Genomic DNA, 115,343 nt, shown 5'->3' with positions numbered 1-115,343 from the left:
CAAATCGCAAAAGATAAAGGCGAGAAAATTAGTGAGTACGGTGTAGAGAACTTGGAAACAGGTGAAGTGAAAACATTTGAGACTGAAGAAGACTTCTTTGCTCATTTCGGTTTGCCATTTATTCCGCCAGAAGTGCGTGAAGATGGAAAAGAAATTGAATTAATTAAAGAGTATCCGAACTTAATTCAGTTTTCCGATATACAAGGTGATTTACATATGCATACAACTTGGAGTGACGGTGCTTTTTCTATTGAAGAAATGGTACAAGCGTGCCGTGCTCGTGGATATAAGTTTATGGCGATTACTGATCACTCGCAATACTTAAAAGTGGCGAACGGTTTAACGAAAGAGCGTCTTCGTGAGCAAGCGAAAGAAATTGAACGTATGAATGAAAAGTATCCAGACATTACAATTTTACGCGGAATTGAAATGGACATTTTACCAGATGCCTCGCTTGATTTTGATGATGAAGTATTAGCAGAATTAGATTATGTCATTGGAGCGATTCACTCTAGCTTCTCACAAGACCGTGAAACGATTATGAAGCGTCTACGTACTGCACTTGAGAATAAACATGTCACAATGATTGCCCATCCTACAGGACGTCTTCTCGGGCGTCGTGAGGGTTATGATGTAGATACAGATTTATTAATTGAACTAGCAAAAGAGACAAATACAGTTTTAGAATTAAATGCGAATCCGAACCGTCTAGATTTAAGCGCGAAATTATTAAAACAAGCACAAGATGCTGGTGTGAAAGTAGCGATTAATACGGATGCTCATACGCTTGAAATGTTAGAAGATATGGAAACAGGTGTAGCAGCAGCACGTAAAGGTTGGATTCAAAAAGATAACGTGATTAACACGTGGGATATTGAACGTTTATTAGACTATATTAAACGTAATAAGTAATACAAGGGGGACCTGCAACATGTTAGAAAGAACGTTGCGTGTATTAGAATACAATAAAGTAAAAGAACAATTACTTGAACATACAGCATCTTCACTTGGTCGTGACAAAGTGAAGCATTTAGTGCCGAGCACTGATTTTGAAGAAATTGTAGAAATGCAAGATACAACGGATGAAGCAGCGAAAGTTATTCGTTTAAAAGGTAGTGCACCATTAGGTGGTATTACGGATATTCGCTCAAATGTGAAGCGTGCAAAAATTGGGAGTATGTTAAGTCCAAATGAATTACTTGATATTGCAAATACGATGTATGGTAGTCGTAATATGAAACGCTTCATTGAAGATATGGCTGATAACGGTGTCGAGCTTCCGATTTTAGAAACTCACGTCGCTCAAATTGTATCTTTATATGATTTAGAAAAGAAAATTACAAATTGCATCGGTGACGGCGGTGAAGTAGTCGATAGCGCAAGTGATAAACTGCGTGGTATTCGTACTCAAATTCGTACTGCGGAAAGTCGTATTCGTGAAAAGTTAGAAAATATGACGCGCTCTTCAAACGCGCAAAAGATGCTGTCTGATTCGATTGTAACGATTCGTAACGAACGTTACGTAATCCCAGTAAAACAAGAATATCGCGGCGTATATGGTGGTATTGTTCACGATCAATCGGCTTCTGGACAAACGTTATTTATTGAGCCACAAGTCATTGTAGAATTAAATAATGCACTGCAAGAAGCACGTGTGAAAGAAAAACAAGAAATCGAACGCATCTTATTAATGTTAACAGAAGAAGTGGCAGTAGAAGCGGATATCGTTTTATCAAACGTAGAAGTAGTTGCAAATCTTGATTTCATCTTTGCGAAAGCTTTTTATGCGAAGCGAATTAAAGCGACAAAGCCGATTGTAAATAACGAGCGTTACATGGACTTAAGACAAGCACGCCATCCGCTTATCGATCCAGAAATAATCGTGCCAAATAACATTATGTTAGGGAAAGATTTCACGACAATTGTTATTACAGGACCGAATACAGGTGGTAAAACAGTTACGCTGAAAACAGTTGGTATTTGTGTGTTAATGGCGCAATCTGGCCTTCACATTCCAGTAATGGATGAGTCAGAGATTTGTGTATTCAAAAATATCTTTGCTGATATCGGTGATGAGCAATCGATTGAACAGAGTTTAAGTACGTTCTCCTCACATATGGTGAACATCGTTGATATTTTAGAAAAAGCTGATTTTGAAAGCTTAGTTTTATTCGATGAATTAGGTGCTGGAACAGACCCACAGGAAGGGGCTGCACTTGCCATTTCAATTTTAGATGAAGTATGTAATCGCGGTGCTCGCGTTGTTGCAACGACGCATTATCCAGAATTAAAAGCATACGGATATAACCGTGAGCAAGTTATTAATGCGAGTGTTGAGTTTGATGTAAATACATTAAGTCCAACTTATAAATTATTAATCGGTGTACCAGGCCGTAGTAATGCCTTTGAAATTTCGAAACGTCTTGGATTATCTGATCGCGTTATTGAGCAAGCACGCAATCACATTAGTACAGATACGAATAAAATTGAAAATATGATTGCGAAGTTAGAAGAAAGCCAGAAGAACGCAGAGCGTGACTGGAACGAAGCAGAAGCGCTTCGCAAACAATCTGAAAAACTGCATCGTGAATTACAACGTCAAATCATTGAATTTAACGAAGATCGTGATGAACGATTATTAAAAGCGCAAAAAGAAGGAGAAGAAAAAGTCGAAGCTGCAAAGAAAGAAGCAGAAGGCATTATTCAAGAACTTCGTCAATTGCGTAAAGCACAGCTTGCAAATGTGAAAGACCACGAGCTAATTGAAGCGAAGAGTCGTCTAGAAGGCGCAGCGCCAAAGCTTGTTAAGAAACAAAAAGTAAATGTGAAAAATACTGCACCGAAACAACAGTTACGTGCAGGTGATGAAGTGAAAGTATTAACGTTCGGTCAAAAAGGTCAACTACTTGAAAAAGTAAGCGATACAGAGTGGAGCGTACAAATCGGTATTCTGAAGATGAAAGTGAAAGAATCTAATATGGAATACATTAACACACCGAAGCAAACAGAGAAAAAAGCAGTTGCAACGGTAAAAGGTAGAGACTATCACGTTTCATTAGAACTTGATCTTCGTGGTGAACGATTTGAAAATGCAATGGCGCGCGTTGAGAAATACTTAGACGATGCCCAGCTTGCAAGCTATCCTCGCGTATCAATCATTCACGGTAAAGGGACAGGAGCACTTCGCCAAGGTGTACAAGATTACTTGAAGAAGCATCGCGGTGTAAAAACCTTCCGTTACGGTGACATGGGCGAGGGAGGCCTAGGCGTAACAGTTGTCGAATTAAAATAGAAAACAACGAAACAAAGGGGAAACCATTATATGTTTATGGACAAACTTGCAAAAGTATTGTTAGCTTGTTGTGGAATATTTTTGGTGATTGGGGTTATTTATTTAGTTGTTTTTGCGAAGTGAAAAAGCGTCAATCGTGGCAGAATGATATTGCCATAGATTGACGCTTTTAATATATGTGAAAAGGAATAGAACATGAAAATCAACCAATACATAAGCGAAGCAAAATTATGCTCCAGACGTGAAACAGATCGTCTCATTAAAGCTGGACGCGTGGCTATTAACGGCGAAATATGTACGCACGGTGCACTCGTAAGCGATGGTGATAGGGTAACGATTGATGGGCAAGTTATTGTAAAAGAAGAGAAAGAAAAAGTGTATATCGCATTTCATAAACCAGTCGGAATTACTTGTACAGCAGCCGATCATATTGAAGATAATATTATTGATTATATCAATTACCCAGAGCGAATCTTTCCAGTTGGGCGATTAGATAAAGCATCAGAAGGACTTATTTTATTAACGAATGACGGCGGCATTGCGAATCAAATTTTACATGGTGATCATGAGCACGAGAAAGAATATGTTGTCACAGTCGATAAACCTTTTACGGACTGGTTTATTGATGAGATGTCCCGCGGTGTAAATATTAAAGATGGAATGACGAAGCCGTGCAAAGTGACAAGAGTCGATCAATCAACATTTCGTATCGTTTTAACGCAAGGAATGAACAGGCAAATTCGTAGAATGAGTCGTGCTTTCGGATTTACTGTAATAAAGCTAAAGCGAGTACGCATTATGAATATAGAGCTAAATGAGCTTGAAGTTGGAAAGTGGCGGAGCGTTACAGCTGAAGAGTTAGAAATTTTAATAGGGCAGTTATAGGGAGGAAAAATTTTCTCCCTATATTTTTTTGTCAGAAAAAATAAAACTATTGATTTTTTAAAAAATAGCCCATATAATAAAAAACAACAAGTTTCGACAAGATATTTTATAAAAGTAATGATGAGGACATGAGTTGTATTTTACGATTCTCAGAGAGGGAAGCCTTAGGCTGTGAGCTTCCTAATACGAAAAGACAAGCTTACCACCTCTAAACTTCAAGAGTGAACTGCATACATGATGCATTGTAATTCTTGGCGGATAAAACCGTTATCAATTTACACGAGCTATAAAATGAGCTTATTTCGTTATAAATTCATTTTATTAGAATAAGGGTGGAACCACGATTTCAACACTCGTCCCTTTATTAGGGACGGGTGTTTTTTGCGTTCTTTTACGGGGAAGTATGCTTGAAAGAGGATATGTGACGGATTTTAATTCAGAATATTTTGTTAATTTATTATTTTAGGAGGTTAGTAGAAATGAAATCATCTTTAAAGTTTTCAGAGATGTTTGCAATAAGTTTAATGTTATTTGCACTGTTTTTTGGTGCGGGTAATATGATTTTTCCACCAGCATTAGGACAAGGCGCTGGAACAGACGTATGGATTGCGTTGTTTGGTTTTATCGTAACAGGCGTTGGACTACCTTTATTAGGAGTAATTGTTATAGCTTTAAAGGGAGATATTAATGAGCTAGCAGGACGTGTACATCCTATATTCGCACTTGTTTTTATCACTGCAATTTATTTATGTTTAGGCGTATTCGTAAGTGTGCCGCGTACAGGAACAGTAGCTTATGAGATGAGTATTGCACCGTTTTTACCAAGTGAGATAGCTGGTCAGTCATATCCACTTGTTATCTTTACACTTATTTTCTTTGCAGTCACTTTCTATTTAGCTTTAAATCCTTCGAAATTAGTGGGTCGTATTGGTAAAGTGCTAACTCCAATATTATTAGCTGTTATTGCAATTATCGTAGGTAAAGCACTTATTACACCAATTGGAGAATTTGGTGCACCGACAGAAGCGTATAGTGCTCCTCTCTTTAAAGGATTTATTGATGGATATTTAACTTTAGATGGACTTGCGGCACTGGTATTCGGAAATGTTGTAATTCATGCGTTAAAAGAAAAAGGCATTACAAATAAAAACAGTATTGCAAAAGTAACAATCTTTGCAGGATTTATTGCAGCGCTTGGTCTACTACTTGTGTATTTAGCACTTGCTTATCTTGGAGCTTCTAGTGTGTCACTTGGAATGGGCGCAAACGGAGGAATTATTTTAACAAATGTCGTGAATCATTTATTTGGTAGCTACGGAACTTTATTACTAGGGATCGCAATTACAGCAGCATGTTTAACAACTTCTGTAGGTATTGTTGCAGCTTGTGGTGATTACTTCTCTTCCTTATTACCAAAGCTTTCTTATCAAAAAGTCGTTTTCATTTTCTGTGTATTAGCATTTATGGTAGCAAACCTTGGGTTAACTCAGTTAAATGCATTAGCATTACCAATCTTAATCGCAATTTATCCAATTGGAATCGTACTTATCGTATTATCACTTGTTGAAAACTACGTTCGTCTTCCATTAGCGATGTATGTGGGCGGGATTGTAGGAGCATTTGCAATAAGTTTCTTTGATGGGTTACACAATGCAAACCTTCAAATTGCAGCGCTAGCACCTATTTTAGATAAGATTCCATTATATAGTGTAGGAATTGGTTGGTTAGTTCCAGGTATAATCGGTATAGGATTTGGTTATATAGTTTCTAAGTTTCAAAAGCAGGAAATTGCTGTAGAAAAATAGAGAAAAGAGGCTTTCTATAATAGAAAGTCTCTTTTTTTGTAAAAAAAGCCGCATATAGAGAAATTTAGATATTAAAAATTTTATACGTAATATAGTTGACAAAAAATTTATGAGTAGGCTAAGATTGACTTAGTTGTGGAAATATTGGAAGGGAAGTGAGGGAAACGGGGTTTCTATAACTATAGTGTTGTTATGGGAAGAGGTGAAAGAAGAGGAGAAGAGAAAATTTATTTTTTTGACTTACATTGAGAATGATAATCAATAAATACGTTTTATAATTTTTTCTCAGTTTCTATGCCTTCGTATAAGGAATAGGGTGAGATATTATTTTTAATATTAAATGAGAATGATAATCAATAATGCTTATGTTACATAAAAGAATGCTAATTAAATAATAGGTAGAAGAGATTATTTTTTTCTTATGAATTGAGAATAATTATCATTTTCGGGAAAAGTGAAATGAAAGATAACCAAGGAGGAAACAAAAAAAATGAAAAAGGTTTCTGTATTACCCGCTTTTATTATAACGTTCGTATGTATGCTAGCTTTTCTTGTAATGCCATACGGGAATGCTTCAGCAAAACTAGCTGATGGTACTTACGATATTAATTACGTAATTCAAAAAGCGGAAAATGATTCAGCTTCAATGGCAAATGACTATTTTGAAAAGCCGGCAAAATTAATAGTGAAAAACGGTGAGATGAGAGTACAAGTTCCGATGAATCATAGTGCTTGGATTACAGAATTTAAAGCACCAGAGAACGGAAATTTTGTTGATGCGAAAGTTGTTAATAAAGATGAATCGGCAGATAAAAGAACAGTAGAGTTTAAAGTAGATGATTTATCCAAACCGGCAGCTGTAAAAATTCATGTTGTTGTACCAAGTGCAAACTATGACCACCACTACACAATTCGTTTTGCTTTTGATGCAAATGTAAAAGCTGTAGGTGGCGATAATGGCGTAGCTGCTACAACAAAAAATAATGATCAAGCGAAAACAGATACACAAGTAAAAGAAGAGAAAACAAAAGTAGAGAGTAAGGAAACAGCTAAAGAAGTGAATAAAGAAACAAAAAATGAAAATGGAAAAGCTGAAAAAACAGATAACCCAAAAACAGGCGATGAAGCACGTATTGGATTGTTTGCAGTGTTAATTCTTATTTCAGGTGCTTTCTTAATTCGTAAAGTGAAATTGAGTAAATAAATCTTTTGAAGGGTGATGAATATATGTTTAAACAATTTAAAATGATTATTGCCGTATTTGCTGTTTTATTTACATTTATCGCAACACTAGGTTTACAAGATGCAAAGGCTGCTACAAAACTAGCTGATGGAAAATATAATATTGCTTTTACTGTATGGAAAGGCGATAAAGATGAATCGTCTAGAATGAATAGTTATTTTGAAAGCCCAGCAACATTAACAGTTAAAAATGGAAAACAATATGTTTCATTTAAAGTGAAAGATAGTGCTTCTATTAAAAGTTTCCAAGTAGAAAAAGATGGTCAATTTGTAGAAACAACCGTGTTAAGTGAAAATAAAAAAGATAATACTAGAGTTGTAGAATTTGAAGTTGCTGACTTGTCAAAAAAACTAAATGGCAAGGTGAAAATTAATATTCCAATTATTAATTATAATGCTTCGTATGATATTCGCTTTGTATTTGATGGGAACAGTATTAAATAATTTTCAAAAGGGAGAGTCGTTCCATTGAACAGGTATACAAAAATTATTGTTGCTATGTTTTTAATGATATTTACATTCGTATCAACATTACAACCACTTGCAGTTCAAGCAGCTACCAAGTTGGCTGACGGTGAATATTCAATTGGCTTCAAAGTTTTAAAAGATACATCAGATGAAGAATCGATGATGAATCAATATTCAGTAAGTCCGGGAACTTTAAAAGTGAAGGATGGGAAAAAGAAAGTATCCTTTACATTAACAAATAGTTCATGGATTACGAAATTTGAAACAGAAAAAGCAGGTAAGCTAGTTGCGACAAATGTAATTAGTGAAGATAAAGAAAAAGATACAAGAGTAGTAGAATTTGATGTAGAAGATGTAGAGAAGGTATTAAATGCAAAAGTAAAAGTAGATATTGATTTTTTAAATTATCATCATGAGTACGACGTTCGTATTGCATTTGATCAAAATAGCATTACACCAATTCATGTAGAAAAACCAAATGAAAAAGAGGACCCAGCTAATAAGCCAGATCCAAATGAAACTACCGATCCAGGTCAGAAGCCCGACCAAAAGCCTGACCCAGATCAACAACCAAATTCTAACACAATTACAGATGGTGCGTACAGCATTCCATTTAAAGTGTTAAAAGATCAAACAGATGAAGAATCTAAGATGAATAGTTACATGGTAAATCCAGGAGTATTAAAAGTAGAAAACGGTAAGAAAAAAGCAATTGTAACACTAAAAAGTAGCTCATTAATTAAAAATTTCCAAACGGAAAAAGATGGCGCATTTGTTGATGCAAAAGTAGTGAGTGAGGATAAGGAAAAAGATACAAGAGTAGTAGAGTTTGAAGTAAACGATTTATCTAAAAAACTAAATACAAAAGTATTTATCGAAATGGCATCAAGAAATTATAAGCAAATGCATGATGTACAACTTTTATTTGAACAAGATAAACTTGAACAAATTAAAAATGAAGAGAAAAAACCAGAAGTAGAAAAACCGGAAGCAGAAAAACCGGAAGCAGAAAAACCGGAAGCAGAAAAACCAGATGAAAATAAAAAACCAGATGCTGAAACAATTAAAGATGGTGAATACAGCATCAATTTCAAAGCATTAAAAGATCAAACAGACGAAATTTCAATGATGAACACATATACAAAAAGTCCAGGTGTGCTAAAAGTAAAAGATGGTAAGAAGTATGTATCATTTACGTTAACGAACAGTTCTTGGATTACAAAATATGAATTTGAGAAAAATGGTTCGTTTGTTGATGCACATGTAATAAGTGAAGATAAAAAAGCTGATACACGCGTAGTGGAAGTAGAAGTATCAGATTTATCAAAAAAGTTAAATGCAAAAGTAAAAGTAGATATCGATTCAATGAATTATCACCATTTTTACGATATTCAATTTGCATTTGATAAAGGTAGCATTAAGCCGTTAGATAGCCAAGGCGGAAACAACAACCAAGGCGGAAACGACAACCAAGGTGGAAACAACAACCAAGGTGGAAACAACAACCAAGGTGAAAACAACAACCAAGGTGGAAATGATAACCAAGATAATAACACAACAATTGATCCAAAAGCTCTTAAAGATGGTGAATACAGAATTGGCTTTAAAGTGTTAAAAGATCAAACAGATGAAATCTCAATGATGAACACATACACAAAAAGCCCAGGTGTATTAAAAGTAAAAGATGGTAAGAAATACGTATCGTTTACATTAACAAATAGTACATGGATTACGAAATTTGAATTTGAGAAAAATGGTTCTTTCGTTAATGCAAAAGTGTTAAGTGAAAATAAAGAACAAAATACAAGAGTAGTAGAAGTAGAAGTAAACGATTTGTCTAAAAAATTAAATGCAAAAGTAAAAGTAGATATTGATTCAATGAATTATCACCATTTTTATGATGTTCAATTTGTATTTGATCAAGACAGTATTAAAGCCTTAGGGAACCAAGGCGGAAACGACAACCAAGGCGGAAACAACAACCAAGGCGGAAACAACAACCAAGGTGGAAATAATAACCCGAAAGTAATAGTTGATCCGAAAAATTTAGTAGATGGCCAATATGATATTACATTTAAAGTATTAAAAGATAAAACAGATGAGATTTCAAAGATGAATGACTATGTTGTAAATCCAGCGAAATTAATCGTAAAAGATGGTAAAAAATATATTGAGATGACGCTGAAAAATAGTGCGTGGATTACGAAATTCCAAACGGAAAACAATGAACTATTCGCTGATGCGAAAGTAGTAAGCGAAGATAAAAATGTAAATACGCGAGTAGTACAGTTTGAAGTAGAAGATCTATTTAAAAAATTAAACGCAAAAGTAAAGGTAGACATCGATGAGATGAACTACCATCATTTCTACGATGTGCAAATTCAATTTGATACAAATAATATCGGCGCGTTAGGAACTCTTAAAGAGGAACCGAAAAATGAACCGAAAAATCCAGTGACTACACCGAAAGTAGATAATGTAAAAACAGTAGGTACTCCTGATTTTAACCGAAATGCAGATGGTCAGAAGAAAAAAGAAGATACAAAAAATGATTCGAAAAAAGAGAAAAACTCAAAAACTGCAGATACAGCACAACTTGGTTTATATATGGTGTTACTGCTAGGTTCACTTGCTTTACTAGTTCGTAAATATAGAGCAGGTAGATTGTAATTTTTGGAGTCTTGATGCATATTCGCGTGCATCAAGACTTGTTTCATATTGTATGGAAAGGAGTGGTGATTGAGAGTGAAGAAAATTGCAAGTGTACTAATGGCTATCATTTTGTTAATGAGTATAGCTGGGTGCTCATCACCAAAAAAAGAAACAGCAAAGCAGGTAAAGAGTGAGAGTAAAGAGCGCGTTGTTGCAACAACAGTGGCTGTTACTGAAATTATGGATGCGTTAGAAGTAGATTTAGTTGGCGTTCCAACAAGCTCTAAAACTTTACCGAAGCGATATAAAGGTTTACCTGAAGTTGGGAATCCAATGAGTCCAGATATGGAAAAGGTAAAGTCATTAAAGCCTTCAGAAGTGTTATCTGTGACAACACTTGAATATGAATTAAAGCCAGTTTTTGATGGTGTGGGTATGAAAGCAAACTTTTTAGATTTAACGAGTTTGAAAAATATGCAAAGTTCTATTAGCCATTTAGGTAAGAAATATGGGCGTGAAAAACAGGCCGAAGCAGTAGTAACTAAATTAGATAAAAAGGTTGCTAGCATTCAAAAAGAAGTAAAAGGAAAGAAAGAACCGACAGTACTTATTTTATTAGGTGTGCCGGGAAGTTATTTAGTAGCAACAGAGCATTCTTATATTGGAGATTTAGTGAAACAACTAGGTGGTAAAAATATTGTGCAAGGTGAACAAGTAGAATATTTAGCTTCTAATACAGAGTATTTAAAGAAAGCTGATCCAGATATTATTTTACGAGCAGCTCATGGTATGCCTGATGAAGTTGTAAAAATGTTTGATAAAGAATTTAAAACAAATGATATTTGGAAACACTTTGCTGCGGTTAAAAATAACCGTGTTTACGATTTAGAAGAGCGTTTATTTGGAACGACAGGCAATTTAGCAGCAATTGAAGCGTTAGATGAATTGAAAAAAATGATGTATCCGTGATGCATTTTAATATAAAGGAAGAGTAGAATGAATAAAAAAACTTGGAGTTTCCTCATTGTTACTGCATTGCTTATTGTTATGACATCATTGTCAGCGATGAAAGGGAGTTTAGAAGTAGGTATTGTTGAACTCGTACAAGGGATATTTACAGGTGGAAATGAAGATGTTGAAGTCATTAAAGATTTACGTTTCCCGCGTATTATTATTGCGTTGTTCACTGGAGCGGCTCTCGCTGTTTCAGGTGTGCTTTTTCAAGCTGTTATGAAAAATCCACTCGCCGATGCTGGGGTAATCGGTATATCTTCAGGAGCAAGTTTTATGACACTCGTTATTATTACGTTGTTTCCGCAATTCTTTTTCTGGACACCCGTATTCGCCTTTTTAGGTGGTGCGCTTGCATGTTATCTCGTTTATTCGTTTTCATGGAAATCAGGATTAAGCCCGCTTCGCATTATTTTAATTGGTATTGCCATTAATGCAATGTTTACTGGATTAAATGAATCATTCGTTACGATTTGTGGGTATTTTATTAAGAGTATTAAGCAAACGACGACTTCTAATATAACAATGAAGACGTGGGGCGATGTAGAAATAATGGTGACTTATGGAACGATTGGTCTTATTCTTGCTCTGTTCGTAGGAGCTTGGTGTAACTTATTATCGCTACAAGATAAGACTGCGAAAAACTTAGGCTTGCACGTGACGAGAGTTCGTCTTATTATTTCTGCCATTGCAGTACTCTTAGCGGCAGTATCAACAGCGATTGCAGGTGTTATTGCTTTTGTAGGATTACTAGTTCCGCATATTTCAAGACAATTAGTCGGTTCAGACCATAAAGTATTAATTCCATTTTCTGCGCTTGCAGGGGCGTTATTAATTTTGACGGCAGATACAATTGGAAGGTTAATTGTGCCACCTAACGAAATTCCAGCAGCAACAATTATGGCGGTTATTGGTGGTCCATTCTTAATATTTTTGCTTAGAAAGAGTGATAAAGTTCATGGAAATTAAAAATGTAACCTTTTCATACGATAACGTAACAAATCGTTTAAAGTCTGTTAGTAGTGAAATAGAAATTGGGAAAATTACAACAATCATTGGACCGAATGGATGTGGGAAATCAACATTACTTAGTGTCATGTCTAGAAACCACGCTCCTAGCAGTGGAGAAGTAATACTTGATGGGAAAGCGATTGGTGAATATAAACCGAAAGAGTTTGCTAGAAAGCTAGCAGTTGTCCATCAACAAAATGAGGCTCCAGCAGATATTACAGTGGAAAAGCTAATAAGCTTCGGGCGTATGCCATATAAAAATATATTCTCTCCGCAAACAGATGAAGATAGAGAAGCGATTGAGCGTGCACTAGTATGTACGAATTTACAAAGTAAGCGTGATAAGCCAATTTATGCTTTATCTGGTGGAGAGAGGCAGCGAGTTTGGATCGCGATGACATTAGCTCAAAATACACCAATGCTCTTCTTAGATGAGCCGACCACATATTTAGATATTTACTATCAGTTAGAAATATTAGAGTTAGTGAAAGAGTTAAATGAAGTGCATGGACTAACGATTGTAATGGTATTACATGATATTAATCAAGCCATTCGTTATAGCGACCATATTATCGTTATGAAAGATGGAGAAATCATTACGAAAGGTATTCCTAATGATGTAATAACAGAAGAAATGGTTAAAGCAATATATGGTGTAGATGTCATTGTAAAGCAGGATGAAGATACCGGATTGTACATGGTACCTATGGGAATCTAAAGGCTGAGCATAATCCGTTTTGAGGTGATAATTTGAATAGTAAGAAAGGACGGAAAAAGAATTCTTTTTTTCAACGCATACTTACAATTGTGTTTTTAGGAATCTTTTTCTATTCAATGTATGAGTTGGGCGGGATTTTCATGGATTATTATGAAAATCGTAAAGTAATGGCTGAGGCACAACATATTTATAAAAGAAGTCCAATGGAAGAAAAATCAGAAAATGGAGAGGTACGTAAACAGTTTCAGGATCTCCAGAAAATTAATCCAGAGATAGTCGGATGGATTACGATGGATGATACACAAATTAATTATCCAATCGTTCAAGCAAAAGATAATGATTACTATTTATTTCGTAATTATAAAGGTGAAGATATGAGAGCGGGAAGCATTTTTATGGACCATCGTAATGATGTGAAATCTCAAAATCGAAATACGATTTTATATGGCCATCGTATGAAAGATGGTTCTATGTTTGGTAGTTTAAAAAAAATGTTGGATGAAGACTTTTTTATGTCTCATCGTAAATTATATTACGATACATTATTTGAAGGATACGACGTTGAAGTTTTTTCAGTATACACGACAACAACGGACTTTTATTACATTGAAACGGATTTTGGAAATGATGCGGCATATGCATCGTTCTTAAAGGAAATTCAAGAAAAATCACTGTACAAAACGGATACGGAATTGACGGCTAATGATGAAATCGTAACACTTTCTACTTGTGATTATGCTCTTGATCCAGAGGCTGGAAGGCTAGTTGTACACGCAAAATTAGTAAAAAGAAATTAAAGAAAAAAGTATAGAATATGAGAAGTGATAGATAACGCTTCTCATATTCTATACTTTAAAAAAGGACTGTTCTTACTGTGCTGCAGCCATTGGCATACGTACAACTTTTACATCATAGTAAGCAATTTTATTATCAAGAATATATTCTGGCATTCCGCCTTGATGTGAGTGAGCATCTTTAAATGCAGCGCTCTTTGTCCAACCTTGGAAATCTTCTTTTGCATTCCAACGAGTGCTAATTGTTACTTCATCATAATCAACTGTATTTTGTGTTAAAAGAACTTCTAGACCTAAAAAGCCTGGCATCGTTTCAACTTTACCTACTTTATTAAAACGCTCAATTAATTTATGCCCATTTCCCTTTGTAATTTTAGCTGTATTTGTAACAATAATCATGTTTATTCCTCCTATAAATGTAGCTATATTTTCAAGAACTCATATACATCAAATGATAATGAAAATCATTATCATTGTCAATGGTAAATGTGAAATATATAAGTTTTTTTCTATTATTTTGGACAGTGAGATTTTCATTTCAAAACATAGTAAATATGTGGCGGTTAAGTGCGAGAATGAGCTAGTTGTACTAGCAAAGCAATAATATGGTATAGTGAAACGAGGCTGTTTTTTCAGTCTCGTTTTTCAAATGCTTCCTGTAGAGAAAGCATGCAAATGGAAAGGAAGTTATTATATGCGATTAGAAGTAACTGTAAAAATAAAACCGAAATTTATAAAAGAAATTAAAAGTGGATATCCGCTTATTTTAAAAGATGCGATTCAAAATTTAAATGATGTTCGTGAAGAAGGAACAATCATCAAAGTAGTAGATGAGAAGAACAACTTTGTCGGAAAAGGTTATTATGGAAAGCAAAATAAAGGATACGGCTGGATTTTAACGAGAAAAGAGAGTGAACAAATTAATCAATCTTTCTTTGAAAGTAAAATCAAATCTGCCCTACATAAACGAAAGCAATTTTATAAATCAAGTGATACGACAGCATTCCGTGTGGTGAATGGTGAAGGTGATGGTCTTGGAGGACTAATTATCGATTATTATGATGGCTACTACGTAGTAAGTTGGTATAGTGAAGGGATTTACACTTTCAGAGATGAGATTATAGCCGCTCTTCAAAAAGTAGCAAACTTTAAAGGTATTTATGAGAAAAAGCGTTTTGATACGAAAGGGAAATATATTGAGGGTGATGATTTCGTAGCAGGAGAGCGCGGCGAGTTCCCACTTATCGTAAAAGAGAACGGTGTGAACTTTGCGGTTTATTTAAATGATGGGGCAATGGTTGGTGTATTTTTAGATCAACGTAACGTTCGAAAACAAATTCGTGATAAATATGCAAAGGGAAGAACAGTGTTAAATATGTTCTCTTATACAGGTGCTTTCTCTGTATTTGCAGCGCTTGGCGGAGCAAGTAAAACGACGAGTGTTGACCTTGCAAATCGTAGTTTAAGTAAAACGATTGAGCAGTTTAGTGTAAATGAAGTTGATTATGAAGCACAAGATATTATTGTAGAAGATGTATTTCTTTACTTCAAATATGCAGCTAAGAAAAAGATGAAATTTGATATGGTCGTACTTGATCCTCCAAGCTTCGCCCGCTCAAAAAAATATACATTTAGTGCAGCAAAAGATTATAAAAATTTATTAAAAGAAACAATTGCTATTACAGAAAATAACGGTATTATCGTTGCTTCTACAAATTGTAGCGCATTCGATATGAAAAAGTTTAAAGGCTTTATCGATACAGCCTTTAAAGAAATGAATGGCAAATATAAAATATTAGAAGAACATTCTTTACCAGAAGATTTCCGTACCATTGATCAATTTAAAGAAGGAGACTACTTAAAAGTAGTTTTCATCGAGAAAATTAAAGGTTAATAAAGAAAAGGAGCTCGAGTTTACTTGAGCTCCTTTTCTTATTGAACGATATTTTGTACTCTACCGACTTGTCCGTCCTGCAATCGCACTTTAATGCCATGCGGATGGGAAGGGGAGTTTGTTAAAATATCTTTTACAATTCCACGTGTTAATTTGCCTGTTCGTTGATCTTGTTTTAATACAATATCAACTTCAAGACCGGGCGCGATATTAGAACGTTTTTGTCCGTTCATTTACACACCTGTACGTCTACGTTGGTTGTTTGTTTTCTTTGTTTGTTGGTTTTGTAATTTTTTCGTTTCTTGGCTTTGATTTTTTGCATTTTGACCATTTCCATTTCCTTGCTTTTTCTTAGCAAGTTGTTCGCGCATTAAATCAGCTAAGCTTACTTTTTTGTTTTCTGACATGATAAGTCTCCTTTATATAAAGTTAATTATGAACAATCGTAGTGAATTTCATCATATCATTGTTAAGGAAGGAAGGGAAGTTGGTTTGAAAATTCATATATTTGTTTCAAGTCTGTAGTAGTTACGATACAATTGAGTTGTTAACGTTTGTAAAAAGGGGATAGACATATGTCACATCATATTTTATTAGTTGAAGATGATCTCTCAATTCAAGAGATGGTGGAAAAGTATTTGATAAAAGAGGGCTTTCAAGTAACAATTGCGTCTGATGGAGAAGAAGGCGTGAACACATATTTAAAAGGTTCATTTGATTTGATTATCCTCGACATTATGATGCCGAAGCTAGATGGCTTAGAGGTTGTACGAATCATTCGAGAAAAAAGTGCTGTTCCGATTTTAATGATGTCGGCAAAAGATACAGATGTTGATAAAGCTGTTGGATTAGGACTTGGAGCAGATGATTACATTTGTAAGCCATTTTCTATGATTGAATTAGCTGCACGTGTAAAGGCAGGTATTCGAAGATCTACGAAATATTCGGCTACAGAAACAACAGAAAAGATGATTCAAATTGGTGATTTAACGATTGATCCAATTAATTTTACTGTGGAAAAAAACGGGAAGCCTCTCAAACTTACTTTAAAAGAATTTGAGATTCTAAAATTGTTTGTAAAAAATCAAAATCGTGTATTTACAAAAGCACAAATATATACACTAATTTGGAACGAAGAGTATTACGGTGACGATAACGTTATTAATGTTCATATGAGAAGGTTGCGTGAGAAAATCGAAAGTGATCCATCTAATCCAGAATATATTAAAACGTTATGGGGTATCGGCTATAAGTTGGAAGTGATGTAATATGGTCAATTTGTTAATAAGTATTATTTTTATATTGTTATGTGTCATTTACATACAATATAAAATGAGAAAAAATAGTAGTAAAAATTTACGATACACATATGAAAAGTTAGAAAGTATTGTAAATGACAAAACAGGCGAGACGTTACTCGTTATGACAGATGATCTAGAATTGCAAAAATTATTAGTGGCAATTAATCAATTATTAGATGCAAAACAGAAAACGAATGCAGATCATGCAAAAGTAGAAATTTCGATGAGAAAAATGCTTTCAAATATTTCGCATGACTTGAAAACACCACTAACAGTTATTCTTGGATATACAGAAATGTTAAATAAGGATAAAACGATAAATAAAGAAGAACAACAAATATTACTTGAAAAAGTGCATACGAAAACACTAGAAGTGATGGAGTTAATTCATAAGTTTTTTGACTTGGCAAAATTAGAATCTGGTGACAAAGCAATTGAAATGACAAAAGTAAATATGAATGAAGTTTGTCGTGAGAAGATTTTATCTTTTTATGATTTAGTGACGGCGAAAGGGTTTCAAGTTCATATTGATATACCAGAAAGAAATATATATGCACTTGGAAATGTAGAAGTATTAGGTAGGGTATTGAACAATTTAATATCAAATGCAATTACATATGGAGACGATGGAAAGATACTGGGTATGACGTTAAGAGATGATGAAACGAATGTGTATATAGACGTATGGGATACAGGAAAAGGGATTGATGAATCTCATATTGATAAAGTGTTTGAGCGTATGTACACACTTGAAGATTCGAGAAATAGATTGTACCAAGGAAGCGGTTTAGGGTTAACGATTACGAAAAGACTGGTGGAAGCGATGGATGGAAAAATCCATCTTTCTAGTAAACCGTATGAAAAAACAATTTTTACAATTGTATTAACAAAGATACAGTTTTAGCTTGTAGAGCAGTAGATTCTACAAGCTTTTTTTCAGCGTAAGGAATTTGTAAGAAACGGGTAAGAAAAAAGAGATTTCCGTTGTCTATTATAGAAATATAGAGTATTGCGAAAGGGGAAAGTAACATGACATATATATTAAAAACAAATCAGTTAACGAAAGTGTTTAAAGGGAAAGAAGTTATTTCCGGTGTTAACATGCATGTGAAAAAAGGAGAAATTTACGGTTTTTTAGGACCAAACGGTGCTGGTAAAACAACGATTATGAAAATGATTACAAATTTAATAAAACCGACGAGCGGTGAGATTGAAATTTTCGGTGAGAAGTTAACAGATACATCTTATGAAGTATTAAAGAGAATGGGGACGATTATTGAATATCCAATCTTTTATGATAAATTAACGGCGAAAGAAAACTTAGAATTACATTGTGAATATATGGGCTATTACGATAAAAATGAAATTGACCATGCTTTACATTTAGTGAAGCTGCAAGGTATAGATAATAAAAAAGTAAAAGATTTTTCATTAGGAATGAAACAACGACTCGGTATTGCAAGGGCAATCGTAACAAAGCCAGAATTACTCATTTTAGATGAACCCATTAACGGTTTAGATCCAATTGGTATTAAAGAATTAAGAGACTTATTTAAAATGCTCTGCAAAGAATATGGCATTACATTATTAGTTTCTAGCCATATTTTAGGTGAGATGGAATTAATGGCGGATACAATTGGTGTCATTCAAAATGGAAAACTAATAAAAGAAGTTTCAATGAAGAGTATTAACGGAAAACAAACAGAGTACATTGAAATTACTGTTCCTGATGTGAAGCGTGCAGCTTATATTTTAGAAGATAAACTTGGTATAAAAAACTACAAAATAATGAGTGGAAACATGATTCGGGTTTATGAAGTGGCGGTGACACAGCAAGCCATTTCCAAAGCACTTATTATGAACGATGTGGAAATTGAAAGTATTAATAAGAAACATAGTTCCTTAGAAGAATATTTCTTAAATGTAATGGATGGAGAGGGCATTCATGCTTAATGGACTGTGGCTGAACCTGGTAAGTGGATTTATCGTAATGCTAGTAAGTGGAATTTTATATTATAGAAAACCAGAGCGGAAATGGTTGTTAATCCTACTAGTGATAGGAATGTTAAGCTTCGTTACTGCTGGAATTAGAATGTTAGCAGCGTAGAGACAGGTATATAAAGAATGGAGGCGTGGTTTATATGTTTAAATTAATGAAGCTCGAATGGAAGAAACATCAATTATCTAGTTACTTTAAAAGTGTAGCAATTTGTATTATAGCAATTTTCGCTGCAGTAAGCCTTATGGCATGGGGAATGAAAGCCGAGGGAGACGTGCTCTTCTTTGACTTCACACAGAACATGGCTTTAGTAAATATTTTTATTAGGATAACATTCATTATTTTTAGTTCAGTCATTTTATCACGTTTAGTAATTGATGAGTATAAGAACAAAACGATACAACTATCATTTATGTATCCGCTACAAAGGAAAATGCTAATGAGTGCGAAATTAACAATTGTTTTCTGTTTTTGTTTTGTGAGCACGATTATCGCGACTTTCATTATTAGCTTGCTCGTATATTTTGTGAGTCCAATGATGGGACTGATTGAAACACCTGCTACGATAGGTGAAATAATAGCTATGGTTCCAGGTACTATTATAAGTGCATTTATGATATCTGGTATAAGTTTAATTCCTTTATTTTTTGGAATGAGAAAGAAATCGACACCGACAACGATTACTTCAGCAGTAATAATTGGCTTGCTGATTAGTGGTAACTATGGTCCTGGAAACGGTCAAGTAAGTATGTTTGATTTTATAGCTATCCCAATCGTGCTCTGTTTATTAGGAATTTTCATTAGTTATCTATCGTTTCGTAAAATCGACAAGATCGATGTGGCGTGAAGCAAGCTTAAAACGAAAACGAACTGGGGTATGAATAGTGAAAAAAATAATAGTAATTGCAATATTATTCATTACAATTGCTAGTGCGGTTTTTGGTTTTAAGATATTTCAGGGGAAAGATTTTAAGAAAGAAAAGTCTTTTGAGATAAATAATATAAAAGAAATAGAAGTAGACAATGAAAACTGGAATCTTGAATTTAAAAGTACAGACGCTAATAAAATAATAATTTCCGCTCAAGGTGAACAAGCAGATAAAGAGATAGATCCCGTCAAAATAGAAAATGATGAAAATAAAATTATGGTTAAGCAAAAACAAGAGGCGAACAAATTTTTTAATGGTTTTACGTTTAGGAAGAAGAATAGTATATGTATAGCTATTCCGAAGAAAGAAATAGATAAAATTGTATTAAATAATAAATCAGGTGATGTGAAAATAAGAGATATAGTAGTAAAAAGTATCGTGACGAAAGGCAAATCTGGGGATGGAATGATTGTAGGACTATCAGCCGAGAAAGGTGAATTCATATCGCAAAGTGGAGAGTTAGTTGTAAAAGATAGTTCAGTACAAGAATTAAATATAAAGTCTACGACTGGTGATAACTATATAACAAATGTAAGTAACTCAAATATGAACATCACTTCAACATTTGGGGAAGTATTGCTGAAAGGTATGACAGAAGGAAAATCATTATTTATAGAAACAAAATCAGGGGATATTGGCGTACGGTATAAAGGTGTCCCGGCATCATTGAAGCTTATGGCTAAAAGTAATTCGGCTGACGTAATAGTGGATTTAAAAGGACTTAAGAAAGATAAAAATACAGAAAAAATAAAAGTAGGAACGATTGGTGATGTAAAAAATGAAGCGAAGATTTTAAGTGAAACAGGAGTCATTTATATTGATTAAATCTTAGGAGGAAGGAGGACACTATCATGCTACATTTAATGAAGCTAGAATTGAAAAAGTTTAAGCTTGGTTGGTACGTGAAGAGAGCAATTATTGCAAATATTGTTATACTGGCATTAATGATCTTTGTGAGCATCATTGCTCAAGTAGAAGGTGATGCAGAAATAAGGAATCCAGAGACGATATTGTTAATGGCTAGCACAATAGTAAGAGCAACGTTTATTGTTTTTGGTAGTGTATTAATCGCAAGGCTAATAATTGGTGAATATAAAAATAAAACAATACTACTTATGTTTTCTTACCCTATTAATCGGAAGAAAATGATGGCTAGTAAGTTGGCTATTACAGCGATAGTAACATTTATAACAGTTATTGTATCTAACATTTTAGTAGTAGGAGTTTTCTTTGGTATAGATAGCTATTTTTCAATTCTTCCTAATTCATTTACAGTAGATCAATTGATGCAAGAAGGAATAAAACTAGTTCCTTTAGCCATTGCAACTGCGGGGATGAGTTTAATCCCATTATATTTCGGAATGCGTAAACGCTCCGTGCCAACTACAATTGTTTCATCTCTTATCGTTGTCACAATTGCAATGAATGGCAACCCAGAGTTTTCTACAGCAACTTTTCTTCCCCTTCAATTAGCACTCGCAGCAATTGGAGTTGTGATTGCGTATTACGGCATTAAAAATATAGAGAAGGAAGATATAGCAGTATGATAAGAATACGTAAAAGGAGTTGGTGTTATACTAACTCCTTTTTTGTATATGTATGCTTCGTTACTACTCTGTAAATTTGGAGTGTTTGCTTAAATACGCTTGTACTTCTGGAGAAATATTAAAGTTATTAGGACTTTTATATTCGATAGTAAACTCTCCGTCTTTATTTGTTTCAAAGGCGATTGCATAGCTATTCATTTTAGCATCGTAAGAAGTGTTTTTGACTTCTGCATCTAGATTAAAATATTTTGTAATATACTCTTTTGATTCCGTAATTGCTGTTTGTTTTCCCCAAGGGGTACCATAATAGGTGAAATAAAGAGATACACTAATAACTCCAATAATAGAAGTTAGTAAAATAGTTCCCATAGCTATTTTTTTATTTTTTGTATTCAATTTGGTTACCCCTCTTCGTAATATGTATTCATTTTAACCTATATATTCCATAAAACAACCATTTAGAAAAAATAGTTTCACATGAAACAAGTTACAGAAAAAGACAAGATGTGTAAACACCTTGTCTTTTTTGTCGTTACATTTTAGGAGCTTCCATTCCAGCCGCAGCCCATTCTTCTTTTGCGGGGCCATATACGCCAGGAACTGTTAAGCCGGCTTGTCGCATTAAAACCGTCATTTGCCCGCGGTGATGATTTTGATGATTAATAAGTGTCATTAAAAATATAGAATTCGGCATAGGGCGACCAAAGAAGTCATTAATAGTTGCTAAATCTTTATTAGTCCATTTACTTTGAAGTGCTTCAACAAAAGCCGCATTCACTTTACGGTACTCATCTGCAATTGTTTTTGCAGAAGTTGGGACAGGATAATCTTTCGTTTCTCCTTCAAACTTTAGCCCTGTGCCAGATAGTATAACAGGAATTGCCGTCACGATATGCCAAGCGACTCTTCCTAACGTCCAATGTCCAGGTGCAATTTCTTGTGATAAAGATGCATCGGTTAATGAATCAAGCATTTTCTGAGTAGACTCTGCTTCGTATGTCCATGATTGCAAGAAGCCTTCAATTGTTTGGTACATTATTGTTATCCCCCTCTACTTATGTTCATAGATTAAGTTCGAGAAGAAATGACAAGTTCCCTTTATGTTTTAATAATGGTATTTAAAATTTTATATATAAATTTTATGATACTATTGAGTGTATATAGAATTATATTAATTCAGGGGGATATTATGAAAAGATTGATTTTAGGAATCATAATTTTATTTTTAATGGTAGGATGTAGCAATGAAACCTATAAAAAAGCAATGGATCAAGGGAAATTGGCGTTAGCGAGTAAAGAATATGACACGGCAGTAGCATCATTTGAGCTAGCATTAGAAGAGAAAAAGGATGATAAAGAAGCAAAGGTATTAAAAGACCAAACTACTAAGATGATAAGTTCGATAAAAGAGAAATCGAGTGGAAATATAGAACAAGCAATAGGTTTGTTTCAAGAAGTAGAAAAGATGAAAGATGGTTCCGCAATCCTTCAAAGTCAAGCGAAAGAACAAAAAGATTCGCTCATAGAGCATAAAGAGTTAAAAGGTCAATATATAGGTCAATTGGAAAAGGCAGAGAAGTTAAAGAATGATAAAAAGTATGAAGAGGCTAAAGGGATAGTAAATAAAATTGTTAACGATACTGGCCAAAATCAACAATTTATTTCGGAAAATCAACGGGCCGAAGAGCTGAATAAGCAAATAGATGGCTTACTAACTCAACAAGCAGAAGTTAAGAAAAAAGAGGAAGAGTTAAAAAATGAAAAGAAAAAAGAGGCTGATATTGGAAAGTTAAAGGGGTCTTGGATGTCATCAGAAAGTACAGACAGGCCAGTTGGGTTGGAAATAGAATCTATTAATAGTGAGAAAACAGGCGGAGAATTTATGGAACATAATATTTTTGGGAAAGGGACTACTATAGGAGACTTTCGAATATTAAGTGTGGACCAAGGGATTATTTCTGTAGAGCTTGTATTTTTAGTGGGGGAAATAAAGCATAAGGCTGATTTGAAAATTGAGGAGAACACATTAACTGTATATCATGAGTTTATGGGGAGTACTGAATCTGTGAAATTAGTGAGATCAGAGTAATTTATCCCGCTATTCACCTGCAGTAAAATTCCCACCTCAAGATTCGGCTGGAGCAAAGAAGTTAGGTGGGAGATCCACTGCTCATAAAAGCCCAATTGGTTTGGGTTAATAATCAGTGGGGATGAAGAACCCCCCCACTAATTAAAGTTTCACTTTATTTAGTATATAAAAAGGAGGCTTCTAACAAGAAGCCTCCTTTTTAATTAACTTTCTTCCCACTCTTCCTCATCAACCATAAGAAATAAGGTGCTCCAAGTACAGCGACGACAAGACCAGAAGGAATTTCTTTCGGATATGCAATTGTTCGGCCGAGTAAGTCAGCAATGGAAAGAAGAATTGCTCCAAACAGTGCTGAGCAAACGAATAGTCTTTGATGGTTCATACCAACAACAATTCTTGCTAAGTGAGGTGCGACAAGGCCTAAAAAGGCAATTGTACCGACAGCAGCGATATTTACTGACGCAAGTAGTGTCGCTAGCACAATTAGAGCAAGACGTGTTTTATTTACTGGTTGCCCAAGTCCAGTTGCTAAATCGTCTCCCAGTACGAGAACGTCAAGTTGTTTTATTAAGAAAAAGATAATGAATACAAGAATTAGAGATGGATATAGAATGATATTTTCTAAGTGATTCCACCCTCTTGCATACGTACTGCCAGATAACCATGTTAAAGCAGCGGCAACATTCAAATTGGCTCTAACGATAAAGATTTGAATAATTGCTGAGCCAAGCGCAGAAATACCAATCCCTATTAAAGCGAGAGCTGTTGGACTAAATCCTGATTTCCAAGAGAAGAAGAGGACAATTCCAACTGCAAGTAGTCCGCCAATAAATGCACCAATTGGTAGGAAGAAACCAGGAAGTGCAGGAAAGACATACATAATCGTTAAAGCACCGACACCAGCTCCCGATGAAATACCAATAATAGAAGGATCGGCAAGTGGGTTTCGTAATATACTTTGGAAAACAAGCCCACTTATTGCAAGGCATGCGCCAGCAATAGCAGCAACGAGCATTCTTGGTAAACGAAGATTCATCATCATATTTTTGTCAAATTGTGTTAATTGACCTGATATAACATTAGTAATGCTTTCGATATAAGCGTTACTACCGATTGTAACACCAAGAGCAATCGTCACAATACAAAGTGTGATAGATATAATGATTACCTTTTTATAAGAGTAATAGCGGGAACTAGCTCCAGCTGCATTCGCACCGTTATCATTCATATATTGTTTCGATTTCATCATTCGATACACTAAGTAAATAAGCCAAGGAGATCCAATCATTGCTGTGACTGCCCCAACAGGAAGTTCTGCACCGGTTGGATCTATTAATCTACCGACAACATCTGCTCCAAGCAATAATACTGCCCCCCATAAGAAAGAAGAGAGAAGAAGAGTAAAGTGTTGACGGTATCCGATAAGGCGCATTAAATGAGGTGCAACTAAGCCGACAAAGCCAATTGGTCCAACAACAGTAACAATTACTGCTGTTAAAAAGATTGCAGCAATGAAGGCGATAAGACGTGTTACTGCTGTTTTTTCACCAAGAGAAATAGCAACATCATCACCAAGTAAGAGAATGTTGAGTTTACGAGACATAAATAGTAAAACTAGGAAAGAAATAATGATAAATGGAAAAGCAAATTGAACGCCATCCCAGTTATTTTGAATAAGAGAGCCAGCTCCCCATAAAAATAAACCAGCTGTTTCATTTTCATAGAAAAGCTGCATCGTTCCGGTAAAGGCAGAGAGCATTAATGTAACGACCATACCAGCTAATGCCATTCTAAGTGGGGTTCCCTTTTTTCCACCAGAAATACGGTATACAAATAAAGCAGTAATAGCACCGCCGATAAATGTGAACAGAAGAGAATTAATTTGTAAATCTTTCGGTAAGAAAATTGTAGCCGCTACTAGAAAGAAATATGCGCCAGAGTGAATACCCATTGTACTGGATTCAGCAAGTGGATTTTTCGTTAACGTTTGTAAAATAACCCCTGATGCAGCAAGAGCGCCTCCAGCTAAAATGGCAATTACAGCTCTAGGTAATCGAAGCATAATTAAAGTTTGATGTTCTAGTGATTGGTTCGGTGAGATAAGAGCATCAATAATCATACTATAGGAAATGTTTGCTTGACCTTGTCCGATATGAATAAAGAAAAGGAGGAGCAAGAGAGCTGCTCCTCCTCCGAATACAAGACTTGCTCGAAGTGTATGTTGTAAGCTATTCATTGTGTAATCACTTCTTCGCTGTCATTACATCTGCTACTTGTGTTGCTAAAGATGTTGCAGACTCAGGACCACCGAAAATCCAAGTGTCGCCTTTTAATTTATACATTTTGTTTTCTTTTTTGAACTTTAATTCTTCCCAAGCAGGGTTGCCTTTTAGTTGCGTGTCAAAAATGTTATCTTCATCCGCTACAATGTAAATGAAGTTTGAATCTTGTACACTTTGTAATGATTCTACAGTTGTTTGTTTAAAACCATCTGGCTCAGATTTTCCTGCTTCAAAAGTATTTGTTAGACCTAATTTTTTTGTAACTTGTAAAGCTAAAGAATTGTCAGTTAAGATACGGAATGTTGGTACGTTTTTAGCAGTAAATGCTTGTGCCATTGCGATGTTTTTATCTTTTAAGTCTGCTTTCTCAATTTTTGCTTTTGCATCAGCGAATGCTTTATCCATATCAGCTAATACTTTTTTACCTTCTTCTTCTTTTCCAACTGCTTTTGCAATTTGTTTAAATGTTTCTGTCATTTCAGCAAAGTGATCGTTATTGCTTGTTGATGGATCAAACATAACTGTTGGTGCAATTTGCTCTAATTCATTTTTAATTGCTTTACCACGGAATGAAGCTGTAATAATTAAGTCTGGTTTTAAACGGCTAATTTCTTCTAAGTTTGGTTGTTGACGTGTCCCTACATCTACAACATCTTTACTCGGTTTTGTTTTTGTATTTACCCATTTATTATAATTCTTAATGTCTGCCATCCCTACTGGCTGAACACCAAGTGCTAATAAGTCTTCAGAATATACCCACTCAAGTACAACTACTTTTTTTGCTGGTTTATCTAACTTCGTTTCCCCTTCAGCGTGTTTAATTGTTAGAGCTTGATTTTTATTGTCCGCTTTTGTTTCTTTTTTCTCCTCTTTTTGCTGTCCGCATCCAACAGCGAATAGAAGAACTACTATGAAAATACTGAGAATTTTCTTCATCTTCTGCCCCCAAATTAAGTGTTTTTTGTAACTAGTACCATAAGTGAAAATGGTTATCAATTACAACACCCAAATCATACTATGAGGATATTTTAAGTGTCAATATATTTTTAAAATTTTGACGAAAAATAACGAACTATACGGATTTTTATATATTATAGTCGCTATTTATGAAGAATAAGCCTCTTTACTAAAAATATTGGCGAATGTGGAAAGTTTAAATGGGAAAGTGGCTGTGTACGATAGTGTAATGTGTATTGTTAATAGTCTGTGGAGATAAGGCGAAAGTACAAGCAAAAGGAGAGTGAATCGCATGTAATAATTACTAGAATGTATGGAGGAAATCTGTGTTTTATCCCCAACTAGGCAAAGTATTTCTTTGTTATTTAGATAGGTGTTTTTTAAGTCGGTGATTGCGCTAAAAAGATCGAATGTAAAGGAAGTGATCAACATGTCTTCATGGAGCAATAACGTAAATGGATATTGTGGGTGTAATAATCAAAATGGTGTACATGTTGATTCATGCTGTTTTAGTTGCGATGGGACAGTTCCTAAGGTTGGTCCAACCGGTCCGACGGGAGCAACAGGAGCAACAGGTGGCACAGGCCCAATGGGGGCGACAGGAGTAACAGGCGACACAGGTCCAACGGGAGCGACAGGAATAACAGGAGCAACAGGCCCAACGGGAGCGACAGGAATAACAGGGGCAACGGGTCCAACAGGAGCGAAGTAACTAGGGCAACGGTTCTAACAGGCCCAACAGGAGCGACAGGATCAACAGGGGCAACGGGGGCAACGGGTTCAACAGGTCCAACACAGGAATAACAGGAGCAACGGGTCCAACGGGAGCAACAGGTTCAACAGGGGCAACGGGAGCGACAGGTTCAACGGGTCCAACGGGAGCGACAGGAATAACAGGAGCAACGGGTCCGACGGGAGCAACAGGTTCAACCGGGGCAACGGGAGCGACGGGAGCGACGGGTTCAACAGGAGTGACAGGCCCAACGGGAGCAACAGGCTCAACCGGTCCAACGGGAACGACGGGTTCAACAGGTCCGACAGGAGCAACAGGAGCGACGGGCTCAACGGGTTCAACCGGGGCTACAGGTACAAGTATCACGGCGACATATGCATTTGCAAATAATACGTCGGGAACAGCGATATCGGTAGTTCTTGGTGGAACGAATGTCCCGCTTCCAAATAATCAAAACATCGGTCCAGGAATTACTGTTTCTGGTGGAAACACAGTATTTACGGTTGCAAATGCTGGTAATTATTATATTTCATATACAATTAATATAACGGCTTCATTATTAGTCAGTTCACGGATTACAATTAATGGAGGGGCACTTGCTGGGACGATAAATTCTCCTGCGGTAGCAACCACATCATTTAGTGCAACAATTATTACAACTCTTGCAGCAGGAGATGCTATTAGTTTACAATTATTTGGTTTGTTAGCTGTCGCAACATTATCAACAACTACCCCAGGAGCAGTGTTAACGATAATAAGATTGAGCTAAGCCATAACTCTCTTACTCTTTTAAGATTAAGAGAGTTTCTACATATAATAAGAAGTTAATGAAGTAAAGCATAGTTATATAAAAGTCAGAATATTATGATTGTAACGCTATGGTGACTATAATATAATGAAAATAACCATCATGAATGAACATTCATTTATTTTTTATGTATTTGAAGGGGGAATGAAGGTGGAAAAACCATGGTTGAAAAGTTATCCAGAGGAAATTCCGAGTACGGTTTCTTATGATATTCAGCCGCTTCATAGATATGTAGAACAGATGGCTTCTCGCTACCCAGAAAAGAAAGCGCTTCACTTTTTAGGGAAGGATATTACGTTTTCGGACTTCCATGATAAGGTGAAGCGGTTTGCAAATTATCTTCAAAAGCTCGGTGTGGAAAAGGGTGATCGAGTTGCTATTATGTTGCCGAATTGTCCGCAAGCTGTAATTGGTTATTACGGTACATTACTTGCGGGAGGTATCGTAGTACAAACCAATCCACTGTATACAGAAAGGGAATTAGAATATCAGCTTCATGACTCGGGAGCAAAAGTAATTCTTTGTCTCGATTTAGTGTTTCCAAGAGTAACGAATGTTCAATCTGCTACAAAAATTGAGCATATTATCGTAACTCGTATTGCAGACTTTTTACCATTCCCTAAAAATCTATTGTATCCATTTGTGCAGAAAAAACAGTCGAATTTAGTTGTGAAAGTATCAGAGAGTGAAACGATTCATCTTTGGAATTCAGTAGAAAAAGAAGTGAATACGAATGTTGAGGTGCCTTGTGATCCTGAAAATGATCTAGCTCTTTTACAGTACACAGGAGGAACAACCGGATTTCCGAAAGGAGTTATGTTAACGCATAAAAACCTCGTCTCTAACACGTTAATGGGAGTTCAATGGTTATATAATTGCAAAGAAGGAGAAGAAGTCGTTCTTGGGGTTCTTCCATTTTTCCATGTTTATGGTATGACAGCTGTTATGAATTTAAGTATTATGCAAGGATACAAAATGGTCCTTATTCCAAAGTTTGATATGAAAATGGTTTTTGAAGCGATTAAGAAGCATAAAGTGACATTGTTTCCAGGGGCACCAACTATTTATATCGCTCTTTTAAATAGTCCGCTTTTAAAAGAATACGATATTTCTTCTATTCGTGCTTGTATTAGTGGATCAGCACCACTGCCAGTAGAAGTACAGGAAAAGTTCGAAAAAGTTACAGGTGGTAAACTAGTAGAGGGATATGGTTTAACAGAATCCTCTCCGGTTACACATAGTAATTTTTTATGGGAAAAGCGAGTGCCAGGTAGCATCGGAGTTCCGTGGCCAGATACAGAAGCAATCATTATGTCGCTTGAAACTGGTGAGGCATTACCGCCAGGAGAAATAGGTGAAATTGTAGTGAAAGGCCCTCAAATTATGAAAGGATATTGGAATAAGCCAGAGGAAACAGCGGCTGTATTGCAAGATGGCTGGCTCCATACAGGTGATGTTGGCTACATGGATGAAGATGGATTCTTCTATGTAAAAGATCGCAAGAAAGATATGATTGTCGCGAGTGGATTTAATGTGTATCCTCGTGAAGTTGAAGAAGTATTATATGAGCATGAAAAAGTGCAAGAAGTAGTGACAATTGGAGTTCCAGATCCGTACCGAGGAGAGACGGTTAAAGCATTTGTTGTGTTAAAAGAAGGTACGGAGTGCTCTGAGGAAGAATTAAATCAGTTTGCACGTAAATATTTAGCGGCTTATAAAGTGCCGAAAGTATATGAGTTTAGAGATGAATTGCCAAAAACGACAGTAGGGAAAATTTTACGCCGTGTTCTAATAGATGAAGAGAAGAGAAAGAATGAGGATGAGCAAACGGGCTAAGGCCCTTTCTTTTTGAAAAAATAGGATTGACACTTTTCTAAATAGTCAGTATTATAAGAATATGAATGACTATTCATTCAGTCATCTTCTTGAAGGGGACAGTAAAGTGAAGAAAAATAGACCGAAATACAATCAAATTATTGATGCGGCAGTCATTGTGATTGCGGAGAATGGGTACCACCAAGCGCAAGTTTCTAAAATCGCAAAGCAAGCTGGGGTAGCTGATGGCACGATTTATTTATATTTTAAAAATAAAGAAGATATATTAATATCCTTATTCCAAGAGAAGATGGGAGAATTTGTCGAAACAATTCGTCAAAAAACAGCAGGAATTGAAAGCGCTGTATCGAAGTTATTCATGTTGGTAGAAACGCACTTCTTGCTGTTGTCGCAAAATGATCCGCTTGCTATCGTTACGCAATTAGAGCTAAGGCAGTCCAATCAAGACTTGCGCCTTAAAATAAATGAAGTATTAAAAGGCTACTTACAAGTTATGGATGAGATTTTAGAGACTGGTATAAAACAAGGTGAATTTCAAGCAGATTTAAATGTTCGCGTGGCAAGACAAATGATCTTTGGAACAGTAGATGAAGTTGTGACCAATTGGGTAATGAGCGATCATAAGTATGATCTGGTCGCACTTTCAAAAACGGTACACGGGCTACTTATTGCAGCTTGTGGTTATCGTCAATAATGGGAGGGATCATGTTGAAATTCCTATCTGTAAGAGTTGAAGATCATATCGCGGTGGCGACGTTAAATCACGCACCAGCGAATGCGATGTCTTCACAAGTTATGCATGACGTTACTGAATTAATTGATCAAGTGGAAAAGGATGATAACATTCGTGTTGTTGTTATTCACGGTGAAGGACGTTTCTTCTCAGCAGGAGCAGATATTAAAGAATTTACATCTGTTACTGAAGCGAAGCAAGCAACAGAATTAGCACAGCTTGGACAAGTTACGTTTGAGCGTGTTGAAAAATGTTCAAAACCAGTTATTGCGGCAATTCATGGAGCGGCACTGGGCGGCGGCCTTGAGTTTGCTATGTCTTGCCACATGCGCTTTGCAACTGAAAGTGCAAAACTTGGTTTACCTGAATTAACACTTGGATTAATTCCTGGCTTTGCAGGTACACAGCGCTTACCACGTTATGTTGGGAAAGCGAAAGCTTGTGAAATGATGTTAACAAGTACACCAATTACTGGTGCAGAAGCATTAAAGTGGGGACTTGTTAACGGATTGTTCTCTGAAGAATCTCTTTTAGATGATACGCTTAAAGTTGCAAAACAAATTGCTGGAAAAAGTCCAGCAACAACTCGTGCTGTACTAGAGTTATTGCAAACGACAAAATCGTCTCATTACTATGAAGGTGTACAACGTGAATCACAAATTTTTGGTGAAGTATTTACGAGTGAAGATGGAAGAGAAGGTGTAGCCGCATTTTTAGAAAAGCGTAAACCTTCATTTAGTGGCAGGTAGTTCAATTATTTTTTTAATATAAATTAACAGAAAATTAAAATTGATAGAATCTTTCTGAAAAACAAGGGGGTAAATGGAATGAACATCTACGTACTCATGAAACGAACATTTGATACAGAAGAAAAAATCGTAATTAAAAACGGTGCAATTTACGATGGCGAAGCGGAATTCATCATCAACCCTTACGATGAATATGCAATTGAAGAAGCAATTCAAGTAAGAGACGCACAAGGTGGAGAAGTTACAGTTGTAACAGTCGGTGGCGAAGATAGTGAGAAAGAACTTCGTACTGCATTAGCAATGGGCTGTGATAAAGCGGTATTAATTAATATTGAAGATGATGTAGAAAATGGTGACCAGTTCACGACAGCAAAAGTACTTGCTGAGTATTTAAAAGATAAAGATGCAGATTTAATTTTAGGCGGAAACGTTGCAATTGATGGTGCATCTGGACAAGTAGGGCCACGCGTAGCTGAAGCGTTAAATATTCCATATGTAACGACAATTACAAAACTTGAAATTGACGGTACAAATGTGAAGATTGAGCGTGATGTTGAAGGTGATACAGAAGTGATTGCAACTTCATTACCAGTTTTAGTAACAGCACAGCAAGGTTTAAATGAACCGCGTTATCCATCGCTTCCAGGTATTATGAAAGCGAAGAAAAAGCCGCTAGAAGAATTAGAATTAGATGATTTAGATTTAGAAGAAGATGATGTGGAAGCAAAGACAAAAACAATTGAAATCTATTTGCCTCCTAAGAAAGATGCAGGAAAAGTGTTACAAGGCGAGCTGCAAGATCAAGTAAAAGAACTTGTATCGTTGCTCCATACAGAAGCGAAAGTAATCTAATAAAATACGAAATTATATATGCAGGAGGGAAAATCTATGGCTCGTAAAGTATTAGTAATGGGTGAAGTTCGTGATGGATCGCTACGTAACGTTTCTTTTGAAGCGGTAGCAGCAGCAAAAACAATTGCAGAAGGCGGTGAAGTAGTAGGTCTTCTAATTGGAGACAGCGTTGCCTCTTTTGCAAATGAATTGATTCATTACGGTGCAGATCGCGTTGTGACAGTTGAAAATGATAAATTAAAATCATATACATCTGATGGTTATGCACAAGCGTTTTTAGCTGTACATGCTGAAGAAAATCCAGAAGGTATCGTTTTTGGACATACAGCACTTGGTAAAGATTTATCACCAAAATTAGCAGCGAAGCTTGAAGCTGGTTTAGTTTCTGACGTAACTGCTTTAGAGGTTGAAGGTGGAAATGTTATCTTCACTCGTCCAATTTACTCTGGTAAAGCATTCGAGAAGAAGATTGTAACAGACGGCATCTTATTTGCGACAGTGCGTCCAAATAATATTGCAACTCTGGAAAAAGATGAGTCTCGCAGCGGTGACGTATCTTCTATTACAGTTGATGTGAAAGATTTACGTACAATCATTCAAGATGTTGTCCGTAAAACAGCAGAAGGTGTGGATCTTTCTGAAGCAAAAGTTATTATCGCTGGCGGACGTGGTGTGAAGAGTGAAGAAGGCTTTAAGCCATTAAAAGAGTTAGCAGACGTACTAGGCGGCGCTGTTGGGGCATCTCGTGGTGCTTGTGACGCTGAATACTGTGATTACTCATTACAAATTGGTCAAACTGGTAAAGTTGTTACGCCAGACTTATACATTGCATGTGGTATTTCTGGTGCGATTCAGCATTTAGCAGGTATGTCTAACTCAAAAATAATCGTTGCGATTAATAAAGATCCAGAAGCAAGTATCTTTAAAGTAGCTGACTATGGTATTGTCGGTGACTTATTCGAAGTTGTACCTCTTTTAACAGAAGAGTTTAAAAAGTTAAAAGTACATTCATGATTTAAGTACCCTTGAGTTCCAAGTGAAGTACCCCTATATATAGAAAAAGGTGAGAGATCCCCTGTCTCTCATCTTTTTAGTATTTAATCCGTATTTTTATATAGTATAAAGGAACATTTTTTTGTTACAATACATAACGATACATATTATTCGCCACGTATATAAGTTAATGATATACTCTTGGTAGAATATACTTGAAGGAGGAAATAAAATGGCAATTGTAAACGCAAATGACCAAAGCTTCGCAGCAGAAACTAGCGAAGGTGTTGTATTATTAGATTTCTGGGCACCTTGGTGTGGACCTTGTAAAATGATCGCTCCTGTATTAGAGGAAATTGATGCAGAACTAGGCGAAAAAGTAAAAGTAGTAAAAGTAGACGTTGATGAAAACCAAGAAACTGCTCGTCAATTCGAAGTAATGAGCATTCCAGCTCTTTTCGTATTAAAAGACGGTAAAGTAGTTGATCAAGCGTTAGGTTACAAACCGAAAGAAGCGTTAGTAGAATTAGTTTCTAAACACTTCTAAAATAAAAAAAGCTACCATTTGGTAGCTTTTTTTATTTTCTTTTTTACAGTCTTTCCGTTACAATAAAAGAACGTATGTTGGGTGTTTGGGCATAGTATGTTTTCAAGGGAAAATAAAAATGCTAAGTATGTAGAAATGGAGGGAGACGAGTGCACGAACATTTGAAAGAGAAGTTGGCTATTTTACCAGATCAACCTGGTTGTTATTTGATGAAAGATAAGCAAGGAACGGTTATATATGTCGGAAAGGCAAAAGTGCTTAAAAATCGTGTGCGCTCGTACTTTACTGGTTCACATGATGGGAAAACACTGCGGCTTGTAGGAGAAATTGTTGATTTTGAATATATTGTAACCTCTTCGAATTTAGAAGCACTTATTTTAGAGTTAAATCTAATTAAAAAATATGATCCGAAATATAATATTCAATTAAAAGATGATAAAACATATCCTTTTATTAAAATTACGGCGGAGAAGCAACCGCGCTTACTCATTACTCGAAACGTAAAAAAGGATAAAGGGAAATATTTTGGTCCTTATCCAAATGCACAATCTGCTCATGAAACGAAAAAACTGCTAGATCGTATGTATCCACTTCGGAAATGCACGAATATGCCAGATAAAGTGTGTTTGTATTATCATATGGGTCAATGTTTAGCGCCTTGTGTGAAAGAAGTGACGGAAGAACAAAATAAAGAAATTGTAGATGAAATTATTAAGTTTTTAAATGGTGGACATAAAGAAGTTCGTTCAGAACTAGAAATAAAAATGTATGAGGCCTCAGAGAAACTAGAGTTTGAACGTGCAAAAGAGTTGCGTGATCAAATTGCTCATATTGATGCGATTATGGAAAAACAAAAGATGATTATGAGTGACTTAGTGGATCGTGATGTGTTTGGATATGCAGTGGATAAAGGATGGATGTGTGTTCAAGTTTTCTTCGTTCGAAAAGGAAAGCTAATTGAACGTGATGTTTCTATGTTTCCAATTTACGATGAACCAGAAGAGGGTTTTTTAACGTTTATCGGCCAATTTTATGAAAACAGTAGTCATTTTAAGCCGAAGGAAATTGTCGTTCCAGGAAGTATAGACTCGGAATTAGTAGAGCGCTTTTTAGAAGTGGAAGCGACGCAGCCGAAACGTGGTAAGAAAAAAGACCTTGTAGAATTGGCAAATAAAAATGCGAAGATTGCTCTTGAAGAGAAGTTTTACTTAATTGAACGTGATGAAGAACGAACGATTAAAGCGGTAGATCATTTAGGGAAGCAGCTTGGGATTGAAACGCCGTATCGTATTGAAGCGTTTGATAACTCAAATATTCAAGGAACAAATCCCGTTTCTGCAATGATTGCTTTTATCGATGGGAAACCGGCGAAGAAAGAGTATCGAAAATATAAAATTAAAACGGTTCAAGGGCCAGATGATTATGAGTCTATGAGAGAAGTTGTGAGGCGCCGTTATACAAGGGCGCTTAAAGAAAATTCACCTTTACCTGATTTGATTATTATTGATGGAGGAAAAGGCCATCTAGCGGCTGCAAGTGATATTTTAGAGAATGAGCTCGGATTATATATTCCGATGGCAGGTCTTGTAAAAGATGATAAACATAAAACCTCCCATTTAATTATTGGGGATCCACCGGAACCTGTGATGCTTGAGAGAAATAGCCAAGAATTTTATTTATTGCAGCGTATTCAAGATGAGGTGCATCGATTTGCGATTACATTCCATCGTCAATTACATGGGAAATCTGTCATTCAATCAGCATTGGATGATATTCCAGGAATCGGTGATAAACGGAAAAAGGTATTGTTAAAACATTTTGGTTCATTAAAGAAGATGAAAGAAGCTTCTATAGAGGAATTTGTCGAAGCGGGTATGCCGAAAAATGTCGCGGAGACGATTTATACGTATTTAACAGATAAGAAGACGTTGTAGTTTACAACGTCTTCTGTTTTTTGGTATAATTTCTGAAGATTTAAAATAAACTCATCTGAATGAAAATACAAAAAAGTCAACTAAACTGATATGTCTAGTTGACTGTAGGTAATGCTTACACTTCAATGAGATCTTTTATATCCCATTTTACAAGAAATGTAATAGAGTCAGAACGTTTTTTCTTTTCTTCGTATGACTCTGCAACGACGTTCCGTTGCTTTTGGATTTGTTCAGCGATGAATCCGGCTTCTAGTTGATAAGAAGAATGTCGTTTTTGTTTTTGACGTTCTGCGATGAGTGTGCCTTTAAGTTGGAACTGCATTTCACGACGCTTATGTTCAACAATGCTTAAAGTGCCCCAGCCAGCCTTTTCAAAGAACTGAATGACTTCTTCAATTGTTTCTAGCGGATATTTTCTTGCAAGGTTTCTACCAGACCAGTATAAAATACCATCTAAATCGTTGCCGATTAAATCAGGTAGTAATTCTTCACGTAGCAATTCATAAGCGAAGGCGTTCAATGAAACATCTTCTAAAGATGTTGTATCGATTGTATTTTTACTCACAATATTCCCCTCTTTCTATAGGGATTATTATATAACATTTCACATTTATAAAAACAGATTTTTCTTTAGGAAAATCTGAATATATAAGAAGAAAAAAAGAATTGGCAAATTATATGCAAATTATGTATACGTTTTCTTGACGCTTCGACAAAAATAGGAGTAAAATGAACTTGGTATCAAATTATGCTGAAATATTTCGAATAATTTTTTCAGTTTTTCTTATGCCAATAGTGAAAAAACATTATTGTCATAAACTAATCTGAAAACAGCAGTCAAACATTCAAGGGGGGTAATGGGGACATGAAAGGCCGCGAGTATACGTTTCGTAAGTGGCACTCATTAATGGGGGTCATCCCGGTTGGTGTCTTTTTGACGCAACATTTAATTGTAAACAACTTTGCAACACGAGGAGCAGAGGCTTTTAACAAAGCTGCAGGCTTTATGGAGCTCCTTCCATTCCGGTATGCGCTAGAAATTTTCATCATCTTTTTACCGATACTGTACCATGCTATATATGGCTTATATATTGCATTTACAGCTAAGAACAATGCGGTTTCTTACGGTTATTTCCGTAACTGGATGTTCGTCTTCCAAAGAATTTCAGGTATCGTTACGCTGATCTTCATTTCTTGGCACGTCTGGGAAACTCGTATTCAAGCAATGTTAGGTAAAGAGGTAAACTATGATATGATGGCAGATATTTTAAACAATCCAGCTATGTTTGCATTCTACTTAGTTGGTGTTGTTTCAACAATTTTCCACTTTGCAAATGGACTATGGACATTCTGCATCAGCTGGGGAATTACAGTATCTCCACGTTCACAAAGAATCTCTACTTATGTAACATTAGCTATTTTCTTAGGTTTATCTTATGTAGGTGTGAGTGCATTATTAGCGTTCATCGATCCACAGCTAGCAAACCAGTAAGGAGTGGGAGAGCATGAAAGGGAAACTTATAGTAGTCGGCGGTGGCTTGGCTGGCTTAATGGCAACGATTAAAGCGGCAGAAGCAGGAGTAAATGTTGAACTGTTTTCTTTAGTACCAGTAAAACGTTCACATTCTGTATGTGCTCAGGGCGGAATTAACGGTGCCGTAAATACGAAAGGTGAAGGGGATTCTCCATGGATCCACTTTGACGATACAATTTATGGTGGGGACTTCTTAGCGAACCAACCACCAGTTAAAGCAATGTGTGAAGCAGCACCTGGTATCATTCATTTAATGGACCGTATGGGTGTTATGTTCAACCGTACGGAAGAAGGACTTCTTGATTTCCGTCGATTTGGTGGAACGCAACATCACCGTACAGCATTTGCTGGTGCAACAACTGGACAGCAATTACTTTACGCATTAGATGAGCAAGTACGTCGTCACGAAGTAGCAGGACTTGTAACCAAATATGAAGGTTGGGATTTCTTACGAGCTGTTGTTGATGATGAAGGTGTGTGCCGAGGAATCGTTGCACAAGACTTACAAACTATGGAGATTAGAAGTTTCGGAGCAGATGCCGTGATTATGGCAACAGGGGGCCCTGGTATCATTTTCGGAAAATCAACAAACTCCATTATCAATACAGGTACAGCAGCTTCTGCTGTATATCAACAAGGCGCATATTATGCAAACGGTGAGTTCATTCAAATTCACCCAACGGCAATTCCTGGAGACGATAAATTACGTCTTATGAGTGAATCTGCACGTGGTGAAGGTGGACGTGTTTGGACATATAAAGATGGTAAACCATGGTACTTCTTAGAAGAAAAATATCCGGCTTACGGAAACCTTGTACCTCGTGACATCGCAACGCGTGAAATCTTTGATGTTTGCGTAGAGCAAAAACTAGGTATTAACGGTGAAAACATGGTGTACTTAGATCTTTCTCATAAAGATCCAAAAGAACTAGATATTAAACTAGGTGGAATTATTGAAATCTATGAGAAATTTACAGGGGATGATCCTCGTAAACTACCGATGAAAATCTTCCCAGCTGTTCACTATTCAATGGGCGGACTATGGGTTGATTATAAACAGATGACAAATATTCCAGGTTTATTTGCAGCAGGTGAGTGTGATTATTCTATGCACGGTGGTAACCGTCTTGGCGCGAACTCACTATTATCAGCAATTTATGGTGGTATGGTAGCAGGACCAAACGCAATTGAGTATATGAAAGGTCTTTCTAAATCATCTGATGCTGTTTCATCTACTGTATATGAGCAAAATGAATTAATCGAAACAGAGAAATTTAACAATATTTTAACGATGGATGGTAACGAAAATGCGTATGTTCTTCATAAAGAGCTTGGAGAATGGATGACAGATAACGTTACAGTAGTTCGTGAAAATAAAAAATTATTAGAAACAGATGCGAAAATTGAAGAATTAATGGCTCGTTACAAACGTATTAACATTAACGATACAGCAAGATGGAGTAACCAAGGTGCTTCATTTACACGCCAACTTGCAAATATGTTTGAGTTAGCACGTGTTATTACAATTGGCGCATATAACCGTAATGAGAGCCGTGGGGCGCATTACAAACCTGAATTCCCAAATCGTGATGATGCAAACTTCTTAAAAACTACGATGGCAAAATTTGAGGGAGAAGGAAATGCACCAGCATTCCATTACGAGGACGTTGATATTTCGTTAATTAAACCGCGTAAACGTGATTATTCTTCAAAACACGATGTAGCTGCTAAGGGTGAAGAGAAGGGGGATAAACAACATGTCTGAGAAAACAATCCGCCTCATCATTACGAGACAAGACGGGCCAGATGCGCAAGCGTTTGACCAAGAATTTGAAATTCCATATCGTCCGAATATGAATATTATCTCAGCACTTATGGAAATCCGTCGTAATCCTGTTGATTCAAAAGGGAACCAAACAACTCCGATTGCATGGGATATGAACTGCTTAGAGGAAGTATGTGGTGCATGTTCGATGGTGATTAACGGAAAACCACGTCAATCATGTACGGCACTTATTGATCAATTAGAGCAACCAATTCGCTTAAAACCGATGAAGACATTCCCGGTTGTACGTGACTTACAAGTTGATCGTAGTCGCATGTTTAATGCTCTAAAACGCGTTAAAGCGTGGATTCCAATTGATGGTACGTATGACCTAGGTCCAGGACCAAGAATGCCTGAGAAAAAGCGTCAATGGGCTTATGAGCTTTCAAAATGTATGACATGTGGTGTTTGCTTAGAATCATGTCCAAACGTAAACAGTAAGTCTGACTTTATTGGACCAGCACCGTTATCACAAGCTCGCTTATTCAACTCACATCCAACGGGTGAAATGCATAAAGCAGATCGCTTACGTGCAATTATGGGAGATGGAGGACTAGCAAACTGTGGTAACTCTCAAAACTGTGTGCAATCATGTCCGAAGGGTATTCCTTTAACAACTTCAATTGCGGCATTAAACCGTGATACAACAATTCAATCGTTCAAAGATTTCTTTGGTAGCGATAATAACTATTAATAAATATTGCCTCTTCATATCGAAGAGGCAATATTTATAACTATATTTTTCTGTTTATTCTGTTTATTTCAAGATGAAAAGGAGAGATAACAATGAAGAGGATTTCTTATATTGAAGACTTTGAGCAATGGGAAAGTGGTTTTTCGTTTTACAACCCTGTAAAGGTTCGTTTTGGTGAAGTAGATATGTTTGGACATGTAAATAATGTCGTTGCTTTTACTTATTTTGAAGAAGCTCGTATTGCGTTGTTTAAAGAACTTGGATTTATGCAAGAGTGGACACATGCATCATCAGAAACGATGATCGTTGTTGCGGATTTACAATGTAATTTTATTAAGCAAATATATTTTGATGAACAGCTGAAGGTGTATGTAAAGGCAGGATTGGTCGGGAATTCTTCTTTAGATTTACATTATATGGTGAAGAATGCAGAAGGAGAGATTTGTTTAGTAGGTCGTGGAATGATGGTTCAAGCTTCGAAAAAAACAGGAAGAGGCGAACCATGGCCTGAAGAATGGAAGAAGAAATTACTACAATAATAGAGTGAAAGAAAAATAAGAGAGCAATTTGCTCTCTTATTTTTTGTCTTCCATCGCTTCTTCTAATGTTAAGTGATGTTTATATAGGTATGTAGCGTATGGATTACCAACGTAGCGTAAGTGCCATGGTTCATAGGCATATTCTGTTGTATCTGTTTTATCTTCTAAGTAACGAATGACAAAGCCGAATTCATGAGCATGTTCCGCGACCCATTTTCCTTCTGCTGTCTCTCCGAAGATAGGCTCTAATTGAAATTTAGCTGATTTTGAACTAATATCCATTGCTAAACCCGTTTGGTGTTCACTTGTACCAGGAATTGCGCTTACCGAATTAGCTTCGGCTTTTCCTTGACGTCTAACGTATGTATCATGCAACGATTTTTGGCGTTTGTATGAACGATAACCAGATACAGCTGTAAGATCAAGCCCTTCTTTTTTCGCAGCTTTGAACATGTTTTCAAGTGCCTCGGCAGCATCTTTGCGCAGCAATGTTTTTTCTTTATCTTTTGGACTAATAAATGGTACATTTGGTCTCGTTAAGTCTTCAGGAATGTATCCATCTGGTAGTTTTCGATGTTTATTAATTAAGACAAGATTAGATTTTGGATTTGTTACAACTGAAAAGTCATTGTCTATTTTCTTTGCATTATGATCAGCTTTTGGAAAAGCAGGAATCTCTTCTTTTTTATGGTTATTATGCTTTTGACTTTCGACAGCTTTTGCTTCATTATGTAGTGGTGTTTTAGAACCAAAGTAAGCGAAAGATGTGATCCCGATTACAATAGTAGTGGCAGAAATAATTATTATCTTTTTCATGATGCCTTGTAATCACAGTCCCTTCTTCATAAAATGTGTATTGTTTTTTTATTATAAATCTAGTTTGTTGGAAAAGGAATATAAGAGTCATAACGTAATAGAAATGCAAAGAAAATGTCAGAAAATGTGTGAATTTGTAGTATTTTTTTATATAATTCATTTCTTATCTTTCATGATTTGCATTTTTTATGTAATATATATACATAAGAAGATGTAGCGATTATCGAGAATAAAGAACTTCTTGTATAGACTAGGAGTGAATGGGAATGGATTTTGCAACAATTATTGGACTTATTTTAGGATTTGTAGCAGTGGTAGTAGGGATGGTCGTCAAGGGCGCTGACATAACAGCCTTATTAAATCCTGCCGCAGCATTAATTATTTTTATTGGTACATTTGCTGCAGTATGTATTGCATTTCCGATGAATCAACTAAAAAGGGTTCCAAAACTATTTAAAGTTCTTTTTGGTTCAAATAAAAAGGATTTAAGTTATGAACAGTTGCTAGAATTATTTGTTCATTGGACATCTGAAAGTAGAAAATACGGTATTTTGTCTTTAGAGCAACAATTAGACAAAATTCAAGATGAATTTCTTTTGCGCGGTATGAAATTTGTGATTGATGGCGTATCCGCAGAAGATTTAGAGCAGATTTTGGAATCTGAATTAGAGGCAATTGAAGAAAGACATGCAAAGGGAGCTGCTATTTTTTCACAAGCTGGTACGTATGCACCGACATTAGGAGTTTTAGGTGCTGTTATCGGTCTTGTAGCTGCGCTTGGTAACTTAACTGATATTGAAAAGTTAGGTCATGCTATTTCTGGTGCGTTTATTGCAACGATTTTTGGTATTTTTTCAGGTTACGTATTATGGCATCCATTTGCAAATAAGTTAAAGCAAAAATCTTCAGCTGAAATTGAGAAAAAACGTTTAATCATTGATTGTTTATTAATGTTACAAGAAGGTACATATCCGTTTATTATGAAGAACCGCATTTTAGGTGCACTTTCTGCAACTGAGCGTAAAAAGCTAGAAAAAGGAGCAGAAAAAAATGCGGAGTAAGAAAAATAGAAGAGGCAAAAAGAAAAAACATGATGAGCATATCGATGAAACGTGGTTAATCCCATATTCTGATATGTTAACGTTGTTATTTGCATTGTTTATCGTTTTATTCGCAATGAGTAGTATAGATGCTGCGAAGTTTAAACAGATGGCAGTTGCTTTTCGAAGTGAATTAGCTGGGGGAACAGGTAACAAAGAATTTTTAAGTGATCAAAAGCCAAATGATGAAAAAGAATTATCAGCAAGTAGCCTTGAGGCAGAACAAGCAAAAAAACAAGAAGAAGCTAGAGCTAAAGAAAAAAAAGAGATGGATGAATTGAAAGCATTACAAAAAAAGATTGATCAATATATTAATGAAAAACAATTATCTTCTTCTTTTCAAACTAAATTAACTGAAAAGGGATTAATGGTGACAATATTAGAAAATATACTGTTTGATTCGGGGAAAGCAGATGTGAAATTAGAATCTTTAGGGATTGCAAAAGAGATGTCTAGCTTACTTGTTTCAGCGTCACCTCGTGAAATTACAGTATCGGGTCATACGGATAATGTCCCTATTGCCAATGCGCAGTTTGCGTCGAATTGGGAATTAAGTACGCAGCGGGCAGTTAATTTTATGCAAGTATTACTGCAAAATAAAGAATTACAACCAGAAAAATTTAGTGCGATTGGATACGGAGAATACCGTTCAATTGCTCCAAACGATACACAAGAAGGAAAGGCAAAGAATAGACGTGTGGAAGTATTTATCTTGCCTTTAACAGAGAAAGTAAAATAAAAGAGGATGGCGAATGCCATCCTCTTTTATTTTACATCAAATGATTTTAAGTTGTCGCGACGGATTTTATCTTTTTCTGCATCTGATTTTTTGAAATCATAATCATATAAAGCGCCTTCCCAATCGCCATACATTGGATTCGGGAAAATAATGAATTTCTCACCAAATTGTGCTTTTGAATCTGCTACTGTTTGGTTACGATCTTTTACAGATTTTCCATCAAAACCTGTGAAATCAGATAAGTTATCACCGAAGAATAAGACAATATCATGGGTTTGAGAAACGAGTTCACGGCGTTTTTCTTTTCCTTTTTCTTTCGGATCTTGTAGTAATATATGTTCTTTCGTTGCTTGAGGAGCACCTACACGCTCAAGATTTTTAATTGTTGCATCTAGTTGATTCGTTTTACGATTTGAGATGTAGTAAATATCTACACCTTTAGACTCTGTATATTTTAAGAAATCAATTGCGCCTGGAAGGGCTTCAGCCTCAGCTTTTTTAATCCAATCATCCCATTTGTAAGGATAGCCTTTGCCTGTTTTTACGCTCATTGCCTGATGAGGACTGTTATCTAAAACAGTTTCGTCTAAATCAAGCACGATAGCAGGTTTTTTCTCTGTCCCTTTTGCAAGAATTGCATCAAGCTTTAATTGACCAATGTTGTACCCTTGGTAGTAAAGTGCTTTCGTTTCACCGGCTGTTTGATACCATAAATCAGCCATTAATTGTTGTTCTGTTAATTTTACTTTCTCTTCTTTCGCCACTGTTTTCTCTGGTGTTCCTGAACATGCTACAAGTGATGTAGATAGAACCGCTACAGATAATAAAGTGGTAATGCCCCTCTTCATCTTCATATGTATCCTCCTTGATGTTAGAAAATCATTTTATATTATATATTAAAATATAATATTTTTATATGAACATTTGCATATTGTCTTTTGTATATATAGTAGTATGTCCTATATTAGAAAGATGAGCAAAATAATAATAGCTGTTTTGACAAGTTTTATTGTCGTAATGACAATTATAATTGACAAAAAGAACTTTGTTATTTACAATTTTAACTAAATAGAACAAATGATGGATTCATGACGATGTTTACATATAAGAGGATGAAGCGTGGTGCTATATTTTGTCTTGAATAAACATAGTCTTTGAAAGAGAGTACGAATGATACTAAAGGGGAGGCTTTATACTTGAGTTTACAAATTCAAAACTTAACGAAACAATTTGGGGAATCAAAAGCAGTTAACGGTTTGCAAATTTCGTTACCAAAAGGTGAAGTACTAGGGTTACTTGGACGAAATGGTGCAGGGAAAACAACAACAATCAAAATGCTTCTCGGATTATTAAAGCCTAATGAAGGTTCGATTACATGGGATGGAAAAGCATTTGGAAATAGTGGTGTAACAATTGGGTATTTACCAGAAGAAAGAGGTTTATATACAAAAAGTAGAGTAATAGATCAGCTGCGATATTTTGGTAGATTAGAAGGAATGTCGAAGAAAGAAGTGGATCACGCTATTGATCACTGGTTAGAGCGTTTAGCGATACCAGAATATAAATTTAAAACGGCTGGAGAGCTTTCAAAAGGGAATCAGCAAAAAATCCAATTAATTGCTGCTCTTCTTCATAATCCGGAACTTCTCATTTTAGATGAACCATTCAGCGGCCTTGATCCAGTTAATGCTGGGATGTTAGCTAGTATTATTGAAGAACAAGTACAGAGCGGAAAGACGATTATTTTATCAAGTCATCGTATGGAACAAGTAGAGGCTTTTTGCCAACATGTATGTATTTTGAAAAAAGGTGAAGCAGTCGTAAAAGGACAGCTAAGTGATATTAAGAAAGAATACGGTTTCCGTAATTTAACGATTGAAGATACAGTAGAGAATGAAAAGGGATTAGAAGCTATACATGTATCGTATGAAAAACAACAAGGCCTTCTTTATGTGAAAGTACAAGACGATGCGGAAGCTCTCAAGATTTTGCAACAGTTGCAAGAGCAAGGTGTTAGCTTACGACAATTCAAAATGTTAGAGCCGACGTTAAACGAAATCTTTGTAGAGAGGGCGAAATAACGATGCATAAATTTTCTCACGTATTTTCATTTTATTTTAGGGAAGCGTTTTTATCTAAGAAATCATTAATTACGAGTGCGATTTTATTTTTAGTTGTGTTTGGGATTTTTGCATTTAATCATTTTACTTCAGGCGATGATAAAAATAAGGATAAAGATAAAATTGCAGTTGTAGTAGAGAGTTCCACATATAAAGTACAAAAAGATGAGCTAAATAAGCTATTGCCATCAGCAAAAATAACAATTGGTTCAAAGGATGATTTTGATAAACTGCATAAGCAAGTAGAAGAAGGCGATTTAGATGGTCTATTCCATGTGACGGAAAAGGGTGGGGCTCCATCGATTACATATATGTATAATGGATTTCCAAGCCAAGCAACTTCTGCAATTATGGCAGGATATTTAAAGCAACAATATACGATGGTAACGATTGCCAAAAATAATGTTTCACCAGAAATTGCACAGCAATTACAAACAGAAATTCAAGTGAAGCAAGAAGCGATAAAAGATCGTACATCTTCTTTCGGAATTGCCTATTTCTTTACATTTGCTTTATATATGTTTATTGTAGCGTTCGGAAATACAATCGCAATGAATATTGCATCTGAAAAGGCGTCACGTGTAATGGAAGTAATGCTTCCGAAAGTGAAGCCTCTTACGATGATGTATGCGAAAATTTTAGCGGTTGTTTCAACGGCGTTATTGCAACTTGTCGTATTGGCGTGTGGTTATCTTATTCCATATTTGTTAGGTTGGGTCGATTTAGAAAGTGCCTCACTATTTGGTATTCCAATTGACTTTACAAAATTAGATGCAAAAGTTATCAGCATGTTTCTTGTTTATTTCATTACGGGATATTTACTTTATGCGATGATGTATGCTGCTGCTGGAGCTGTCGTATCTAAGACGGAGGATTTACAAGCTGTATCTTTCCCGGTAATGATTTTAATTATGGCTGCATTCTTTATTAGTATTAAATCATTAAGTGATCCGAATAGTACTATCGTTGTTGTAAGTTCTTACGTTCCATTTTTTACACCGATGGTTACCTTCTCACGTATTGTAGCTGGTGAAGCAGGTATGCTAGAAATTACGATAACATTAGCAGTCTTATTGGCGACAATTGCAGTATTAAATGCTGTTACAAGCCGCATTTACGTAAACGGCGTAATGAATTACTCAGATAAAGTGAAATTTAAAGATTTAGCGAAATTTATAAAGCGTCAATAATGAGAGAAAAGCATGATTTCCTATTGAAATCATGCTTTTTCTTTATGTATAAATTAAAAATAGTATATAATAATAAGAGTCGTCTTTTAATAGAATGAATAAAAAGGAGGGTGTGCAGATGGGGATTAGTAGTCGTTTTACAGTAGGTGTTCATATGCTGACATTACTTGCGATAGATCGAAACTCTCGCTGTACCTCTGAATGGATTGCCGGTAGTGTGAATACAAATCCAGTTGTGATTCGTCGCATTACAGGAATGTTGAAGAGAGCAGGACTTGTTGATGTACAAGCTGGTAAAGGTGGTACGACACTTGCTCGAGATTTAGAAGAAATTACATTACTTGATGTATATAAAGCAGTGGAAGTTGTAGAAGAAGGACAACTATTTTCCTTCCATGAAAATCCCAACATTGAATGTCCAGTAGGAGCTAATATTCAATCAGTATTAGAAATTATTTTAATGCAAGCGCAAGAAGCGATGGAAAACGTACTTGCAAATGTAACGGTAGATCAATTAGTTACAAATTTAAAGTCTAAAATGAAAGAATAAAAAAAGCGAGCTTCCTCATAATGAGGGCTCGCATTTTTTTATTCAGAAATATTGAAAATTCTATTTTTCAGTATTTAAAATGAATTTACCTACGATAGCTGCGAAGATACCACCAAGAATTGGTGCTACGATGAATACCCATAGTTGAGAAAGTGCTTCTCCACCAACAAATAAAGCTGGTGCGATACTACGAGCGGGGTTAACAGATGTTCCAGTTAACGGAATTCCTAATAAGTGAATTAAAACTAATGTGAAACCAATTACTAGTCCAGCTAAAGAAGAACTTCCTTTTTTACCTGTTACAGCAACGATAACTAAAATAAATACGAAAGTTAAAATGAACTCAACTAAAAATGCTCCAGATAAACCAAGAGTTCCGAAACCATTTTGTCCTAAATTATCTAAAGGTGTTTTAGCAGATTTTAAAATTGTTACTAACGTTGCAGTTCCTAATAAACCACCTAAAATTTGAGCTAATACATAATAACAAAGTTCCATAGCGTTCATTCGTTTGTTGATGAACATAGCTACTGATACTGCTGGGTTAATGTGACATCCAGAAATTGTTCCGATGCTATATGCCATAGCTACAATAGATAAGCCGAAAGCCATAGCGATTCCTAATGTTCCAATTCCTTCAATTCCGCCGCCAGTGACAGCTACTCCAGTTCCGAATAATACAAGTACAAATGTACCAATAAATTCAGCGATTGCTTTTTTTAACATAATTTACCTCCTATTAATGCACATGAAACGTATTATAACATAAGTTTTAGTATAAACAGCCAATGAAATACTATTCTGATAAGGCAAAATAGGGGGACAATAAAAAAGAGTATGGTTCATCTCTATAGAACCATACCCTTTTTTTATGCCGATTTTTTCTGTTTAACGACTGGAACAGAACGGTTTAAAATACTATTTGCAACCATTCCTAACATGATAATAATCATTCCGATGAGAGAAAGTCCTCCAGGGAGTGAACCATTTAAGAAAATGATTTCTCCAAGTACGGTAAAGACCATCGTTCCAGCTTGTGTTGCTTCAACAGCTCCAAGTAGAGCGAGGTTATCTTTTGCTAAGTCAGTAGCAAAGAAAAATGTCATCGTTGCAATAACGCCGGAACATAATGCTAACAAAAATCCTTGAAGCATTTGGTTGGATGTTGGAATGCCAGTAGTAGAAAATCCGTATATACCAAGCAAGATTGTTATAGGAAGACTTCCAATTGCCATTCCTAATACACGTTGGAACGTATCAAGGCGTCCACCAACAAGCTCCATCATTTTTCGGTTACCGAACGGATATAAGAAAGCGGCTAATACGACAGGTAAAAAACCTAAAATGAACTGAGTCATTGTAATATGGCCTGCGGCAGTTGCTTGCATACAAATTACACCAAGTAAAATAAATAATGCAACATATAAGCTACGAAGTGGAATTTTTCCGCGTACAAGTTTCGTACCTGATTTTGTTTCTATTTTCACGAAAAATAGTGGTGATAGTAGTAAACCAGCTAAAATCGTAACTTGCCAAGTTCCAGCAACGAGCCAAGCTGGAGAAAAGACAGCTGAGAAACTTAATAAAGAATAAAAACCAATACCGGCAACAGAACCCCATCCGATCCATGCCAATGGATGTTTTTTTAACTCTTCCCATAATCCCCTAAAGTTTTTGCGAAATAAAACGATAAGGAATAAAATAGGAAGAGCAAATAAAAAACGGAAGGAAGCTGTCCAAGCCCAGCTCGTTCCAGATACATTCATTGCTCTATTAATAATAAAGGTTGCAGAAAAAAAGGCCGATGATAAAAGACCTAATAAAATTGCGCGCATGAAGTATAGCACTCCTTTCGAAAATAAATAATTATGTATAGTATGATATACTTTCAGTTGTTAAAAGTAAACTATTTTATACTTTGAGGTGGTTTTATATATGAAAGAAAATGAAGATATGCAAACGAAAGAAGTCATTCAACAAGTTGGACAGTTATTGAGACAAATTCGAAATGAACAGAAATTAAGTTTAGAAGAATTAGCCCATAAAACAGGAGTTAGTAAATTAACATTAGGAAAGATAGAAAGAGGGGAAACAAATCCGACACTAGCTGTCATTTGGAAAATAACGAAAGGGTTATCAATTCCTTTATCCAGATTAATGGTTGCTGGAGAACCTGTAGCTGTTGCGCGCTGTGGAGAAGGATTTGCAGTAGATGAAGGACAAGCGTGGCATTTAGAAACGATGTTCCGTTATACGAAAGAAACAGGGATGGAAATGCACCGTGCTTGTTTACGATCAAATAGTATATATGAGCCAGAAGCTCATCATGAAGGTGCGATTGAGCTTGTAACGGTAATGAAAGGGAAAGTGTCTATTCAAGTGGAGAATGATGTATACGAATTAAATGAGTTTGATTCCATTCAATTTGAAGCGAATAAGAAGCATATTTATAAAAATGAAGAAGAAGAAGTGGCGGTATTACATTTAACGATGAAATATTCTTCATGAAAAAATCACCTATAGGATTCTATAGGTGATTTGCTCTTCTTAAGTATGTGAAATGATGCCATTAGTACGAACGTGGCATAAGTAATAAACAAATGAAATAAACTAAAAATCCTGTCCCAAAACATAAAACAGCAATAACCCAAATGATACGAATAAGAGTAGAGCTAATATCAAAATATTCTCCTAAACCACCACATATACCAAATAGCATTTTATCAGTTTCGGATTTACATAACCTTTTTGACATATTCCAATCAACTCCTTTTTATATCAAACTGCATACTTTTATTCTATATGGAAATTTATGAGAAGACTATGGGGTTGTATTACATTTTTTTTGTGAGAAGCGATCGTATTAATTGTCTTAATTTTCAGTGGATATTAAACTTGTAGTTATGAGGTGATTTTTAATAAAGGGTGGGGAAATAGAGATGACAGTATATTGGTTGACTAACGTAATGCTTGAATCAGGATATACATATGAAGAAGAGAGAATTTCACAAACAGAAACAGAATTATGCAGTTTACTTATTGAAGATGGTCGAATTAAAAAAATTATAAAAGGGATTGTTCAAGAGGAAGATATAGTAACTTTTGATGCTAAGAACTTATTAATGTTGCCAGCTTTCAAAGAGATGCACATTCACATTGATAAAACATATTATAGTGGCCCATGGAAAGCTTGTATGCCAGCAGAAAGTATTTTTACACGTTTTAATGAAGAAGAAAAAATTTTACCAAAGCAATTAGCGACTGCTCAAAATAGAGCGGAAAATATGCTAGAGTTACTACTGCAAAATGGTGCAACGAATATTAGAACGCATTGTAATGTTGATCCAATTATTGGGCTTGGTAATTTGGAGGCGACGTTAGCGGCATTAGAAACATATAAAAATCGAGTATCTAGTAGAATTGTTGCGTTTCCGCAACATGGATTATTGCGCAGTAATTCTGTGCAACTCGTGAAAGATGCGATGCGTATGGGTGCCAATCTAGTCGGAGGAGTAGATCCAGCTACAGTGGATAATGACATTGAAAAGTCATTACATACAATTATGGATATCGCAGTCGAATTTAATGCGGATGTTGATATTCATTTGCACGATGCGAATAATCTTGGAACGTTTACGATGAAGAGATTGGCAAGTTTAACAGAAGAAGCAGGATGGCAAGGCCGTGTAACGATTAGTCATGCACTTGGACTTGGTGGTGTTACTGATAAAGAGGCTGAAGAAGTGGCAGAAAGACTCGCAAATGTAAATATTGATATTACTTCAACAGTGCCAATTGGTAAACAAGTAATCCCAATTCCGTTATTAGATAAAAAAGGTGTTAAGGTTTCATTAGGCAATGATAGCATTACAGATCATTGGTCACCGTTTGGAACAGGTGATATGCTTCAAAAGGCGAATCGATTAGCAGAGCGTTTTGGGTGGAGTGACGAAAGGTCTTTAGGAAAAGCACTCCGCTTTATTACAGGAGGAAAAGAAACGTTAAATAAGGAAGGGAAGCGAGTATGGCCGAATGTAGGGGATGAAGCGAGCTTTGTTTTGACGAATGCGACATGCGCTGCTGAAGCAGTAGCGCGTCAAACAGAAAAACGTTTAGTCGTGTATAAAGGAAATATTGTTGTTGGAAGTTTAAATGAGGTGGAATTAAATAATCTTGTGTAGAAGAATCGTTTAAATATTTTGAGGAGGGTTCTAATGGTGAGTATAGAACTCTTCTTTTTTATTCTTACAATATATTTTTATAGGAAAGCTAGAAGGGATGAAAAAATTGGACAATCAACATAACCAAAATCATATTATGGGAACTTTACAATGGTTTATATTTTTATTAGCAAATTCAATCGCACTACCAATTGTCGTTGGCGGATTATTTCATCTTACGACGGAAGAAATATTTTATTTAATGCAGCGTACGTTTTTTGTAGTTGGTATATCTTCTTTTTTACAAGGATGGCTTGGGCATAGACTACCAATTGCGGATGGGCCGGCTGGATCTTGGGTTGGTGTATTTACCGTACTTGCTTATGCAACGGCCGGACAAGATCAATTACATAGTACACTGCAAATTTTAGAATTAGGAATGATAATCTCCGGTATTATTTTAATAGGATTAGGAGTAACTGGTTTTATAGGACGTATTTTATTTTTATTTACGCCGCTTGTGACAGGGACGTTTTTACTTTTATTATGTTTACAATTAAGTGGTGTGTTTTTAAAAGGAATGTTAGGAATTACAGCTACTATTTCTCAAATCGACGGATTTACAGCAATGATCGCGTTTAGTATATTTCTGTTCGTTATTATACTATCTAATTTTGGAAAAGGCTTTGTCAAAAGTTATGCAGTTTTAATAGGATTAATTAGTGGGTGGATTATTTTTCTCATTGCAGGAAAAGTGACAATCCCATCTCAAGTAACTCATTTTGTGCAACTTCCACATATATTTGCTTGGGGACTTCCAAAATGGAATACAGGTATGGCTGTATCAAGTTTCGTTATGGTGTGTATTTTAGTTTCGAATACGGTGGCAGCTATTATAGCAATTAATCAAGCAACTATTCATAAAGCGACTATTGAACAAAAACAGTTGAAAGATGGAACATGGGTTGGGGGGATTTCGCATATCATCTCTTCTGTATTTTCAACTGTAGGTGTCGTTCCGTTACCAGCAACGGCAGGATTTATACGTTTAACAAAACAAAAATATATCCAATCGTTCTTAATGGCATGTGCGTTACTAGTCGTAATGTCTCTTTTTCCAAGTATTATTCGTTACTTAGCATCTTTACCATCAGCTGTCGCATCGGCTGTTTTAATGGCTTCGTTCGTACAGTTAATTGGAATTGGATTTAATAATATAAAACAAGTGCCGATGAGTGAAAGGAATGTAACGATTTTAGGCGTTGCAGTATTATTTGGCAGCGGCGTTATGTTTTTACCGTCTGGAGCACTCCAATCCTTGCCGTCTGTTATGCAATATATATTCGGTAATGGCTTATTTGTAGGTACGGTTGTAAGTATATTGCTAGAACAAATATGGCGCGTTGGAAAGTAAGTGGATAAAAAGAGTGTACGCACTGTATAAAAGTCTAAAATAACATAGGAAATAAAGCCCATTTTCATTCACCACCTGCACATTTCGTTCATACAATATCTTGACTAAATAAACACCCAACTTACACATACACAGCTCTGGCTTAAGCAAGGAGGGTTATACCAGTTGAAGGAAAAAGCGTATCAATCTAAACCTTTACTCACAAAGAGAGAGAGAGAAGTATTTGAATTGCTGGTTCAAGATAAAACAACGAAGGAAATTGCAGGTGAACTTTTTATAAGTGAAAAGACAGTTCGCAACCACATCTCAAACGCAATGCAAAAGCTAGGGGTTAAAGGACGTTCACAAGCAGTTGTGGAGCTTCTTCGTATGGGAGAGCTCGAATTATAAGAAAGCAGCCGACTTTTATATAAAAGTCGGCTATTTTTTTGTTTGCTTCACTTGCTATATGAATGATAAAAACGTTTCATACATAAATAGGTAATAAGGAGGGGATATGTTGAAAAGGATACTGTTAGTTTCAACAAGTGCTCATGATATGAATGGACACCCGACTGGTTTGTGGCTTGAAGAGCTCGCAGCTCCTTATCATGTATTAAAAAAGGCTAAGTTTGATGTTGATATTGTGTCAATAAAAGGCGGGAGAGTACCTATAGATAGAGTGTCTATTCCGAATGGTATACCTCGCGAATTCAAGCATGTAGCTTCTTTATTGCAAAATACGAAGCCGATTTCAAATGTTCATTTTTCGGATTATGATGCGGTTTTATTTGGTGGTGGGCACGGGGCGATTGTAGATTTTCCAGGTAATCCATATGTAGCAAATTTGATTGAGAATATGTATAACAATAACCGGATTGTAGCGGCTGTTTGTCACGGAGTAAGCTCTTTAGTCGGTGTGAAAAATAAGGATGGCTCGTTTTTTGTTGCGGGTAAGCGTATAACAGGTTATACAAACGATGAAGAAAGAGCTGTACATTTAGAAAAGCGCGTTCCGTTTTTGCTAGAAAGTAAGTTGAAAGAAGAAGGAGCTTTGTTTTATGTAGCCCCCAATTTTACGCCGCATGTAGTAGTAGATGGTCATTTAATTACAGGACAAAATCCACAGTCTAGCGTGGAAATAGGTAAGGCTATAAAAAGGGCTGTAAATAAATTATAGAAAAAGTACCCGCTACTAACAAAGGTAGTGGGTATTTTTATCCCTCTATTTGCCGGGCAGTAGGACCCCCGATTGGTGAGAGCTAATAATCAGTGGGGATGAACGCCCCCCACTGATTAAAGTTTCACTGTATTCTAAAATTCCCGCCTCGAAATTGGTTTGTAACCGTCCAGTTGGTAATAATTGATTATAGTTTTTTATGTATAGTATATGAAAATGTAATAAACTAAAAAGGCATAGTGAGTATAATAACTTCATTTATAATCATTCGTGAATTTGCTATACTATTTTGTATGGACAAAAGGGGAGGCTCTTTTAAATGAGAAAAGTCGCATGTGCAAATACTTATATTAATAAAATAAAGCCCATTATTAGAAAGACAAGTTTTAGCCAATTGAAAATAGATGAAATTGCGAAATATATGGATATTAGTAAAGCTACTTTATATAAACGTTTTTCTTCGAAAGATGAAATTATTGAGGTGGTAGTAGAGGATTTCATGAACTATCTACTCGAAGGTGATGCGGATAATCAAGATGAAAGTATGTCATTTACAGAACGTTTCCAAAAGACGTTTATCCATTCTTTAAAATGTGTGACATATATTTCGGATGTTTTTTTGCAAGATTTGAAAGAAGCATATCCACATTTGTCGGATCAATTAGTCGCTGCCCAACAAAATCGTAACCATAATTTGCAAATGTTTTTTGAAGCGGGTATGGAACAAGGTTATTTTAATAAAATGAATGCACAATTATTTATGGTACAAGATGATGTGATGTTAAGACGTATTATAGATCATTCTTTTTGTATTCAGTACGATATTACGTTAAAGAAAGCGATACTTGATTTTTATCAATTAAAGAAGTATCAACTTTTTAAACCAGAGTATATAGAAGCAATTGATGATTCTGAAATTGAAAAAGAAGTTATTGCTATTTTGCAAATGATTTCGTAAAAAAGCAGATCTCCCTTAATAGAGGAGAATCTGCTTTTTTAGTACATATTATTTTTGCAACTGTTTTAATACTAATTCGGCTACTAGACCACCTGAAGCTGGGTTTTGACCAGTGATAACACGATTATCTTCTAGAGCATAAGCTTCCCACGGTTGCGCGGCTTTTTCGTAAAGTCCTCCATTTTTAATGAGTTTATCTTCTGTTAAAAATGGAACGAATTGATCTAATTCAGCTAATTTTTCTTCTTCATTTGAAAAGCCTGTTACCTTCTTACCGCTAATTAAACGATCCCCATTGCTTAATGTAATATGAAATAAACCAGCAGCTCCATGACAAACCGAAGAAACAATTCCGCCGTTTTCATAAATATTGCGGCTAATATTTTGAAGTTCTTTATTTTCTGGGAAGTCCCAAATAACCCCGTGGCCACCTGCGTAATAAATAACAGCGTAGTCTTCTGGATTCACTTCACTTGGTTTCATTGTAGAACCGAGGCGATTCATAAACTCTTTCTTTTGATACCATTCCCAATCGATACTCTCCGCCATTGCTAAACTATGTGGATCAATTGGTGTATAACCGCCTTGTGGACTGACGTAATCAACTTCGTAACCCGCTTCTTCTACTTTTTTTACGAAATGTACAGCTTCACCAAGCCAAAGTCCGGTAGCCCTATTTAAATTTGGGTATTTTTCTACGCTTGTTAATACAACTAACATTTTTCTCTTCATCATAATCCTCCTATAATGTCTCTTCTATATAAAAGTTCTGTATGCGTTTCATTTTATTAAGTTAAAAAATGTAAATTTGAATAATCATGCCAGTCCTCCTTATATCGGCTTCGAAATTAGTGTATAATAACTTTCGAACAAAGTAAACTAAAAAGGCTTAATTAGTTTACTTTGTATATTTTTCGTTGACAAACTGTAATGCTGAAACTATGATAGTTCCATGAATATCGAACAACATACGTGTTTCGTTTCGAATTCAATTTACCCCGCATTAACGGGCAGTAAGACCTCCATCTCAAAATTCAGCGGAAGCAAAGAAGTTAGGTGGGGGTTGGGCTGCCCGTAAAAGCCCGATTGGTGAGGGCTAATAATCAGTGGGAGATGAACACAAACCTCACTGATTAAAGTTTCACTTTATCGCGCGATAAATTAGCAACTTTTACACATTTAATGAAGTTGTTTAGTGGTGATACAACATTTAAATAAGTTCATTTTTTTATCTATAGTTTGATAGTTTTAAAATTGCAATCAGGAGAGTGTTACACATGGGGAAAGATATAAGAAACCATTCGAAATGGTTTGTTTTTACATTATGTTTTATTGTTTTGTTAGGACCGATGAACGCTGTGTTATTTAATGTAGCGCTAGAGGATATTGCCAATGATTTATCAATTAGTCAATCGAAAGTAAGTTGGATTGTAGTAGGGTATTCCTTAGTTGTCGGTATTGGTTCGATAATATATGGAAAGCTGGCTGATCGTTACAGTGTAAAAAGACTATTAATTATTTCTATTATCATATTTGTAGCTGGTTCTATTGTTGGATTTATGAATCAATCTTATGAAATTATCATTTTCGCAAGGTTAGTGCAGGCGAGCGGCGGAGCAGCGTTTATTGCGCTTAGTATGATTGCGGTGGCGAAATTAGTTGCTCCAGCTAAAAAACCAGGTGCGTTAGCAATGATTAGTTCTTCTATTGCATTAGCGGTTGGTATTGGACCTTTAGTAGGTGGGGCAATTACAAATACGTTAGGGTGGCCGTATTTATTTTTATTTATGGTTATTTCAATGATTGGTATTTTCTTACTCGTAAAATTTATGCCAGAAGAGGCGCGACATACAGATGAAGTGTTTCGCTTTGATTTCATTGGAGCAATTTTATTATTTGTATTGATTACGACCATTTTATTAGGAGTTAATATTAATAGTTGGCTTTTTGTGTTATCTGTTGTTTTTCTATTTTTATTTAAGGCTCATATGAAGAGAACGGAGTCGCCGTTTATTGATATTGAGTTATTTACAAATAAACCATTACTTCGTTTAATAGCGGTCGGATTTATCATTAATGTGGCGTTATGTGCTAGTTTATTATTATTACCATTACTGTTAGGAAGAGGACATGGATTGTCTCCATTCGTTATTGGAATTGTATTGTTTATTGCATCTCTCTTTGGTATTGTATCTAGTTTTATTACCGGAAAGATTATTCCTTCGTTTGGGAATGTGAAGATGATGTATGTAGCTTCTGTAGTTATGATCATTGGCTTTTTAATTTTAGGGATTATTCCGGACGGGAACTTACTCTTTATTTTATTTGCGGTTATTTTAACATTTATGAGTTATTCGGCAATTCAAGTATCATTAAACACATTTATCCCGAAAACATTAAATCCAGCTAAAGTTGGAGTCGGTCTTGGTTTATATAATTTAATTAACTTTTTCGGTATGGCATTTGGACCAGCTGTAGCGAGCAAAATTATGGAATCTACAAATAGTTATCGATTGAATTTTATTTTGATCGTCATTTTAATTGCTGCTCATTTCTTCTTATTAATGGGAATGTCTTCTTTTCAAAAAAAGATGGAGCAATGAATATGCACTTTATATAGAAGAAACCGACTTTCTTATAGAAGGTCGGTTATTTTTCTATCTTGCAAATTACGAAAAAAAGGAGCAAAATAAAAAAGGTCCTAGTCTATACATGGGAAAATGAAAATTTTCATACAGAAGCATTTGAAGTGAGCGAACTTAAAGTGTGTAAAATATAATGATAAACATAAAAGATGATGAATGAGAAAACGGGTGATGAAGTTGAATAGAGCAATCGGTGTTATCGATTCAGGAGTTGGCGGTTTAACAGTAGCGAAGGAATTAATTCGTCAGTTGCCGAAAGAGCGTATCATATATTTAGGAGATACAGCACGTTGTCCTTATGGTCCACGTTCTCGAGAAGAAGTACGTCAATTTACGTGGGAAATGACAGAGCATTTACTAGACTTAAATATTAAAATGTTAGTTATTGCGTGTAATACAGCAACTGCAGTTGTATTAGAAGAGATGCAAAAACAATTACCAATTCCAGTAGTAGGAGTTATTCACCCAGGATCACGTACAGCTTTAAAAGTGACAAACACGTATCACGTTGGGATTATTGGAACGATTGGAACGGTGAAAAGTGGTGCATACGAAGAGGCGTTAAAGTCTATTAATAACCGTGTTATGGTAGAAAGTTTAGCTTGTCCACCTTTCGTTGAACTTGTAGAGAGTGGGAATTTCGAAAGTGAAATGGCGTATGAAGTTGTAAGAGAAACGTTGCAACCACTGAAAAGTACCGATATTGATACACTTATATTAGGGTGTACACATTATCCGATTTTAGGACCTGTTATTAAAAAAGTAATGGGAGATAAAGTGCAACTAATTAGTTCTGGTGATGAAACAGCACGTGAAGTAAGTACAATCTTATATCATAGTAAAATGTTGAATGAAGGAGAAGAACAAAGCGATCATCTCTTCTTAACAACAGGAAAAATAGGCTTGTTTAAAGAAATTGCATCAAAATGGTTCGGTCAACCGATTGAAAATGTGAAGCATATTCATTTAGAAAAAGAATAATAGTAGAATTTATATAAGTGAGCTCCTGAGAAATCAGGAGTTTTTGTTTTATCTTGCTATTTGCTGGGGAGTAAGACCCCTACTGATTAAAGTTTCAATTTATAAGAGGCGCAGCTTGTTCTAAAACGTGAAACAGCTCGTATACATAATAGTACAAACTTAGATTTTAGGGGGGAATGGCATGCCTAAATCCACTTTTAAATGGGTTGTTGGTGCTACTGTGAGCGCTGTTTTACTAACAGGGTGTGGCTTTATAAATCAAGAGAAAGCAACTGAACAAATTGATCCGCCAAAACAAGTTACGTATACAGAGGGTGGGAAGAAAGAAGTAGCTAAAAAAGATAAGCAAGGGCAAATGGTAAACAGAGAACTATACCTTGTTGATAAAAATGGTTATGTTGTACCACAAACGTTAGCTATACCTACTCCGAAAGCAAATGAGACTGTGAAGCAAACGTTAGAATACCTTGTGAAAGATGGACCGGTAACGAATTTATTACCGAATGGGTTTCGTGCAGTCATTCCGGCGAATACAACGATGACTTTAGATTTGAAAAAGGACGGAACGGCAGTTATTGATTTCTCTAAAGAAATGAAAAACTATGCGAAAGAAGAAGAGCGTCAAATCGTTGAATCTATAGCTTGGACGTTGACGCAATTTACAGAGATAAAACAAGTGCAGTTCCAAATAAATGGTGAGAAATTGGCAAAGATGCCGGTTGGTGGTACACCGCTTGGTGAAGGAGTGAGCCGTGCAAATGGTATTAACTTCGATGATGAACAAGTAGCAGATGTAACAAATACAAAACCAGTCACACTGTATTTTATGGCGCAAAATAATAATAAACAGCAATACTACGTACCAGTCACACGCCGCGTTGCGGAAGGTAAAGAAAATGACTATGCAGCAATTATAGATGAACTTGTAAAAGGTCCGATCCATCAATCGCTCCTGAATGATTTTAATCCAGGCGTTAAGCTTATTACGAATCCGAAATTACAAGACGGAAATCTTACATTAAACTTTAATGAAAATATATTTGTAAACCCAGATAAAAATATGATCTCAAATTACGTATTGAAGTCGTTAGTTTTATCTTTAACAGAAAAGAAAGGTGTGAAAAATATTTCTATTGAAGTGAATGGAAAAGCAAATCTTATAGATGAAAAGGGCGGAAAGTTAATAAAACCTGTAGATCGTCCAGAAAACGTGAATACAGGTAGTTTTTAATCTTGAATAATTTGATATACTTAAGTAAGAAAGGAGAATTGCTTTTTGGGTTCTCCTTCTTTTATTGTATACATATCATACATTTAAATTTGGCTATACTAACGAGTAGTAATTAAGAGGAGGTTATTTTTATGCGAGTAGATGGTAGAGAGAAAACAGAATTACGCCATATACATATTCATACGAATTATTTAAAACATCCAGAGGGATCTGTATTAATTGAAGTTGGGGATACAAAGGTGATTTGCTCAGCAACAATTGAAGAGCGTGTACCACCGTTTATGCGTGGAGAAGGAAAAGGATGGGTAACAGCTGAATACGCGATGATTCCGCGTGCAACAGAACAACGTACGATTAGGGAGTCAAGCAAAGGGAAAGTAACAGGGCGTACAATGGAAATCCAGCGCTTAATTGGACGAGCATTACGTGCTGTAGTTGATTTAGAAGCGCTTGGCGAGAGAACAGTTTGGATTGACTGTGATGTCATCCAAGCAGATGGTGGAACGAGAACAGCTTCTATTACAGGTGCATACGTAGCGATGGTATTAGCGTTTGAGAAGTTATTACAAGCAGAAAAAGTATCTAAAATTCCAGTAAAAGATTATTTAGCAGCAACGTCAGTAGGGATTGTTGAAGAGCAAGGTGTTGTTTTAGATTTAAACTATGCAGAAGATTCTAAAGCAGACGTTGATATGAATGTAATTATGACTGGAAAAGGTCAGTTTGTTGAAGTGCAAGGAACTGGAGAAGAAGCGACGTTTAGTAGAGCGCAGTTAAATGAATTACTTGATGCAGCAGAACAAGGCATTTTCCAACTGATTGATATGCAAAAAGAAGCGTTAGGTGACATCGTATCTCATATAGAGTAGAGGTGGAAAGTATGAAACAAGTTGTTGTAGCGACAAAAAATATGGGGAAAGTACGTGAATTTGCTGAGTTATTTGAGCGATTTGATTTAGAAGTGAAATCATTACACGATTTTCCTCATATTGAAGAATTCGAAGAAACTGGTGAAACATTTGAAGAAAATGCGATCTTAAAAGCGGATAGTTTGAGTAGACAGTTGAATGCAATTGTAATTGCGGATGATTCAGGTCTTATTGTAGATGCGTTAAACGGGAAACCAGGCGTGTATTCAGCTCGTTTTGCTGGAGAGCCAAAAGATGATCAAGCGAATATTGATAAAGTTTTACAAGAATTAAATGAAATACCGTTTGATAAGCGTAAAGCTCGCTTCTACTGTGCATTAGCAGTAGCTTTCCCTGAAGGTGATAAAAAGCCTGTCATTGTAAACGGGACATGTGAAGGATTTATTTTAGAACAACGCCGCGGAGAAAATGGCTTTGGATACGATCCGATCTTTTATGTGGAAGAATACAAAAAAGCAATGGCGGAATTAAGTTCAGATGAAAAAAATGCTATTAGTCACCGCGGACGTGCTCTTCGTAAGCTAGAAGAAAAAATCCCTGAATGGTTTTTAGGAGAATAAGGGAGAGAGATTGATGAAAGCTTTAATCGTAAGCGATAGTCATAGCTCTGTGAAGGAATTACAGCAGTTAAAAGAGAAGTATGAAGGGAAAGTAGATATCATGATTCATTGCGGTGATTCAGAGCTAACGCCTGCTCATGAAGAGCTGCAAGGTTTCCATGTTGTAAAAGGAAATTGTGATTATGCTAACTTTCAAGATGAAATTGTAACTGATGTAGATGGAATTCGCTTCTTAGTTGTACATGGGCATCGACATAATGTAAAAATGACATTACAAACGCTAGCGTACCATGCTGAAGAAGTGGGAGCGCAAGTTGCATGCTTCGGACATTCTCACGTATTAGGTGGGGAATTAATCGAGGGCGTTTTATTTATTAATCCAGGCAGTATTTTATTACCACGTCAGCGTGTAGAAAAGACATTTGCTTTATTAGAAATGGATGAAAATCAAATGGAAGTTCGTTTTGAAACGTTAGACGGACAACTAGTTGAACAGGCAGTTTTTAAAAGAGGATAAGAAAATTTATCCTCTTTTAAAAAAGGTGTTGACTTTATGTGTGGTTATACATATAATAAATATTGTCGATAGGGCAACGGCGCTAACGAAGAAAAGAAAATAACATATGCGGGTGTAGTTTAGTGGTAAAACAAGAGCCTTCCAAGCTCTGGTCGAGAGTTCGATTCTCTTCACCCGCTCCATGTCCCAGTAGCTCAGCCGGATAGAGCATACGCCTTCTAAGCGTACGGTCGGGAGTTCGAATCTCTCCTGGGACGCTAAAAAAACCTTGTTATCAAAAGATAACAAGGTTTTTTGTTTGTCTAAAATTTGATGTTTGGGTTATAAGTGTAGTTCATGCTTAATATTTGCGACCTTTCCTTTGATATTAAGCAGTTGCATATGTACTTTTTTTCCTTAAATAAAAAGAGCGCCATTTATGCGCCCTATTCATCTTATTTAATTTAAAGAATTAATAGGTCTATGATGGAACTCAAATCCATATCCAGATTCTCTTAATTGTTTACTTGCAATATTATAAAATTCTTTACCATTCTAGTACGGTTGAGCAGCAGTTATCGGAACTTATCCCCGGCAGTGTGTTACAATTAATAGAAGCGGAAAATGAGAATCTCCAATTGACTGGACCTGTGATTGGTTAGATGGTTTAAGAAGGTCGTATAAAAAAGGGAGATGGCGCAAAGATGGCGAGATCAAATGAGAATGATTTAACGGAGAAATTGGCAGAAGGCCACCGAAAATATGGTGATGGCAATTTTACAGTACAGAACATCGGTGATGAAACTAACCCGAATTGGACTGTCGTAAAAAATGTGAGGAAGGGATCGGCAGGCATTCGCGAAGGAGAAGATATATTAAGACTGCGATCAAAATATATAAAATAGTACGGAAATGGGCGGAGCGGGAGCTCGAATCTCTCCTGGGACGCTAAGAAAACCTTGTTATCTCTTGATAACGAGGTTTTTTGTGTATTTTAAATTAGTTGTTAATAAACTTCTCAAATACAAAACCATAATCTTTCACATTATATTGTTTCTTCGTATCAACAAGCCAGTTAAAGGCAATCTCGTTCATTTCTTTAAATTGCTCTGCTAAATTTACTTGTGCGTTTGAAATGCGGCTAAAGGCATTAGATGCCATATCTAAACTTTTATGTGCATATTGTAATGTAATATCGTTGTCGTATGAAATTTCTTCGATTTTAAGTAAAGCCTTATATAAATCTTTTAATTCTTCAATATGTTTTTTATGAACATCAATTGAGTAATGTTCATCGCCCATTTGAAACTTAATTTCTACATCTAAATCAATCGTTCCTGCAGTTTCGAGTGCTACGTTTTTAATTTGATATTTACTATAACGAAAGCGGCGTAGTGTACGTTTTTTACTTGTTGCGCTTGTACCGTCTAAGTGAATTAACCCTTTGTTTGTGAAGCAATATTCATCTGATTTCGATTTAATTAGAAAGTAAATTTTCTCTCCATCTTCATGCATTACATAATCATCGGCATCGACCTTATCATAGTCTTTAGGTGTAATAACAGAACCTACATCGCTTAGTCCTAATACATCTGCGGCCATTTTTTTAAACATATATAATCCCCCTTGTAAATTAAATTCTTAATTGTATAAAAATATATTAACATGATTTTCATCCTTTGTTTTCTTGTAATACGAAAATATCTGAAGGTAAGTTAAGAAAAGTAATGAATAATTATTTTGATCCTAAATTATTTAGTAAATCTATTAGTTTAAGATTGGATTCTCCGAAAAATAACCAAGAGAAAAAAGTTAATTTTGCAAGTGATTATAGAGAAATTCCGTGAAAGCACCTCAAGCTATGTGAGGTGTTTTTCTATCCTCTTTTGAAATCTTACAATTCTGTAAGGTAACTGTAAGGTAGTTCGATGGTAACAAATTGCTAATCTTTTATAATGAAGATAACAACGATAAAACGAGGAGGCAGAAATGATGAAAGGATTAGTTGTAACGGGCTTAACGGTTGCTTTTGGATTTGTAGCATATGAGAAATTAACGTATGTAGTTGATGTTGTGAAACATTTGATTGCTTAGAGAAAACAGCCATGAGAGGGAAAGGGAATGAGTGAATGAATGGAATGGTTATTTGGAATTATAGGTACTTGTAGTGTAGTGTTATTGTTCTTTGTCCCAAGTGGTATACTTAGTTCGACAACAAGTTTGTTCTTCTTAAGTTTGTTTGCTTGTACGATGCTTATTATTATGTTTTTAATGAAGCGAAGTAAACCAATCTTCTATTTTAGCATGATTGTTATGGCAATTATTGTTCTCCAAATTATTACCCTTGTAATATACCCCACAATTATAAAAGCTTTCCATTAATGATGAATCCTCTGCGCTTGTTGCTGGGGATTTTTATTTGTACAATTTTAATTTTTAGTAGAGATTTATTCGTATTGGAATGTAAAAATTAAATATTTTTATATTTCAAACAAATAGTTTTGGGATGTTGTGTTCTCATTACGCATTTGATATATTTACTTTGAACATAATTAAAATCAAGAAAAAGAGGCGGACGTATGGATAAAAAAGAAAATACGGTCGTATTGTTTCCACAACTATCAGAGCGCTATATTGATGAAGGTTTTTTAGCGCTGAAAGAGCGGAAGTTCGAAGATGCATTGCGCTGCTTTGAAATATTACGTCAGTATAATGCGGAAACGGAACAAACGGAATTAGCTTCAGTTATTTGTTTACTCGAATTAAAACGTATGGAAGAAGCGAAAGACAAATGTGAACAGTTGCTTAAAACAGGAGTTGTCTTATTTGGTGATATTCTTGAAACGTACGTGACTATTTTAGTTCAAACAAATGATTATGAAGGTGTTATTGAAACTGTTGAAAAGGTTTTACAAACGAAAGATATAATGCCTGATCAAAAGGAAAAATTAGCGCAACTTGCTTTATTTGCAGAAGGTATGCTCAATGAGGGAGACGCATCGCTAGTGGATTCAAATTTTGAGTTGGATGAGTTTACTAATGAAATTTTTGGAGAAAACTTTGGACAGAAGCTAAGAGCGATTCAGCGACTTTCGTTAAAAGACTTAGATCTTGCATTACCTGTTTTAAAGAAATTTTTAATAGAAGAAGAGCAACACCCCTATTTGAAAACTTCTATTTTGTATAAAATGATAGAAAGTCAGGTAGAAGAGGAAATAGAGGTAGAAAAGTTTGGGAATACGATTAAGGTAATTCCAGCATTTACAGGTCATAATGAGGAGCAATCCAATAACATTATACATAAATTATCAAGTCGATTAGAGCAAAATTATCCCGATATATTTGAAGCAATGGTTACATATTGGAAAGAATTGCAAATTAGTGTTTTCCCATTTGCTCTATTAATGGATAAAGAAGAGATTTGGTCAGCTGTTTTAGAGAGAATTGGAAGAAAGCGTTTCGGATTGGCTATTGATGAAGAAGAGCTTATGGCAGCATACAATATCGAATTGGAAGAGTTTCATATTGCCTATCAATGGTTATTACGTGTTGAAAGAGAAGGATATTTGCCCGTATAATTATGAAAAAGAATCGTTCAGTTCTTGAAACGAGCATATTCTATGTTATAATGTAAGGGTTGCAAAAGGCAGAAAACTGCCTGTTTGTAAGAGAAGAGAAGTGTAATTCTCTTACTTAATATGTTTCATATTATTCTCGAACAAAATATACCGTAGTTGTCTTCTGGGCAATTAGTAGATTGGAACATTATATCTGAAAGCTTTTGCTAGAGGATTATTTGTGTATTTGTTATTTCAAAAAAGAGATAATGAAGATCTTAATCTATAGAGGTATGTGCATACATTATTATAGTTGGAGGGAAAGAATAAATGTCTACAAAATGGGAAAAATTAGAAGGTAACGTTGGCGTTTTAACAATCGAAGTTGATGCTAAAGAAGTAAACAACTCTATCGACGCTGCGTTCAAAAAAGTAGTAAAAACAATTAACGTACCAGGTTTCCGTAAAGGAAAAATGCCTCGTCCATTATTCGAACAACGCTTTGGTATTGAATCTTTATACCAAGATGCTTTAGATATCATTTTACCAAAAGCATACGGTGAAGCGATTGAAGAAGCTGGTATCTTCCCAGTTGATCATCCTGAAATCGACATCGAGAAGTTCGAAAAAAATGCTAACCTTATCTTCACTGCAAAAGTTACAGTGAAACCTGAAGTTAAATTAGGTGAGTACAAAGGTTTAGCAGTAGAAAAAGTTGAAACAACTGTAACTGACGAAGATGTAGAGAACGAATTAAAATCTTTACAAGAACGTCAAGCTGAACTAGTTGTTAAAGAAGAAGGAACTGTTGAAAACGGTGATACAGCTGTAATCGACTTCGAAGGTTTCGTTGATGGCGAAGCATTTGAAGGCGGAAAAGGCGAAAACTACTCTCTAGCAATCGGTTCTGGTACATTCATCCCAGGTTTCGAAGAGCAAGTAATCGGTCTTAAATCTGGTGAGTCTAAAGACGTTGAAGTATCATTCCCAGAAGAGTACCATGCTGCTGAATTAGCTGGCAAACCAGCAACATTCAAAGTAACAATTCACGAAATCAAAACAAAAGAACTTCCTGAGTTAAACGACGAGTTCGCTAAAGAAGCAGACGAAGCGGTTGCAACTCTTGATGAATTAAAAGCAAAACTTCGCACAAACTTAGAAGAAGGCAAAAAGCACGAAGCTGAGCACAAAGTACGTGACGAAGTAGTAGAATTAGCTGCTGCTAACGCTGAAATCGAAATTCCAGAAGCTATGATCAACACTGAGTTAGATCGTATGGTTCGTGAATTCGAGCAACGTTTAAGCCAACAAGGTATGAACCTTGAGCTTTACTACCAATTCACAGGTACTGATGCTGACAAATTAAAAGAGCAAATGAAAGAAGATGCACAAAAACGTGTAAGAATCAATCTTGTTCTTGAAGCTATCATTGAAGCTGAAAACATCGAAGTTACTGAAGAAGAAGTAACTGCAGAAGTTGAAAAAATGGCTGAAATGTACGGTATGCCAGTAGACGCTATCAAGCAAGCTCTTGGAAGCGTAGACGCTTTAGCTGAAGATCTTAAAGTGCGTAAAGCTGTAGACTTCTTAGTAGAAAACGCTGCATAATAAAATAACAAGGCACGATTAAAATCGTGCCTTGTTTTATAAATATAGAAATATATTTATAAAACTTTTCGATGGAGAAGGAAAAGTTCCTTTACAAGTCGAATATACATATTTCAAAAGTTTTAAAAATTTTTTATTTGTACATAACTAGTCATATTATTTGTATTTCTCGCCACGTAGTGACATAATATGTATTTACATACGATACATTTATCGTGTACATACGAAGGCAAGAGGTTAGCACTTTGTAAGGGGTGTGAAAATATGTTTAAATTTAATGATGAAAAAGGGCAATTAAAATGTTCTTTCTGTGGTAAAACACAAACGCAAGTTCGAAAGTTAGTGGCAGGTCCAGGTGTTTACATTTGTGACGAGTGTATCGAACTTTGTACTGAAATTGTACAAGAGGAGCTTGCGAAGGACGAAGAAGTAGAATTCAAAGATGTACCGAAACCGGTAGAAATTCGTGAAATCTTAGATGAGTATGTCATCGGGCAAGATAGCGCGAAAAAAGCACTAGCGGTAGCGGTATATAACCATTACAAACGCATTAATTCTAACAGCAAAATTGATGATGTAGAATTAGCGAAGAGTAATATCGCACTTATCGGGCCAACAGGTAGTGGTAAAACATTACTGGCACAAACTTTAGCGCGTATTTTAAATGTTCCATTTGCAATCGCGGACGCAACATCTTTAACAGAAGCTGGATATGTTGGGGAAGATGTAGAAAATATCTTACTAAAATTAATTCAAGCAGCTGATTATGATGTAGAGAAAGCGGAAAAAGGAATTATTTATATTGATGAGATTGATAAAGTGGCACGTAAGTCCGAAAATCCATCAATTACACGTGATGTATCTGGTGAAGGTGTGCAGCAGGCACTTCTGAAAATTTTAGAAGGTACTGTAGCAAGCGTTCCACCTCAAGGTGGTCGTAAGCATCCGCACCAAGAGTTTATTCAAATTGATACAACGAACATCTTATTCATTTGTGGTGGAGCGTTTGATGGCATTGAGCCGATTATTAAACGTCGCCTTGGTGAAAAAGTAATTGGATTTGGTTCTGAGAAGAAAAATGCTGATGTGAATGAGAAGCATGTTTTATCTCACGTATTACCAGAGGATCTTTTAAGATTTGGTTTAATTCCAGAGTTTATCGGTCGTCTTCCAGTTATTGCGAACCTAGAGCCACTTGATGAAGATGCTCTTGTTGATATTTTAACGAAACCGAAAAATGCACTTGTTAAGCAATTCCAAAAATTATTGGAGCTTGACGATGTTGAGTTAGAGTTTGAAGAAGGTGCACTAATCGAAATTGCGAAAAAAGCAATTGAACGTAAAACGGGTGCTCGTGGACTTCGTTCTATTATTGAAGGCTTAATGCTTGATGTAATGTTCGAACTTCCATCTCGTAAAGATATCGAGAAGTGTATTCTTACAAAAGAAACAGTAGCTGATAATGAGCCGCCAAAATTGGTGTTACAAGACGGTACTGTACTTGATACAAAAACATCTGCATAATGCGAAAGGGAAACAGCAATTTTTATAATTGCTGTTTTTCTTTATGTTTAGCTACGTTCCTCCGCGGAAATACTAAGAGATAAAATATTGCGGGAGGAAATAAATAATGAGCTGGACAAATATATTTTTAGTTGTTCAACTTGTTTTTGGTGTAATTGTCGGATTGTATTTCTGGCATTTACTTCGAAATCAACGAACACAAAAAGTTTCAATTGATCGAGAATCGAAAAAAGAATTAGAACAGCTTCGTAAAATGCGTGAGATTTCTTTAACTGAGCCGCTAGCAGAAAAGGTGCGTCCTACAACCTTTTTAGATATTGTAGGGCAAGAGGACGGAATTAAGTCGTTAAAAGCGGCTCTTTGTGGTCCGAATCCGCAACATGTAATCATATATGGCCCGCCAGGTGTTGGGAAAACAGCGGCAGCACGTCTTGTATTAGAAGAAGCGAAACGAAATCCTAAATCTCCATTTCGTACGAATGCAACATTTATTGAACTTGATGCGACAACAGCTCGGTTTGATGAACGTGGTATCGCAGACCCTTTAATAGGTTCGGTGCATGATCCGATTTATCAAGGTGCTGGGGCGATGGGGCAAGCAGGTATTCCGCAACCGAAAAAAGGTGCTGTAACAGATGCACATGGTGGTATTTTGTTTATTGATGAGATTGGCGAGCTCCATCCGATTCAAATGAACAAAATGTTAAAGGTGTTAGAAGATCGAAAAGTATTTTTAGAAAGTGCGTACTATAGTGAAGAAAATACGATGATCCCAACATATATACATGATATTTTCCAAAAAGGCTTACCGGCAGATTTTCGCTTAGTTGGAGCAACGACACGTTCGCCAGAGGAAATTCCTCCTGCTATTCGGTCACGTTGCTTAGAAGTATTTTTCCGTGAATTAGATACGGAAGAAATTCAAAAAGTAGCGAAAAATGCCGCGGAAAAAGTGGAAATGCAAATAGGTGAAAATGGTATTGAAATGATCGGGATGTATGCAAGGAATGGACGAGAAGCGATTAATCTCGTGCAAATCTCTGCTGGTATGGCGATAAATGAAGAACGTTCTTTCATTAAGGATGAAGATATAGAGTGGGTTGTTCACTCAAGTCAGCTTACACCGAAATATGAAAAGCGCATTTATCCGATTCCAAGGATTGGTCTTGTAAATGGTCTTGCTGTATACGGACCAAATACAGGTGCGTTATTAGAAATTGAAGTAACAGCAATCAAGGCGAAAGATAAAGGATCGGTAAATGTTACCGGAATTGTGGAAGAAGAAAGTATTGGTAGTCAAACGAAATCGATTCGTCGTAAAAGTATGGCGAAAGGCTCTGTTGATAATGTATTAACAGTACTTCGTTCTTTAGATGTGTTGCCAGAAGGATATGATATACATATTAATTTTCCAGGTGGTATCCCGATTGATGGCCCTTCTGCAGGAATCGCTATGGCAACAGGTGTATATTCTGCGGTGCACCGCACGTATGTAAATAATGAAGTAGCGATGACAGGGGAAATAAGTATACACGGAGAAGTAAAACCTATTGGTGGCGTGTACGCAAAAATAAAAGCTGCGAAAAAAGCGGGAGCTAAGAAAGTCATTATTCCTGCTGAAAATATGCAACCATTTTTGTATACGATCAAGGGAATTGAAATTATTCCTGTCCGTAAGTTAAAAGAAGTATTTGAGTTAACGTTTATGCAAGAAAATATGCATAGAGAGCTAGATGTACATACTAAGGTAGACGAAACTGATGCACAATCTATGTGAAAATAAACAATAATAAAATTTGCCAGACTTCGTTTAAGTTTGTATGCTTAATCGGAGTCTTTTTTCTTTTCGTGAGGTAGAAAAACAAGCTATTTACAATTGCGCGGAATCTCAGCAATTGCATCTAGGTGTATTGTAATATAAAATAGTTGAACAGGAGTTTAATTTATTATGGAGGTGCTATGTCTAGTATGAATACGAACGAAAGAATCGTGCCCCTCCTACCATTAAGAGGCGTTCTCGTATATCCAACGATGGTTTTGCATCTTGATGTAGGACGTGATAAATCGATACAAGCACTAGAGCAGGCGGCAATGGATGAAAATATCATCTTTTTAGCAATGCAAAAAGAAATGAATATCGATGATCCGAAAGAAGATGACATATATAGTGTAGGTACGGTGGCGAAAGTGAAGCAAATGTTAAAATTGCCGAACGGTACGCTTCGTGTCCTTGTGGAAGGTTTACATAGAGCAGAAGTAATAGAGTTTATCGAAGAAGAAAATGTAGTACAAGTGTCGATTAAAACGGTAACTGAAGAAGTAGAAGATGATTTAGAAGAGAAAGCTCTTATGCGTACGTTACTGGAGCATTTCGAACAATATATTAAAGTTTCGAAAAAAGTTTCAAATGAAACATTTGCAACGGTAGCTGATGTGGAAGAACCAGGGAGATTAGCTGATCTAATTGCTTCTCACTTGCCGATTAAAACGAAGCAGAAACAAGAGATTCTAGAGATTGTATCTGTAAAAGAACGATTACAAACACTTATTTCAATTATTCAAGATGAACAAGAGTTACTTAGCCTAGAAAAGAAAATTGGGCAAAAAGTGAAACGTTCCATGGAGCGCACGCAAAAAGAATATTTCTTACGTGAGCAAATGAAGGCGATTCAAACTGAACTTGGCGACAAAGAAGGCAAGGGCGGAGAAGTAGAAGAACTTCGTGAGAAAATTGAACAGTCAGGAATGCCGGAAGAAACAATGAAGGCTGCGCTGAAAGAATTAGATCGTTATGAAAAGTTACCAGCAAGTTCTGCGGAGAGTGGTGTTATTCGCAATTATATTGATTGGTTATTAGCGCTTCCGTGGACAGAGGCAACAGAAGATATAATTGATCTTGCTCATTCGGAAGAGATTTTAAATAACGATCATTACGGTCTTGAAAAAGTGAAAGAGCGTGTACTTGAATATTTAGCTGTACAGAAGTTAACGAATTCATTAAAAGGACCTATCCTTTGTTTAGTAGGCCCTCCTGGGGTCGGCAAAACTTCGTTAGCGCGTTCAATTGCAACATCATTGAATCGTAACTTCGTCCGTGTATCTCTTGGTGGTGTGCGTGATGAATCTGAAATTCGTGGTCACCGCCGTACATATGTTGGAGCAATGCCAGGACGCATTATTCAAGGTATGAAAAAGGCGAAAACAGTTAATCCAGTCTTCTTATTAGATGAGATTGATAAAATGTCTAACGATTTCCGTGGAGATCCATCAGCGGCATTACTTGAAGTATTAGATCCAGAACAAAACCATAACTTCAGTGATCATTACATTGAAGAACCATATGATCTATCAAAAGTTATGTTTGTAGCAACTGCTAATACACTTTCAAGTATTCCAGGTCCATTACTTGACCGTATGGAAATCATTTCGATTGCTGGCTATACAGAACTTGAAAAAGTACACATTGCTCGTGAGCATTTATTGCCGAAACAATTAAAAGAACATGGCTTACGAAAAGGTAATTTACAAGTGCGTGATGAAGCGCTGCTTGAGATTATTCGTTATTATACACGTGAGGCTGGTGTTCGTACGCTAGAGCGCCAAATTGCAAAAGTTTGCCGTAAAGTAGCGAAGATTATCGTTACAGCAGAACGTAAACGTATCGTTGTGACAGAGAAAAAGATTGTTGATTTACTTGGTAAACACATATTCCGTTATGGGCAAGCTGAAAAAACAGACCAAGTTGGTATGGCAACAGGTCTAGCTTACACAGCAGCAGGCGGCGATACACTTGCCATTGAAGTTTCTGTAGCGCCAGGAAAAGGGAAACTAATTTTAACAGGGAAACTTGGGGATGTTATGAAAGAATCAGCACAAGCTGCGTTTAGTTATATACGTTCTCGTGCAGAAGAGCTTCAGATCGATCCGAATTTCCATGAGAAAAATGATATTCATATTCACGTTCCAGAAGGAGCAGTTCCAAAAGACGGACCGTCAGCAGGTATTACGATGGCAACGGCACTTATTTCTGCGCTAACAGGTATTCCTGTAAGTAAAGAAGTCGGTATGACAGGTGAAATTACACTTCGTGGTCGTGTATTACCAATTGGTGGTTTAAAAGAAAAAACATTAAGTGCTCACCGCGCAGGCTTAACAAAAATTATTTTGCCAGCAGAAAACGAGAAAGATTTAGATGATATTCCAGAGAGCGTAAAAGAAAACCTTACGTTTGTGCTTGCATCTCATTTAGATGAAGTATTGGAGCACGCATTAGTAGGAGTGAAACAATGAAAGTAACAAAAGCAGATATTGTAATTAGTGCTGTTAAACCAGAACAATATCCAGACAGTGATTTACCAGAAATTGCATTAGCAGGTCGTTCAAATGTGGGGAAGTCTTCCTTTATTAATAAAATTTTAAATCGTAAAAAGTTAGTACGTATTTCTTCTAAACCAGGAAAAACGCAAACGCTGAACTTTTTCTTAATCAATGAGATGATGCACTTTGTTGACGTTCCAGGTTATGGATATGCGAAAGTATCTAAATCGGAGCGCGCTGCATGGGGGAAAATGATTGAAACGTACTTTACAACGCGTGAACAATTAGACGCAGCTGTATTAGTAGTTGATTTACGTCACCAACCAACAAGTGATGACGTGATGATGTATGATTTCTTAAAGCATTATGAAATCCCAACAATTATTATTGCGACGAAAGCCGATAAAATTCCGAAAGGGAAATGGCAAAAGCATTTAAAAGTTGTAAAAGAAACGCTTGCTGTTGAAATTGGCGATGAAATTGTTCTATTCTCTTCTGAAACAGGACTTGGAAAAGAAGAAGCGTGGAAAGCAATTCATAAATTTACAAAAACAAAAAACGCGTGACGAATGTCGCGCGTTTTTGTTTTGCTAAATTTTTTAGCGTACGTTTAATGTAACTTCAATATTTCCTCGTGTTGCTTTCGAGTAAGGACATACACCGTGAGCCGCTTCTACAAGTTCTTGTGCTTCGCTATATGAAACGCCAGCCACATGTACATCAAGTACAGCAGATAGGCCGAAACCACCATCTGTATCTTTTCCGATAGAAACGTGAGCAGTTACTTCTGTACTTTCTACTTTCACACGTTTTGTACGAATGACAAGTTGTAATGCACTATCGAAACAAGCTGCATAACCAGCTGCAAATAGTTGTTCTGGATTTGTTGCTTCTCCGCCTGCACCACCTAGTGCTTTCGGCATTTTTACATCAAGATTTAATATGCCATCATCTGAAACTACTTTCCCATTTCTTCCACCTGTTGCTGTTACTGAAGCAGTATATAATTTATCCATATTTATTCCCCTTTTCCATCATTAATTGTTTTCATTGTTTCAATTAGTTTATTTAATTGAATTAATAAAGAACGATATTCTTGTTCTGTAATTCCTAAATTTGTTGCCATTGTTGTTGGTAATGAACAAGCCTTATCTTGTAAATCTTTACCTTGTTCTGTTAATTCAATACATACTTTTCGCTCATCTTCTTTGGAACGAACGCGTTTTACAAGGTTTAATGATTCCATTCGTTTTAACATAGGTGTTAACGTACCGGAATCTAAAAATAGACGTTCTCCAATTTCTTTTACTGTGAGTCCATCTTGCTCCCATAGTACGAGTAAAGTAATGTACTGTGGATACGTAATGCCCATTTCTTCTAAATACGGTCGGTAAAAGCGTGTAACCTCTCTAGAACAGGCGTAAATAGAAAAACAAAGTTGGTTATCTAGATGTAAAGAATTATCTACCATACATAACTCCTTCCTTATTAAATTGTGCACAATTTAATTTTGTAAAACCAATATAACGAAAAAGAAATGCAATGTCAAATACATTGTATTGAGAAAGTCTTTGTTACATTTTGGAACAATCATACATATTTTCCTTCATGATGAAAGAAGATAGGGAAGATGATGTTATAATTTATATGGAATAGTTTCCATCACTTGATTATGAGGGCTTTTTTTGGTAACGTACAAATAGAGTTATTAATTTATAATCATTATAAAGTAGAAATTTTTTTATTAGTGTTACTGAATCTCCTTTATTACATACGGAGAATAATTAAAAAATAATCGGTTGTTCACACGATTGTCAGATTCATAAGAGGAAAGTTGTATTATGATAGTAGATAAAGTGATAAAACGGGTGAAGGGGGACATGCTGCGTGCATATTCTTGTTGTTAGTGTAAATTATCGAACAGCCCCTGTAGAATTTCGTGAGAAACTCACATTTCAGGCAGCAGAACTAGAGCGAGCGATGACTACATTACAAAATCAAAAGAGCGTGTTAGAGAATGTCATTGTGTCAACTTGTAATCGCACTGAGATTTATGCTGTTGTCGATCAATTACACACGGGACGGTATTATATTAAGAAGTTTTTAGCTGATTGGTTTCAGCTTGAAATAGAAGAAGTCGCGCCATATTTAACTATTTTTGAACAAGATGGCGCAATAGATCATTTATTCCGCGTAACGTGCGGTTTAGATTCAATGGTAGTCGGAGAAACGCAGATTTTAGGTCAAATAAAAGATAGCTTTTTAGAAGCGCAACAAGTTAAAGCAACAGGCACAATTTTTAATGAATTGTTTAAGCAAGTCATTACATTAGCAAAACGTGCCCACTCAGAAACAACAATCGGGGAAAGTGCAATGTCTGTTAGTTATGCTGCTGTTGAGCTTGGAAAGAAAATATTTGGCGAGTTAACAGATTGTCATGTGCTTATTCTTGGTGCTGGTAAAATGGGCGAACTTGCACTACAAAACTTATATGGAAGTGGTGCTCGTAAAGTAACAGTTATGAATAGGACGCTTTCGAAAGCAGAAGTAATGGCTGAGAAATATATGGGACATGCAAAATCGTTAAGCGAATTACAATGTGCATTATTAGAAGCAGATATTTTAATTAGTTCAACTGGTGCATCTGAGTATGTCATTACGAAAGAGATGATGACAAAGGTGGAGAAAATGCGCTCTGGTCGTCCATTATTTATGGTTGACATTGCAGTGCCGCGTGATATTGATCCAGCGATTGATGAGCTAGAAGGTTCTTTCTTGTATGATATTGATGATTTACAAGGAGTAGTGGAGGCAAACCGTGCTGAGCGTTTGAAAGAGGCAGAGAAAATTCAATTTATGATTGAAGAGGAAATTGTTCTGTTTAAAACGTGGTTAAGTACACTTGGTGTTGTTCCATTAATATCAGCTCTTCGTGATAAGGCACTTGCAATCCAAAGTGAAACGATGGTAAGCCTAGAGCGAAAAATACCAAACCTTAGTGATCGTGAGAAAAAAGTTATTAGTAAGCATACGAAAAGTATTATTAATCAATTATTAAAAGACCCAATTTTAGTAGCGAAAGAAATAGCTGCTGAAGAGGGAGCGAGCGAAAAATTAGCGTTATTTGCAAAGATTTTTGATTTAGAAACGGAAGAAGTAGAGAGTCGTGCGGAAGAAGTAGAACATAAAAGAGTGTGGACACCATCCGTTCCATCTTTATAATTTGGAAGGATGATCGGATGAGTTTTTTAAATAACAGTATTATTTATCATATTGCAATTATTTTATATGCTTGTAGCATTAGTTTATATTTTATAGATTATTTCCAAAGTAACCGAAAGGCGAACCGATTTGCTTTTTGGTTACTTGCGATTGTATGGGTCCTGCAGTCTATTTTTATGTTGCTTAGAGCTACAGATTCAGAAACGAATCCTATTTTAACTTTATTATCAGGGATTTATTTTTATGTTTGGTTATTGATTACGATGTCGTTAGTTATTAATCGATTTATGAGAATTGACTTTTTAGTCTTTTTTACAAATGTTGTAGCATTTGGCGTAAGCGCTTTTTCTATTTTTACACCGCTCGGAAAGATGTCGCCAGTACTTGCGGAACAATTAGTTTCAGAACTTGTATACGTGCATGTCGGTATGGCAATTATTTCTTACGCAACGTTTACTGTATCGTTCATTTTTTCTATTATGTATTTATTGCAATATCGCCTATTAAAAAAGAAAAAATGGAATGCGAGATTAAGAAGGTTAGGGAATTTACCGAAGCTAGAATCTATGTCTTACGGATTAAATTTATTTTCTGTTCCATTTTTCTTACTAGCAATTTTATTAGGATGTATATGGGGATATACAAAATTGGATAATTTCCATTGGTATGATACGAAAGTAATCGGATCTTTTGTCGTTCTATTTGTGTATTGCACAGGTTTATATTTACGAGCGGCAGATGTGTTGCAAGGTAAGAAAATTGTACAGTGGAATATCGGATCGTTTCTCGTAATGCTAGTAAACATTTTTCTATTAAGCAGTTTGTCCAATTTCCACTTTTGGTATTTATAATGAGGAGAGAGAATTATGCGCAAAATTATTGTAGGATCACGAAAGAGTAAACTAGCATTAACGCAAACAAACTGGTTTATTGATCAGTTAAAAGCCTTAGGTCTACCATATGAATTTGAAGTGAAAGAAATTGTCACAAAAGGTGATGTTATTTTAGATGTTACTCTTTCAAAAGTAGGCGGAAAAGGCTTGTTCGTTAAAGAAATTGAGCATGCGTTACTTACGAAAGAAATCGATATGGCTGTACATAGTATGAAAGATATGCCAGCCGTACTTCCAGAAGGTTTAATGATTGGCTGTACACCAAAGCGTGTTGACCCTCGTGATGCTTTTATCTCAAAAAATGGAGCATCGTTTAAAGAGTTAGTGGAAGGTGCTATTTTAGGTACGAGTAGTTTAAGACGTAGTGCACAGCTACTCGCTGCGAGACCAGACTTACAAGTGAAGTGGATTCGCGGAAATATCGATACACGTTTACGTAAATTAAAAGAAGAAGATTACGATGCAATTATTTTAGCGACAGCAGGATTACAAAGAATGGGCTGGGATAATGAAGTTATTACAGAACATTTAGATGAGACGTTATGTGTACCTGCTGTAGGACAAGGTGCATTAGCGATTGAGTGTCGTGAGGATGATAAGGATTTATTGCAGTTGTTAGCGCATATTAATGATACGATAACAGAAAGAACAGTGGCAGCGGAGCGAGTATTTCTTCATAAACTTGAAGGTGGATGCCAAGTTCCAATTGCTGGATATGCAACCCTTACAGAAAACGATGCAATCGAATTAACAGCTCTTGTCGGCTCTATGGATGGCTCTGTTTTATTAAAAGAGACAGTAGTGGGTACTAATCCTGAGGAAGTAGGGTTAGAGGCCGCGGACCGTTTAATTAAACAAGGCGCCAAAGAACTCATTCTTGCTGCAAATAAGGAGCAACAATAAATATGAACGCTCTCGCTGGAAAAACGGTATTGATTACACGTGCCCAGCATCAAGCGAAACAAATGAGTGTAGCAGTGAAAGAAAAGAGCGGAATTCCATTGGAAATTCCGCTTTTGCGTATGGAAGGTATGTCTCATAGGCAAATTCAACATATTGAAGAACAGCTACATTCATACGACTGGGTTATTTTTACGAGCAGAAATGGTGTAGCTTTTTTTCTAGATAGTTTAAAAAAGAAACTACCGCTAACCATTAGAATCGCTGCGGTAGGTGTGAAAACAAAATTAGAGTTAGAAAAAAGGGGCTATCAAGTTCATTTTGTTCCGACTTCATTTGTTGCAGAAGCATTTGCAGAAGAGTTTCTAAAAGAATTAAGTGGAAACGAACGTATTTTATTTCCGAAAGGGAATTTAGCAAGAGAGGTAATTCCGGTTGCACTTCGGGAAATTGGTGTTTCTCTAGATGAGCTAATCGTATACGGTACGAAAGTGAATATAGAAAAAAAGCAAGAACTTATAGCAGCATTGAAGTTAGGGAAAGTAGACATTATTACATTTACGAGCCCTTCAACTGTTACTAGTTTTGTTCGTTTACTTGAGGGTACAAACTGGAGAGAATGGACAAAAAAATGTACAATTGCTTGTATAGGACCTATTACGGAAAAAGAGGCAAGTCTTTATTTTCCGTCTGTTATTGTGCCGAAAGAGTACACTGTAGAAGCATTACTACAATATGTTTGTGAATCTATAAAATGAAAGAATGGGGATAGAAATCTATGAACTCTTTACAATTTAATCGTCATCGTCGTTTAAGACAAAGCGGGGGCATGCGTGCACTTGTGCGTGAAACGTTTTTACATACGGAAGATTTTATTTACCCTATTTTTGTATTAGAAGGTGAAAATGTTCGTAATGAAGTTCCTTCTATGCCGGGCGTATATCAAATGTCTTTAGATTTATTGCAAACTGAAATGCAAGAAGTTGTTGATTTAGGTATTCGTTCTGTTATTGTATTTGGTTTACCTGCTGAAAAGGATGAAGTTGGATCATCAGCATATTGTGATCATGGAATTGTACAACGTGCTATTCAGCAAATTAAAGGTGATTTCCCTGAGCTAGTAGTAGTTGCAGATACATGTTTATGTCAATTTACAAGCCATGGTCATTGCGGTGTAATTGAAGATGGGATTATTTTAAATGACGAGTCTCTTGCAGTTCTTGCGAAAACAGCTGTAAGTCAAGCGAAAGCAGGAGCGGATATTATTGCGCCATCAAACATGATGGACGGCTTCGTAACAGCAATTCGTCATGCATTAGACGAAAATGGTTTTGGACACGTGCCAGTTATGTCGTACGCTGTGAAATATTCATCAGCATTTTATGGACCATTCCGTGATGCTGCGCACGGTGCACCGCAATTTGGTGACCGTAAAACATATCAAATGGATCCGGCAAACCGTATGGAAGCATTCCGTGAAGCAGAATCAGATGTAATGGAAGGTGCAGATTTCTTAATCGTAAAACCAGCTCTTTCTTACTTAGATATCGTTCGTGATGTGAAAAATAACTTTAATTTACCAGTTGTCGCTTATAATGTAAGTGGTGAATATTCGATGATTAAAGCGGCAGCGCAAAATGGTTGGATTAATGAAAAAGAAGTTGTTCTTGAAAAATTAATTAGTATGAAACGTGCAGGGGCAGATTTAATTATTACGTATCATGCAAAAGATGCAGCAAGATGGTTACAAGAAGGAGGCGCTAAATAATGAAAAAGTTTGATAAGTCAATTGCAGCGTTTGAAGAGGCGCAAGACTTAATGCCTGGTGGCGTAAATAGCCCGGTTCGTGCCTTTAAGTCTGTTGGGATGAATCCGTTGTTTATGGAGCGTGGAAAAGGCTCTAAAGTATATGATATCGATGGGAATGAATACATCGACTACGTATTATCATGGGGTCCTTTAATTCATGGTCATGCAAATGATCGTGTTGTAGAAGCGTTAAAATCTGTTGCTGAAAGAGGTACAAGCTTCGGTGCACCAACAGAAATTGAAAATAAATTAGCAAAACTTGTTATTGAGCGCGTGCCATCAATTGAGATTGTGCGTATGGTTAACTCTGGAACGGAAGCAACAATGAGTGCACTACGTTTAGCTCGTGGTTATACAGGTCGTAATAAAATCTTGAAATTTATTGGTTGTTACCACGGTCATGGTGATTCGTTATTAATTAAAGCTGGTTCTGGTGTGGCGACTTTAGGTTTACCAGATAGTCCTGGTGTACCAGAAGGTGTAGCGAAAAATACGATTACAGTAGCTTATAACGATTTAGAAAGCGTAAAATACGCGTTTGAACAATTCGGTGATGATATTGCTTGTGTAATTGTAGAACCAGTAGCAGGAAATATGGGGGTTGTTCCTCCGCAGCCTGGATTTTTAGAAGGTCTTCGTGAAGTAACAGAACAAAACGGTGCATTGCTTATTTTTGATGAAGTAATGACAGGGTTCCGAGTAGCTTATAATTGTGGCCAAGGTTATTATGGCGTAACGCCTGATTTAACATGCCTAGGTAAAGTAATCGGTGGTGGTTTACCGGTAGGAGCATACGGTGGTAAAGCAGAAATTATGCGCCAAGTTGCGCCAAGCGGACCGATTTACCAAGCTGGTACTTTATCAGGTAATCCACTTGCAATGGCGGCAGGTTATGAAACGTTAGTACAGTTAACGCCAGAATCATATGTAGAATTTGAGCGTAAAGCTGAAATGTTAGAAGCTGGATTACGTAAAGCAGCTGAAAAACATGGCATTCCGCATCATATTAACCGTGCAGGCTCTATGATTGGTATTTTCTTTACAGATGAACCCGTTATTAATTACGATGCAGCAAAATCTTCAAACTTAGAATTCTTTGCGGCTTACTATCGTGAAATGGTAGAACAAGGTGTATTCTTACCACCATCTCAATTCGAAGGTTTATTCTTATCGACAGCACATAGTGATGCAGATATTGAAGCGACGATTGCAGCAGCTGAAATTGCAATGTCAAAATTAAAAGCGTAGTGTATTAGAGAAAATCGCTCTCCATAAGGGGAGCGATTTTTTTTATTCATAAAGTAAGCTTCCCACACATAAATCTGTAATGACATATAGTTTGGGAGGGGGAAAAGAAGTGGCTACAGATCATTCATTACGATTTTCATTAAAAGAATCTGTGTGGTTCCAAAAAGGACAGGAAGTCGAAGAACTTTTGTCAATTTCGTTAGACCCAGACGTTGAGATAGAAGAGCTTGATCATGAAGTAATCGTGAGAGGACAATTAGATTTAACGGGAGAGTATGTTGCACGAAAAGATGATTCCGCGTATTCATTAAGAGAACTATCGCCAGCAAAGTCAATTGATTATGTAGAAACAAGAGAAGATGGGGTTAATGAACTTGTTCATTCCTTTCCACTTGAAATATCAATTCCGAGAAATCGAGTGAAAGTAATTGAAGAGCTATATGTATCAATCGAGGAATTTGATTATGAATTAAAGGAAAATGGTTGCTTACAATTATTAGCGGATATATCTATTACCGGTTTGTGTGATGAAGAGAGAAGCGAGGATGAAGTTGAAGAGGAAGAAACGGTGTATGCTGAGTTAGAAGAAGATTCAGCGCAAGAGGATGAAAATAGACCGGCGCCGCATGTAGAAGAACCAGCATATAAGGAATCAGATGAGTGGGAAGATTACGCATTTGAACCGTTCCAATTAGAGGAAAGAAAAGAGCAGGAATTAGAAGAAGAGAAAATAGAAGAACATGAATTTGTGGAACGTGAAGAGGAGCAAGAAACAACGCCGCAATTTGAACTGTTCGGACGAAAAGATTTCAAGAAAGAAAAAGCGAAAAAGCAGGAAGAACAAGAAGAAGAGTACTCACAGCGAGATGAAAATGCGCTTTATTTAACAAAACTATTTACGAAAGAACCGGAAGAAGAATTTACAAAGTTAAGAATGTATTTCGTGCAAGAAGGGGATACAATTGAATCTATTGCAGACCGTTATGAAACGTCTGTACAAAATTTATACCGTGTCAATCAAACAGAAGATATATTTTTAAATACGGGGCAAATTATTTATATTCCCGTTTCAAGGGTAAAGGCGAAATAAGGAAGTGAGTGTTTTCACTCACTTCCTTTCTTAGAGGCTATGTTTTGAATAGAAAGGGTTATTCGTATGGATATTGAGTTGCGAAATCACTATGAACCTATCGTGAGGCAATATAGATTGGATACGCAGCATATGGAAGAGCACGGAAATGTAATGAAAATTTATACGAATCAAGGTCCATATGCACTCAAGAAAATAGAAGGCAGAAAGTTAGAGCGGAATAACTTTCTGCATCATATTCAATATTTGAAGGAGAAAGGTTTTTCAAATTATGTACCTATATATCATGCGACGGATGGAAGTTATATTTTAAGTGACGGGACGTATAATTATTATTTAATGCCTTGGTTAGAACGTGCAGAAGGAAACGGTGAGGACAATGATCAATACCATAAAATGTTTCAGACACTTGGAACGTTGCATCAAAAAACTGTGAAGGAAGAAACGTATACGGAAGAAGATTTAGAAAAACATTATACAAGTATATCCGATCGTTGGGAAAATGATGGTGAGATGTTAGAAGAGTTTCTCGTAGAATCTGAATCAAAATGGTATATGTCCCCGTTTGAATTGCAATATTGTACGTACTATCATCATGTAATGAGAGCGCGTGAATTTGCAACGAAGCAATTAAATGAGTGGAACGATGCGATGAAAGAAAAGGAGAAAACGCGTATTACTTTTGTGCATGGTAATGTGTCACTGAATCATTTTTTATTTGACTATGAACGGAATGGCTATTTTATTAGTTTAGAAAAATCGAAGTTTGCAACGCCTGTGCAAGATATAGTAGGTTTTTATTCACGGTCTTTAAACACATATCCAATCGCAAGAAGTGATCGGTTTGAATGGTTTCAAATTTATCAAAAAAATTTCCCTTTTACGAAAGAAGAGCAACTACTTATGTTTGCGTATATGACGTATCCATCGCAATTTATTCGGCAAATCCAGTCTTATAAGAAAAGAAGAGATAATCGTAACGAGGAAAATGAACTGCGCGGAGTAAAGAGTTTGCAACAATCGCATTGGCTCGTTAGCAATATAGAATATTTCCTGTCACAATTACAAGCTGCCCAGCAAGGGAACGGATAAAGTAAACATTCCCCGCTGATGATTAGCCTTCACTAATTGGGCGTTTACGGGCACCAGGGCTCCCATCTAACTTCTTTGCTTCAGCTGAGTTTTGAGGTGGAGGTCTTACTGCCCACAAATAGCGGGGTAAAGAAGATAAGTAGAGGATTCTACTTATCTTCTTTTTGGCACCAAAAGCTGTAGTTTTAAATTTATCTTGACGAATAAGGTTTCGTTTTTTACACTATTGTATATAATAATTAACAATCATATAAATGCCTTGAAGGGGAAGAGTATAACATGAAACGTCTTCAGAGAGGAGAATCATTAGCTGGGAGATTCTCTAGATAGTTATGTTAGAAGGTAGCCCTGGAGCATCTTTTCTGAACGGAATAGTTCTTATTAGGAAAAGACGGATTTGTCCGTTATCAAATTAAGAGTATAAGCAAATTATGAATTTGTTTGTAAATAAAGGTGGTACCGCGATGTCCCTCGTCCTTTTTGGATGAGGGACATTTTTTATTTTAAGGAGGGAAAATAATGTCAAACACGGAAAAGAATTTACCAACTAAATATGATCATATGTCCGTTGAAGAAGGCCTTTATCAATGGTGGCTTGAAGGCAAATATTTTGAAGCAACAGGAGACGAGAAGAAACAACCGTATACAATTGTAATTCCACCTCCAAACGTAACTGGTAAGTTACACTTAGGTCATGCTTGGGATACAACTCTTCAAGATATTTTAACTCGTACGAAGCGTATGCAAGGATACGATGTACTATGGCTTCCAGGAATGGACCATGCTGGTATCGCAACACAAGCGAAAGTAGAAGGAAAACTTCGTGAAGAAGGTATTTCACGTTACGATCTTGGCCGTGAAAAATTCCTTGAAAAAGCTTGGGAGTGGAAAGAAGAGTACGCTTCTCACATTCGTCAACAATGGGGGAAAGTTGGTTTAGGACTAGACTATTCTCGTGAACGCTTCACATTAGACAAAGGTTTATCAGATGCGGTTAATAAAGTATTCGTTCAATTATACGAAAAAGGCTTAATTTACCGTGGTGAATATATCATCAACTGGGATCCAGCAACACGTACAGCTCTTTCTGATATTGAAGTAATTCATAAAGAAGTTCAAGGTGCATTCTACCATATGAACTATCCGTTAACAGATGGTTCTGGTCACATTCGTCTTGCTACTACTCGTCCAGAAACGATGCTTGGTGATACAGCAGTAGCAGTTCATCCAGAAGACGATCGTTACAAACATTTAATCGGAAAAACAGTTACACTTCCAATCGTAGGCCGTGAGATTCCGATTATTGCTGATGAGTACGTAGAAAAAGATTTCGGAACGGGCGTTGTAAAAATTACGCCAGCTCATGACCCGAATGACTTTGAAGTAGGTAACCGTCATGACTTACCACGCATCTTAGTAATGAACGAAGATGGATCGATGAACGAAAAAGCTGGTAAGTATAACGGTATGGATCGTTTCGAATGCCGTAAAGAATTAGTAAAAGACTTACAAGAAGCTGGCGTATTAGTAGAAATCGAGCCACATATGCATTCAGTAGGTCATAGTGAGCGTAGCGGTGCGGTTGTTGAGCCTTATTTATCAACACAGTGGTTCGTAAAAATGGCTCCACTTGCTGAAAAAGCAGTAGCGCTTCAACAAAAAGAAGAAGAAAAAGTAACGTTCGTACCAGAGCGTTTTGAAAACACATATTTACGTTGGATGGAAAATATTCATGACTGGTGTATTTCTCGTCAATTATGGTGGGGACACCGTATTCCAGCTTGGTACCATAAAGAAACTGGTGAAGTATACGTAGGTACAGAAGCACCAGCAGATATTGAAAACTGGAATCAAGATAACGATGTACTTGATACATGGTTCAGTTCAGCATTATGGCCATTCTCCACACTTGGTTGGCCAAATGAAGATTCAGCAGACTTCAAACGTTACTATTCAACAGATGCACTAGTAACGGGTTATGATATCATCTTCTTCTGGGTATCTCGTATGATTTTCCAAGGTTTAGAGTTTACAGGCGAGCGTCCATTTAAAGATGTATTAATTCACGGTTTAGTTCGTGACGAGCAAGGTCGTAAAATGAGTAAATCTCTTGGTAACGGTATTGATCCAATGGATGTTATCGAGAAGTACGGTGCAGATGCAATGCGTTTCTTCTTATCAACAGGAAGTGCACCAGGTCAAGATTTACGTTTCAGCATGGAAAAAGTAGAATCTACTTGGAACTTCATTAATAAAATTTGGAACGCATCACGTTTCGTATTAATGAACATGGATGATATGAAGTATGAAGAAATCGATTTAACTGGTGAAAAATCAGTTGCGGATAAGTGGATCTTAACTCGCTTAAACGAAACAATCGAAAGCGTAACACGTAACATGGATAAATATGAGTTCGGTGAAGCTGGTCGTTCATTATACAACTTCATTTGGGACGATTTCTGTGATTGGTATATTGAAATGGCGAAACTTCCACTATACGGTGAAGATGAAGCAGCTAAGAAAACAACTCGTTCTATTTTAGCTTACGTATTAGATCAAACAATGCGTCTATTACACCCATTCATGCCATTCGTAACAGAGAAAATTTGGCAACATTTACCGCATGAAGGCGAGTCTATTACAGTAGCTGCGTGGCCAACAGTTCGCGAAGATTTACAAGATACGGAGGCTGCGGCAGAAATGCACCTTCTAGTTGATATCATTCGCTCTGTTCGTAACATCCGTGCAGAAGTAAATACGCCAATGAGCAAAAAAGTTCAAATGCAAATTAAAGCAAAAGATGAGGCTGTACTTGCTCAACTTACGAAAAATAGCTCTTACATTGAGCGTTTCTGTAACCCAAGCGAATTAACAATTCAAACGGACTTACAAGCGCCAGAAAAAGCAATGACTGCAATCGTATCAGGTGCAGAGTTATTCTTACCGTTAGCTGATCTTATCAATCTTGATGAAGAGAGAGCTCGTCTTGAGAAAGAACTTGAGAAGTTCGATAAAGAAGTAGAACGTGTACAGAAGAAACTTTCTAACCAAGGTTTCGTAGCGAAAGCTCCTGCAGCGGTTATTGAAGGAGAGCGTGCGAAAGAGCAAGATTACCTAGAAAAACGCGAAGCAGTTCGTCAACGTCTAGCAGATCTTGAAAAGTAAAAATATTTTTAGAGACTCACTATATTGGTGAGTCTCTTTTCTTTGCGTATAATAGAACTATGAAAGTTGTCTTTTGAAAGGGGAAAAGCATACGTGATACATACATACGAAGAAGCGATAGGGTGGATTCATAGCCGATTGAAATTTGGTATTAAACCAGGATTAGAAAGAATGAATTGGATGCTAGAAGAGCTCGGAAATCCAGAGCGTCATATAAAATGTGTTCATCTTGCTGGTACAAATGGAAAAGGTTCAACGTTAACATATATGCGTTACATGTTAGAAGGCGCGAAATATAAGGTAGGAACGTTTACCTCTCCTTACATCGAATCATTTAATGAACGCATTAGTGTGAATGGAACACCAATTGCAGACGAAGAGATTACTGAACTTGTAAAGCTGGTAAAACCAGTCGTGGAAAAACTAGATGAAACGGATTTAGGGGAAGCGACAGAGTTTGAAATTATTACTGTTATGGCGATTTGCTATTTCGGCAAATTCAATTTCTGTGATGTTGTTTTATTTGAAACAGGGCTTGGTGGACGTTTTGATTCTACCAATGTTATACACCCTGTTCTCACGATTATTACGAATATCGGTTACGATCATATGCATATTTTAGGAAATACACTAGGAGAAATTGCATATGAAAAGGCGGGGATTATTAAGTCTGGCGTGCCGGTAATTACTGGTGTACAAGATGAAGAAGCTTTGCAAGTCATTCAAAATGTTGCAAAGGAAAATCATGCAAACTTATACGAGATGGGCAACCATTTTACAGCATTACATAAACAGTCTAGTGAAGATGGAGAACAGTTCGATTTCACTTGTCCTTTCGCCTCTTTTGAAGATGTGCGAATCACAATGAAAGGCAGCCACCAAGTAGGAAACGCAGCACTTGCGCTTATGGCAGTCATGTATGTAAAAACATACTTATCATTTTTAATTGAGGAAGAAGAAATAAGAACTGGATTACAGGAAGCGTATTGGGTGGGGCGCTTTGAAAAACTGCAAAGTAATCCAGATATTATTATAGATGGTGCTCATAATCCAGAAGGTATCGAAAGCCTTGTGAAAACAGTAGAAGCGCATTGCAAAGATAAAAATGTAATAGTGTTATTTACTGCCCTTGGTGATAAACAATTACATAACATGGTAGGCCAATTAGAAACCATTGCAGATGAAATTATTTTTACAACATTCGCCTTTGATCGTGCTATTTCTGCTGATAAGCTTGCATCATATTCACAGAAAGAATCAAAATTAGTTTTTGAAAATTGGAAAGAGGCAATTGATACAAAAGTTGAAATGATAGCAGAAAATGATGTTTTTATCATAACAGGTTCTCTTTATTTCATTTCTGAAGTACGAAAATATATTTGCGAGAAAAACTAGATAGTCTTTGCTATCTAGTTTTTTTGTTCTACAAATGAAGTCAAATGCATACATATAAGATAAATATATAGGGTTATTTGGCGAATTCCTCTGACAAATATCTCGTTTTTTTATGAAATGAATATGATATGATGCGGACAACGATAAGAGGTGAGGTGTGAGTGTATGGACAAGCAATCACGAACGATCTCAGTGAAAGTGAATGGAACAGAAGCGAAGTATGAGGAAAAAAAGAAAGATGAATTTGAATGGATGGTAGTAGAAAGTGAACGACCGAAAAATGTTGTTCCGTTTCAAAAAGCGAAATCAATGTCTGTGGAAAAATACCGAAAGAAGTGGAGTAATACATTAATTGTAATCGTTGCAACTGCAATCATTATCGGTACGGCGTTTGGAATGGGGATGCTTCATTTACTTACTGGACAAGGAACGACAGGAGGAAGTGAAGTGACAGCTTCAAGGCCGACTGGAAATGGAGAATCAAAGGTGGGTGGAACGGCAGAACAAACACCAGCACCGAAAGAAGAAAAACAAAAAGCACAAGCAGGAACTTCATTGGATCCAATGAAATTATTTTTTGTTCAAGGGGGGCTTTATTCTTCTGAAGAAAAGGGACAGGCAGCTCTTGAAGAATGGAAAGGCAATGGGGGCATTGGTGCTTTGAGACCGAGCGGTGATAAGTATGCAATAGTTGTTGGTATTGCTAGCGATGAACAGTCTATAAATCAATTAATGACTAAGTATAAAAATGATGGTGTCTCCGTTTTAAAAAAGAACTGGGATATAACAGATAAAGCATTGCTGAAAGATGATAAAGAAGTAGGAACATTTTTAACAAAAGTGCAGCCATTATACACTCATTTAGCAAAATATGCTTCTAGCGTACAAGTTGGTGGAAAAAGCAGCGCAAAAGATATAGAAGTAATTGAAAAAGAATGGAAAAAGGTTGAAAAAGAAGGGAAAAGTATGAAACAAGAAGAAGCAAAGAAACTGTATATGTATACGTCGGTAGCTGTACAAACAGTAAAAGATGGGAAGATGGATAAGGAATCTTTGGCGAAATTAAATCAAGTTATTATTGATGGTTTACTCTCGTATGAAAAAATTGTTTCGTAGAAAGTGAAATGATAGGATAATAAAATGAGTAAGAAAGAAGTACATGTACTTCTTTCTTTTCTTTTGAATTTAGAGCAAAGTGCTTTCTCTATGACAGGAATATAATCGTATGCAATAAAGAAGTGTTATTTTAGTTAGAGAAATTAATATTTCTTTCATTTGTGGGCAAACTATTCCTTTGATACGATTAATATAAATTGTTCTGCTTCATGTGAGAAAGGAAGGAGAAAATATGAGAAAAATAATTTTAGCTTCAGGGTCACCTCGGAGGAAGGAATTGCTTGAGTTAGCTAGTGTGCCATTTGAAATCGTTGTAAGTGAAGTAGAGGAAACAATTGGTGCATATTCATCGCCTTCTGATATTGTAATGTCGCTTGCCTTGCAAAAAGCATCAGCGGTGGCAGAAAATAATAGTGATCACATTGTGTTAGGTGCAGATACAATTGTTACATATGAGTCGCGTATTCTTGGTAAGCCTTCTAATGAGGATGAGGCGAAAGAGATGTTGCAATTACTATCAGGGAAAACACATGAAGTGTATACAGGTGTTGCAATTATAGCAAAAGAAAAAACGGTTACTTTTTATGAGCGTACAGAAGTTACATTTTGGGAGTTAACAGAAGAGGAAATTGATACATACGTCGCGTCGAAAGAACCTTTTGATAAAGCCGGTAGTTATGGGATTCAAGGTAAAGGATCTATTTTCGTTCAAAATATTCAAGGGGACTACTATAGTGTAGTTGGCTTACCAATTGCACGTCTCGTTCGGGAATTAAAACAATTTGATATTGATGTAACCCATGCGTAAAATTGCATGGGGTTTTCTTTGAGAGAACAAATAAAGGGGTGGAGAGATGAACGGTATTCGTGATGTTGTAAGAGAAGAACAGCCACGGGAGCGTTTATTGTTAGAAGGTGCTGGAAGTTTATCAAATCGAGAGCTTCTCGCAGTGTTACTCAGAACAGGTTCTAAAGAAGAAACAGTTTTAAAGTTGTCAGATAAAATTTTACATCAATTTGATGGCTTACGTATGTTGAAAGATGCAACATTAGAAGAGCTAATTAGTATACATGGTATTGGGATTTCAAAGGCATCGCAACTTATGGCAGCCTTTGAACTAGGCAGAAGAATGGTACGTTTAGAATATCAAAATAGATATAGTATTCGAAGTCCAGAAGATTGTGCGAAATACATGATGGAAGAAATGCGTTTTTTACAACAAGAGCATTTTGTTTGTTTATATTTAAATACAAAAAATCAAGTTATACATAGGCAAACGATCTTTATTGGAAGTTTAAACACGTCAATTGTACACCCGAGAGAAGTTTTTAAAGAAGCCTTCCGTCGTGCAGCAGCCTCTATCATATGTCTTCATAACCATCCCTCAGGAGATCCCACGCCGAGCCGTGAAGATATTGCAGTAACAAAACGCTTAGTAGAATGCGGCCAGATTATCGGAATTGAAGTGCTTGATCATATTATAATAGGTGACCATAAATTCGTGAGTTTAAAGGAAAAAGGTCATATTTAAGACTATGCTTTTTACTTATTTTGTTTTATAATGTGATTTATGAGTTTTTTGTAGAAATTTATCTACAAAAAGGATAAAGATATAAAAAACGTACTGTTTTTATAATATAAAGTAAGAAAAAATGAGTCCGTGAAAACAAGAAAGGAAGATAAATAATATGTTTGGATTTGGTGGATTTACTCGCGATCTTGGAATAGACTTAGGAACTGCGAACACGCTTGTATATGTAAAAGGAAAAGGTGTAGTTTTACGTGAACCTTCAGTAGTTGCGTTACAAACTGATACGAAACAAATCGTTGCTGTAGGTAGCGATGCAAAACAAATGATTGGTCGTACACCAGGGAACGTTGTGGCACTTCGCCCGATGAAAGACGGTGTAATTGCTGATTATGAAACAACTGCAACAATGATGAAATATTACATTCAACAAGCTCAAAAATCAAACGGTTTCTTCTCACGTAAGCCGTATGTAATGGTATGTGTACCATCTGGTATTACAGCTGTAGAAAGACGTGCAGTAATCGATGCGACTCGTCAAGCGGGTGCTCGTGATGCTTATCCTATCGAAGAGCCATTTGCAGCAGCAATTGGTGCAAACTTACCTGTTTGGGAACCAACTGGTAGTATGGTTGTTGATATCGGTGGCGGTACAACAGAAGTTGCAATTATTTCTCTAGGTGGTATTGTAACAAGCCAGTCAGTCCGTGTTGCTGGTGATGATATGGACGATTCAATCATTCAGTACATTAAGAAAAGCTATAACTTAATGATCGGTGAAAGAACAGCTGAAGCATTAAAATTAGAAATTGGTTCTGCAGGCGAGCCAGAAGGTATCGAGCCTATGGAAATTCGCGGTCGTGATTTAGTAAGTGGTTTACCAAAAACAGTACTAATTCAGCCAGAAGAAATTGCAGATGCATTAAAAGATACAGTAGATGCGATTGTAGAATCAGTTAAAAATACGTTAGAAAAAACTCCACCTGAATTAGCGGCTGATATTATGGACCGCGGTATCGTATTAACAGGTGGCGGGGCATTACTACGTAATTTAGATAAAGTAATTAGTGAAGAAACGAAAATGCCAGTTCTTGTTGCAGAAGATCCATTAGATTGCGTAGCAATTGGAACAGGTAAAGCATTAGACAATATCGATCTTTTCAAAACTGCTGCTCGATAATATTGCAAAATAAAAATCAGTGAAATTAAGAGGGTGTGAACGTGCCACAGTTTTTCTTAAACAAAAGATTAATTGTTTTGTTGGTTAGTATTATTCTTCTCGTGGCATTGATTGGAATCTCATTGAAAGAACGGAACAGTTTAACATGGCCAGAGCAGTTTGTTAAAGATACTGTCGGTGTTGTAGAACGTGTATTCCAAAAGCCAGCGAAATACGTAGCTGGATTCTTCGAAAATGTAGAGGATGTAAAGCGCACGTATGAAGAGAATAAAGAATTAAAAGCAAAATTAGATAATTATGCAGGTCTATCAGGGAAAGTAAAACAATTAGAAGATGATAACAAGAAGTTACAAGAGCTAACTGGTAAAAAAGAGTTAAATAGCGGGTATACTGAAATTCCAGCTACTGTTGTTTCTCGTAATCCAGATAAATGGTACGATTTAATTGGAATTGATAAAGGGGCACAGCAAGGAATTAAAAAAGATATGGCTGTAGTAACTTCACAAGGGTTAGTTGGAAGAGTGAAAAGTGTATCTCAGTTTACATCATCAGTAGAATTACTAAGTTCTATGAGCCGAACAAATCGCGTTTCTGCTATTGTACAAGGGCAAGAGAAAATCTTTGGATTGATTGAAGGTTATGACAAAGAAAAGCAATTACTTCTTTTCACAAAGATTGGCTCTGATGCACCGGTAGAGAAAGATCAACTAGTTGTAACATCTGGACTAGGTGATATTTTCCCGAAAGGTCTTGTAATTGGAAAAATCGTTGAAGTTCAGCCGGATGCATATGGCTTAACAAAAACAGCTTATGTAAAACCTGCCGCTGATTTAAATGACGTAGAGCATATTACGGTTGCTAAACGTGCAACACCTTCAGCGCCATTAGAATAGGAGGAGAAGAAGAGATGATGAAGATATTAAAAAGAGCAGCTCTTCCTCTTTTGCTCCTTTTTGTGTTTCTATTTGAAAATATGTTTGCTACTGTTGTTCCAACGGATGTATTTTGGAAAGACAGCATAGCAGCACCGCATTTCTTTATAATCGTCTTATGTTTTATTACAGTGTATTATAGTCCGGTCCAAGGGATTTATTACGGACTATTATTTGGCTTCTTATTTGATACCGTATACACAGAACTTGTCGGGATATATATTTTTGCTTATCCGATTTTAGCTTATTTAGTATATAGTGTGATGAAAGTACTACAATTGAATTTATTTATTGTTGTTTCTATCATATTAGCTAGCGTTGTAGCACTAGAGTATTATGTGTATGGATTCTTAACTTTATTAGGACGTACTCATATGCCAGCGTATGTCTTTTTCACAGATCGTCTCCTTTCTACTTTATTGTTAAATGCTATTTTCTTATTGATAGTTTGTTTCCCACTGAGACGATATATAGTGCGTCTTTCAAAAGCGATGGAAGAAAAAGAAAAAAGGATTTTCTAATTTTATGTCGAATTGAATCGGTGGGGTGAACTTTAGTGGAAGAAAAAAAGCAACAAAATGTAACGATAAAAGGGACAAAAGATGGGATAACGCTTCATTTAGATGATTGTTGTTCATTCTCAGAATTATTGATGGAATTAGACGAAAAACTTTCTACACATTACTACGATGGTGATGGGCGCTCTTTAATTGAAGTGCATGTGAGAGTAGGAAATCGTTATTTAACAGAAGTCCAACAAGAAGAGATTCGTACGTTAATTCGTAATAAAAAGAATCTTGTTGTGGATTCAATTGAAAGTGATGTTATCACTAAAGCAGAAGCAATAGCTTGGAAAGAAGAAACAGAAATTGTCCCTATTTCCAAAATTGTTCGCTCTGGACAAGTTTTACATGTAAAAGGAAATTTGTTGTTAATTGGAGATGTTAATCCAGGCGGAACGGTTATCGCTGGGGGGAATATTTTTGTCGTAGGATCATTAAGAGGAATTGCACATGCTGGGTATTATGGGGATTCGGATGCTGTAATCGCTGCATCTGTTATGAACCCGATGCAACTTCGAATTAGTGATGTGGCAATGCGGGCTCCGGAAGAGAAAGAAGACGGAGCGGAGGCGGCAGAATGTGCGTATATTAATGAGAACAATCACATTGTTGTCGATCGCCTGCAACTTCTCACTCATCTTAGACCTAATTTAACAAAGTTAGAAAGGGGAATTGTATAGCTGTGGGAGAGGCAATAGTAATTACATCTGGAAAAGGCGGAGTAGGTAAAACTACTACATCTGCGAACATTGGTACGGCCCTAGCGTTATCTGGAAAGAAAGTGTGCTTAATTGACACAGATATCGGTCTTCGAAATTTAGACGTAGTAATGGGGCTGGAAAATCGTATTGTATTTGATCTTGTTGATGTCGTTGAAGGGCGTTGCCGTTTACCTCAGGCTCTTATTAAAGACAAACGTTTTGATGATCTTTATTTATTACCTGCAGCACAAACGAGTGATAAATCAGCGGTAACACCTGAACAAATGGATGAATTAATACAAGTATTACGTCAAGATTATGATTACATATTAATCGATTGTCCTGCGGGGATTGAGCAGGGATTTAAAAATGCGGTAGCTGGTGCGGATAAAGCAATCGTTGTTACGACTCCAGAAGTATCCTCAATGCGCGATGCGGATCGTATTATTGGGCTTTTAGAAAAAGAGGATATTGAACCACCCAAACTTGTTATTAACCGTGTACGTAGTCATATGCTTCATGAACAGGATATGTTAGATGTTGATGAAATTGTACGTACATTGTCAATCGAGCTTCTTGGTGTTGTCGAAGATGACGATGAAGTTATTCGAGCTACAAATACAGGTGAACCTGTGGCGTTGCAACCAAGCGGAAAAGCAGCGTTGGCTTATCGTAATATTGCAAGACGCTTGTTAGGTGAGAATGTACCATTACAAGCATTTGAACAAGAAAAGGTATCGGTATTTGCAAAGGTGAAAAACTTCTTTGGAATCCGTTAAGAGCACTTCGCACATATGCGAGGTGCTTTCTTTTTTCTTCACACGAATATCTTTCTTTCTTAGCTCATACATATGTACAAACTGTATACAACTGTTTCTAATGAAATTAGCTTAACGAAAGAAAGGAGACAGTATGAAGAATAGACGCGTAGAAGAAATTAAAAAGCGGATTGCAAAAAGGAAGGCCGAGCAAGAAAGGATGGAGGAAGAGCAGTATTTTAACGGAGGGAATTTTGATAGTGAAGCAGTATTTATTGAAGATGGAGAAAAGGAAATGCATCCTTTATTTCGAAAGGAAGTCTTTTTCTTCAAAGTTTTATTATCAGCAATATTAGTTCTTTCGGTTGCTATTTTATATAAGAATGCTCCTTCTTCATTCAATGGAGCTAAAGCTGTTACAGAAAAAGTGATGAAAGAGGAATTTCAGTTTGCTACTGTAGCGAAATGGTACGAAAAGCAATTTGGAAAACCGCTTGTATTCTATTCGCCGAACGAGAAAAAAGAAGGAAGTATTCAGCAAAAAGATTATGCAATTCCTGCTTCTGGAAAGGTAATGCAAGGGTTTCAAAAAAATGGCCAAGGTGTATTTGTCCAAACAGCTACAAATGCAAAAGTGGAGTCAGTAAATGAAGGGTTAGTTGTTTTTGCAGGCAAGAAAGAGGAACTTGGAAATACAGTTCAAATTCAACATGCAGATGGTACGGAGTCATGGTATGCAAACTTAAACGATATGTCAGTGAAATTATATGATTACGTTTCAAAGAAACAAAAAATTGGAACGGTGAGTAATGATACAAATGATAAAAATGGAAAGTTTTATTTCGCGATAAAAAAGAATGAGAAATTTATTGATCCGATCCAGGTGATATCATTTGATTAAATATAGGGACGTTTTAACGAAAATTTCCGTGCATCCATTATTTTGGGTTATTATTGTCATTGGTATTTTTACTGCGCGTTTTAAAGAGTTACTACTGTTATTTTGTATTGTTCTTATTCATGAACTTGGGCATGCTTTTGCAGCAGCACACTATAATTGGCGTATAAAAAGAATTCAGCTTTTGCCGTTTGGTGGCGTTGCCGAGCTTGAGGAACATGGTAATAAGTCATTGAAAGAGGAACTTGTTGTCGTAATTGCAGGACCGATTCAACATGTTTGGATGATGCTGGTAGGTTATATGTTGTTCAAAGCTGGTTGGCTGAATGCAGATTTATATTATTTCTTCATGTGGAATAATATAATTATTTTAGCATTCAATTTACTTCCTATTTGGCCGTTAGATGGCGGGAAAGTATTGTTTAATGTATTATCATATCGTTTCCCTTATTTACAAGCACATGAAAAGATGATGCAATTGTCATGTGTTTTTTTTAGTGTAATATTAGGATGGCAGTTACTTTGGAATAGTAACAATATTATGATGTGGGTACTACTCATATTTTTAGCAGTGTCATTATATCAAGAGTGGAAACAAAGACGGTATGCATTTATGCGTTTTTTATTAGAACGTTATTATGGAAACAAAAGAGGAATCGAAAAGATTGCACCTATTGAAGTGCAAACGGAAGATCGTTTATATACGATTTTCACAAAATTTCGTAGAGGATATAAGCATTCTATTATCGTCCGTGGAAAATATAAAGAGCATTACACATTGGATGAAAATGAATTGCTCTATGCATATTTTACTGAAAAACGAACAACTTCATCAGTTGAAGAATTAATCGGTTAGTGTTGACGATAGCACTAACCTTTTATTATTGTAAAAGCAAAGAAGATTATAAAGTGAGGAAATAATTTTGAAAACGTTATATGTGAATTACGCTGGTTCGGAAAAGCGCGTTGCAATTGAAGAGAAGAAAAAGATTGTTGAGTTTTTATGGAAACGTAATGAAGAGCAAGAGATTGTTGGGCATATTTATGTTGGACGTGTCGTAAGAACAATTGCTGGAATGAATGCAGCTTTTGTAAACATCGGTTTAGAAAAACATGCTTACCTTTCATACGATGATGTACCATCTTCTTATCGTATACATGAAGGGCAAGCGATACTCGTACAAGTTGTGAAAGAGGCAATTGATACGAAAGGGCCTAAATTGACAGCGAATATAGAATTTACCGGGAAATATGTCGTTTATATGCCGTTTGATGAGATGCGCGCTGTTTCTCGAAAAATAAAAAATAATAAAAGAAGACAACAGTTACTCCAAATTGAAATAGAGGGAACGGGGGGGTACATTTTCCGTTCTGCTTCTGAAAAAGGAGCAATTGAAGAAATACAAGCTGAAATGCAAGGATTACAACAGTTGTATGAAGAGTTAAAAAGAAAAGAGGGTCAAGGAAAGGTGCCGTTATTACTTCATCGACCGGCGACCTTTTTAGATCGTGTATTTCAAGAGAACCCAATTGAAACAATTGAAAAAGTAGTTGTAGATACAAGAAGTATAGTAAAGGAATTAGAAGACAAAGTTGGAAAAGAAAAAGTATCTTTTTATAATGAAAAGTCTTCGATGTTTAACCATTTTGGAATAGAGCGTGAGATTGAGAAAGCACTCCAAAAAATTGTTTGGCTTCCAAATGGTGCTTATTTAATTGTAGAACAAATGGAGACGATGACTGTAATTGATGTGAATACGGGCAAGTTTACGGGAAAACAAAATTTACAAGATACAGTACTTTGCACAAATGAGCTAGCCGCTGAAGAAATTGCACGCCAATTAAGACTTCGTGATATTGGTGGTATGATATTAATTGATTTTATTAATATGAAAAAAAGAGAAGATAAAGAAAAGGTAAGAGAATGTCTCATAGCTGCTATGCAAGATGACCGAACATATACAAGGGTGCTCGGCTTTACGGAGCTAGGGATTTTGGAAATGACACGTAAACGTAAAAAGCATTCTTTACGGGACGTATTATTAAAAGAGTGTGTACCTTGCAAAGCGACGGGTTATGTGATGTCGCATGAAACAATTGCGTATGAGTTAGAGAGAGAACTAATCACATATGGCAATATAGAAGATGAAGCAGTATTAATCGCTGCGCCTAAAGAACTGCAAAAACAGTTTTTGCAAAAAGGATTACAAAAAAATATTCCATTTGAGATTTATTTCAAAGATGATATTATCGAAAAGTATGCTATCGTTCGTTTTGGAAGTAAAAAGAAATTGTAGAACGGAAAAAATAGTTAGCAGAACATTTATTGACAACCGTCTATGATTCATGATAACATCTTTATGTTATAGTTTATAGCACCTAAACGGCTATATGCTACAACCGCACAAGACAGGTTCCCTAAAGGCATTTATGTCTACCTCGTTTTTGGCGAGTCTTAGTAATTAAGAGGAGGTGCAAGTATGTACGCAATTATCGAAACAGGTGGAAAACAAATTAAAGTTGAAGCTGGTCAAGCAATCTACATTGAAAAATTAGATGTTGAAGCTGGTGAAACTGTTACTTTTGACAAAGTTCTTTTCGTTGGTGGCGAAAACGTTAAAGTTGGTAGCCCAGTTGTAGAAGGTGCAACAGTTACTGCGAAAGTTGAAAAACAAGGTCGCGCTAAGAAAATCATCGTTTTCAAATACAAAGCGAAAAAGAACAATCGTAAGAAACAAGGTCATCGTCAACCTTACACTAAGCTAGTTGTTGAAGCTATCAACGCTTAATTCTGGTTAACATGATTAAAATTACGATAAGTCGCACGAAATTAGGAAGTATCCAATCATTTAAAATGACTGGACATGCCGATTATGCGCCACATGGACAAGACCTTGTCTGTGCTGGAACTACAGCGGTTGTGTTTGGTTCTATAAATGCAGTGGAAGAACTTTGTAATGTGCAAGCAACTATTGAACTCGGAAGTGATGGCGGATTCTTAACGTATGAATTGCCTAATGATTTAGACGTTCATGCAGCAGAAAAAGCACAAACGCTTTTAGAAGGATTAGTTGTTTCGCTTAAGACGATCGAACTTGATTACGGAAAGTATATCCGTTTAATAGAAAAAGTGCAGGAGGTGTAACGTATGTTAAGATTAGATCTTCAGTTTTTCGCATCTAAGAAAGGTGTAGGTAGTACAAAGAACGGTCGTGACTCTCAGTCAAAACGTCTTGGTGCTAAACGCGCAGATGGTCAAACGGTTACAGGTGGTTCAATTCTTTACCGTCAACGCGGTACAAAAATTTATCCAGGTGTTAACGTTGGTCGTGGTGGCGATGACACTTTATACGCGAAAGTTGACGGCGTAGTACGCTTTGAGCGTCTTGGTCGTGACCGCAAACAAGTGAGCGTATATCCTGTTGCTCAAGAAGCATAAGAACTCACGGAAAACTCTAACCTGAGTGCAGGTTAGAGTTTTTCTATATTAAGGGGTATCTAAATGAATGAAAAATGGACAATTATAGATGCATTGCGCCATTCAAGACATGATTGGCTCAATCGTATGCAGATGGTGAAAGGAAACCTTTCCCTTGGAAAAGTGGAAGAAATTCATAGTCTCATCGATCGTTTTGTCCAAGAAGCGAGACAAGAATCCAATCTGATGGGGCTATCAATGCCTTTATTTTCAGAGTGGATTTTAACATATAATTGGAAACAGCAGCCGTGCTTATTGGAGTACGAAGTATTAGGGAAATTACATAACTTATCTCACTTAGATGAGACTGTATGTACATGGACGAATCAATTTTTCTCGATGCTTCAGCATAGTTTAGACGTATATGTTGAAAATTATGTTTGTATCACAATTGAATGTGACGCGGATAATGCTCGTTTCTTTTTTGATTTTCGTGGTAAGCTAACGAGTGTAGAAGAACTACAGAATTGGCTTGCGACCCAAAACAATAAATGGTATTCCATTTCTTATACAGTGCGAGACGAAGAAGTCTCAGTTATATTACAACCAATTGAAAAAAGTGTGGTGAAATAATGTTTGTAGATCAGGTCAAGATATATGTAAAAGGCGGCGACGGTGGTAATGGTATGGTTGCGTATCGTCGTGAGAAGTATGTACCAAAAGGTGGCCCAGCAGGTGGCGACGGAGGTAAAGGTGCAGATGTTGTTTTCGTAGTTGAGGAAGGCTTACGTACATTAATGGACTTCCGCTACCAACGTCATTTCAAAGCTGATCGCGGTCAGCACGGAATGAGTAAAGGTCAGCACGGACGTAAATCTGAAGATTTACTTGTAAAGGTTCCGCCAGGAACAGTAGTAAAAGATGAAAAAACTGGTCAAATTCTTGCCGATTTAGTAACGCATGGACAAACTGCTGTAATTGCAAAAGGTGGCCGTGGTGGCCGTGGTAACTCACGTTTCGCAACAGCTACGAACCCAGCGCCAGAAATCGCTGAGAACGGGGAACCAGGTCAAGAGCGTGATGTTATTCTAGAACTTAAAGTACTAGCAGATGTTGGACTTGTTGGATTCCCAAGTGTAGGTAAATCTACATTATTATCTGTTGTATCATCAGCGCGTCCGAAAATTGCAGAGTATCACTTCACAACAATCGTTCCGAATCTTGGTGTTGTTGAAACTGGTGATAACCGCAGCTTCGTTATGGCTGACCTTCCAGGACTAATTGAAGGCGCACATGCTGGCGTCGGACTTGGACACCAATTCTTACGTCATATTGAGCGTACACGTGTAATTGTGCATGTTATTGATATGTCTGGTTTAGAAGGCCGTGATCCATATGAAGATTACGTAACGATTAATAATGAATTGAAAGAATACAATCTTCGCTTAACTGAGCGTCCGCAAGTTGTTGTTGCAAACAAAATGGATATGCCAGATGCAGAAGAAAACTTACAAGCATTTAAAGAGAAAGTGGGAGACGAAGTAAAAATCTTCCCAATCTCAGCTGTAACAAGACAAGGTGTTCGTGACTTACTGTTTGAAGTAGCGAACTTAATAGAAACAACACCAGAATTCCCAATACATGAAGTTGCGGATGAGTCTGATACAAGTGTAATGTACAAATTTGATACTGAAGGTGTTAAATTTGAAATTACACGTGAAAGTGATGGCACGTTTGTTATCTCTGGTTACGATATCGAGAAAACATTCAAGATGACAGACTTCTCACGTGATGAATCTGTACGTCGTTTCGCTCGTCAAATGCGCGGAATGGGTATTGATGAAGCGCTTCGTGCACGTGGTGCAAAAGACGGAGATATTGTAAAAATTCTTGAATATGAATTTGAATTTATCGATTAAGACTGCCGAAATACGGCAGTCTTTTTTTATATCGTAAAAATCGGATTTATATAGGAAAAAATCCCCACTAATTAAATTTTCAATTTATAATAAAAAGGGAGTGGTTTTTAGAAGAATTTTTTATGGGGAGAAAACGAACATGTATAAAATATTAATTGTAGAAGATGATGAGAAAATCGCGGGAATATTAGAAGAGCATTTAGAAAGATATGGCTATCAATCATTTAGAGCAAGTGATTTACGTCAAATAAAAGATGAGTTTGTAAAAGTGAATCCTCATCTCGTGTTACTTGATATTAATTTACCGTACTTTGACGGTTTTTATTGGTGTCGTCAAATTCGTACTGTATCGAATGCGCCAATTATTTTTGTTTCTGCAAGAACAGGAGAAATGGACCAAGTAATGGCGATTGAAAATGGCGGCGATGATTATATTACGAAGCCATTCCATTTAGATATCGTAATGGCAAAGGTGAAGAGTGCGCTTCGCCGTGGTTACGGAGAGTATGCTTCTGCTGCTGAGAGTGATTGTTTAGGTGTAAATGGACTGTTGTTATTCCCGTCTCAGCATATTGTTGAGTGGCAAGGACAACAAACTGAACTGACAAAAAATGAGTTTTACTTATTAGAGTGTTTAATGAAACAGGTGAATCAATATGTAACGCGCGAAGAACTGTTAGAAGCTCTATGGGATGAAGTAGCATTTGTGGATGATAATACATTAACCGTAAATGTAAAACGTGTAAGGAAGAAACTAGAGGAGTTAGGCATTAAAAATGCAATTGTAACGAAACGTGGATATGGTTATGCGCTTCTTACGGAGTGGGGCGAAGGGCATGAAGGTTAAAATTTACCTCATGGACCGCTTTTCTTTAATTCTTTCTTATATTGTTAGCCTTTGTTTATTTGGGCTCGTTTTACAGTTGCAAAGTCTTTTAGAAAAGCGATCCATTGATTGGAGTACATGGTTATATGGACTTTTATTAGGAACAGTTGTGTTTACTGTATACCTCATTTACGATTACCGAAAACGGAGTGTGTTTTTAAAGAGGATCGAAAAGTATGTTACTGGTGGAAATACATTACATGACTCTTTACTTATTGATGAATCTTATACATCAGAGCAAGAAATGGTCGTTGAATCTTTTACGTTATTAAGACAGCAATATATGAATGAAGTTCATAAACAGCATGCGAAAGAGCAACAGCAAATGATATTTATGAACCAATGGATTCACCAAATGAAAACACCAGTATCTGTTATTGAATTATTGCTGCAAAAGTTTGGCAAAGAGCATCGTGAGGCAAGAGCAACAGTTGAAAGTATTCGTGAAGAAAATAATCGTATACTAAATGGTTTAGATTTAGCGTTACATATGGCAAGACTAGAGCAGTTTGCGAAAGATTATAAGGTAGAAGTAGTAAATGTTATAGATGTCGTGCGAGGTATTATTAATGAAAATCGGAAATCCTTCATTCAATCGTCTGTATTTCCGAAAGTGATGTTTGAAGAAGATACTTGTATGGTTGCCTCTGATAGAAAATGGCTAAGTATTGCTATAGGTCAAATTGTTGTAAATGCAATTAAGTATACAAAAATTTCAGCGGCAGAGAAAAAAGAAATTCAATTTCAAATTGAAGAGAAAGACCAAAAGGTGTTATTACATATTAAGGACAATGGAATCGGTATTCCAGAGCAAGATGTAAAGCGTATATTTGATCCATTCTTTACGGGGGTAAATGGCCGTAAAACGAGAGAAGCGACTGGAATGGGTTTATATATTACGAAGGAAATTTGCGATAATTTACATCATGGAATGTATGTTCAATCGGCTGAAGGAGAAGGGACAACATTCACGTTCCAATTTGCAAAAGATGAAGAATATCATACATTGATGAGAAAAATGACAAAACTGTAAGATAACAAAACGTTTTGTAAGGGAAATCACTCGTTTCTTTTTCTTATTTTTCTTATAGTAAATGTAAGAAGAAAACACGTAGGGGGATTAGAAATGAGTGTTCTTGAAGTAAAAGGATTAACGAAGGTGTACCAATCAAAAGGTTCAGTAGCGACGACTGCTTTAAACGATATAAATTTTAAAATAGAAGAAGGCGAATTTGTAGGGATTATGGGTCCTTCAGGAAGCGGGAAAACGACGCTTTTAAATTTATTAGCAACAATTGATAAGCAAACTTCAGGTCATGTGCTTGTAAATGGTGAAGAAATTAATCAAATGCGTGCTGCAAAATTAGCGGAGTTTCGCCGTACACATTTAGGGTTCATCTTTCAAGATTTTAATTTACTTGATACGCTATCGATTAAAGAAAATATTATTTTACCACTTGTAATGGCGAAGAAATCTGTAAATGAAATCGATGCGAAAGTACTGGAAATTGCGAAGTTTTTAAACATCGAAGAAATTTTAAATAAAAAAGTATACGAAGTATCTGGGGGACAACAACAACGTGCAGCAGCAGCGAGAGCAATCATTCATGAACCGACGTTAATTTTAGCAGATGAGCCAACTGGAAACTTAGATTCGAAGTCAGCGAAATCGCTAATGGGCGCTCTGCAAGATTTACATGAGCAAAAGAAAGTAACGATTGCAATGGTTACGCACGATCCAGTAGCGGCTAGTTATTGTGAACGTATCCTTTTCATACGCGATGGGGAAATTTTCTCGGAAATACATAAAGGAAGAACGAAACAAGCCTTTTTCCAAGAAATTCTGGACGTACTTGCGATGCTAGGAGGAGAATATCATGAACTTTCGCCAGCTCGCGCTTAATAACGTAAAAGGAAATTGGCGTAACTATAAAGCGTTTCTTATAAGTAGTTGTTTATCGATTGTCGTATTTTTCATGTATGCTTCTTTTATTTATCATCCAGATGTCGTAAGCGGTAATATTAGTATGAGAAAGATGATCACAAAAGGATTAGAATCGATGAATTATATTGTGGTCATCTTCTCGGCACTCTTTATTTTATATGCAAATTCAACGTTTTTACGAGCAAGAAAAAAAGAGTTTGGTCTACTAACATTAATAGGCGGAACGAAATCGCAGCTCGGCCGAATGATTATATTAGAGCAACTGATGTTAGGTAGTATTGCAATTGTAATTGGTATTGGGGTTGGAATGCTTTGTTCAAAATTATTTTTCCAAGCGTTAAGCGTATTATTGAAAATAGATAAGACACTTCCACTTGTTTGGAATAGTAAAGCAGTTCTTATTACAGCTGGCGTATACTTTATCCTATTTTTAATCCTATCATTGTTTAGCGTTTGGACGGTAGGACGCTTGCAAATTATTGATTTATTAAGAGAAGCTAGAAAGCAAAAAGTAGAGCCGTTTGCATTTACATGGTTATGTGTAGTTGGTATAGGATGTATTATTGCTGCATATGTACTTAGCTTCCAAGTAACGTTTCTGAATTTCCTCATCCTCTTTTTACCGGTGGTAGGACTGACAATTGGCGGAACGTATTTATTATTTACACAAGGTAGTACAGTTGTATTAAAAGCATTACAAAAAAGAAAGCAATCTTTCTATACGTATCCAAATATGTTTGTTCTTAGCAATCTTATTTATAAAATGAAAGATAATGCTCGTTTTCTATTTGTAATTTCTATTATTACGGCGGTAGTATCTTCAGCAGTAGGTACACTGTACGTATATTTTGAAAATATGAGTGCGAAAACGGTAGAACTTACACCACATGCTATTTCATATGAGGAAAAGGGGTTAAATACGCATAATCTTATTAATGAAGAAAAGGTACAGGAGCTTGTGAAGAGACACGGGTTTGAAGATGCGCGAAAAGTAACCTACGTTAAACTACCGGCAACACAGAAAATAACGTTGTTTAATAGTGAACATGAAGTACCGATGACGATTATTTCAGAAAAAGAATATAATGCAGAAGTGCGCAAACAAAAGAGAGAGCAACCTACAGAAGTTCATAATGCACCAGGTAGTGCAACGATGGTTATGGTTGATATGTCGAATGAACTGATGAAGATAGATCGTACGAAACCGTATGAATTTACAATTAACGGGCAAAAGCAGTCTGTTCAATTAAATAATCCAACGCAGTATTCTGTTTTTAATGATAGTGAATATCTTATTGTAAATGATCAAGATTTTGAGAAATATGCAAAACTCGTACCAGATGAAGAAAAGACGAAATATTACGGTTATTATATCGAGGATTGGAAAAATACAGAAAATCTTGTATTAGATTTGAAAAATGAAATTGCACCAGAAAAGCAAGGAGAATTGAGAAATTCAGTGTTTGCGTATAAGGATATAAGAGAAGGTGGAGCAATTACAATGTTCATCGGTTTCTTCGTAGCGGTACTGTTCTTCTTCTTCGCTTGTAGTATGACATACTTTAAATGGTTTAACGATAAAGAACAAGATCGTATTCAATTTAAATCGTTAAAGAGAATCGGTATGACAGATAAAGAAATTCGCAAAATTGCGATTCGACAAATGGGAGTTATCTTCTTTATCCCAATTTTAATCGGTTCCATTCATAGTGGAGTTGCTCTTCATACGTTAGGGAAAATGCTTTATATTGATTTATGGAAATCAGGTGCGCTTGTCATTGGAGCATACATTTTAGCTTCTGCCATTTACTTTATGATCGCGCAAAGAGGATATTTAAAACACGTAAAAAGCTAGGGGAACCTCTAGCTTTTTGCCTATGTAGTAAGTTACAGGAGGACGATAGATGAACATTTGGCAACTAGCGCTGCAAAATATAAAAGGAAATTGGCGTAATTATAAAGTGTTTTTCTTAAGTAGTTGTTTTGCAATATTTGCTTCTTACGCATATATGTCTGTCATTGTGCATCCGTATATGCAAGAGACGATGTGGTATCAAAACGTACGTTGGGGACTTATCATATGTAATGTTATAATCATTTCTTTTTTCGTCATATTTATTTTGTACTCTACTTCTATTTTCATAGAAGCACGTAAGAAAGAATTAGGGTTATATATGTTAATGGGAGCAACGAAGTCTAACGTAATAGGAGTAATTATGACCGAGCAAATATTAATTGGAATTTTTGCTAATATTTTCGGTATAGGGCTGGGCTTGATCTTTTTAAAGCTCTTCTTCATGGTATTTAGTATGTTACTGGGGCTTCCGAAAGAACTCCCTGTGATATTTGACGTAAGGGCGATTGGTGTAACATTTATTACATATATGGTCGTTTTTATTTTGTTATCTTTTATAAGTGCTTTACGTATATGGAATATAAAAATCATTCGGTTATTGAAAGAATTTCGAACAGATAAAAAAGAGAAGAAAACATCAAAGTGGCTTTGTTTATTTGGTTTTGCTTGTTTAGTGGGCGGGTATGCGTTGGCGCTACAAGTGACGATGACTACGATAGCAATATACTTTTTCCCTGTGTCTATACTTGTCTTTTTTGGAACGTACTTTTCTTTTACACATGGAGCTACCCAAGTGTTAGAAATGATAAAGCGAAATAAAAAGATTATGTATACATATCCGTATTTATTTATAGTGAATCAATTGTCACATCGAATGAAGGAAAATGGTCGCTTTTTCTTTCTGATGTCTATGGCAACGACGTTTGTAGTTACAGCAACAGGTACGGTGTTCTTATATTTTTCTAGCATGCAAGATATGTGGCGAACTGGAGGGGTACACTCGTTTTCGTACATAGAAAAAGGTATTTCTACTCATGAAGTCTTTGAGGAAGGTGCGGTTGAAAAATTACTGCATCAATATGAGTATGATGATTTTCAATATATGAGTTTTGTTGGAGTTTATGCATCCTTTCAGTCTAATAAGGGAGAAACAACAATAGTACCGCTTATAAAAGAAAGTGAATATAACCAAGAAGCAAGGAAACAAAGACAGAAAACGTATCGTCCTAAAAAAGGTACAGTGACACTCGTTTATTATAATAAATACAATAATTCGAATGTATATAATCAAAAAGAGATTCAATTGCAAGTAATGAATCAACCATATCAATTCGTATTTAACGGTCAGAAAGAAGGGGTTCAATTTAACCATCACCCTTCGTACATTAATGGTCTGTTCTTCGTTATGAATGATGAAGATTTTGACAGTATAGCAAATCAGGTTCCTGATTCTGAAAAAATGATATATAGAGGCTACACATTATCAAATATCGAAAAGACGAAGAAATTAAATGAAGATTTACGGAGACATATAAAACAAGATAATAATAATGCATTTCGAAGCAATATGGAGTTGTATGTAAATATGAAAGAAGGCGGCGATATTACTCTATTTGTAGGCTCATTTATTAGTATATTATTCTTTCTCACTTCATGTAGTATCGTGTATTTTAAATGGTTCCATAATATTGCATCGGACCGAAAGCAGTATGGTGCACTCTCTAAACTTGGAATGACGAAGGAAGAAGTATGGAAAATTTCTCGTTGGCAATTATGTATGCTATTTTTTGCGCCAATTATAGTAGGGAGTATGCATAGTGCAGTTGCATTATATACGTTTCATAATACGCTTTTTATGGATGGATCATTCAGAAAAGTAGGTTTGTTCATTCTGTTTTATATCGCAGCATGTATCATTTATTTCTTCTTCGCTCAAAGAGAGTATAAGAAACATTTAGACTAGCGAATGCTAGTCTTTTTTAAATATTCGAAATTTACATAGAAGAATATAAAAAAGTATGGTATAACAGTAAGAAAACGAAAAAGAGGGGAAAAGACGATGATTCGAGTAGGATATTTAGGACCAGAAGCAACATTTACAAATATGGCGGTGAGTCGTTTTTTTCCGGAAGCAGAGCATGTACCGTATCGAACGATTCCAGATTGTATAGATGCAGCTGCAAATGAAAATGTAGACTTCGCAGTTGTACCGTTAGAAAATGCAATAGAAGGTTCAGTGAATATAACGGTTGATTACCTTGTACATGAGCAGCCGCTTTCCATTGTAGGAGAAATTACAGTACCAATTCAGCAGCATTTACTTGTACATCCGCAGTATGCAGAAGTGTGGGAAGAAGTATATGCAGTGCATTCTCATCCGCATGCCATTGCACAGTGCCATAAATTTTTAAATGAAGAATTAAAAGGAGTAACTGTTCGAGATATGACATCTACAAGTGCTGCTGCACAATATGTGAAAGAACATCCTGAAGAGAAAATTGCCGCTATTGCAAATGAAGCGGCTGCAGAAAAATACGGATTAACAATTGTGAGACGTAGTATTCATACGCATAAAAATAATCACACACGTTTCTTAGTACTCCATAAGAAAAAGAAAGCAGTACTCCCGAATAACGGAGAGAACCGCGGAGAGAAAACGACGCTTATGATAACGTTACCTGCAGATTATGCAGGTGCCCTATATCAAGTGTTATCAGCTTTCGCATGGAGAAAATTAAACTTATCAAAAATCGAATCGCGTCCGATGAAAACAGGTCTTGGAAATTATTTTTTCTTAATCGATGTCGATAAAGCATACGATGACGTATTATTGCCAGGCGTAACGATGGAACTTGAAGCACTCGGTTTTTCTGTTACTGTACTGGGGAGTTATTCTTCTTATTGGTTGTAAGATGTAGATGGAATATTTGTATTTGCCTAATCGTCCATATCATTTCATTGCCTAGTATATTTTTTGATAGATTAATAAAATCCCACCTGCAAAAGGTGGGATTCTTTATCCCGCTATTTGCCGGGCAGCCCGATTGGTGAGGGCTGATTAAAGTTTCACTTTATTTTAACTTCGCAAGACGATCTTCTAATTGACCACGCCAAATATCAGCTAGTTCTGGAACAGCAAGAATCTTCTCGATGCCATCTTTATCTTTTCTATTATGAAAATAAATTTCGTTAGAGAATAAAACAGAAACATTGCTTGATGGACGTTCTAGTAATGTAATTTTTGAATCTTTACGTACAGTACCTTCTTGAAGAACGCGGCATAGGTAGCCAGTAAATCCAGTTGCTACAATACGCGGCAGTATGCCAGGGATGCCAAGACGTTTTGAAATTGTGCTACAAGGTACGCGAGCTTGCGTTACTTGAATGATTGCTTCGCCTAGTTGATATGTATCTCCGATGCATACGTCATGCTCTAACATATTTGTTACGGTAATGTTTTCACCAAATGTGGAAGCGGGAAGCGTAGTTTGAAATTCCTCTTCCCATAGTGCGTAATGCTCGTGTGGGTACACACAAACAGCGCGATCAGGTCCGCCGTGATGTTTTAAATCCGCTACGTCATCACCACGAAATCCGTCTTTTGAGAGAAAGGCCTCTTCTGTAGGATCTTTACATATACCTGTTATCATTTCTTTATCTTCGCCATATTTCATTTGTTTCGGTTTGCCAATGCTAAAGTGAACGAGTTCAATTCCCATATTTGATCTCCTTTACGATTGATTACAATATTATAGCATTAAAAAAGCACAGAGAATGATAAAAACTCTGTGCTTTACATTAATAAACGAGAAATCCTGCTTTATCTAACGCCTCACAAGCAGCATCTAATTTTTCTTTAGAATCTGCCTCGATTGTATGTAAGTGAATACCATCTGTTAGTTGTGAAAGATAGGAAGCATTTGTGTTTTCGATTTTTTGTAAATATTGCTCTACATCAAAGCGATTGCTTACCATAATGGAGGCTGTTAAGTCACCGTATACAGGATGCTCAACTTTTACGTCTTTAATCGTAACGCCATGGTCAACAAGCATTGTAAGTTCCTGACGTACTTCTGCTGGTTTATGTTGGCATACGATTACGCGTTCAAAAGTTTGTTGCTTCTCTTGTGGCTTTAAATATAAATAACCTTGAGCAGTCGCAATAATTGGTTCGTTTCGTGCTTTAAGCAAGGAAATATCTTGCACGATAACTTGTCTACTTACGTTCGTCTTTTTCGATAGTTCATTCCCCGATAACGGTTCATTTGCAGCAAGAAGCCACTGGAGGATAAGTTGTCGTCTTTCTTCACCTAAAATCTTTTTTTGTTCATTTTGTTTCATTATGATTTAACACCTCTATAAAATTGATTTCCAATTGTGTGTAGTGCATGAATAGTAGTATCAATTTGATCTTTCGTTGTTTGTTGTCCGAAAGAGAAGCGGACATATTGTTTTGCCTCTTCATACGTTTTTCCAATTGCAAGCATAGTTTTCGAAGGTTCTTGTTTACCGACTTGGCAAGCACTTCCGGTGGAAATGGCGATACCATGGCGATTACATTCTAGCATAGTATATTGACCTTCTATTCCTTTTATTGTAACCCCAACAATATGTGGTAAACAAGAAGTAGAATGACCTTCTACTTCAATTTCTAGCGGAAGTGTTTGTATTTGCTCTAAAAAGTAGGATCGTAACTCTTTAAAACGTAAACTTTCTTCCCATTGAGTTTTTAATATATTTTCAGCAGCTGTTAAAAAAGATGCGATGCCGGGAACGTTCACTGTACCTGGGCGAAATCCTTTTTCGTGAGAAGTTCCTGGAAATACTTGTTCCCAGCGAGTTTGCGGATTTATGTAGCAAGCGCCGACACCTTTTGGTCCGTATATTTTATGTGCTGAAACAGAAAGACTATCAATCCCCATCTCAAAAACATGGATAGGCAGTTTACCAAACGTTTGCACACAATCCGTATGAAATAAAACATTATATTTTTTTAAAAGTGCCCCGATTTCTGTAATGTTTTGAACGGTTCCGATTTCAGAGTTTCCATGCTGTATACTTGCTAGCACAGTATCTTCCGTAATAGCTGCCTCTAAATCTACTAAACAAATGAGTCCATTTTTATCAACAGGAATTTCAGTGATCGTATAGCCTTTTGATTTTAGAGATTGAAAATAACTTCGAATGGATGCATGTTCCATAGGTGTCGTAATAATATGCTTCTTATTTCGGGCATTTAGAAGTGATTGAATCGCAAGATAGTTCGATTCCGATCCACCGCTTGTGAAAAATACTCCTTGTTCTTTGCCTCCAATCATTTCCGCAAATGTTTTTCGGCAAACTTGTAATAAAGAAGAAGCCGTTCCTCCAATATCATGTAAACTTTGTTCATTTCCGAAGTATTGCGATGCTGCTTTCATATATGTTTGTAACGCTTCCTCGCTCATAGGTGTAGTAGCTGCATAGTCAAGATATATCATCATGTAAGTTCCTCTCTCTAGTAAGAGTTACATTTCTTTTACTTTTTAAATGGTAGTGAAAATAAGAATTATAAAAAAACTCTTGTCATTATTTTAAAACTATGTAAATATAGGTGTCAAGACAGTTGAAAAGTGTAAAGTAGGAGGCAACAATTATGCCAAGCGCAGATGTCTTAATTATTGGAAGTGGCGTTGCGGCACTTCGTGTTGCAAAAGAGATTTGTCACGAAAAGAATGTGATTATTATCACAAAGGAGACGGAACGTAATAATAATACACATTTAGCCCAAGGTGGAATTGCCGCAGCGGTAGCTACATACGACAATCCTAATGATCATTTTGAAGATACGCTAGTAGCAGGGTGTCATTATAACAATGAAGAAGTGGTCCGTTATTTAGTCGAGGAAGGACCGAAAGAAATTAATAACCTTATTGAAAATGGAATGAAATTTGATGGAGATGAAACAGGTCCTCATCTTGGAAAAGAAGGAGCGCATCGAAAACGTCGTATTTTACATGCAGGTGGCGATGCAACAGGAAAGAATTTATTAGAGCATCTTATTCAAGAAGTAGCTCCATACGTTACGGTAGTGGAACAGGAAATGGTGCTCGATTTTATTATAGAAAAAGATAAATGTGTTGGGGCTTTAACTCGCAACAATAAAGGAGAATTGAAACGTTACAATGCAGATTATACGGTGTTAGCTTCAGGCGGTATTGGCGGTTTATACGCCTTTACTTCTAATGATGAGACGATTACAGGCGATGGACTTGCAATGGTGTACCGTGCAGGCGGAGAGCTTGTAGATTTAGAGTTTATACAATTTCATCCGACGATGTTATACGCGGGTGGGCGTTGTTCTGGTCTTGTGTCCGAAGCTGTTCGCGGAGAAGGAGCTGTCCTTGTAAATGGAAAAGGGCAGCGCTTTATGATGGATATACATTCCGAACAGGATTTAGCGCCTCGTGATGTAGTCGCAAGGGCTATTCATGAACAGCTACTTGCGGGTGAAAAAGTGTACTTAAACATCGAAATGATTCAAAACTTTGAACAACGCTTTCCGACCGTGTCATCGATATGTAAAACAAATGGAGTCGATATAAATAAAAAACTTATTCCAGTCGTGCCTGGTACTCATTTTCACATGGGCGGCGTGAAAACGAACTGTGATGGAGAGACGTCTATTCCGAACTTATACGCAGTCGGTGAAGTAGCTTGTAACGGGGTTCATGGTGCAAATAGATTAGCGAGTAATTCATTATTAGAAGGTCTTGTGTTTGGAAAAAGAATCGGACGACACATTTTATCTAGAGAGACAAAAGAAAAGGTGAACATGCTAGCCGAAAAGGAAGCAAAGTTTATCGTTCTGAATCATTTACCGACGAAAGAAGAAATACAAAAATGCATGATGAAATATGTTGGGATTGTGCGAACAGAGCAAAGTTTATCTTATGCGAAGAGATGGCTTAGTAAGTATGGTGTTCGAAATATGATATTACAACATGATGTTCTTACGAATGAAGAGATAACGCTTATTAATATGTTAACGGTTTGTGAGCTTATAGTTGTGTCAGCCTTGCAAAGAGAAGAAAGTATTGGCGGGCATTACCGGAGTGATTATCCAGATAGAAATATAGGAAAGAAAGAGATTGTTCGAGTAAAGAGAAAACGACAACTTGTGTGATGAGGGGAAGAGGGGCTTTATGAACACGATAAAAGTTAAAGAAGCATTAAATCGATTTTTTTTAGAAGATATAGGGGAAAGAGATGTAACATCTCAGCTTATTTTTCCAGATAACTTGCTTTCGAAAGGAACATTTCTTGCGAAGGATACAGGGGTCTTTGCAGGACGTTTAGTAATTGAATCAGGATTTAAATTAATTGATGAGAGAATTGAAGTAGAGCTTCATAAAAAAGATGGGGACCTTGTAGAAAAAGGCGAAATCATTGCAACTGTGCAAGGTCCAATTGCATCGTTATTAACAGCAGAGCGCGTTATATTAAATGTTATTCAGCGTATGAGCGGAATAGCGACGATGACGCGTAAAGCGGTTCTTGCTTTAGATAGCAGTCATACTCGCATTTGTGATACGCGAAAAACGATGCCAGGACTACGTATGTTTGATAAGCATGCAGTCGTGTGCGGCGGTGGATTTAATCATCGCTTCGGTTTATATGATGGTGTCATGATTAAAGACAATCATATTGCGTTTGCTGGTTCTATTACAAAAGCTGTTACATCAGTGAAAGAGAAGTTAGGACATATGGTGAAAGTAGAAGTAGAAACAGAAAATGAGGAACAGGTGAGAGAGGCTGTTGCTGCTGGTGCTGATATTATTATGTTCGATAATCGTACGCCAGATGAAATCCGGGAGTTTTCAAAAATTGTACCAAGTGCTATCGTTACAGAAGCTTCAGGGGGCATCACAATTGAAGATTTACCGAAATACGGAAAAACAGGAGTAGATTATATTTCACTTGGAGCGTTAACACATTCAGTGAAAGCACTTGATATTAGTTTCAATATTGAAGGATAAGGAAAGTGGCTTAGAGGGGAGAAACGTATATGAGTATTTTAGAACAAGTACAGCCAATTGAAACGATGTTACCAGAGCGTTATTACACGATGTCAACGGAAGATATGGAAAAGCGTGTTCGTGAAATTAAAGAGAAAATGGGGAAAATGTTATTCATTCCAGGGCATCATTATCAAAAAGATGAAGTGGTACAATTTTCAGATGCAGTAGGGGATTCACTTCAGCTTGCGCAAGTTGCAGCGAGCAATAAAGACGCAAAATATATTGTGTTTTGCGGGGTGCACTTTATGGCGGAAACAGCAGATATGTTAACGACAGATGATCAAGTTGTCATCTTACCAGATATGCGTGCAGGTTGTTCGATGGCGGATATGGCAGATATTGAACAAACAGAAAGAGCATGGAAAGAGCTCACGAAATTATTTGGAGATACGATGATTCCGTTAACATATGTGAACTCTACAGCTGCAATTAAAGCGTTTTGTGGTCGTAACGGAGGAGCAACAGTAACATCTTCTAATGCAAAGCAAATGGTATCTTGGGCGTTTACTCAAAAAGAACGTCTCGTCTTTTTACCAGACCAACATTTAGGGAGAAATACAGCGTACGATTTAGGTATCCCGTTAGATAAAATGGCAGTATGGGACCCACACACAGATTCATTAGAGTACGATGGGGATATAGAAGAAATTCAAGTAATTTTATGGAAAGGGCATTGTTCTGTTCATCAAAATTTTACAGTGAAGAACATTGAGAGCGTACGAAAAAATCATTCTGATATGAATATTATTGTACATCCAGAATGTTGCTATGAAGTTGTAGCTGCTTCAGATTATGCAGGCTCAACGAAATATATTATTGATATGATTGAATCAGCGCCATCTGGTAGCAAATGGGCGATTGGTACAGAAATGAATTTAGTGAACCGAATTATTCAGCAACATCCAGATAAAGAAATTGTTTCACTTAATCCATTTATGTGTCCGTGCTTAACGATGAACCGAATTGATCTGCCTCACTTATTATGGGCACTTGAAACGATAGAAAGAGGAGAAGAAATTAACGTTATTAGCGTAGACAAACAAGTAACGGCAGAAGCGGTTCTTGCATTAAATCGTATGTTAGAGCGTGTGTAAAGCAACGGTATTCCTGTTGCTTTTTTTCATACATATAATCATAACGAGAACGAAATGGGCATACATTGTTTTGAAGAAATCATTGTGGTTCTTTATGCTTATTCCGCTTCGAATGATATTGAAAATCGAAGAAGTGATAAAAGTGAAAAGAAGTTAATGTTATTTAGAAAGAGTTACTTCATGAGATTTGTTACTTATAGATAAGTTATACAGGAGGGGGAAAATTTGAAAATTCATATCGTGCAAAAAGGGGATACCCTTTGGAAAATTGCGAAAAAGTACGGAGTGGATTTTGACACGTTGAAAAAAACAAATACACAACTTAGTAATCCAGATTTAATTATGCCAGGTATGAAAATTAAAGTGCCATCCAAGAGTGTTCACATGAAACAACAGGCTGGAGCAGGTTCAGCGCCTCCAAAGCAATACGTAAAAGAAGTGCAGCAAAAAGAATTTGCAGCAACACCAACTCCGCTTGGAATAGAAGATGAAGAAGAAGTTACGTATCAATCAGCACCAATTACACAGCAGCCAGCTATGCAACAAACACAAAAAGAAGTGCAAGTAAAACCGCAAAAGGAGATGCAGGTAAAGCCGCAAAAAGAAGTACAGGTGAAACCACAGAAGGAGATGCAGGTAAAGCCACAAAAAGAAGTACAGGTGAAACCGCAAAAAGAGGTGCAAAAAGAACAGCCAATTCAAAAAGAAAAACCAGTTGAAAAACCGTCTGTTATTCAAAAACCACCTGTGATAGAAAAACAAAAACCGGCGGAAAAAGAAAACACGAAGTTTTCGGTAAATGTATTACCGCAGCCGCCACAACCACCAATAAAACCGAAAAAAGAATATAAAATTTCAGATGTAATAAAAAAAGGAAGCGAGTTAATTGCTCCTCAAATTAGTAAAATGAAACCTAACAATATCATTTCTCCGCAAACGAAAAAAAACAATATAGTATCGCCGCAAGT

At 36.3% G+C, this 115,343-nt stretch carries 111 protein-coding genes, 2 tRNA genes, 2 pseudogenes and 3 other annotated features (1 of these 118 running past the window's edge); of the genes and pseudogenes, 95 read left to right on the top strand and 20 right to left on the bottom strand.

Annotated elements, in window-relative coordinates; translation table 11 throughout:
• From polX to srtB, 11 genes are all read left to right on the top strand, one after another.
• A protein-coding gene (gene polX / locus DN401_RS06200) for a DNA polymerase/3'-5' exonuclease PolX (RefSeq protein WP_000867515.1) crosses the window boundary here: on the top strand, positions 1–912 show its 3' portion. It extends 807 nt beyond the left edge of the window; the window shows 912 of its 1,719 coding nt (coding positions 808–1,719); its start codon lies beyond the left edge, outside the window; it ends in the stop codon at positions 910–912.
• A gap of 19 nt (positions 913–931) precedes the next feature.
• Positions 932–3,292: an endonuclease MutS2 gene (locus DN401_RS06195; protein ID WP_100655344.1), complete on the top strand. Its 2,361-nt coding sequence runs from the start codon at positions 932–934 to the stop codon at positions 3,290–3,292.
• A gap of 195 nt (positions 3,293–3,487) precedes the next feature.
• Complete coding sequence (locus DN401_RS06190; RefSeq protein WP_100655343.1) at positions 3,488–4,177, top strand: 23S rRNA pseudouridine(2604) synthase RluF; 690 nt, start codon at positions 3,488–3,490, stop codon at positions 4,175–4,177.
• A 108-nt stretch (positions 4,178–4,285) separates the two neighbouring features.
• Positions 4,286–4,541: a binding site (T-box leader), on the top strand.
• A 115-nt stretch (positions 4,542–4,656) separates the two neighbouring features.
• Complete coding sequence (brnQ6, locus tag DN401_RS06185) at positions 4,657–5,982, top strand: branched-chain amino acid transport system II carrier protein BrnQ6 (RefSeq protein WP_000842635.1); 1,326 nt, start codon at positions 4,657–4,659, stop codon at positions 5,980–5,982.
• A 490-nt stretch (positions 5,983–6,472) separates the two neighbouring features.
• Positions 6,473–7,186, top strand: a complete 714-nt coding sequence (gene isdC, locus DN401_RS06180; protein ID WP_000757944.1) for a heme uptake protein IsdC — start codon at positions 6,473–6,475, stop codon at positions 7,184–7,186.
• Positions 7,187–7,209: 23 nt separating this feature from the next.
• The gene (locus DN401_RS06175; RefSeq protein WP_000476164.1) at positions 7,210–7,668 is read left to right on the top strand and encodes an NEAT domain-containing protein; all 459 of its coding nucleotides are present in this window, start codon (positions 7,210–7,212) and stop codon (positions 7,666–7,668) included.
• 24 nt (positions 7,669–7,692) lie between these two features.
• Positions 7,693–10,362, top strand: coding sequence for an NEAT domain-containing protein (locus tag DN401_RS06170; RefSeq protein ID WP_149287628.1), 2,670 nt, complete (start codon positions 7,693–7,695; stop codon positions 10,360–10,362).
• A 69-nt stretch (positions 10,363–10,431) separates the two neighbouring features.
• Positions 10,432–11,313, top strand: a complete 882-nt coding sequence (isdE, locus tag DN401_RS06165) for a heme ABC transporter substrate-binding protein IsdE (RefSeq protein ID WP_033685303.1) — start codon at positions 10,432–10,434, stop codon at positions 11,311–11,313.
• Positions 11,314–11,340: 27 nt separating this feature from the next.
• Positions 11,341–12,324: a FecCD family ABC transporter permease gene (locus DN401_RS06160; protein WP_001036848.1), complete on the top strand. Its 984-nt coding sequence runs from the start codon at positions 11,341–11,343 to the stop codon at positions 12,322–12,324.
• Positions 12,314–13,084 carry an ABC transporter ATP-binding protein gene (locus DN401_RS06155; RefSeq protein ID WP_000403758.1) on the top strand — a complete coding sequence of 257 codons (771 nt, stop codon included), beginning with the start codon at positions 12,314–12,316 and terminating at the stop codon, positions 13,082–13,084. Before DN401_RS06160 ends, DN401_RS06155 begins: the two co-directional genes overlap by 11 nt.
• Positions 13,085–13,116: 32 nt before the next feature.
• The gene (gene srtB / locus DN401_RS06150; protein ID WP_001086126.1) at positions 13,117–13,881 is read left to right on the top strand and encodes a class B sortase; all 765 of its coding nucleotides are present in this window, start codon (positions 13,117–13,119) and stop codon (positions 13,879–13,881) included.
• Positions 13,882–13,953: 72 nt separating this feature from the next.
• Here the strand turns inward: srtB and isdG are convergent, their stop codons facing one another.
• Entirely contained in the window at positions 13,954–14,277 is a 324-nt protein-coding gene (gene isdG, locus DN401_RS06145; RefSeq protein ID WP_000587818.1) for a heme oxygenase, read from the bottom strand.
• 295 nt (positions 14,278–14,572) lie between these two features.
• Here isdG and DN401_RS06140 point away from each other — a divergent pair, with 295 nt between their 5' ends.
• The gene (locus DN401_RS06140; protein ID WP_001235507.1) at positions 14,573–15,772 is read left to right on the top strand and encodes a class I SAM-dependent rRNA methyltransferase; all 1,200 of its coding nucleotides are present in this window, start codon (positions 14,573–14,575) and stop codon (positions 15,770–15,772) included.
• 38 nt (positions 15,773–15,810) lie between these two features.
• On the opposite strand, the gene DN401_RS06135 is transcribed toward DN401_RS06140, so the two are convergent.
• Both DN401_RS06135 and DN401_RS29740 read right to left on the bottom strand, forming a co-directional pair.
• On the bottom strand, positions 15,811–16,005 hold the full coding sequence (locus DN401_RS06135) for a YwbE family protein (protein WP_001014310.1): 195 nt from the start codon (positions 16,003–16,005) through the stop codon (positions 15,811–15,813).
• Positions 16,006–16,179: a hypothetical protein gene (locus DN401_RS29740; protein WP_001293578.1), complete on the bottom strand. Its 174-nt coding sequence runs from the start codon at positions 16,177–16,179 to the stop codon at positions 16,006–16,008.
• Positions 16,180–16,347: 168 nt separating this feature from the next.
• On the opposite strand from DN401_RS29740, the gene DN401_RS06130 reads away from it, so the two are divergent.
• The 7 genes from DN401_RS06130 (at position 16,348) to DN401_RS06105 (ending at position 21,548) form a co-directional block, all read left to right on the top strand.
• On the top strand, positions 16,348–17,040 hold the full coding sequence (locus tag DN401_RS06130; protein ID WP_000018056.1) for a response regulator transcription factor: 693 nt from the start codon (positions 16,348–16,350) through the stop codon (positions 17,038–17,040).
• 1 nt (position 17,041) lies between these two features.
• On the top strand, positions 17,042–17,977 hold the full coding sequence (locus DN401_RS06125; RefSeq protein ID WP_000247686.1) for a HAMP domain-containing histidine kinase: 936 nt from the start codon (positions 17,042–17,044) through the stop codon (positions 17,975–17,977).
• Between the two features lie 125 nt (positions 17,978–18,102).
• Entirely contained in the window at positions 18,103–19,026 is a 924-nt protein-coding gene (locus tag DN401_RS06120) for an ABC transporter ATP-binding protein (protein ID WP_000221069.1), read from the top strand.
• Positions 19,019–19,180 carry a hypothetical protein gene (locus tag DN401_RS29735; protein ID WP_000931817.1) on the top strand — a complete coding sequence of 54 codons (162 nt, stop codon included), beginning with the start codon at positions 19,019–19,021 and terminating at the stop codon, positions 19,178–19,180. Before DN401_RS06120 ends, DN401_RS29735 begins: the two co-directional genes overlap by 8 nt.
• 34 nt (positions 19,181–19,214) lie before the next feature.
• Positions 19,215–19,919, top strand: a complete 705-nt coding sequence (locus DN401_RS06115; protein WP_000475552.1) for an ABC transporter permease — start codon at positions 19,215–19,217, stop codon at positions 19,917–19,919.
• A 37-nt stretch (positions 19,920–19,956) separates the two neighbouring features.
• Positions 19,957–20,826, top strand: a complete 870-nt coding sequence (locus DN401_RS06110) for a DUF4097 family beta strand repeat-containing protein (protein WP_088322125.1) — start codon at positions 19,957–19,959, stop codon at positions 20,824–20,826.
• Between the two features lie 26 nt (positions 20,827–20,852).
• On the top strand, positions 20,853–21,548 hold the full coding sequence (locus tag DN401_RS06105; protein ID WP_000902926.1) for an ABC transporter permease: 696 nt from the start codon (positions 20,853–20,855) through the stop codon (positions 21,546–21,548).
• Between the two features lie 63 nt (positions 21,549–21,611).
• Here the strand turns inward: DN401_RS06105 and DN401_RS06100 are convergent, their stop codons facing one another.
• Entirely contained in the window at positions 21,612–21,944 is a 333-nt protein-coding gene (locus DN401_RS06100) for a YfjL-like protein (RefSeq protein ID WP_001093296.1), read from the bottom strand.
• Between the two features lie 136 nt (positions 21,945–22,080).
• Positions 22,081–22,584, bottom strand: coding sequence for a DinB family protein (locus DN401_RS06095; protein ID WP_000284980.1), 504 nt, complete (start codon positions 22,582–22,584; stop codon positions 22,081–22,083).
• Positions 22,585–22,737: 153 nt separating this feature from the next.
• Between DN401_RS06095 and DN401_RS06090 the strand changes: the two genes are divergently transcribed.
• Complete coding sequence (locus DN401_RS06090) at positions 22,738–23,637, top strand: tetratricopeptide repeat protein (protein ID WP_000825580.1); 900 nt, start codon at positions 22,738–22,740, stop codon at positions 23,635–23,637.
• A gap of 199 nt (positions 23,638–23,836) precedes the next feature.
• Here the strand turns inward: DN401_RS06090 and fhuB are convergent, their stop codons facing one another.
• Together fhuB and DN401_RS06080 are read right to left on the bottom strand one after the other, a co-directional pair.
• The gene (gene fhuB / locus DN401_RS06085; RefSeq protein WP_001087088.1) at positions 23,837–25,873 is read right to left on the bottom strand and encodes a Fe(3+)-hydroxamate ABC transporter permease FhuB; all 2,037 of its coding nucleotides are present in this window, start codon (positions 25,871–25,873) and stop codon (positions 23,837–23,839) included.
• Positions 25,874–25,880: 7 nt separating this feature from the next.
• A complete protein-coding gene (locus tag DN401_RS06080) occupies positions 25,881–26,855 on the bottom strand; it encodes an ABC transporter substrate-binding protein (RefSeq protein WP_000722826.1) in 975 nt (324 codons plus the stop codon).
• A gap of 451 nt (positions 26,856–27,306) precedes the next feature.
• Between DN401_RS06080 and DN401_RS06075 the strand changes: the two are divergent.
• From DN401_RS06075 to uvrC, 8 genes and pseudogenes are all read left to right on the top strand, one after another.
• Positions 27,307–28,378: pseudogene (locus DN401_RS06075) on the top strand (BclA C-terminal domain-containing protein).
• 189 nt (positions 28,379–28,567) lie between these two features.
• On the top strand, positions 28,568–30,253 hold the full coding sequence (locus DN401_RS06070; protein WP_000414746.1) for a long-chain-fatty-acid--CoA ligase: 1,686 nt from the start codon (positions 28,568–28,570) through the stop codon (positions 30,251–30,253).
• Positions 30,254–30,359: 106 nt separating this feature from the next.
• Entirely contained in the window at positions 30,360–30,947 is a 588-nt protein-coding gene (locus DN401_RS06065) for a TetR/AcrR family transcriptional regulator (RefSeq protein ID WP_000742223.1), read from the top strand.
• 11 nt (positions 30,948–30,958) lie between these two features.
• Positions 30,959–31,735 carry an enoyl-CoA hydratase gene (locus DN401_RS06060; protein WP_000911292.1) on the top strand — a complete coding sequence of 259 codons (777 nt, stop codon included), beginning with the start codon at positions 30,959–30,961 and terminating at the stop codon, positions 31,733–31,735.
• A gap of 78 nt (positions 31,736–31,813) precedes the next feature.
• Entirely contained in the window at positions 31,814–32,587 is a 774-nt protein-coding gene (etfB, locus tag DN401_RS06055; RefSeq protein WP_001029028.1) for an electron transfer flavoprotein subunit beta, read from the top strand.
• A 36-nt stretch (positions 32,588–32,623) separates the two neighbouring features.
• Entirely contained in the window at positions 32,624–33,601 is a 978-nt protein-coding gene (gene etfA, locus DN401_RS06050; protein WP_000101945.1) for an electron transfer flavoprotein subunit alpha, read from the top strand.
• A gap of 211 nt (positions 33,602–33,812) precedes the next feature.
• Positions 33,813–34,127, top strand: a complete 315-nt coding sequence (gene trxA, locus DN401_RS06045; protein ID WP_001018943.1) for a thioredoxin — start codon at positions 33,813–33,815, stop codon at positions 34,125–34,127.
• 149 nt (positions 34,128–34,276) lie between these two features.
• Positions 34,277–36,061 (top strand): excinuclease ABC subunit C, encoded by a 1,785-nt coding sequence (uvrC, locus tag DN401_RS06040; RefSeq protein ID WP_000544296.1) that lies wholly within the window; start codon positions 34,277–34,279, stop codon positions 36,059–36,061.
• 115 nt (positions 36,062–36,176) lie between these two features.
• On the opposite strand, the gene DN401_RS06035 is transcribed toward uvrC, so the two are convergent.
• Entirely contained in the window at positions 36,177–36,626 is a 450-nt protein-coding gene (locus DN401_RS06035) for a YslB family protein (RefSeq protein ID WP_000042226.1), read from the bottom strand.
• A 300-nt stretch (positions 36,627–36,926) separates the two neighbouring features.
• Here DN401_RS06035 and sdhC point away from each other — a divergent pair, with 300 nt between their 5' ends.
• From sdhC to DN401_RS06015, 4 genes are all read left to right on the top strand, one after another.
• Positions 36,927–37,553: a succinate dehydrogenase cytochrome B558 gene (gene sdhC, locus DN401_RS06030; protein WP_000678354.1), complete on the top strand. Its 627-nt coding sequence runs from the start codon at positions 36,927–36,929 to the stop codon at positions 37,551–37,553.
• Between the two features lie 13 nt (positions 37,554–37,566).
• A complete protein-coding gene (gene sdhA, locus DN401_RS06025) occupies positions 37,567–39,360 on the top strand; it encodes a succinate dehydrogenase flavoprotein subunit (RefSeq protein ID WP_000676750.1) in 1,794 nt (597 codons plus the stop codon).
• A complete protein-coding gene (sdhB, locus tag DN401_RS06020; protein ID WP_001291827.1) occupies positions 39,353–40,114 on the top strand; it encodes a succinate dehydrogenase iron-sulfur subunit in 762 nt (253 codons plus the stop codon). Before sdhA ends, sdhB begins: the two co-directional genes overlap by 8 nt.
• Before the next feature lie 92 nt (positions 40,115–40,206).
• On the top strand, positions 40,207–40,653 hold the full coding sequence (locus tag DN401_RS06015) for an acyl-CoA thioesterase (RefSeq protein ID WP_000822731.1): 447 nt from the start codon (positions 40,207–40,209) through the stop codon (positions 40,651–40,653).
• 36 nt (positions 40,654–40,689) lie between these two features.
• Here the strand turns inward: DN401_RS06015 and DN401_RS06010 are convergent, their stop codons facing one another.
• Entirely contained in the window at positions 40,690–41,469 is a 780-nt protein-coding gene (locus tag DN401_RS06010; protein ID WP_000720201.1) for a M15 family metallopeptidase, read from the bottom strand.
• A gap of 266 nt (positions 41,470–41,735) precedes the next feature.
• Between DN401_RS06010 and motA the strand changes: the two genes are divergently transcribed.
• Together motA and motB are read left to right on the top strand one after the other, a co-directional pair.
• A complete protein-coding gene (gene motA, locus DN401_RS06005; RefSeq protein ID WP_000344853.1) occupies positions 41,736–42,530 on the top strand; it encodes a flagellar motor stator protein MotA in 795 nt (264 codons plus the stop codon).
• Positions 42,520–43,308: a flagellar motor protein MotB gene (gene motB / locus DN401_RS06000; protein WP_001256734.1), complete on the top strand. Its 789-nt coding sequence runs from the start codon at positions 42,520–42,522 to the stop codon at positions 43,306–43,308. The genes motA and motB overlap by 11 nt, the downstream gene beginning before the upstream one ends.
• A gap of 26 nt (positions 43,309–43,334) precedes the next feature.
• Here the strand turns inward: motB and DN401_RS05995 are convergent, their stop codons facing one another.
• Positions 43,335–44,162, bottom strand: a complete 828-nt coding sequence (locus DN401_RS05995) for a 5'-nucleotidase, lipoprotein e(P4) family (protein WP_000782764.1) — start codon at positions 44,160–44,162, stop codon at positions 43,335–43,337.
• 342 nt (positions 44,163–44,504) lie between these two features.
• Between DN401_RS05995 and DN401_RS05990 the strand changes: the two genes are divergently transcribed.
• The 3 genes from DN401_RS05990 to DN401_RS05980 all read left to right on the top strand — a co-directional run bounded on the left by DN401_RS05990 (position 44,505) and on the right by DN401_RS05980 (position 47,168).
• On the top strand, positions 44,505–45,389 hold the full coding sequence (locus DN401_RS05990) for an ABC transporter ATP-binding protein (protein ID WP_000058113.1): 885 nt from the start codon (positions 44,505–44,507) through the stop codon (positions 45,387–45,389).
• A gap of 2 nt (positions 45,390–45,391) precedes the next feature.
• Positions 45,392–46,618 (top strand): ABC transporter permease, encoded by a 1,227-nt coding sequence (locus DN401_RS05985; RefSeq protein ID WP_100655103.1) that lies wholly within the window; start codon positions 45,392–45,394, stop codon positions 46,616–46,618.
• Positions 46,619–46,736: 118 nt separating this feature from the next.
• Positions 46,737–47,168 (top strand): Rrf2 family transcriptional regulator, encoded by a 432-nt coding sequence (locus tag DN401_RS05980; protein ID WP_000512998.1) that lies wholly within the window; start codon positions 46,737–46,739, stop codon positions 47,166–47,168.
• Between the two features lie 60 nt (positions 47,169–47,228).
• Here the strand turns inward: DN401_RS05980 and DN401_RS05975 are convergent, their stop codons facing one another.
• Together DN401_RS05975 and DN401_RS05970 are read right to left on the bottom strand one after the other, a co-directional pair.
• The gene (locus tag DN401_RS05975) at positions 47,229–47,894 is read right to left on the bottom strand and encodes an aquaporin (RefSeq protein ID WP_000913213.1); all 666 of its coding nucleotides are present in this window, start codon (positions 47,892–47,894) and stop codon (positions 47,229–47,231) included.
• A 143-nt stretch (positions 47,895–48,037) separates the two neighbouring features.
• Positions 48,038–49,003 (bottom strand): DMT family transporter, encoded by a 966-nt coding sequence (locus DN401_RS05970; protein ID WP_001201634.1) that lies wholly within the window; start codon positions 49,001–49,003, stop codon positions 48,038–48,040.
• A 100-nt stretch (positions 49,004–49,103) separates the two neighbouring features.
• Between DN401_RS05970 and DN401_RS05965 the strand changes: the two genes are divergently transcribed.
• Positions 49,104–49,676 (top strand): helix-turn-helix domain-containing protein, encoded by a 573-nt coding sequence (locus DN401_RS05965; protein ID WP_000661920.1) that lies wholly within the window; start codon positions 49,104–49,106, stop codon positions 49,674–49,676.
• A gap of 61 nt (positions 49,677–49,737) precedes the next feature.
• Here DN401_RS05965 and DN401_RS05960 read toward each other — a convergent pair whose 3' ends face one another.
• Positions 49,738–49,923, bottom strand: a complete 186-nt coding sequence (locus tag DN401_RS05960; protein ID WP_000044334.1) for a PspC domain-containing protein — start codon at positions 49,921–49,923, stop codon at positions 49,738–49,740.
• A gap of 184 nt (positions 49,924–50,107) precedes the next feature.
• Here DN401_RS05960 and DN401_RS05955 point away from each other — a divergent pair, with 184 nt between their 5' ends.
• The 5 genes from DN401_RS05955 (at position 50,108) to DN401_RS05935 (ending at position 54,859) form a co-directional block, all read left to right on the top strand.
• On the top strand, positions 50,108–51,349 hold the full coding sequence (locus DN401_RS05955; protein ID WP_000219567.1) for an amidohydrolase family protein: 1,242 nt from the start codon (positions 50,108–50,110) through the stop codon (positions 51,347–51,349).
• A 97-nt stretch (positions 51,350–51,446) separates the two neighbouring features.
• Positions 51,447–52,742, top strand: a complete 1,296-nt coding sequence (locus DN401_RS05950) for a purine/pyrimidine permease (protein ID WP_002204707.1) — start codon at positions 51,447–51,449, stop codon at positions 52,740–52,742.
• Between the two features lie 165 nt (positions 52,743–52,907).
• Entirely contained in the window at positions 52,908–53,132 is a 225-nt protein-coding gene (gerE, locus tag DN401_RS05945) for a spore germination transcription factor GerE (protein ID WP_000659484.1), read from the top strand.
• A 106-nt stretch (positions 53,133–53,238) separates the two neighbouring features.
• Positions 53,239–53,901 (top strand): type 1 glutamine amidotransferase domain-containing protein, encoded by a 663-nt coding sequence (locus tag DN401_RS05940; protein ID WP_000919607.1) that lies wholly within the window; start codon positions 53,239–53,241, stop codon positions 53,899–53,901.
• A 319-nt stretch (positions 53,902–54,220) separates the two neighbouring features.
• Complete coding sequence (locus DN401_RS05935; RefSeq protein ID WP_001233008.1) at positions 54,221–54,859, top strand: TetR/AcrR family transcriptional regulator; 639 nt, start codon at positions 54,221–54,223, stop codon at positions 54,857–54,859.
• A gap of 48 nt (positions 54,860–54,907) precedes the next feature.
• Here the strand turns inward: DN401_RS05935 and DN401_RS05930 are convergent, their stop codons facing one another.
• The gene (locus tag DN401_RS05930) at positions 54,908–55,591 is read right to left on the bottom strand and encodes a type 1 glutamine amidotransferase domain-containing protein (protein ID WP_000823849.1); all 684 of its coding nucleotides are present in this window, start codon (positions 55,589–55,591) and stop codon (positions 54,908–54,910) included.
• Between the two features lie 545 nt (positions 55,592–56,136).
• On the opposite strand from DN401_RS05930, the gene DN401_RS05925 reads away from it, so the two are divergent.
• The 9 genes from DN401_RS05925 to DN401_RS05885 all read left to right on the top strand — a co-directional run bounded on the left by DN401_RS05925 (position 56,137) and on the right by DN401_RS05885 (position 62,606).
• Positions 56,137–57,462 (top strand): MFS transporter, encoded by a 1,326-nt coding sequence (locus DN401_RS05925; protein WP_000513852.1) that lies wholly within the window; start codon positions 56,137–56,139, stop codon positions 57,460–57,462.
• Between the two features lie 213 nt (positions 57,463–57,675).
• Positions 57,676–58,485 (top strand): glutamate racemase, encoded by an 810-nt coding sequence (gene racE / locus DN401_RS05920; protein ID WP_000774005.1) that lies wholly within the window; start codon positions 57,676–57,678, stop codon positions 58,483–58,485.
• Positions 58,486–58,666: 181 nt separating this feature from the next.
• A complete protein-coding gene (gene gerM, locus DN401_RS05915) occupies positions 58,667–59,716 on the top strand; it encodes a spore germination protein GerM (RefSeq protein WP_001126746.1) in 1,050 nt (349 codons plus the stop codon).
• A 131-nt stretch (positions 59,717–59,847) separates the two neighbouring features.
• A complete protein-coding gene (gene rph / locus DN401_RS05910) occupies positions 59,848–60,585 on the top strand; it encodes a ribonuclease PH (protein ID WP_001261765.1) in 738 nt (245 codons plus the stop codon).
• Between the two features lie 11 nt (positions 60,586–60,596).
• Positions 60,597–61,205, top strand: a complete 609-nt coding sequence (locus DN401_RS05905; protein WP_000815926.1) for an XTP/dITP diphosphatase — start codon at positions 60,597–60,599, stop codon at positions 61,203–61,205.
• A gap of 13 nt (positions 61,206–61,218) precedes the next feature.
• Positions 61,219–61,722, top strand: coding sequence for a metallophosphoesterase (locus DN401_RS05900; protein ID WP_000645492.1), 504 nt, complete (start codon positions 61,219–61,221; stop codon positions 61,720–61,722).
• A gap of 108 nt (positions 61,723–61,830) precedes the next feature.
• Positions 61,831–61,904: transfer RNA gene (locus DN401_RS05895), tRNA-Gly, on the top strand.
• A 1-nt stretch (position 61,905) separates the two neighbouring features.
• A tRNA-Arg gene (locus DN401_RS05890) sits at positions 61,906–61,979 on the top strand.
• A gap of 426 nt (positions 61,980–62,405) precedes the next feature.
• Entirely contained in the window at positions 62,406–62,606 is a 201-nt protein-coding gene (locus tag DN401_RS05885; protein WP_000124460.1) for a hypothetical protein, read from the top strand.
• A gap of 94 nt (positions 62,607–62,700) precedes the next feature.
• Here DN401_RS05885 and DN401_RS05880 read toward each other — a convergent pair whose 3' ends face one another.
• Positions 62,701–63,315, bottom strand: coding sequence for a PH domain-containing protein (locus DN401_RS05880; protein WP_000473863.1), 615 nt, complete (start codon positions 63,313–63,315; stop codon positions 62,701–62,703).
• Between the two features lie 519 nt (positions 63,316–63,834).
• On the opposite strand from DN401_RS05880, the gene DN401_RS05875 reads away from it, so the two are divergent.
• The 7 genes from DN401_RS05875 (at position 63,835) to ysxC (ending at position 73,273) form a co-directional block, all read left to right on the top strand.
• The gene (locus DN401_RS05875) at positions 63,835–64,083 is read left to right on the top strand and encodes a hypothetical protein (protein ID WP_001983650.1); all 249 of its coding nucleotides are present in this window, start codon (positions 63,835–63,837) and stop codon (positions 64,081–64,083) included.
• A 197-nt stretch (positions 64,084–64,280) separates the two neighbouring features.
• A complete protein-coding gene (locus DN401_RS05870; RefSeq protein WP_000358277.1) occupies positions 64,281–65,279 on the top strand; it encodes a hypothetical protein in 999 nt (332 codons plus the stop codon).
• A gap of 309 nt (positions 65,280–65,588) precedes the next feature.
• Entirely contained in the window at positions 65,589–66,866 is a 1,278-nt protein-coding gene (gene tig / locus DN401_RS05865; protein WP_000105215.1) for a trigger factor, read from the top strand.
• A 264-nt stretch (positions 66,867–67,130) separates the two neighbouring features.
• Positions 67,131–68,390 carry an ATP-dependent protease ATP-binding subunit ClpX gene (clpX, locus tag DN401_RS05860; protein ID WP_000472289.1) on the top strand — a complete coding sequence of 420 codons (1,260 nt, stop codon included), beginning with the start codon at positions 67,131–67,133 and terminating at the stop codon, positions 68,388–68,390.
• 106 nt (positions 68,391–68,496) lie between these two features.
• Complete coding sequence (gene lonB / locus DN401_RS05855) at positions 68,497–70,167, top strand: ATP-dependent protease LonB (protein ID WP_000119176.1); 1,671 nt, start codon at positions 68,497–68,499, stop codon at positions 70,165–70,167.
• Between the two features lie 182 nt (positions 70,168–70,349).
• Positions 70,350–72,680, top strand: a complete 2,331-nt coding sequence (lon, locus tag DN401_RS05850) for an endopeptidase La (protein WP_000097289.1) — start codon at positions 70,350–70,352, stop codon at positions 72,678–72,680.
• A complete protein-coding gene (gene ysxC, locus DN401_RS05845; protein WP_000869116.1) occupies positions 72,677–73,273 on the top strand; it encodes a ribosome biogenesis GTP-binding protein YsxC in 597 nt (198 codons plus the stop codon). Before lon ends, ysxC begins: the two co-directional genes overlap by 4 nt.
• 33 nt (positions 73,274–73,306) lie before the next feature.
• Here the strand turns inward: ysxC and DN401_RS05840 are convergent, their stop codons facing one another.
• Positions 73,307–73,723 carry an organic hydroperoxide resistance protein gene (locus DN401_RS05840; protein ID WP_149287627.1) on the bottom strand — a complete coding sequence of 139 codons (417 nt, stop codon included), beginning with the start codon at positions 73,721–73,723 and terminating at the stop codon, positions 73,307–73,309.
• Positions 73,724–73,725: 2 nt separating this feature from the next.
• The gene (locus DN401_RS05835) at positions 73,726–74,178 is read right to left on the bottom strand and encodes a MarR family winged helix-turn-helix transcriptional regulator (RefSeq protein ID WP_000228197.1); all 453 of its coding nucleotides are present in this window, start codon (positions 74,176–74,178) and stop codon (positions 73,726–73,728) included.
• A 416-nt stretch (positions 74,179–74,594) separates the two neighbouring features.
• Here DN401_RS05835 and hemA point away from each other — a divergent pair, with 416 nt between their 5' ends.
• The 32 genes from hemA (at position 74,595) to pheA (ending at position 108,132) form a co-directional block, all read left to right on the top strand.
• Positions 74,595–75,929 (top strand): glutamyl-tRNA reductase, encoded by a 1,335-nt coding sequence (gene hemA / locus DN401_RS05830; RefSeq protein ID WP_000547868.1) that lies wholly within the window; start codon positions 74,595–74,597, stop codon positions 75,927–75,929.
• A 17-nt stretch (positions 75,930–75,946) separates the two neighbouring features.
• Positions 75,947–76,780: a cytochrome c biogenesis protein gene (locus tag DN401_RS05825; RefSeq protein WP_000008991.1), complete on the top strand. Its 834-nt coding sequence runs from the start codon at positions 75,947–75,949 to the stop codon at positions 76,778–76,780.
• 15 nt (positions 76,781–76,795) lie between these two features.
• Entirely contained in the window at positions 76,796–77,725 is a 930-nt protein-coding gene (gene hemC, locus DN401_RS05820; protein WP_001226414.1) for a hydroxymethylbilane synthase, read from the top strand.
• Between the two features lie 2 nt (positions 77,726–77,727).
• The gene (hemD, locus tag DN401_RS05815; protein WP_000992353.1) at positions 77,728–78,480 is read left to right on the top strand and encodes a uroporphyrinogen-III synthase; all 753 of its coding nucleotides are present in this window, start codon (positions 77,728–77,730) and stop codon (positions 78,478–78,480) included.
• A gap of 20 nt (positions 78,481–78,500) precedes the next feature.
• Positions 78,501–79,490 (top strand): porphobilinogen synthase, encoded by a 990-nt coding sequence (gene hemB, locus DN401_RS05810; RefSeq protein ID WP_001087073.1) that lies wholly within the window; start codon positions 78,501–78,503, stop codon positions 79,488–79,490.
• Positions 79,490–80,779: a glutamate-1-semialdehyde 2,1-aminomutase gene (gene hemL, locus DN401_RS05805; protein ID WP_000712943.1), complete on the top strand. Its 1,290-nt coding sequence runs from the start codon at positions 79,490–79,492 to the stop codon at positions 80,777–80,779. Before hemB ends, hemL begins: the two co-directional genes overlap by 1 nt.
• 79 nt (positions 80,780–80,858) lie before the next feature.
• A complete protein-coding gene (spoVID, locus tag DN401_RS05800) occupies positions 80,859–81,869 on the top strand; it encodes a stage VI sporulation protein D (RefSeq protein ID WP_002024850.1) in 1,011 nt (336 codons plus the stop codon).
• A 66-nt stretch (positions 81,870–81,935) separates the two neighbouring features.
• Entirely contained in the window at positions 81,936–82,961 is a 1,026-nt protein-coding gene (gene ysxE / locus DN401_RS05795) for a spore coat protein YsxE (protein ID WP_000350656.1), read from the top strand.
• A gap of 250 nt (positions 82,962–83,211) precedes the next feature.
• Positions 83,212–83,443 (top strand) — a binding site (T-box leader).
• A 37-nt stretch (positions 83,444–83,480) separates the two neighbouring features.
• The gene (locus DN401_RS05790) at positions 83,481–86,126 is read left to right on the top strand and encodes a valine--tRNA ligase (protein ID WP_000072244.1); all 2,646 of its coding nucleotides are present in this window, start codon (positions 83,481–83,483) and stop codon (positions 86,124–86,126) included.
• Positions 86,127–86,219: 93 nt separating this feature from the next.
• On the top strand, positions 86,220–87,521 hold the full coding sequence (locus DN401_RS05785; RefSeq protein WP_000582041.1) for a bifunctional folylpolyglutamate synthase/dihydrofolate synthase: 1,302 nt from the start codon (positions 86,220–86,222) through the stop codon (positions 87,519–87,521).
• Positions 87,522–87,686: 165 nt separating this feature from the next.
• A complete protein-coding gene (locus DN401_RS05780) occupies positions 87,687–88,637 on the top strand; it encodes a stage II sporulation protein B (protein WP_000361009.1) in 951 nt (316 codons plus the stop codon).
• 232 nt (positions 88,638–88,869) lie between these two features.
• Positions 88,870–89,445 (top strand): Maf family protein, encoded by a 576-nt coding sequence (locus DN401_RS05775; RefSeq protein WP_001226290.1) that lies wholly within the window; start codon positions 88,870–88,872, stop codon positions 89,443–89,445.
• Between the two features lie 46 nt (positions 89,446–89,491).
• Positions 89,492–90,169 (top strand): RadC family protein, encoded by a 678-nt coding sequence (gene radC / locus DN401_RS05770; protein WP_001013390.1) that lies wholly within the window; start codon positions 89,492–89,494, stop codon positions 90,167–90,169.
• 157 nt (positions 90,170–90,326) lie between these two features.
• A complete protein-coding gene (mreB, locus tag DN401_RS05765; RefSeq protein WP_000466736.1) occupies positions 90,327–91,346 on the top strand; it encodes a cell shape-determining protein MreB in 1,020 nt (339 codons plus the stop codon).
• A gap of 41 nt (positions 91,347–91,387) precedes the next feature.
• The gene (gene mreC, locus DN401_RS05760; RefSeq protein ID WP_001135488.1) at positions 91,388–92,239 is read left to right on the top strand and encodes a rod shape-determining protein MreC; all 852 of its coding nucleotides are present in this window, start codon (positions 91,388–91,390) and stop codon (positions 92,237–92,239) included.
• Positions 92,240–92,253: 14 nt separating this feature from the next.
• Positions 92,254–92,799 (top strand): rod shape-determining protein MreD, encoded by a 546-nt coding sequence (gene mreD / locus DN401_RS05755; RefSeq protein WP_000975766.1) that lies wholly within the window; start codon positions 92,254–92,256, stop codon positions 92,797–92,799.
• Between the two features lie 35 nt (positions 92,800–92,834).
• Complete coding sequence (gene minC, locus DN401_RS05750; RefSeq protein ID WP_000391522.1) at positions 92,835–93,521, top strand: septum site-determining protein MinC; 687 nt, start codon at positions 92,835–92,837, stop codon at positions 93,519–93,521.
• A 2-nt stretch (positions 93,522–93,523) separates the two neighbouring features.
• A complete protein-coding gene (gene minD / locus DN401_RS05745) occupies positions 93,524–94,321 on the top strand; it encodes a septum site-determining protein MinD (RefSeq protein WP_000503309.1) in 798 nt (265 codons plus the stop codon).
• Positions 94,322–94,454: 133 nt separating this feature from the next.
• Positions 94,455–95,201, top strand: a complete 747-nt coding sequence (gene spoIVFA, locus DN401_RS05740; RefSeq protein WP_000797471.1) for a stage IV sporulation protein SpoIVFA — start codon at positions 94,455–94,457, stop codon at positions 95,199–95,201.
• Positions 95,194–96,054, top strand: a complete 861-nt coding sequence (gene spoIVFB / locus DN401_RS05735) for a stage IV sporulation intramembrane metalloprotease SpoIVFB (RefSeq protein WP_000599058.1) — start codon at positions 95,194–95,196, stop codon at positions 96,052–96,054. Before spoIVFA ends, spoIVFB begins: the two co-directional genes overlap by 8 nt.
• 67 nt (positions 96,055–96,121) lie before the next feature.
• Positions 96,122–97,495, top strand: coding sequence for an Rne/Rng family ribonuclease (locus DN401_RS05730; protein WP_149287626.1), 1,374 nt, complete (start codon positions 96,122–96,124; stop codon positions 97,493–97,495).
• Positions 97,496–97,586: 91 nt separating this feature from the next.
• Positions 97,587–97,664 (top strand) — a sequence feature (ribosomal protein L21 leader region).
• A 14-nt stretch (positions 97,665–97,678) separates the two neighbouring features.
• Entirely contained in the window at positions 97,679–97,987 is a 309-nt protein-coding gene (rplU, locus tag DN401_RS05725; RefSeq protein WP_000270907.1) for a 50S ribosomal protein L21, read from the top strand.
• A gap of 11 nt (positions 97,988–97,998) precedes the next feature.
• The gene (locus tag DN401_RS29730) at positions 97,999–98,343 is read left to right on the top strand and encodes a ribosomal-processing cysteine protease Prp (protein ID WP_001973720.1); all 345 of its coding nucleotides are present in this window, start codon (positions 97,999–98,001) and stop codon (positions 98,341–98,343) included.
• 3 nt (positions 98,344–98,346) lie between these two features.
• Positions 98,347–98,637 carry a 50S ribosomal protein L27 gene (gene rpmA / locus DN401_RS29725; protein WP_000944958.1) on the top strand — a complete coding sequence of 97 codons (291 nt, stop codon included), beginning with the start codon at positions 98,347–98,349 and terminating at the stop codon, positions 98,635–98,637.
• Between the two features lie 63 nt (positions 98,638–98,700).
• Complete coding sequence (locus DN401_RS05715) at positions 98,701–99,249, top strand: sporulation initiation phosphotransferase B (protein ID WP_001003584.1); 549 nt, start codon at positions 98,701–98,703, stop codon at positions 99,247–99,249.
• Positions 99,249–100,535, top strand: a complete 1,287-nt coding sequence (gene obgE / locus DN401_RS05710) for a GTPase ObgE (RefSeq protein WP_000497128.1) — start codon at positions 99,249–99,251, stop codon at positions 100,533–100,535. The genes DN401_RS05715 and obgE overlap by 1 nt, the downstream gene beginning before the upstream one ends.
• Before the next feature lie 139 nt (positions 100,536–100,674).
• The gene (locus DN401_RS05705) at positions 100,675–101,382 is read left to right on the top strand and encodes a response regulator transcription factor (RefSeq protein ID WP_000276723.1); all 708 of its coding nucleotides are present in this window, start codon (positions 100,675–100,677) and stop codon (positions 101,380–101,382) included.
• Positions 101,372–102,454 carry a HAMP domain-containing histidine kinase gene (locus DN401_RS05700; RefSeq protein ID WP_000865181.1) on the top strand — a complete coding sequence of 361 codons (1,083 nt, stop codon included), beginning with the start codon at positions 101,372–101,374 and terminating at the stop codon, positions 102,452–102,454. Before DN401_RS05705 ends, DN401_RS05700 begins: the two co-directional genes overlap by 11 nt.
• Before the next feature lie 93 nt (positions 102,455–102,547).
• A complete protein-coding gene (locus tag DN401_RS05695; RefSeq protein ID WP_000114529.1) occupies positions 102,548–103,324 on the top strand; it encodes an ABC transporter ATP-binding protein in 777 nt (258 codons plus the stop codon).
• Complete coding sequence (locus DN401_RS05690; protein WP_001011410.1) at positions 103,299–105,221, top strand: ABC transporter permease; 1,923 nt, start codon at positions 103,299–103,301, stop codon at positions 105,219–105,221. The genes DN401_RS05695 and DN401_RS05690 overlap by 26 nt, the downstream gene beginning before the upstream one ends.
• A 49-nt stretch (positions 105,222–105,270) precedes the next feature.
• Positions 105,271–107,184 (top strand): ABC transporter permease, encoded by a 1,914-nt coding sequence (locus DN401_RS05685; protein WP_001028683.1) that lies wholly within the window; start codon positions 105,271–105,273, stop codon positions 107,182–107,184.
• Between the two features lie 96 nt (positions 107,185–107,280).
• The gene (gene pheA, locus DN401_RS05680) at positions 107,281–108,132 is read left to right on the top strand and encodes a prephenate dehydratase (RefSeq protein ID WP_000621705.1); all 852 of its coding nucleotides are present in this window, start codon (positions 107,281–107,283) and stop codon (positions 108,130–108,132) included.
• A gap of 160 nt (positions 108,133–108,292) precedes the next feature.
• Here the strand turns inward: pheA and DN401_RS05675 are convergent, their stop codons facing one another.
• From DN401_RS05675 to DN401_RS05665, 3 genes are all read right to left on the bottom strand, one after another.
• Positions 108,293–108,940, bottom strand: coding sequence for an MOSC domain-containing protein (locus tag DN401_RS05675; RefSeq protein WP_000510666.1), 648 nt, complete (start codon positions 108,938–108,940; stop codon positions 108,293–108,295).
• Positions 108,941–109,019: 79 nt separating this feature from the next.
• Positions 109,020–109,562: a transcription repressor NadR gene (locus tag DN401_RS05670; RefSeq protein WP_000812275.1), complete on the bottom strand. Its 543-nt coding sequence runs from the start codon at positions 109,560–109,562 to the stop codon at positions 109,020–109,022.
• Positions 109,562–110,704 (bottom strand): IscS subfamily cysteine desulfurase, encoded by a 1,143-nt coding sequence (locus DN401_RS05665; protein WP_000973777.1) that lies wholly within the window; start codon positions 110,702–110,704, stop codon positions 109,562–109,564. The genes DN401_RS05670 and DN401_RS05665 overlap by 1 nt, the downstream gene beginning before the upstream one ends.
• 152 nt (positions 110,705–110,856) lie before the next feature.
• Here DN401_RS05665 and nadB point away from each other — a divergent pair, with 152 nt between their 5' ends.
• The 4 genes and pseudogenes from nadB to exsA all read left to right on the top strand — a co-directional run.
• Positions 110,857–112,386, top strand: a complete 1,530-nt coding sequence (gene nadB, locus DN401_RS05660; RefSeq protein ID WP_100655102.1) for an L-aspartate oxidase — start codon at positions 110,857–110,859, stop codon at positions 112,384–112,386.
• Positions 112,387–112,405: 19 nt separating this feature from the next.
• Positions 112,406–113,239, top strand: a complete 834-nt coding sequence (gene nadC, locus DN401_RS05655) for a carboxylating nicotinate-nucleotide diphosphorylase (RefSeq protein WP_001092226.1) — start codon at positions 112,406–112,408, stop codon at positions 113,237–113,239.
• 29 nt (positions 113,240–113,268) lie between these two features.
• A complete protein-coding gene (gene nadA / locus DN401_RS05650; protein ID WP_000025342.1) occupies positions 113,269–114,375 on the top strand; it encodes a quinolinate synthase NadA in 1,107 nt (368 codons plus the stop codon).
• A gap of 225 nt (positions 114,376–114,600) precedes the next feature.
• Positions 114,601–115,343 (top strand): annotated as a pseudogene (gene exsA, locus DN401_RS05645) (spore coat assembly protein ExsA); the annotation flags it as partial.

Source organism: Bacillus sp. BF2-3, from assembly GCF_008368795.1.
GTDB classification, from domain to species: Bacteria; Bacillota; Bacilli; order Bacillales; family Bacillaceae_G; genus Bacillus_A; species Bacillus_A cereus.
Note: the sequence above shows the minus strand (reverse complement) of the source record. Positions and strands in the feature narration are given on the sequence as shown.

Coding starts and splice junctions, on each gene's coding strand:
- DN401_RS06195 (WP_100655344.1), top strand. CDS start 932: ATGTTAGAAAGAACGTTGCGTGTATTAGAATACAATAAAGTAAAAGAA.
- DN401_RS06190 (WP_100655343.1), top strand. CDS start 3,488: ATGAAAATCAACCAATACATAAGCGAAGCAAAATTATGCTCCAGACGT.
- brnQ6 (WP_000842635.1), top strand. CDS start 4,657: ATGAAATCATCTTTAAAGTTTTCAGAGATGTTTGCAATAAGTTTAATG.
- isdC (WP_000757944.1), top strand. CDS start 6,473: ATGAAAAAGGTTTCTGTATTACCCGCTTTTATTATAACGTTCGTATGT.
- DN401_RS06175 (WP_000476164.1), top strand. CDS start 7,210: ATGTTTAAACAATTTAAAATGATTATTGCCGTATTTGCTGTTTTATTT.
- DN401_RS06160 (WP_001036848.1), top strand. CDS start 11,341: ATGAATAAAAAAACTTGGAGTTTCCTCATTGTTACTGCATTGCTTATT.
- DN401_RS06155 (WP_000403758.1), top strand. CDS start 12,314: ATGGAAATTAAAAATGTAACCTTTTCATACGATAACGTAACAAATCGT.
- isdG (WP_000587818.1), bottom strand. CDS start 14,277: ATGATTATTGTTACAAATACAGCTAAAATTACAAAGGGAAATGGGCAT.
- DN401_RS06140 (WP_001235507.1), top strand. CDS start 14,573: ATGCGATTAGAAGTAACTGTAAAAATAAAACCGAAATTTATAAAAGAA.
- DN401_RS06135 (WP_001014310.1), bottom strand. CDS start 16,005: ATGAACGGACAAAAACGTTCTAATATCGCGCCCGGTCTTGAAGTTGAT.
- DN401_RS29740 (WP_001293578.1), bottom strand. CDS start 16,179: ATGTCAGAAAACAAAAAAGTAAGCTTAGCTGATTTAATGCGCGAACAA.
- DN401_RS06130 (WP_000018056.1), top strand. CDS start 16,348: ATGTCACATCATATTTTATTAGTTGAAGATGATCTCTCAATTCAAGAG.
- DN401_RS06125 (WP_000247686.1), top strand. CDS start 17,042: ATGGTCAATTTGTTAATAAGTATTATTTTTATATTGTTATGTGTCATT.
- DN401_RS06120 (WP_000221069.1), top strand. CDS start 18,103: ATGACATATATATTAAAAACAAATCAGTTAACGAAAGTGTTTAAAGGG.
- DN401_RS29735 (WP_000931817.1), top strand. CDS start 19,019: ATGCTTAATGGACTGTGGCTGAACCTGGTAAGTGGATTTATCGTAATG.
- DN401_RS06115 (WP_000475552.1), top strand. CDS start 19,215: ATGTTTAAATTAATGAAGCTCGAATGGAAGAAACATCAATTATCTAGT.
- DN401_RS06105 (WP_000902926.1), top strand. CDS start 20,853: ATGCTACATTTAATGAAGCTAGAATTGAAAAAGTTTAAGCTTGGTTGG.
- DN401_RS06095 (WP_000284980.1), bottom strand. CDS start 22,584: ATGTACCAAACAATTGAAGGCTTCTTGCAATCATGGACATACGAAGCA.
- DN401_RS06090 (WP_000825580.1), top strand. CDS start 22,738: ATGAAAAGATTGATTTTAGGAATCATAATTTTATTTTTAATGGTAGGA.
- fhuB (WP_001087088.1), bottom strand. CDS start 25,873: ATGAATAGCTTACAACATACACTTCGAGCAAGTCTTGTATTCGGAGGA.
- DN401_RS06080 (WP_000722826.1), bottom strand. CDS start 26,855: ATGAAGAAAATTCTCAGTATTTTCATAGTAGTTCTTCTATTCGCTGTT.
- DN401_RS06060 (WP_000911292.1), top strand. CDS start 30,959: ATGTTGAAATTCCTATCTGTAAGAGTTGAAGATCATATCGCGGTGGCG.
- etfB (WP_001029028.1), top strand. CDS start 31,814: ATGAACATCTACGTACTCATGAAACGAACATTTGATACAGAAGAAAAA.
- etfA (WP_000101945.1), top strand. CDS start 32,624: ATGGCTCGTAAAGTATTAGTAATGGGTGAAGTTCGTGATGGATCGCTA.
- trxA (WP_001018943.1), top strand. CDS start 33,813: ATGGCAATTGTAAACGCAAATGACCAAAGCTTCGCAGCAGAAACTAGC.
- sdhC (WP_000678354.1), top strand. CDS start 36,927: ATGAAAGGCCGCGAGTATACGTTTCGTAAGTGGCACTCATTAATGGGG.
- sdhA (WP_000676750.1), top strand. CDS start 37,567: ATGAAAGGGAAACTTATAGTAGTCGGCGGTGGCTTGGCTGGCTTAATG.
- sdhB (WP_001291827.1), top strand. CDS start 39,353: ATGTCTGAGAAAACAATCCGCCTCATCATTACGAGACAAGACGGGCCA.
- DN401_RS06015 (WP_000822731.1), top strand. CDS start 40,207: ATGAAGAGGATTTCTTATATTGAAGACTTTGAGCAATGGGAAAGTGGT.
- DN401_RS06010 (WP_000720201.1), bottom strand. CDS start 41,469: ATGAAAAAGATAATAATTATTTCTGCCACTACTATTGTAATCGGGATC.
- motA (WP_000344853.1), top strand. CDS start 41,736: ATGGATTTTGCAACAATTATTGGACTTATTTTAGGATTTGTAGCAGTG.
- motB (WP_001256734.1), top strand. CDS start 42,520: ATGCGGAGTAAGAAAAATAGAAGAGGCAAAAAGAAAAAACATGATGAG.
- DN401_RS05995 (WP_000782764.1), bottom strand. CDS start 44,162: ATGAAGATGAAGAGGGGCATTACCACTTTATTATCTGTAGCGGTTCTA.
- DN401_RS05985 (WP_100655103.1), top strand. CDS start 45,392: ATGCATAAATTTTCTCACGTATTTTCATTTTATTTTAGGGAAGCGTTT.
- DN401_RS05980 (WP_000512998.1), top strand. CDS start 46,737: ATGGGGATTAGTAGTCGTTTTACAGTAGGTGTTCATATGCTGACATTA.
- DN401_RS05975 (WP_000913213.1), bottom strand. CDS start 47,894: ATGTTAAAAAAAGCAATCGCTGAATTTATTGGTACATTTGTACTTGTA.
- DN401_RS05970 (WP_001201634.1), bottom strand. CDS start 49,003: ATGCGCGCAATTTTATTAGGTCTTTTATCATCGGCCTTTTTTTCTGCA.
- DN401_RS05965 (WP_000661920.1), top strand. CDS start 49,104: ATGAAAGAAAATGAAGATATGCAAACGAAAGAAGTCATTCAACAAGTT.
- DN401_RS05960 (WP_000044334.1), bottom strand. CDS start 49,923: ATGTCAAAAAGGTTATGTAAATCCGAAACTGATAAAATGCTATTTGGT.
- DN401_RS05955 (WP_000219567.1), top strand. CDS start 50,108: ATGACAGTATATTGGTTGACTAACGTAATGCTTGAATCAGGATATACA.
- DN401_RS05950 (WP_002204707.1), top strand. CDS start 51,447: ATGAAAAAATTGGACAATCAACATAACCAAAATCATATTATGGGAACT.
- DN401_RS05940 (WP_000919607.1), top strand. CDS start 53,239: ATGTTGAAAAGGATACTGTTAGTTTCAACAAGTGCTCATGATATGAAT.
- DN401_RS05935 (WP_001233008.1), top strand. CDS start 54,221: ATGAGAAAAGTCGCATGTGCAAATACTTATATTAATAAAATAAAGCCC.
- DN401_RS05930 (WP_000823849.1), bottom strand. CDS start 55,591: ATGAAGAGAAAAATGTTAGTTGTATTAACAAGCGTAGAAAAATACCCA.
- DN401_RS05925 (WP_000513852.1), top strand. CDS start 56,137: ATGGGGAAAGATATAAGAAACCATTCGAAATGGTTTGTTTTTACATTA.
- racE (WP_000774005.1), top strand. CDS start 57,676: ATGAAGTTGAATAGAGCAATCGGTGTTATCGATTCAGGAGTTGGCGGT.
- gerM (WP_001126746.1), top strand. CDS start 58,667: ATGCCTAAATCCACTTTTAAATGGGTTGTTGGTGCTACTGTGAGCGCT.
- rph (WP_001261765.1), top strand. CDS start 59,848: ATGCGAGTAGATGGTAGAGAGAAAACAGAATTACGCCATATACATATT.
- DN401_RS05905 (WP_000815926.1), top strand. CDS start 60,597: ATGAAACAAGTTGTTGTAGCGACAAAAAATATGGGGAAAGTACGTGAA.
- DN401_RS05900 (WP_000645492.1), top strand. CDS start 61,219: ATGAAAGCTTTAATCGTAAGCGATAGTCATAGCTCTGTGAAGGAATTA.
- DN401_RS05885 (WP_000124460.1), top strand. CDS start 62,406: ATGGCGAGATCAAATGAGAATGATTTAACGGAGAAATTGGCAGAAGGC.
- DN401_RS05880 (WP_000473863.1), bottom strand. CDS start 63,315: ATGTTTAAAAAAATGGCCGCAGATGTATTAGGACTAAGCGATGTAGGT.
- DN401_RS05875 (WP_001983650.1), top strand. CDS start 63,835: ATGGAATGGTTATTTGGAATTATAGGTACTTGTAGTGTAGTGTTATTG.
- DN401_RS05870 (WP_000358277.1), top strand. CDS start 64,281: ATGGATAAAAAAGAAAATACGGTCGTATTGTTTCCACAACTATCAGAG.
- tig (WP_000105215.1), top strand. CDS start 65,589: ATGTCTACAAAATGGGAAAAATTAGAAGGTAACGTTGGCGTTTTAACA.
- clpX (WP_000472289.1), top strand. CDS start 67,131: ATGTTTAAATTTAATGATGAAAAAGGGCAATTAAAATGTTCTTTCTGT.
- lonB (WP_000119176.1), top strand. CDS start 68,497: ATGAGCTGGACAAATATATTTTTAGTTGTTCAACTTGTTTTTGGTGTA.
- lon (WP_000097289.1), top strand. CDS start 70,350: ATGTCTAGTATGAATACGAACGAAAGAATCGTGCCCCTCCTACCATTA.
- ysxC (WP_000869116.1), top strand. CDS start 72,677: ATGAAAGTAACAAAAGCAGATATTGTAATTAGTGCTGTTAAACCAGAA.
- DN401_RS05840 (WP_149287627.1), bottom strand. CDS start 73,723: ATGGATAAATTATATACTGCTTCAGTAACAGCAACAGGTGGAAGAAAT.
- DN401_RS05835 (WP_000228197.1), bottom strand. CDS start 74,178: ATGGTAGATAATTCTTTACATCTAGATAACCAACTTTGTTTTTCTATT.
- DN401_RS05825 (WP_000008991.1), top strand. CDS start 75,947: ATGAGTTTTTTAAATAACAGTATTATTTATCATATTGCAATTATTTTA.
- hemC (WP_001226414.1), top strand. CDS start 76,796: ATGCGCAAAATTATTGTAGGATCACGAAAGAGTAAACTAGCATTAACG.
- hemD (WP_000992353.1), top strand. CDS start 77,728: ATGAACGCTCTCGCTGGAAAAACGGTATTGATTACACGTGCCCAGCAT.
- hemB (WP_001087073.1), top strand. CDS start 78,501: ATGAACTCTTTACAATTTAATCGTCATCGTCGTTTAAGACAAAGCGGG.
- hemL (WP_000712943.1), top strand. CDS start 79,490: ATGAAAAAGTTTGATAAGTCAATTGCAGCGTTTGAAGAGGCGCAAGAC.
- spoVID (WP_002024850.1), top strand. CDS start 80,859: ATGACATATAGTTTGGGAGGGGGAAAAGAAGTGGCTACAGATCATTCA.
- ysxE (WP_000350656.1), top strand. CDS start 81,936: ATGGATATTGAGTTGCGAAATCACTATGAACCTATCGTGAGGCAATAT.
- DN401_RS05790 (WP_000072244.1), top strand. CDS start 83,481: ATGTCAAACACGGAAAAGAATTTACCAACTAAATATGATCATATGTCC.
- DN401_RS05780 (WP_000361009.1), top strand. CDS start 87,687: ATGGACAAGCAATCACGAACGATCTCAGTGAAAGTGAATGGAACAGAA.
- DN401_RS05775 (WP_001226290.1), top strand. CDS start 88,870: ATGAGAAAAATAATTTTAGCTTCAGGGTCACCTCGGAGGAAGGAATTG.
- radC (WP_001013390.1), top strand. CDS start 89,492: ATGAACGGTATTCGTGATGTTGTAAGAGAAGAACAGCCACGGGAGCGT.
- mreB (WP_000466736.1), top strand. CDS start 90,327: ATGTTTGGATTTGGTGGATTTACTCGCGATCTTGGAATAGACTTAGGA.
- mreD (WP_000975766.1), top strand. CDS start 92,254: ATGATGAAGATATTAAAAAGAGCAGCTCTTCCTCTTTTGCTCCTTTTT.
- spoIVFA (WP_000797471.1), top strand. CDS start 94,455: ATGAAGAATAGACGCGTAGAAGAAATTAAAAAGCGGATTGCAAAAAGG.
- rplU (WP_000270907.1), top strand. CDS start 97,679: ATGTACGCAATTATCGAAACAGGTGGAAAACAAATTAAAGTTGAAGCT.
- DN401_RS29730 (WP_001973720.1), top strand. CDS start 97,999: ATGATTAAAATTACGATAAGTCGCACGAAATTAGGAAGTATCCAATCA.
- rpmA (WP_000944958.1), top strand. CDS start 98,347: ATGTTAAGATTAGATCTTCAGTTTTTCGCATCTAAGAAAGGTGTAGGT.
- DN401_RS05715 (WP_001003584.1), top strand. CDS start 98,701: ATGAATGAAAAATGGACAATTATAGATGCATTGCGCCATTCAAGACAT.
- obgE (WP_000497128.1), top strand. CDS start 99,249: ATGTTTGTAGATCAGGTCAAGATATATGTAAAAGGCGGCGACGGTGGT.
- DN401_RS05705 (WP_000276723.1), top strand. CDS start 100,675: ATGTATAAAATATTAATTGTAGAAGATGATGAGAAAATCGCGGGAATA.
- DN401_RS05700 (WP_000865181.1), top strand. CDS start 101,372: ATGAAGGTTAAAATTTACCTCATGGACCGCTTTTCTTTAATTCTTTCT.
- DN401_RS05695 (WP_000114529.1), top strand. CDS start 102,548: ATGAGTGTTCTTGAAGTAAAAGGATTAACGAAGGTGTACCAATCAAAA.
- DN401_RS05690 (WP_001011410.1), top strand. CDS start 103,299: ATGAACTTTCGCCAGCTCGCGCTTAATAACGTAAAAGGAAATTGGCGT.
- DN401_RS05685 (WP_001028683.1), top strand. CDS start 105,271: ATGAACATTTGGCAACTAGCGCTGCAAAATATAAAAGGAAATTGGCGT.
- pheA (WP_000621705.1), top strand. CDS start 107,281: ATGATTCGAGTAGGATATTTAGGACCAGAAGCAACATTTACAAATATG.
- DN401_RS05675 (WP_000510666.1), bottom strand. CDS start 108,940: ATGGGAATTGAACTCGTTCACTTTAGCATTGGCAAACCGAAACAAATG.
- DN401_RS05670 (WP_000812275.1), bottom strand. CDS start 109,562: ATGAAACAAAATGAACAAAAAAAGATTTTAGGTGAAGAAAGACGACAA.
- DN401_RS05665 (WP_000973777.1), bottom strand. CDS start 110,704: ATGATGATATATCTTGACTATGCAGCTACTACACCTATGAGCGAGGAA.
- nadB (WP_100655102.1), top strand. CDS start 110,857: ATGCCAAGCGCAGATGTCTTAATTATTGGAAGTGGCGTTGCGGCACTT.
- nadC (WP_001092226.1), top strand. CDS start 112,406: ATGAACACGATAAAAGTTAAAGAAGCATTAAATCGATTTTTTTTAGAA.
- nadA (WP_000025342.1), top strand. CDS start 113,269: ATGAGTATTTTAGAACAAGTACAGCCAATTGAAACGATGTTACCAGAG.